The sequence below is a fragment of the Mesorhizobium sp. M0778 genome (genome assembly GCF_040320105.1).
Classification (GTDB): domain Bacteria; phylum Pseudomonadota; class Alphaproteobacteria; order Rhizobiales; family Rhizobiaceae; genus Mesorhizobium.
Genome location: NZ_JAMYPA010000001.1, coordinates 111606 through 222394 on the forward strand (window position 1 = coordinate 111606; position 110789 = coordinate 222394).

A 110789-nucleotide genomic window follows, 5' to 3' on the forward strand; every position below is an offset into this window, starting at 1 on the left:
CGGACGGGGCCGGAATTCTGGGCTGAACCGCTCAATGCGCTGAGCAATCTGGCTTTTTTTGCCGCCGGGCTATGGGGTGTCTGGCAGGTGCGCAAGCGCGGCACCGGCGCCTTCGCCGAAGTGCTGGCCTGGTGGGTGGTGGCGATCGGCGTCGGCTCGTCGCTGTTCCACACCTTTGCCACAAGGGGAATGATCCTGGCCGACGTGCTGCCGATTGCAGGGTTCACGCTGGCCTACACGCTGTTCAACCTGCGACGTTTTCTCGGCATGAAATGGGGCAAGGCGATCGTCATCTTCGTCGCCTTTTACGCCGTTGCCGGGCTGGTGACCTTTGCCGTGCCGGACTGGCTGCGCCAAGCGTCGAACGGCACGACCGGCTATCTGCCGCCCTTCCTGGCGCTTGCCTTCTTCGGCGCCTGGGTGGCGGCCAGCGGCAATCGTGCCGGCTGGTACAATCTGGCGGGTTCGGCGATCTTCGTCGTGTCGGTCGTCTGCCGGATGATCGATCCGCTGGTCTGCGGCGGCTTTCCGCTCGGCACGCATTTCCTGTGGCACATCCTCAACGGGCTGATGCTCGGCGTGCTGCTGGCGGCGACAGCGCGGTTTGGAAAGCCAAAGTAGGGCAGTTGGGCAGTAGGTGCTTGTCCTTGCTTCCCCTACTGCCCTACTCCCTTATTGCCCTACTCCCTTAAGCCGCAAGGTCGCGCAGCACGTATTGCAGGATGCCGCCATTCTTGAAGTAGTCGAGCTCGTCCAGCGTATCGATGCGGCAGATGATCGGAACCTCTTTGACGCTGTCGTCGCCATAGGTGATCCTGGCGATCATCTTCTGCCGCGGCTTGATGTTGCTCAGTCCGTCGATCTCGACCAGTTCGTCGCCCTTGAGGTTGAGCGAGGCCCACGAGGTGCCTTCCTCGAAGACGAAGGGGATTACGCCCATGCCGACCAGGTTGGAGCGGTGGATGCGCTCGAAGGACTGAGCGATGACCGCGCGGACACCGAGCAGATTCGTACCCTTGGCCGCCCAGTCGCGCGACGAGCCGTTGCCATATTCGACGCCGGCGAAGATGACCAGCGGCACGCCCTCCTTCTTGTAGTGCATGGCGGCGTCGTAGATCGATTCCTCTTCCTTCGACGGGTAATGGATGGTGTAGCCGCCCTCGCGGCCGTTCTCGCCCAGCATGTGGTTGCGGATGCGGATGTTGGCGAAGGTGCCGCGCATCATCACCTCGTGGTTGCCGCGGCGCGTGCCATACTGGTTGAAATCGGCGACGCCGACGCCGTGGTCGGTGAGGTACTTGCCGGCCGGGGAGGCCGCCTTGATCGAACCGGCCGGCGAAATGTGGTCGGTGGTGATCTTATCGCCGAACAGACCGAGCACACGCGCGCCCTTGATATCGCCGATCTTGCCGAAGCCTGATGTCATGCCGGCGAAATAGGGTGGGTTCTGCACATAGGTCGAATTGTCGTCCCAGGCATAGGTCTGGCCTTCCGGCGCCTTGACGTTCTGCCAGTACTCGTCGCCCTTGAAGACGTCGGCATATTTGCGGGCGAACAATTCGCGCGTGACATTCTTCTCGATGAATTCCTGGATCTCGACTGAACTCGGCCAGATGTCCTTGAGATAGACCGGATTGCCGTTGCGATCCTCGCCGAGCGGCTCGGTGGTCAGAACCTTGGTCACGGTCCCGGCCAGCGCGTGGGCGACGACCAGCGGCGGCGAGGCGAGATAGTTCGCCTGCACGTCGGGCGAGACGCGGCCTTCGAAATTGCGGTTGCCGGACAAGACTGCCGCAGCAATCAAGCCCTTATCGTTGATGGTCTTGGAGATCGGCGCCGGCAGCGGGCCGGAATTGCCGATACAGGTGGTGCAGCCGAAGCCGACCAGGTTGAAGCCGATCTGGTCGAGCTCCTTCTGCAGACCGGATTTCTCCAGATATTCGGCGACGACCTGGCTGCCCGGCGCCAGTGAGGTCTTGACCCACGGCTTCTGCTTGAGGCCGAGCCGGTTGGCGTTGCGCGCCAACAGCCCGGCGCCGATCAGCACGCTCGGGTTCGAGGTGTTGGTGCAGGAGGTAATGGCGGCGATGACGACATCGCCATGGCCAAGATCGTAGTCCGTGCCCTCGACGGCATAGCGCTTGTCGATTTCGGCGGCCTTCTTGTATTCGGTCTCCATGGCCTTGTCGAAGCCGGCCGGAATGTCTTCAAGTGCCACGCGGCCTTCCGGCCGCTTCGGGCCGGCCATCGACGGGACGACACTGCCGAGATCGAGCTCGAGCAGATCGGTGAAGACCGGATCGGCCGAGCCGACGTCGCGCCATAGGCCTTGCGCCTTCGAATAAGCCTCGACCAGGGCGATGCGGCTTTCGTCACGGCCGGACATGGTGAGGTAGCGGATGGTTTCGCTGTCGACCGGGAAGAAGCCGCAGGTGGCGCCATATTCCGGCGCCATGTTGCCGATGGTGGCACGATCGGCCAGCGTCATGTTGGACAGGCCCGGACCGAAGAATTCGACGAACTTGCCGACGACGCCCTTCTTGCGCAGCATCTGCGTGACGGTGAGCACCAGGTCGGTGGCGGTGACGCCCTCCCTCAGCCTGCCGGTGAGGCGAAAGCCGATCACTTCGGGCAACAGCATGGAGACGGGCTGGCCGAGCATCGCGGCCTCGGCCTCGATGCCACCGACGCCCCAGCCGAGAACACCAAGGCCGTTGATCATGGTGGTGTGCGAATCGGTGCCGACGCAGGTGTCGGGATAGGCGGTGGTCTCGCCATCTTCGCTGTTGGTCCACACGACCTGGCCGAGGTACTCAAGGTTGACCTGATGGCAGATGCCAGTGCCGGGCGGCACGACGCGGAAATTGCGGAACGCCTGCTGGCCCCATTTCAGGAATTTGTAGCGTTCCTCATTGCGCTCATACTCAAGCTCGACATTGCGGGCGAAAGCCAGCGGCGTGCCGAATTCGTCGACGATGACCGAATGGTCGATGACCAGATCGACCGGCACCAGCGGGTTGATCTTTTGCGGGTCGCCGCCGAGCGAGGCCATGGCGTCGCGCATGGCGGCAAGGTCGACCACAGCCGGAACGCCGGTGAAATCCTGCATCAGCACGCGGGCCGGGCGATAGGCGATCTCGACGCCGGCAGTGCCCCGGTCGGTCAGCCAGCCGGCGACCGCCTGGATGCTCTCCTTGGTGACGGAACGGCCGTCCTCGTTGCGCAGCAGGTTCTCCAGCAGCACCTTCATCGAATAGGGCAATTGAGCGATGCCGGTGAGGCCGTTCTTTTCGGCCTCGACAAGGTCATAGTAGATGTACTCGGTGCCGCCGGCGGTCAGCGTGCGGCGGCAATTGAAGCTGTCGAGTGATTTGGACACGTGCGATCCCTAACTGTCGGTTGCCGGGGAGGGAACGGACGCCAGTGGGCATGCAAATCACGCGCAAAGGTGCGGGTACGGCCATTTCCGCTATCCGTTCCCAAGCGTCCGGGCCGTTCAAGGCGGCACGCGCGCTGGTTCGGCGCAAATTCGGTTCCCGTGCCGACCGCTGGCACGGATGATGCGGATATAGAGAATTTTCTGGAATAGTTCTAGACACGGAATTGCCATTTTTGCTGCGGCGCACCGAAGCCGCGCTTGAACTTTCGGCGAAGGGGAACGGATGCGGCTGATCGCCGAAAATCTGGGCGGCGAACGCGGCGGCGAGACGGTATTTTCCGGCATCGAATTCGCGCTGGGGGATGGCCAGGCGCTGGTCGTCACCGGGGCGAACGGCGCCGGCAAATCGACGCTGCTCAGGATCATCGCCGGACTGTTGCCGGTGGCGGCAGGCCGTGTGCGGTTCGAAGGTGGTGGCGAAGACTTTCCGTCGGCCGCCTCGGCCTGTCACTATCTCGGCCACCTCGACGCAATGAAGAGCGCACTCACCGTTAAGGAGAATCTGTGCTTCTGGCGCGATTTTTCGGGCGCCGGTTCCAGGGGTGTTGAAGAGGCGCTGGAGACCGTCGGGTTGGGCGGCATCGGCCATCTGCCGTTCGGCTATCTCTCGACCGGCCAGCGCCGCCGCGCCGCGATCGCAAAACTGCTGGTCAGTCATCGGCCATTGTGGCTGCTCGATGAGCCGACGGCGGGACTGGACAAGGCTTCGGAGGAGAGATTCGGCGGGCTAATGCGGAAGCATCTCGATGGTGGGGGGATCGTGGTTGCGGCCACGCATTTGCCGCTGGGGCTGGAGGGGGCGAGGGAGCTTGTGATGGGGATGGTTGGGTGATGCCGGCGCTCTGTCGCACCCCCCTCTGTCCTGCCGGACATCTCCCCCGCAAGGGGGGAGATTGGCGGTTTCAACGACTCGCCCTCTCTTTCACGTTGAAGACTGACGAAAGCCGAGGCGACATCCAATCTCCCCCCTTGCGGGGGAGATGTCCGGCAGGACAGAGGGGGGTGCCTGGGCGAAAGCATCTCACATCATGCTAGCCCTCTTCCTGCGCGACATCCGCTTAAGTATCCGCGCCGGCGGCGGGGCGCTTACCGGCGTGATTTTCTTTCTCGCCGTTATCGCGACCATCCCTTTCGGCGTCGGTCCCGACCTGAAGCTGCTGGCCCGCATCGGCCCGGCGATCCTGTGGATCGCCGCCTTGCTGGCCTGCCTGCTCGGCCTCGACCGGCTGTTCCAGGCTGACCGCGAGGACGGCTCGCTCGATCTTCTGGTGCTTGGCAACGACCGGCACATGCTGGCCCTGACCGTGCTGACGAAATGCCTGGCGCATTGGGCGGGAAGCGTGCTGCCGCTGGTCGTCGCGGCTCCCCTGCTCGGCCTGTTCATGAACATGGAGCCGGCCGGCATCGGCGCCACGGCGCTGACGCTTCTGGTCGGCACGCCGGCGATCACCTTCATCGGTGCTGCCGGTGCCGCGGTGGCGGTAGCGTTGCCGCGCGGCGGACTGCTGATCTCGGTGCTGGTGCTGCCGCTGACCATTCCCGTACTGATCTTCGGCGTATCGGCAAGCTATGGCGCGGTGGCGGACCCCGATCCCTTCCTGCATCCCTTCCTCATTCTTACCGCGCTGACCCTGTTTCTTGCCGTGCTCGGGCCGGTGGCAGCGGCGCTGGCGCTGCGGCACGGAACGGATTGATGTGGCCGCTGCGCATAGAGAACCCGATCTTTCTCCAGACCATCTACGGCAACTACCCCGATCTGTCCTCCGTCGAGGTTACCGGGGCCAAGATGGACCGCAACGGGCCTAGCATGCACCTTTCCTTCATCTCGACCGTCCTTCCCTACCGGCCCCCCGCCAAATGGGCGGCGTTCAATGCCGTGTCTTTCGGGGCTTGAGTTCATCGCGGTCGAATCCATTAGCCTTCGCAAGTTCCAGAGCCATGGCTCCAGTGCAATCAGGATGTGGGATGACGCCGGTAGAATCCTGCTTACCTGCGAAGGGGCTGTCAGGCTGTCCCTGACGTGCCAATACATGCGTATCAAAAACATATCAGGTGTTTTGCTTTCGCAGTGACCTTCGGCTTGCGATAACCGCAAATCTGCCGCAGACCCGTTCATTGCGACAAACAGCCGGTGAGGCTATGAATTTCGCCGTGAGAAGCCTTGGATCGGGAAAATGAGCATGCATGCCCTTTATGTCACCACCGCCTATGCCATTACGGCCGTGGTGCTGGCCGGGCTGGTTGGCTGGATCCTGCTCGACCAGCGCGGCCGCAAGCGAGAGCTCGCCGAGCTGGAGGCGTCCGGCGTGCGCCGGCGCTCCGACAAGGCAGCAAAATCATGAGCACGGAAACGGAAACACCGGCGCGTCGCCGCCTGATCGTGCTGGTGCCGCTGCTGGTCTTTCTCGGGCTGGCGGGATTGTTCCTGGCGCAGCTGTTGTCCGGGCGCGACGTGTCGGAAGTGCCGTCGGCGCTGATCGGCTTGCCGGCGCCGCAGACCAACCTGCCGGCGCTCGAGGGCACCAATTTGCCGGGCCTCGATTCAAAACAGTTCGCCGGCAAAGTGACGCTGGTCAACGTCTTCGCGTCCTGGTGCGCGCCATGCCGCGACGAGCATCCGGTGCTGCTGGCGCTGTCGCAGGACAGACGCTTCGTCATGGCAGCGCTGAACTACAAGGACCAGCCGGAAAACGCCCGTCGGTTCCTTGGCGATCTCGGCAATCCGTTCCAGGCGATCGGCGTCGACCAGGCCGGGCGCACAGCGATCGACTGGGGTGTCTACGGCGTGCCGGAGACCTTCGTCATCGGAAAGGATGGCAAGATCGCCTACAAGCATGTCGGGCCGCTGACGCCGGACTCGGCGCAGACGCTGCTGCTGCCGGAGATCGAGAAGGCGCTGACGGCACCGGGCTGAGGACCGGAAAACGCGATGGACGAACGAGACATCCGCGATCATTTTCTGGCTCAGGCGAAAGCCTGTGACGGGCTTGGCTCGCTGTTCACCGCGAAATTATGCCGTGCGCTGGCCAAGGTTCTCGACGCAAACACCAGGACCGGGCAGGCGGTACGCGGTTGGCCGGGCGACGCGCGCGCGGACGGCCTCTCCTTGCGGCTCTGCGGCGCGCTGCATGCATTGGTCCTGACGGGTGCGGATGAGCGACTGACACAAGTTTATCCGCCTAACCAAACAAGCGAAGATGAGATCGCGGCGGTGCTGCCGGAAGCAATTGCGCGATCCGACGAGCGGATCGTCGCTGGCCTCGCCGGCGCCCCGCAGACGAATGAGATCGCCCGGTCGGCGATGCTGCTGCCAGGATTTCTGACGGTCGCGCGCGAAACCGGCTTGCCGCTGGATCTGTGTGAGATCGGCGCCAGCGCTGGGCTCAATCTCCTGTTCGACAGCTTTCACTATCGCTATGGCGATGCCGAGTGGGGCGACCAGGCCTCCCCCGTCCGGCTGGCGCCAGAGGTGCGTGGCCGTGCTGTTCCGCTGAATGGAGAGATCAACGTTCGCCATCGCTCCGGCTGCGACATCGCGCCGGTCGACTTCGCCGACGCGGCCGCGCGGCTACGGCTTCGGTCCTTCATCTGGGCCGATCAGGCGGCGCGGCTGGCCCGGCTCGACGCCGCGCTGTCACTTGCCGAAAAGTTCCCGCCGCTGCTTGTCAGGGCGGATGGAGCGGAGTTTGTCGAGAAGGCACTGGCCGCACGGCAGCAGGACGGCGCCTTCGTCCTCTATCATTCGATCATGTGGCAATATTTGCCGCGGGCGACCAAGGATGCCATCACCGCCACCCTGGAGCAGGCGGGCAGACAGGCCACGGCCGCTGCACCTATCGCAAGGCTGAGGATGGAGCCGCGCGATCCCACAAACAATTGGGCGGTACTCAGCCTGACCCTATGGCCGGGCGGCGAGACACGCCGCTTGGCCCATTGCGATTATCACGGCCGCTGGATCGAATGGATGGGTTAAACCGATCGAACAATTCTAATTACGCATGCTCTCGTCCGAAAAGTCTGCAACTTTTTGCTGCGCCGACCTTCGGTTCGGGATCATGTGTTCGCCTCAGCCGTAGATCTGCTTGTGGACCTGGTAGAGCATTTCTGAGCGGTCGGCGCGCATGTCGGCGAGGTCGCGGCTGCTGAAGCTGTCGATTTCGGCGACGAGGCGGTTGTAATGCCGGCGCTTGGCGATGCTGGCGCGAGCGCGGCTCATGAGGCTGTCGATGATCATAGCGAGTTTCCTTTTACGCCGCATTTCGCGGCCAGTTGTTCCTCCCTTGATCGATACGGAGCATGACATAGTTATGGTGCGTTGCAAAAATAAGATGTTGCAATGCACCATTGCGCTGGGCGCATAGCCGGTTAGCGGGATGTGACCTGCCGCCTGGGCCAGCATTCGTTTCCATAATGCTTCTGACGCATCATCGATCTTGCCATATCGATCGCAGGCTGGCTTGATCGCGGCTCGCCAAGCGATTGATACCGGGAGGAACCATGGCCAGCGAATTCTACGAAGTCCTCGATCCGCGCTTTTCGCGGCTGTTCAACGGCAATGCACAGGTCGACAGGTTGTTTACCGGCTGCCGATGGGCGGAAGGACCGGCCTGGTTTGCGGCCGGGCGCTATGTGGTCTGGTCCGACATCCCGAACAATCGCATGCTGCGTTACGACGAGACCGACGGCAGCGTCAGCGTGTTCCGTCAGCCGTCCGGCAATTCCAACGGCAACACCGTCGACCGGCAAGGCCGGCTGGTCACTTGCGAGCATTCCGGCCGCCGCGTCAGCCGCACCGAGCATGACGGGTCGGTCATCACCATCGCCGACAAATGGCGCAGCAAGCGGCTGAACTCGCCCAATGACGCGGTGGTCAAGTCCGACGGCTCGATCTGGTTCACCGACCCGAGCTACGGCATCGATACCGATTACGAGGGCGACAAGGCCGAAAGCGAGATCGGGGCCTGCCATGTCTACCGGGTCGATCCCGGCACCGGCGAGACCGAGGCGGTGATCACCGACATGGTCAGGCCCAACGGGCTCGCCTTCTCGGTTGATGAGAGCAAGCTCTATGTCGCCGACACCGGCCGCACGCATGGCGCCCAAAACCCGGCGCACATCCGGGTTTTCACTGTTGGCCAGGGCGGCAAGACGGTCTCCGGCGAAAAGGTCTTTGCCGACTGCACCGCCGGCCTGTTCGACGGTTTCAGGCTGGATGCGGACGGCCGCATCTGGACCAGTGCCGCCGACGGCATCCATTGCTACGATCCAGACGGGACGCTGATCGGCAAGGTCAAGGTACCGGAAGTCGTCGCCAATTGCGTGTTCGGCGGCAACAAGCTGAACTGCCTCTACATCGCCGGCACGACCTCGCTCTACATGGTCCGGCTCATGGTCAACGGCGCCAAAACCTATTGAACGGCCGCCAAGCATATCCAAGGGAGGGCACCATGCCATTCGTGAATATCCGCCTGGTCAAGGAGGTGATTGCCGATGACCCGGCCGGCAAAAAGGCCGCGATCGCCGCCCAGGTGACGGCGGCCATCACCGGCGCCACCGGCCTGACCAGCAACGATGTCTGGGTGGTGTTCGAGGAAGTCGCTGCACGCGACTGGTTCGTCGGCGAGACCGACGTCGAGACGCGGAGACGGAAGGGCTAGTTCCCGGCTCAGATTGGCCGCAGCCCCTAGCGTCGTCATCCCAGGGCGGAGCAGGAGCGAAGCTCCGTCGCGGAGACCCTGGGATCCATGCCGTGACCTACCAGTAGAACAGCGGTGCGGTTCTGTTGTGCAGCGCGCCGGTGTAATGTCCAACGTCAGGCCTCCGGCGGCCTTCCCGAACCGCTGCATCTCCGACGAATGTCACGGCATGGATCCTAGGGTCTGCGCCGCGTCGCTTCGCTCCTTGCTCCGCCCTAGGATGACGAAAGCACGGCCCGACGTTCACCGCGAGCGGATGAACTCCGCGAAGGCGGATAGGGCATCGCGCATTGTCTGCCTACTTGCCGGCTGCGCCAGGATTTTCTCCACCTCCGGCGGCTTCTTGCCGAGCAACGCGATTTCGAGCGCTGCTTCCTCATAGAGCGCGAAAGACATTGTCCGCATGATCTCGGCAAGTGCGGCGCGGGCAAACAGCGAGCGCGGCGAGGCATGTACCAGCATGGCCGGTTTGCCGACGGCTGCATCGCGCGACACCAGCCAGTCGAGCGCGTTCTTCAGGCCGCCTGGCACACCATGGGCGTATTCCGGGCAGGAGACGATGACGCCGTCAGCGGCGGTGACCGCGTCGATCAGCGCCGCTGCTTGCGGTGGCGTTCGCTCGCCTTCGTCGTCGGGGTTGAAGATCGGCAGCCGCCCAAGCCCATCGTAGACGGCGACGTGACAGTCCGGCAGCGCGTTTTGCGCGAGTGCCGCGACCAGGGCCGAATTGGTCGAGGCGGCGCGCAGGCTGCCAGAGATGGCGAGGATGTTGAGCAAGGAAATGGAGACCGGCTCGAGCGATTCGTCGCCGGGCACACTACCACATGGTCTCTCTGTATTCCTCGTCCAGCCAGCGGTCGGTCGCCTCGGCCGAATCGGCGAGCGCCAACTGGTCGCGCAGGATCTGGCCGAGCGTCGGCAGCGTCGCGCGGTCGTACCAGCTCTCCGGCTTCCACAATTCGGAGCGCATGAAGGCCTTGGCGCAATGCATGTAGGCGGCCTTGACCGTCACCACGACGACGCTTTGCGGTGCCTTGCCGTCGACCGCCAGCCGCTCACGCAATGACGCATCGACGGTGATGCGGGCATCGCCATTGACACGCAGCGTTTCGTTCATGCCGGGAATGAGGAAGAGCAGCCCGATCGAGGGATTGAGAAGGATGTTCTCCAGCGTGTCGAGCCGGTTGTTGCCGGGCCGGTCGGGGATGGCGATGGTCTTCTCGTCAAGCACTGTTACGAAGCCCGGCCTGTCGCCCTTCGGCGTCACATCGGCATTGCCGGCGCCGTCGGACGAGCCGATCAGCACGAAGGGGCTCTTGCCGATGAAGGAACGGCAGTGGCCGTCCAATGCCTTCAGTTCCTTGCGGATCGAACCGTCGGTCGGCCGAGGCGTCTTGTAGATCGTCCTCAACTCGTCGCGCGTGGTGATGAATTCCATGCCCCTCTCCTCCTATTCTGACGCAATTCCCTAGGGAAAGCGCTACGCGCTTTTCCCCGGAAAACCGCTACACACTTTTCTTGGAATTGCTCTATTTGCCGGCTTTCTCTTCCTTGGCGGCCTTGTCCTCGAGCGAGTGGCGCAGGATCAACGGCATTTGGCTTAACGTGAAGACAAGGGTAATGGGAATCGTGCCCCAGACCTTGAAATAAAGCCAGGTTTCCTCAGAAAAATTGCGCCACACGACCTCGTTCAGCACAGCCAGAAAAAGGAAGAAAAGCCCCCATCGGAAAGTGAGCTTGCGCCAGCCTTCGGCGTCGAGATTGAAGGCGGAATCAAAGACATAGCCCAACAGCGATCTGCCAAACGCCAACCCGCCAAGCAGCGTGATGCCGAACAGGCTGTTGATGATTGTCGGCTTCATGAAAGCGAAGGTCTTGTCCTGCAGCCACAGCGCCAGCGCACCAAACACAAACACGACGATGGCCGAGACCAGCGGCATGATCGGCCAGCTGCGCGTCAAAATCCACGAAACGCTGAGCGACAGCGCCGTCGCCACCATAAAGAACGCTGTGGCAATCAGGATAGGCTCGCCGATATGGCTGAGGATCGGGAATTTCCCGACAAGCCACGCGCCGCGGATGGTGGTGAAAAAGAACACCAGACCAGGCCCGAGTTCGAGCAGGAATTTCAGGCCGGGGTTCAACGCCTTGCGTCGCGGATCGGACAGGTCGCGTTCGAGGATGGGTGGGTTCATGGGATCCTTCTTACGCACGATCCAATCCAAAAAGTCTGCAACTTTTCGGGATCATGCTCGTCAAGCCACGCCAGCGATCGCCTTGGCGAACTCGCTTGCGGAAAAGGGTTCGAGGTCGTCGACCTGTTCGCCGACGCCGATGAAGTAGACCGGCAATTTGTGCTTTGCCGCGATCGCCACCAGAATACCGCCGCGCGCCGTGCCGTCCAGCTTGGTCATCACCAGGCCGTTGACGCCGGCGACATTGCGGAAGATCTCGACCTGGTTGAGCGCATTCTGGCCGGTGGTGGCATCGACCGTCTGCAGCACGGTGTGCGGCGCTTCCGGATCGAGCTTGCCCAGCACGCGGACGATCTTTTCCAGTTCCGCCATCAGTTCGGTCTTGTTCTGCAGCCGCCCGGCGGTGTCGATGATCAGCACGTCGGAGCCGGCCTCCTTCGCCCGCTCGAAGGCGTCGTAAGCGAGGCCGGCGGCGTCGGCGCCGAGCTTCGAGGCAATGACCGGCGAGTTGGTGCGCTCGCCCCAGATCTTCAACTGCTCGATCGCGGCGGCGCGGAAAGTGTCGCCGGCGGCGAGCATCACCGAGAGGCCGCCATCGGTCAGCTTTGCGGCGAGCTTGCCGATGGTCGTGGTTTTCCCCGTGCCGTTGACGCCGACGACCAGGATGACATGCGGCTTGTGGCTGAGGTCGAGTTCCAGCGGCATGGCGACATGGGTCAGCACCTTCTCCACCTCCGCCGCCATGATGGCGCGGACTTCCGTCTCGGAGACATCTTTGCCGTAGCGGCTGGCGGAGAGCGCGTCGGTAACGCGCAAAGCCGTCTCCATGCCGAGATCGGCGCGGATCAGCACATCCTCCAGGTCCTGCAGCGTGTCCTCGTCGAGCTTGCGCTTGGTGAAGACGCCGGCGATGTTGCCGGACAACTCCCTGGAAGAGCGGGCAAGCCCGTCTCGCATGCGCTGGAACCAGGAGCGCCTCGGCGCCGGCTCGGGCGCTCTTTGCGGCTCGGCCTTCTGCTCGACCTTCTTGGTTACGGTCACCTTGCCGGGGGCAGGTTTTGGCTCCGGCGATGGTTGCGGAATGGCCTCTGGTTCGGGCGCAATCTCGGTCAAGACCGGTTTCGTTTCGACCGGGGCGGGCTGGCGGAGCGGAGGCGGGATTTCGGCCGGCGGCGCTTCGGGCGCTGCGGAGGGGCTCTCGGCGGGCGGTGCGGTATCTTGCAGAGGTTCGCGCTGCCCCTCACCCTTTCCCGTTCCGGGGCGAGCCGCTTGTCTCGCCGGTCCTTCGGACCCCCGTGAAGGACGGAGAGAGGGGGACGTCAGCGTTGCAGCTTCTTCTTCACCGCTTTCAAAAGGAGGCTCGGCCTGCCGATCAGCCCCCTTCTCCCCGTCACCATACGGGGAGAAGGTGCCGGCAGGCGGATGAGGGGCAGCGCCAGCTTCCGATGACCGAGGCTCAGTCTGGACAATCTCCGGCTGCTCCGGCTCGGGAATAACAAGCTCGGCCGGGATTTCTTCCGGCTCCTCAGCAGGCGTTTCCGACTCCGGCTGGATCTCTGGCTCGGGCGGAATGGTTGGTGCGGGTTCGAGCGGTGGCTGCGGCGCGGGCGGCGCTTCCGTCTCGACAGACGGCGGAGGCGCAGTGTCTGCCTCGGGCCGCGACTCTTCGCGTTTCAAAAACTCCGGGACGGCCTGCTCGGCCGCCGGCTTCAGCGCCTCCAGTTCGTCCCATTTGATCGGCGGCAGCGGTGCGGTCTCGTCGGGCCGCTCCTCGACAACTTCCTTCTTGCCGAACGAAAATATCTTCTTGAAAAACCCGGCCACGTCTTGCGCTCTCAGGCGGCGCGGGCGGCAAGCGGCGCGGCGATCAGTCTGATACCGTCATTGCCGGCGATATCAGCCTCGACGATGTCGCCCGGCGCCCCGGCTGACAACACGGCCAGCGTAAACCCTTCGGTGCGGCCGAGCCCATCGCGCTCGACCAGGATCGACTGGCGTGTGCCAGCGAGCGAGGAAAGGTGACGGCGGTAGGCGGCCTCGCCGGCGGCGCGCAACCGTGCGGCGCGCTGCTTGACCATTTCGCGGCGAAGCTGCGGCATGCGCGCGGCGGGCGTGCCCTGGCGCGGCGAAAACGGGAAGACATGGAGATGCGTCAGGCCGCATTCCTCGACGATCTCCAGCGAGTTTTCGAACATGGCATCCGTCTCCGTCGGGAAGCCGGCGATGATGTCGGCGCCGAAAACGATGCCGGGGCGCAGTTTGCGCACATCCTCGCAAAAGCGGATCGACTGGTCGCGGCTGTGCCGGCGCTTCATCCGCTTCAGGATCATGTCGTCACCCGATTGCAGCGACAGGTGCAGATGCGGCATCAGCCTCGGCTCGGTGGCGATGGCGTCCAGCAGATCGTCGTCGGCCTCGATCGAATCGATGGAAGAAAGCCGCAGGCGTTTCACGTCTGGCACCTGCTTCAGGATGGTCTTGACCAATTTGCCGAGCTTCGGTGCGCCCGGCAGATCGGCGCCAAAACTGGTCATGTCGACGCCCGTCAGCACGATCTCGGCATAACCATTGCCGGCGAGTCGCTTGACCTGCTCAACCACGGCGCCCATCGGGACCGAGCGCGAATTTCCGCGACCGTAGGGAATGATGCAGAAGGTGCAGCGGTGGTCGCAGCCGTTCTGCACCTGGACAAAAGCGCGCGCCCGGCCCTCGATGGCGTCGACCATGTGGGTGGCCGTTTCGCGCACCGAAAAGATATCGTTGACGCGCGCCTTTTCGGTGTCGTTGACGCCGAAATCCGGCAGCGCGCGATATGAATGCGCCTTCAGCTTCTCCTCATTGCCGAGGACGAGATCGACCTCGTCCATGGCGACGAAATCCTGCGGGCCGGTCTGCGCGGCGCACCCGGTGACGATGATGCGGGCGGCCGGGTTCTCACGGCGGGCTTTTCTGATCGACTGCTTGGCCTGGCGCACCGCCTCGCCGGTGACGGCGCAGGTGTTGAAGATGATAGCGCCGCCTTCGAGCCCGCCGAGGCCCGCACTTTCGGCTTCACGCCGCATCACCTCGGATTCATAGGTGTTCAGCCTGCAGCCGAAGGTGACGACGTCGATACCCCTGTTGCCACGAGGAGCCATCAGGCGGCGCTTTCGGTGTCGCGCGCCCACGCCCCGGTCGACGGATCGAAGCTGCCGGAAAATTCCCATTCGGCGGCACCGGTCAGGATGACGTGGTCGTCGTCGCGCCACAGGACGTGCAGCGAGCCGCCGCCGGGCGTCATCAGCGTGACGCTGCGGCCGATGCGCCGGGTGCGGGCCGCGGCGACCACGGCGGCGCAAGCAGCCGAGCCGCAGGCCTTGGTCAGGCCGGCGCCGCGCTCCCAGGTGCGGATGGCCATGGTCTCCGGCGAAGTCACTTGCGCGATGGTGATGTTGGCGCGCTCAGGGAAGATCGGGTGGTTTTCGAGCAGCGGGCCGAAGCGCTCGAGTTCATAGGACCAGACGTCGCGGTCGACCCAGAAGATGGCGTGCGGATTGCCCATCGAGACGACCGACGGCGAATGCAGTACCGGCGCATCGATCGGGCCGATCTGCAGTTCGATCATGCGGGTGTCGCGAAACTCCTCGGCCAGCGGGATGTCCCGCCAGCCAAAGCGCGGCTTGCCCATGTCGACCGAGATCATTCCGTCGGGATGTTCCTCGGCATTGAGGATGCCGGCGACTGTTTCAAAGGCAAATGTCTTCTGGCCGGTCTCGGCGGCGAGCGCCTGGACGACACAGCGCATGCCGTTGCCGCAGGCTTGCGCACTGGTTCCGTCGGAATTCAAGATGTCGATGAAAAAGGCGGTGCCCGGCGTCCTGGGATCGTGGATCGCCATGATCTGGTCGAACCTGGTCGCGGCGTCGGCATTAAGCGCGACGGCTGCCGCAGGCGTTACGCGATCGGCACGGCCACGCATATCGGCAACGATGATTTCGTTGCCGATACCGTTCATCTTGGCGAAAGGGGCCGCGCTTGCCATGGATCGAAAGGTCTCTTGCCGATTTGGCGCCTATATGGCGGATACCGGCCGAAATTACCAGTGCGGCATGCTTTTCAGGTCACCGCGAATACGCCAAGCACGATCAGCAGGAAGATGATCAGCACGATGCCGATGAGGATGCGGGCGCCGGTTGCGGCGGCTCCAGCCAGTGCCGGCATGCCGAGCAGGCTTGCCGCGGCCGCGATAATCAAAAGAATGATGATCCACCTGATCATGAGAGACACCTCGCAGCCGGCAGGTTTGAACACCTACAAACGCTTCTGCGAGGGCTTGGGTTCCCTGCGGTGGCTGGGCGGGTCGAGGACCCGGCTGTGATATGCAGCTACGGATGCAATGTTGTCATAGTGTTGAATGAACGCTACCGTTGTGTCGATTTGACGTCCGGGAATGGATATTTCGCTGCTAAGCAATCTTGGATCCCTTTTTTCGTCTTACCCAAGATCTTCACCGCACCGAGACCGTAAGCTGACGACGTGTTTGGCGGGCCGGCGATAGAGTTTTCCAATGACTGAGCGTTGGGACACGATCATTATTGGTGGCGGCCAGGCGGGGCTCGCCATGAGTTACTATCTTCACCAACATGAACGTGAGCATGTCGTGTTGGAACGCGCGCGTATTGCCGGACGCTGGCGGACTGAGCGTTGGGATTCGCTTCGGTTTCAATTCATCAACCAGGCAATAGAGCTTCCTGGGGTTTCTTATCAGGACCCTGAACCGGAAGGATTCGCCCACCACACCGCCATCACGCGGTTCATCGAGCATTATGCGGCAAAAATTGCAGCTCCGGTTCGCGAGGGTGTGGAGGTCACGAAGCTCCGACACAGGGATACCGGCGATTATGCGTTGGAGACAAACGCCGGCAGCATGACGGCCCGCAATGTCGTTGTGGCGACGGGCCCGTTCCAGCGTTCGATGGTACCGGCGGCGGCCAAGGATTTGCCTCGATCCGTTTACCAGGTTCACGCTTCGAGGTACCGCAACCCCGACGAGCTTCCCCCCGGAGTGGTGCTGGTGGTGGGCAGTGGTGCATCCGGCAGCCAGATTGCGGATGAACTCCAGCAATCCGGGCGCGATGTCTATCTTTCGGTCAGTCCGCATCGTCGGGTGCCGCGGCGCTATCGCGGCCAGGATGTTTTGTGGTGGTTCGACAAAATGGGACGTTTCGAGATCACTATCGATAGTTTCCCGGAGCGGCGGTATCCCCCCTCGACCGTCGTAACCGGTGTCAACGGCGGTTACGATATGAACGTCCGCCGTTTTGCACACGATGGTGGAGTGGTGCTGGGACGTGTACTCGGATGCGCCGATGGAAAACTGTTGGTGGCCGGGGATGCCTCGCAGATATTGGCTGAAGCCGATAGGTCCTATGACGATTTTGTCTCCGCGGCAGAGGCGTTGGCAGAGAAACCTGAAGTCTCGGACCACATCAGCGATGGCAATGAACGCTCAGCAACGCCAATCCTGGCGGAAGTCGGCGGCGCCCGGTCAGTGGATATCTCCGGCGAGAACGTCGGCTCGGTCATCTGGGGAACGGGATATCGCTTCGACTATAACTGGATCGATTTACCAATTTTCGATTCGCGCAACGCACCTATTCAACAGCGTGGCGTGACAGCCTTTGGCCTTCATTGGATGCATACCTTCGGCTCCGGCCTTCTTTCATATGTGGGCCGCGACGCCGCCCATATAGCCAGGCATATGGAAGCTTTGCAGCCGCCTTCGCCGTCAGGCCAGCCGCCGCGCTAAACCTCTGGCACGTCCCAGACTTCGCCCGGCTGCAAGGCACGGAAACGATCCCGCGGCAGACCGGCGGCTCCAAGTGCTTCGCCGAGCTTTCTGGCCGGCTCGTCGATCGGCTCGTTGGTGAGCCGGAATGTGCCCCAGTGGCAGCCGGCGGCATAGCCAGCGTTGCACAAAAGCATGCCTTGCACCGCCTCCTCCGGATCCTGGTGATGCGGCGCCATGAACCAGCGCGGCTCGTAGGCGCCGATCGGCAGGATGGCGAGGCGGAAGCCGCCATGCTTTTCAGCCATCAGCCGGTAGTTGATACCGCCGTGGAAGCCGGTATCGCCGGCAAAATAGATCTTTGCACTTGGCGTTTCGACGACGAAACCCGCCCACAGCGCCATGCGCCGGTCGCGAGTACCGCGGGCCGACCAGTGGTGCACCGGCTCGACATGCACGGCGACGTCATCGCCGATATCGACCCGATCGCCCCAGTCATGCGCGGAAAGCCGCATACCGGGAACGGCAGCGCCGATGATGGCGTCGTTGCCGAGCGGCGTCAGCAGTAGCGGGTCGTGCCTTGCCTTCAGGCGCTTCAGCGTGGCGAGGTCGAGATGGTCGTAATGGTTGTGGCTGACCAGCACGAGGTCGATCGGCGGCAGATGGGAAAAGGCGATGCCCGGCGGATTGACGCGTTTCGGCCCGGCGAACGAGATTGGCGAGACACGCCGCGACCAGACCGGATCGGTAAGGATGTTCAGGCCGGCTGTCTGGACGAGCAGCGAGGAATGGCCGACCATGGTGAGGCGGAGCGCTGCACCATCGATCCGCTCGACCGGTCTTGCCGGTGGAAACGGACTCGGATTCGCCGCCGGCCATTTCGAGCGCTCGCCGCTCAATTGCCATTTCAACAGATCGGCAAAGCGACCCGGCGGCCGGCCGTCGGGATTGAAGAACAAGGTGCCGTCGAAATGATCGCTGGGCGGGCCGCTGTAATAGCGGTTGGCGGCTCTCTTTCTCGCGGCCAAGAAATCGGCTCCCTGCAGTTTGCTGATCGCCAAGAGATAATGCCGGAGCCAGCTGGCGCAAGCATTTGAGGTGAACGTCAAGGATTTGGAGCCGGCGCGCCGTATCGCACCGACCCGGAGGTATCAGCCAGGCAATGTGCATTTTGCGATAAATTTGCAACATTAGCGGCGCAAACCGTATTTTAACCATATCGGGTTGAAATTTCGCCACCTTCTCCATCTTGGTGAGAGGGACATTGCGCGGACGGCACCCCCCAGCCGGATCCGACGGAGGTTGAAGAATGAGATTTTCGAAAACCGGCCTGCTGGCCGTATCGCTGGCCGCGCTCGTTGCGAGCGGCTGTTCAACCTCGCGGTTCTCATCAATGGACGAGCAGCAGCCGGCGCCGCTGGAAGCTGCGCCCGCCGGCAAGGTGACTGCAAACCAGCTGCCGCCCCCGGCGACACCCGGCCCGGCCGATCCGTCGAAATTTCCAACCGCGCCGCAGAACACCCAGGTCGCCTCGTTGCCGCCCGACGGGACGGCGCCGGCCGGCGCGGCCGACCTGACCGCCTCCAGCGTCGCCGGCGTGTGGAAGGCAAGCGTGTCCGGCCAGAGCTGTCAGGTGGCGACGCCGCAGACCAAATTCGGCTCGGGCTATCGCGCCGGACCGCTGCATTGCCCGGCGCCGCTCGACGGCATCAAATCCTGGAACGTCGCCGGCAAACAGCTGACGCTCTTTGACGAGAACGGCGGCACGCTGGCACGGCTGTATTCCTCGGGCGGCGAGAAATTCGACGGCCAGACTTCCAACGGCCTGCCGATCTCGCTAACAAGGTAATCGAACCGCCCCTATTGTTACGCAATTCCGGACGGAAAACCGTTATACACTTTCCTGGAATTGCTGCAGAACGACGTGACCGATGCATCTGCGTGACGGCCTCCAGACCCATGCGACCGTCAAGCAGCGCTACGACCATCTGGTCGAGACGGGCGCCATCGGGCGCGACCCGGCGCAGGAGCGGATCGCCGCTGCGCTCGACCGGCTGATCGACGAAATATCGGCAAAGCGGCTGGCGCATAAATCAAGCGCACTTGGGTGGCTGTTCGCCCGCAAGCGCGAAGTGCACGAGGCAGTCAAGGGCCTCTACATCCATGGCGGCGTCGGCCGCGGCAAAACCATGCTGATGGATATGTTCTTCGAGCTGCTGCCGGTGCGGCGCAAGCGCCGCGTGCATTTCAACGATTTCATGGCCGACGTGCAGGATCGCATCCAGAAGCACCGGCAGGCTCGCAAGAACGGCACGGCCAAGGAGGACGATCCGATCCCACCGGTGGCGCGCGCGCTGGCCGAGGAAGCCTGGGTGCTGTGCTTCGACGAGTTTTCGGTCACCGACATCGCCGATGCGATGATCCTGTCCAGGTTGTTTTCGGCGTTGTTTGCCAATGGCGTGGTGCTGGTCGCCACTTCCAATGTCGCGCCGCAGGAGCTCTACCGTGACGGCCTGAACCGTCAGTTGTTCTTGCCGTTTGTTGCTATCTTGGAGCGCCACGCGCAGGTGCTGGCGCTGGACGCCGACAAGGATTACCGCCTCGACAAGCTCAGCCGCATGCCGGTCTACGTCACCCCGGCCGATGCCGCCGCCGACCATGCGCTCGACGACGCCTGGGCGGTGATGACGCATGGCAGGCCGACGGCCGAGACGATGCTGATGGTGAAGGGCCGGCATGTCGTAGTGCCGCGTGCTGCCGGCGAGGCGGCGCGGTTTTCCTTCGCTGATCTCTGCGAGAGGCCGCTCGGCGCCCGTGACTATCTTGCCATCGCCGGCCGTTTCTCGACCATCTTCATCGACCATGTGCCGGTGCTCGGCGAAGGCAAGCGCAACGAAGCCAAGCGCTTCATCCTGCTGGTCGATACGCTCTACGATCATCATGTGCGGCTGGTGATGAGCGCCGCAGCACCGCCGCCGCAGCTCTATACGGCCAAGCGCGGCAACGAGGTCTTCGAGTTCGAGCGCACCGCATCGCGGCTGATCGAGATGCAGAGCCACGACTGGCTGGAGGATTGGGTGGAAAGGCAGAAGGCGCGGGGATCATCGACAGAGGCGCGGCAGGCTTAGGGCTAGGAGCCCGATGCCCAGCAGGCTGATCTGCAGCGCTCCTTCACACCTGTCCAGCCATCGTTAAAAGGGTCCGTCCCGCCGCGTCTATAATCGATAAACATACATCACAAAATCCTCCGCCGGCCCATGCGGCACCTTTCGCGACTCGTAAAGTGCGCGAGCAGCAACATTGTCCGGCTCGGTGCCGACCCAGGCCTCCTCACAACCATGCTCGCGACCGAGTGCGAACATGGCGTCGAGCATCCTCGTCGCAATGCCCTGGCGTTGAAAGGCCGGCGCCACGCCGACCTCGTCTATGTAGAGTTCGCTCACCTTGTCCGGGTGCCGGTGGACGATCGCGGCGCATTGGCCGATAACGACGCCGTCGGCGAGGGCCACGATCATGAAATGGCCGGGCGCCGCGAGATAGGCAGAGAGTCGATCCGGCCTGACCGGCTCATCGAAAACCTCGTCGGCAACCCGCATCACAAGGGCGTCATCGCCCGGAAATAGCCTTCTGATTTCAAATGCCATTGTGTAGAATTCCTCTAGCCGGCTTCAGAACTTTTACGTTTACGTAAGTCCCATTGTTTCTAACCGATTGAAATTACTCACTCCAAAATAATCGTTTGAATTTTTGCACGGCCGGGGCTATTGCGTGCGGCGAATTTCGCGGTTCCGCAGCATTCCGGCCTCTTCCTCCGACGCCGTCATCAAATCGTCAAGGATTTGGGCGCCGTCATAGTCAAAGGGAAAACATCCTGACATGGCACGCAACAAGATAGCGCTCATCGGCTCGGGCATGATCGGCGGCACCCTCGCCCACATGGTCGGCCTCAAGGATCTCGGCGACGTCGTGCTGTTCGATATCGCCGAAGGCATCCCGCAAGGCAAGGGGCTGGACATCGCGCAGTCGTCGCCGGTCGATGGGTTCGACTCCAGGCTGACCGGCGTCAACGACTATGCCGGCATCGAGGGCGCCGACGTCTGCATCGTCACCGCCGGCGTGCCGCGCAAGCCCGGCATGAGCCGCGACGATCTTCTGGGCATCAATCTGAAGGTGATGGAGCAGGTCGGCGCCGGCCTCAAGAAATACGCGCCGAAGGCCTTCGTCATCTGCATCACCAATCCGCTCGACGCCATGGTCTGGGCGCTGCAGAAGTTTTCCGGCCTGCCGAAGAGCCATGTCGTCGGCATGGCCGGCGTGCTCGACAGTTCGCGCTTCCGTTATTTCCTGGCCGAGGAATTCAAGGTCTCGGTCGAGGATGTCACCGCCTTCGTGCTCGGTGGCCACGGCGATTCCATGGTGCCGATGATCCGCTATTCCACCGTTGCCGGCATCCCGCTGCCCGACCTCATCAAGATGGGCTGGACCTCGAAGGAGCGGCTCGACCAGATCGTGCAGCGCACCCGCGACGGCGGCGCCGAGATCGTCGGCCTGCTCAAGACCGGTTCGGCCTTCTACGCGCCCGCCGCCTCGGCCATCGCCATGGCCGAAGCCTATCTCAAGGACAAGAAGCGGGTGCTGCCCTGTGCTGCCTTTCTTTCCGGCCAATATGGCGTCAAGAACACCTATGTCGGCGTTCCCGTGGTGATCGGCGCCGGCGGCGTCGAGCGTATCATCGAGATCGAACTGGCGAAAAGCGAACAGAAGATGTTCGACAGTTCGGTCGCCGCGGTGCAGGGTCTGTGCGACGCCTGCGTCAAGATCGCTCCGCATCTCGCGGCCAAATAAGCCGGCAACCAAGCCCGCCAAACAAGCTGGAGATATAGCGCATGAACATCCATGAGTATCAGGGCAAGGCGCTGCTGAAAGGTTTTGGCGCACCGGTGGCCGAGGGCGTGCCGGTGTTCAAGGCGAGCGAGGCGGAAGCCGCCGCCAAGGCGCTGCCCGGCCCGCTCTATGTGGTCAAGAGCCAGATCCATGCCGGCGGCCGCGGCAAGGGCAAGTTCACGGAGCTCGGCGCCGATGCGAAGGGCGGCGTCAGGCTGGCGAAGTCGGTGGCCGAGGTCGTCGCCAACGCCAAGGAGATGCTCGGCCATACGCTGGTCACCAAGCAGACCGGCCCGGCCGGCAAGCAGGTCAACCGGCTCTACATCGAGGACGGCGCTGACATCGAGCGCGAGCTCTATCTGTCGATCCTGGTCGACCGCTCGGTCGGGCGCGTCGCCTTCGTCGTCTCGACCGAGGGCGGCATGGACATCGAGGCGGTCGCCCACGACACGCCGGAAAAGATCATCACCGTCGCCATCGACCCGGAAAAGGGCGTGACGGCCGACGATGTGAACACGCTCAACGCCGCACTGAGGCTCGACGGCGACGCCGCCAAAGATGGTGGCACGCTGTTTCCGATCCTCTACAAGGCATTTGTCGAGAAGGACATGAGCCTGCTCGAGATCAACCCGCTGATCGTCATGAAGAGCGGCCGGCTGCGCGTGCTCGACGCAAAAGTGTCGTTCGACAACAATGCGCTGTTCCGCCACCCGGACGTGCTCGAATTGCGCGACACCACCGAAGAGGACGAGAAGGAGATCGAGGCGTCGAAATACGACCTCGCCTATGTCGCGCTCGACGGCAATATCGGCTGCATGGTCAACGGCGCCGGCCTTGCCATGGCGACGATGGACATCATCAAGCTCTACGGCGCCGAGCCGGCCAACTTCCTCGATGTCGGCGGCGGCGCGTCTAAGGAAAAAGTGACGGCGGCGTTCAAGATCATCACCAAGGATCCAGCGGTCAAAGGCATTCTTATCAATATCTTCGGCGGCATCATGAAGTGCGACATCATCGCTGAGGGCGTCATCGCCGCGGTCAAGGAGGTCGGCCTGCAAGTGCCGCTGGTTGTGCGGCTGGAAGGAACCAATGCCGAGCTCGGCAAGAAGATCATCAACGACAGCGGGCTGAACGTAGTGTCGGCCGATGATCTCGACGATGCGGCCAAGAAGATCGTGGCGGCGGTGAAGGGCTGAGTCTGTGCCTCCGCACAAGATAAACCTCGTCGAGGCGGCGGATACGAAGATCAAGAAGGTCTTCGATCCGCATATTGCCGGCGACGTCAACGATTCCCAGGTCAAGATCACCAAGTTCGGCGACGTCTTCGACTGGCACGCGCACGACAATGAAGACGAGGCCTTCCTGGTGCTGCGCGGCCGCATCGCCATCGATTTCCGCGACGGCACGGTGGAGCTTTCCAGCGGCGAGTTCATCGTCGTGCCGCGCGCCGTCGAGCACCGGCCGCGCTCGCTGAGCGAAGAACCTGTGGTGCTGATGTTCGAGCCGGCGACGACGCTCAACACCGGCAACGCCAAGAGCGACCTGACCGTCGCCGAGCTGAAGCGGTTGTGACGATGAGCGCGCGGCCTTCCCCGATCAACGGTTTTTGAAAAGGACCACCATGTCCATTCTCGTCGACAAGAACACCAAGGTGCTGGTGCAGGGCCTGACCGGCAAGACCGGCACGTTCCACACCGAACAGGCGCTGGCCTATCACGGCACGAAAATGGTCGGCGGCATCCATCCCAAGAAGGGCGGCGAGATCTGGACCGGCGCCAAGGGCGAGGCACTGCCGATCTTCGCCACCGTAGCCGAAGGCAAGGCGAAGACCGGCGCCAACGCTTCGGTCGTCTACGTGCCGCCGGCGGGTGCCGCCGAAGCGATCCTGGAAGCGATCGAGGCCGAGATCCCGCTGATCGTCTGCATCACCGAGGGCATACCGGTGATGGACATGATCAAGGTCAAGGCGAGGCTCGACCGCTCGAAATCGCGGCTGATCGGGCCGAACTGCCCCGGCGTGCTGACCCCCGACCAATGCAAGATCGGTATCATGCCCGGCAACATCTTCCGCAAGGGCTCGGTCGGCGTTGTTTCGCGCTCGGGAACGCTTACCTATGAGGCGGTGTTCCAGACCACCAATGTCGGTCTCGGCCAGACCACCGCCGTCGGCATTGGCGGCGATCCGGTCAAAGGCACGGAGTTCATCGACGTGCTGGAGATGTTCCTCGCCGACGACGAGACCAAGTCGATCATCATGATCGGTGAGATCGGCGGCTCGGCCGAGGAAGACGCCGCGCAGTTCCTCAAGGATGAGGCAAAGCGTGGCCGCAGCAAGCCGATGGCGGGCTTCATCGCCGGGCGCACGGCGCCGGCGGGCCGCACCATGGGCCATGCGGGCGCGGTCATCTCGGGCGGCAAGGGCGGCGCGGAAGACAAGATCGCGGCGATGGAATCGGCCGGCATCAAGGTATCGCCGTCGCCAGCACGGCTCGGTACGACGCTGGTCGAGGCGATCAAAGGATAAGTGAGTAGCGAGTAGTGAATAGCGAATAGGAAAAACAGAGTAACGGCGCGAACCAGGGAAATCCTTACTCACTACTCTCTATTCGCTCTGAAAAGGAGACGGAGCAGGCGCTCCGCGGAAAAAAAATGGCAAGACAAGATCAGGCCAACGACCAGTTTTCGCTTACCTCGTTTCTCTATGGCGGCAATGCCGACTATATCGACGCGCTCTATGCCGCTTATGAGGACGATCCCGCGTCGGTCGATCCCGAATGGCAGGACTTTTTCGCGGCGCTGAAGGACGACGCCGGCGACGTGCGCAAGAATGCCAAGGGCGCCTCATGGGCCAAGCCCTCCTGGCCGATGCAGGCCAATGGCGAGCTTGTCTCGGCGCTGGACGGCAATTGGGGCCTGGTCGAAAAGCACATCGAAAAGAAGGTCAAGGACAGAGCGGCCGGCAACGGCGCAGCCCTTTCCGACGCCGACGTGCATCAGGCGACGCGCGATTCCGTCCGCGCCATCATGATGATCCGCGCCTTTCGCATGCGCGGCCATCTGCATGCCAATCTCGATCCGCTCGGCATTGCCAAGCCGCTCGAGGATTATAACGAGCTGTCGCCGGAGAATTACGGCTTCACCGAAGCCGATTACGACCGGCCGATCTTCCTCGACAATGTGCTCGGGCTGGAATTCGGCACCATCCGGCAGATGCTCGACATCCTGACCCGGACCTATTGCTCGACGCTCGGCGTCGAATTCATGCATATTTCCGATCCCGAGGAGAAGGCCTGGATCCAGGCGCGCATCGAGGGCGCCGACAAGGAGATCTCCTTCACCGCCACCGGCAAGAAGGCGATCCTGCAAAAGCTGGTCGAGGCCGAAGGCTTCGAGCAGTTCATCGACGTCAAGTACAAGGGAACCAAGCGCTTCGGCCTCGATGGCGGCGAGTCGCTGATCCCGGCGCTGGAGCAGATCGTCAAGCGCGGCGGCCAGCTCGGCATGAAGGAGATCGTGCTCGGCATGGCGCATCGCGGCCGGCTGAACGTGTTGTCGCAGGTGATGGCCAAGCCGCACCGCGCCATTTTCCACGAGTTCAAGGGCGGCTCGGCCGCGCCCGACGAGGTCGAAGGCTCGGGCGACGTGAAGTACCATCTCGGTGCCTCATCCGACCGCGAGTTCGACGGCAACAAGGTGCATCTGTCGCTGACCGCCAACCCATCGCATCTGGAAATCGTCGATCCGGTGGTGATGGGCAAGGCGCGCGCCAAGCAGGATTATCTGTTTGGCCGCAGCCGCGAGGAGATCGTGCCGCTGGAAGAGCGCGCCAAGGTGCTGCCGCTGCTGCTGCATGGCGATGCCGCTTTTGCCGGCCAGGGCGTGATTGCCGAAATCCTTGGCTTGTCCGGCCTGCGCGGCCACCGCGTCGCCGGCACGCTGCATTTCATCATCAACAACCAGATCGGCTTCACCACCAACCCGCGCTTTTCGCGTTCGTCGCCCTATCCGTCCGACGTGGCCAAGATGATCGAGGCGCCGATCTTCCACGTCAATGGCGACGATCCGGAAGCCGTGGTCCATGCCACCAAGGTGGCGATCGAATTCCGCATGAAGTTCCACAAGCCTGTCGTGGTGGACATGTTCTGCTACCGCCGCTTCGGCCACAATGAGGGCGATGAGCCGGCCTTCACCCAGCCGATCATGTATCGCAAGATCCGCAACCAGAAGACGACCATGCAGATCTATGCCGACCGGCTGATCGCCGAAGGCCATATCAGCCAGGCCGAGCTCGAAAAGATGAAGGCCGACTGGCGGGCGCATCTCGAGCAGGAATTCGAGGTCGGCCAGCACTATAAGCCGAACAAGGCGGACTGGCTGGACGGCGCCTGGTCCGGCCTGCGCTCGGCCGACAACCAGGACGAACAGCGGCGCGGCAAGACCGCGGTACCGGTCAAGACGCTGAAGGAGATCGGCAAGAAGCTGACCGAGGTGCCGAAGGATTTCGAGGCACACAAGACGATCATCCGCTTCCTCGACAACCGCCGCCAGGCGATCGAATCGGGCGAAGGCATCGACTGGTCGACGGCCGAGGCGCTGGCCTTCGGCGCCATCCTGCTCGACGGCAATCCGATCCGGCTGTCCGGACAGGATTCGGAGCGCGGCACCTTCTCGCAGCGCCATTCCGTGCTCTACGACCAGCGCGACGAGACCCGCTACATCCCACTCAACAATCTGTCGGCGGCGCAGGCCGGGTTCGAGGTCATCAACTCGATGCTGTCGGAAGAGGCCGTGCTCGGCTTCGAATATGGCTACTCGCTGGCTGAGCCGAAGGCGCTGACGCTGTGGGAAGCGCAGTTCGGCGACTTCGCCAATGGCGCCCAAGTGGTGTTCGACCAGTTCATCTCGTCGGGCGAGCGCAAGTGGCTCAGAATGTCGGGCCTCGTCTGCCTGCTGCCGCACGGCTATGAAGGCCAGGGGCCGGAGCATTCGTCGGCCCGGCTCGAGCGCTTCCTGCAGCTTTGCGCGGAAGACAACATGCAGGTCGCCAACGTCACGACGCCGGCCAACTACTTCCACATCTTGCGCCGGCAATTGAAGCGGGACTTCCGCAAGCCGCTGATCCTGATGACGCCGAAGTCGCTGCTGCGCCACAAGCGGGCGGTGTCGACGCTGCCGGAAATGTCGGGCGAAAGCGCCTTTCACCGGCTGTTGTGGGACGACGCCCAGCTGCTGTCGGGCCAGGCCATCAAGCTCACCAAGGATTCGAAGATCCGCCGTGTCGTGCTCTGTTCGGGCAAGGTCTACTACGACCTCTACGAAGAGCGCGAGAAGCGCGGCATCAACGACATCTACCTGCTGCGCGTCGAGCAGCTCTATCCGTTCCCGGCCAAGGCGCTGATCACCGAACTGTCGCGCTTCCGCAATGCCGAGATGGTGTGGTGCCAGGAGGAGCCCAAGAACATGGGCGCCTGGTCGTTCATCGATCCGTATCTCGAATGGGTGCTGGCGCATATCGACGCCAAGCACCAGCGGGTGCGCTATACCGGCCGGCCGGCCGCCGCCTCGCCGGCGACCGGATTGATGTCGAAGCATCTCGCCCAGCTTGCCGCCTTGCTCGACGACGCGCTTGGTGAATAGAACAGAACTGGGCGGATAAAATAGAACCGAAAGAAACGGACAGGCACAATGGCAACCGAAATCCGCGTCCCGACACTTGGTGAATCCGTCACCGAGGCGACCATCGGCAAATGGTTCAAGAAGGTCGGCGACGCGATCGCCGCCGATGAGCCGCTGGTCGAACTCGAAACCGACAAGGTGACGGTGGAAGTGCCGGCCGCCGCCGCGGGCACGCTCAGCGAGATCGCCGTCAAGGAAGGCGAGACGGTTGGCGTCGGGGCGCTGCTCGGCACGATTTCGGCAGGCGCCGGCGCAGCAGCCAATGCTGCCGCCGCTCCGGCAGCGAAGCCGGACGCGGTGTCGCAGGCCTCGGCTCCGACCGCGGCCTCGAGCGTCCAGCAGGCCGCGGCCGAGACGGCCAAGATCGCCGGCGACGCCGGCGCGATTGAGACACGCACAATGCCGCCGGCGCCGTCGGCGGCAAAGCTGCTGGCCGAACACAATCTTGCGGTCGACCAGGTCTCGGGCTCGGGCAAGCGCGGCCAGGTGCTGAAAGGCGACGTGCTCGACCTGATCGCCAGGGGCGCGCCGTCGCAGCCGGCCGAAATGCCAAAGGCAGCACCTGTGCCGGCACCTGTCGCCGCGCGCGCGCCGTCCTCGGCCGACGATGCGTCGCGCGAGGAGCGCGTGCGCATGACCAAGCTGCGCCAGACCATCGCGCGCCGCCTCAAGGAAGCGCAATCGACCGCCGCGATGCTGACCACCTTCAACGAGGTCGACATGAGCGCGGTGATGGCGCTGAGGAGCAAATACAAGGACGTGTTCGAGAAGAAGCACGGCGTGAAGCTCGGCTTCATGGGTTTCTTCACCAAGGCCGTCACCCATGCGCTGAAGGAGATCCCGTCCGTCAACGCCGAGATCGACGGCACCGACATCATCTTCAAGAACTACGCCCATATCGGCGTCGCCGTTGGTACCGAAAAAGGCCTTGTCGTGCCGGTCGTGCGCAATGCCGACCAGATGTCCATCGCCGAAATCGAGAAGGACATCGGCAGGCTCGGGCTTGCGGCGCGCGACGGCAAGCTATCGGTTGCGGATATGCAAGGCGGCACGTTTACGATTTCCAACGGTGGCGTTTACGGGTCGCTGATGTCGACGCCGATCCTCAATGCGCCGCAGTCGGGCATTTTGGGCATGCACAAGATCCAGGAGCGGCCGGTGGTGGTCGGCGGCCAGATCGTCATCCGGCCGATGATGTATCTGGCGCTGTCCTACGATCACCGCATCGTCGACGGCAAGGAAGCGGTGACGTTCCTGGTGCGGGTCAAGGAAAGCCTGGAGGATCCCGAGCGGCTGGTGCTCGACCTCTAGGGGCGGCCCGAGTGAGCCGGAGAATGGATCTGCGCCACCGGATTGGTTCCTCTCGTTTCCGGTCCGGTTTGTTTGTCACGATCTCCGCACTCGGCGTGCAGACGGTCTCCGCTGCGCTTGCCGCCTGCCCGCTCGAACTGGCCGTCTACGGCGACACTGAAAACGCAGCCGAGATCGATTTCAGGCCAACCGGCGAATCGGCCGCCGTCACCAACAGTTTCAAGATGGTGCTCGACAAGGACGTCGTTCTCGACGGAATCGTCATGTGGACGGAGGGCGTGGCGCGGCCGCATGGCTCACTGATGTACAAATGCCCGGCCGGCGACGTCACCGGCGACGAGCTCGCCGCCTGCACTGTGTGGGAGGGGGTCATCTATACGGCCGACGACCAGGGCAATATCGCGTTGCTGCCGGGCGAAGGAAAGGATGCGCCGAAGAAGCTGATCCTGCCCGATCTGGGGGCGTCGTTGCAGATGTCGGCGGCCTATGGCGCCAACGGCTTTTCCAAGGTGCCCTGGGACGTCTTTGCCCTGAAAGGATGTCAGGAATGAGCGGAAAAATCCTGCTGGTGACCGGCGGCAGCCGCGGCATTGGCGCCGCTACATGCAGGCTTGCCGCCGAGGCCGGCTACCGCGTTGCGGTCAATTACGCGTCGAATGCAAAAGCGGCCGAAACGGTGGTCGCCGACATCGAGGCCGGCGGCGGAGAAGCCTTTGCCCTCAAGGCCGATGTCGGCAGCGAGACGGATGTGCTGGCCATGTTCGAGGCGGTCGAAGACCGCTTCGGCGGGCTTGATGCGCTGGTCAACAATGCCGGTGTCGTCGACAGCCTGTCACGGGTCGACGAGATGTCGTTCGCGCGGCTCGAGCGCATGATGCGGATCAATGTGATTGGGCCGATGCTTTGCGCACGCGAAGCGGTGAAGCGCATGTCGACCAGAAATGGCGGCAAGGGCGGCGCCATCGTCAATTTGTCTTCGATCGCGGCAAGGCTTGGCGGGGCAGGTCAATATATCGACTACGCAGCCTCCAAGAACGCGATCAACGCCTTCACTGTCGGCCTGGCGCGGGAAGTGGCCGAGGAAGGCGTCCGTGTCAACGCGGTCAGCCCGGGCATCATCGACACGGAAATTCATGCCTCCGGCGGGCAGCCGGATCGCGCCGAGAAAATGGGCCGGGTGGTGCCGATGCAGCGCGCAGGCACTGCCGAGGAAGTCGCGGCCGCAATTCTCTGGCTGCTGTCGGACGAGGCCTCCTATACGACAGGCGCCAATCTGGAAGTCGGCGGCGGCCGCTAAAGCAAAGGGACAGTATCATGGCCTATGACGTCGTTATCATCGGATCGGGACCGGGCGGCTATGTCTGCGCCATCAAGGCGGCACAGCTCGGCCTGAAGACGGCGGTGGTCGAAAAGAACCCGACCTTCGGCGGTACCTGCCTCAACATCGGCTGCATCCCGTCAAAGGCGCTGCTGCATGCGTCCGAGCTGTTTGCCGAGGCCGGCCATTCCTTCGACGCGCTCGGCGTCGAGATCGGCGCGCCCAAGCTCAATCTCGGCAAGATGATGGCACACAAGGATGCGACGGTGACGGCCAACGTCAATGGCGTCGCCTTCCTGTTCAAGAAGAACAAGATCGACAGTTTTCGCGGCACCGGCAAAGTAGTTGCGGCTGGCAAGGTGTCGGTGACCTCCGATGACGGCAAGGTCGAGGAGATTGAGACCAAGAACATCGTCATCGCCACCGGCTCCGACGTCGCCGGCATTCCCGGTGTCAAGGTCGATTTCGACGAGAAGGTGATCGTGTCGTCGACCGGCGCGCTGTCGCTGGACAAGGTGCCAGGCCATCTGGTGGTGGTCGGCGGCGGCGTCATCGGGCTGGAACTCGGCTCGGTATGGGCGCGGCTCGGCGCCAAGGTCACCGTGGTCGAGTTCCTCGACACCATCCTGGGCGGCATGGATGGCGAGGTCTCCAAGCAGTTCCAGCGCCTGCTGTCGAAGCAGGGCTTTGAGTTCAGGCTGGGCGCCAAGGTGACCGGCGTCGCCAAGGCCAAGAAGGGAGCGACGGTCACCTTCGAGCCAGTCAAAGGCGGGGCGGCCGAGACGATCGAGGCCGACGCCGTGCTGATCGCGACGGGACGACGGGCCTATTCGGACGCTCTCGGGCTTAAGGAGGCAGGCGTCGACGTCGACGAGCGCGGCTGGGTCAAGACCGACGGCCATCTCAGGACCAAAGTCCCCGGTATCTACGCCATCGGCGATGTCATCGCCGGCCCGATGCTCGCCCACAAGGCCGAGGACGAGGGCGTGGCGGTGGCCGAAACCATTGCCGGCCAGGCCGGGCATGTGAACTATGACGTGATTCCGAGCGTCGTCTACACCACGCCGGAAATCGCTTCGGTCGGCAAGACCGAAGAAGAATTGAAGAAGGCCGGCGTCGACTACAAGGCGGGAAAATTCCCGTTCAGCGCCAATGGCCGGGCGCGCGCCATGCTGCACACCGACGGCTTTGTGAAAATCCTGGCCGACAAGGCCAGCGACCGCGTGCTCGGCGTCCACATCGTCGGCTTCGGCGCCGGCGAGATGATCCACGAGGCGGCGGTGCTGATGGAATTTGGCGGCTCGTCGGAAGACCTAGCCCGCACCTGTCACGCCCATCCGACAATGTCGGAGGCGGTCAAGGAGGCGGCACTGGCGACGTTCTTCAAGCCCATCCATATCTGAGCAAACGCGGTGAATCGCAAAGCTTAGAGATTGGCTGAAACAGCCGCGATTCGTCATCCCAGGGCGGAGCAGGAGCGGAGCGATGTCGCGGAGACCCTGGGATCCATGCCGTTACCTAAGCGGCAGTGTTCCGGCGAACCAGAATCGAGTGCCTCTTCCATCGGCTGGTAACCGGTGATTCTGCACCACTGCATTCTTCGGCGGATGTCACGGCATGGATCCCAGGGTCTGCGCTCCGCTTTGCGTTCGCTCCGCCCTGGGATGACGAAGCCATCGACGGCTGTTCCCAAAAACAAAACGGCCCGCCTTTCAGCGGGCCGTTCATATATTAAGTCGGCAGTCTGATTACTGAGGGGCCGGTGCTGGTGCCGGGGCCGGGGCCGGGGCTGGCGCGGGTGCAGGTTCTGCCGGAGCGGGAGCCGGAGCGGGTGTTGCCGGAGCTGGCGCAGGAGCCGGTTCGGCTGGCTTCATCGGCTCGGCAGGTGCTGGAGCCGGAGCCGGTGTGCTGGCTGCGGGCGGTTCGGCAGGCGCAGGTGCCTCGCTACGTCTTCCAAAAACATAATAGGCGACAATTGCCAGGATAACGACGACCAGGGCAATCAGCCAGCCGCTGCCGCCGCCGCGTGGCCGTGCGGTACCCGGTGAGGTGAATGGGTCGTTCGGATTGGGTGTGTTCGCCATAAAAGTGTCCTCCGTGGATGAAAAACATCAAGTAATAGCCATCAACGTACAATCGTTGAATCGGTTTCACATTAGGCGTTGAAAACGCCGAAAACAGGGCAATTCTGATCCGGAATCGCTTGCAGGCATGCATTTCCACCGCAAAATGGGTTCGATCGAGCCAAACCGAACCTTTTTCAGTTTCTTGGCACGAAGCGCGGGTGGTCCGCCGTCGCGCCACGGCAATGATTCGGTGTGCAACTCCGCCGTGTTGTTCAGTTGACGGCGGTCACCGTATAGCCAGTCTTGCGGAAACCCTCGACCAAGCCTTGCTCGCCGGGAAGGTGCATGGCGCCGACCGCCATGAAGACATTGCCGTGGGCGAGGATCGGCGCTGCCCGATCGACCATCACCTTGTTGCGGCTGGTGATCATGGTCTGCTCGAATTCGGCGTAACCCGATTGGTCGTCGACCTGTTCGGGGATGACGGCCCGAAACAGCGGTACGTACATGCCAGTGTCGCCACGCCGGTAAAGCACGATCATGGTTTCGTTGACGTCGTTCACCTTGTCGCCAAGCTTCAGCGTATCGACCAGCCCCTTCAGGTGAAAGGCGATCGGCAGCGAAGCCATGGCGCGCAACTGGTCGGCGATTGTCTCCAGCCCCTCGACTGATTTGCCCGAAGCCTCGGCGTCCTTGGCAAGCTTGACGTCGAGCACCGGTGCGCCGCCAGCTTGGCGGGCGACTTCGCATGCAGGCAGCGCCACCATCGCCGACAGCAACCAGGGCTTCATCTTGGCGACGGTCGCTGGCGGGATGCCACGCGCATCGAGCGCCTTGTTGACCACCGCCGCATCCTGCGGCGACAGCAGCGACGAAAGCGTCGTCTTGTCGGTGAACATCATCAGATCCGGCTCTTTCAGCAGTGCGGCCATCATCTTCTGCTTGTCGAGCACTTCGGTGGTCTCGATGATGACGGTGCCAGCCGCATCGAATGCCTTCTGCGCGGCGGGCGGCAGCGTGGTGACGCGCGGGTCGGTAACGTGCATGGTGCCGAACAGGAAAGACGGTTTTTCGCCTGATTTTTCGAGCTTCCACAGCAGGCCCTTGCCGTTCGGCGTCACTGCCGCGTCCGCCTCGATCTTGCGGTAGGTGGCCGGGTCGTCCTTTTGCAGCGCGCCCAGCATATCGGTACCGGCGCAGACCGGGATCTCGGCGCGTGCCTTGCCTGCGGCGAGCAGCGCGATGATGAGGAAGGAGAGGAAAAACAGGGCGTTGAGCGCGACAAGCAGCTTCAGCGACACATGGGTCGCGCGGTCGGCGATGGCGATGAGGCGTTTCATGCTGCGGTTCTAGGCGCAAAAAGCGGCAAAACGGTTAATCGGCGCATCAAAATTGTTGCGAGATGGCCACCAATCAAGCATCCATCACGCACGCGGATGAGCTGCTTCGTAAATCTCGAGCAGCCTGGCGGTGTCGACACCGGTGTATATCTGGGTTGTCGACAGGCTGGCGTGGCCGAGCAACTCCTGGATGGTGCGCAGGTCGCCGCCGCGCCCAAGCAGATGCGTTGCAAAGGAATGGCGCAGCGCATGCGGCGTCGCCGTGTCGGGCAGGTTGAGCGCCGAGCGCAGCTTGGCCATGTCGCGCTGAACGATTGCCGGGTTCAGCGGGCCGCCGCGGGCACCGCGAAACAGCACGCCCTTGGGATCGAGATGATAGGGACACAAGCGGCGGTATTCGGCAATCGCCCGCAGCGCCACCGGCAGCACCGGCACCAACCGCGTCTTGCCGCCCTTGCCGGTGACGCGCAGCACGGTCTCACCAGGCGAGGACAGATCGGCGCCCGACAGGCCGAGCGCCTCGGAAATGCGCAAGCCGGACCCATAGAGCAGGGTCAGCACGGCGGCGTTGCGCGCGGCGATCCACGGCTCCTCCGCCAGTTGGCCTTCCACCGAGACGACGTGTTTTGCATCGCTTGCGGTCAGCGGCTTGGGCAGCGATTTCGGCTGCCGCGGCGCGCGCAAGGCTGCCGCACCTGCCGCATTGGCGAGGCCGCGCCGTTCCAGGAAACGCAGCAGCGAGCGGATGCCGGCTAGGCCGCGCCCGAGCGTGCGGGCGCCGGCGCCCTCGGTACGGCGGGCAGCGAGAAAGCCGCGCAGATCGGCGGGGCGCAGATCGGCGATGTCGGAAATGCCGGGCGAGCCGCCGCAATGGCCGGTCAGGAAATGCAGGAACTGGCGCGTGTCGCGCTCATAGGCCTCGACGGTTTCGGGCGACAGCCGTCGTTCGCGCGCCAGCATCTTCAGCCAGGCCTCGCGCGCCGCCTGTAGATCGGGTTTTGCCGGTATGAGGAATTCCTGCATTGCGCTCTTCCAGTTCTCCGCCATCTTCCGGCACGCGGGTTAGGAAGCGGTGAAGAGCGGCATCATTGAAATGACGACGGGCTGGGGTTAGAGCAAGGCAAAGGATTTTCCGCAGATGAGCAAGCCGCAAAACCCCGTCCAGATGGCCGTGATCGGTGCCGCGCATGGCATCAAGGGCGAATTGCGCGTCAAGAGCTTTACCGGCGACCCGCTGGCGCTGGCCGATTACGGTCCGCTCTACGCCAGGGATGGCCGCGCCTTCCAGATCGTCGATATCAGGCCTGCCAACACGGTGGTGGTGGTGCGTTTCAAAGGCGTCAGCGATCGCAATGCCGCGGAGGCGCTTGCCGGCACCGAATTGTTCGTCGACCGTTCGGTGTTGCCGGATGAGGGCGAAGAGGATGAATTCTACCATGCCGACCTCGTCGGGCTGGAGGTCAAGGATGACACTGGTGCGGTCATCGGAAAGGTCGTCGCCGTGCATAATTTCGGCGGCGGCGACATTCTCGACGTGACGCTGGCGGGGCGCAAAGGCGTGCTCATCCCGTTCACGCAGGCCGCCGTTCCGGAAGTGTCGATCGCCGGCGGCTTTGTCCGCATCGATCCGGCCGCCGCAGGGTTGGTCGAGGACGAGGACGGCGAGCCTGCCGGCCGCGACAGCTTCGACCCCAAAGGCAGGCCGCGCGGGCCGCGGGACGCCGGAGGCAACCGGTGAGTTTTTCCGCTTCGGTGCTGACGCTCTATCCCGAGATGTTTCCCGGCGCGCTCGGCCTGTCGCTGGCCGGACGCGCGCTGGAGACCGGCATTTGGTCGCTCAAGGCGATCCAGATCCGCGACTTTGCCAGCGATCGTCACCGTACTGTCGATGACACACCGGCCGGCGGTGGCGCCGGGATGGTGATGCGGGCGGACGTGCTGGCCAGCGCCATCGACCATGCCTCGCCGCCGGGCGATCTGCGTCCAAAACTGCTAATGAGCCCGCGCGGCAAGCCGCTGACGCAGCGCCGTGTGCGCGAGCTCGCCGGCGGGCCGGGTGCGGTGATTGTCTGCGGCCGCTTCGAAGGCGTCGACCAGCGGGTCATCGAATCGCGAGGCCTCGAGGAAGTCTCGATCGGCGACTTCATCCTGTCCGGCGGCGAGCCGGCGGCACTTGTGCTGTTAGACGCCGTGGTGCGGCTGCTGCCCGGTGTCATGGGCAATGCGGTGTCGGGCGACGAAGAGAGCTTTGAGAACGGCCTGCTCGAACATCCGCACTACACGCGGCCGCAGGAGTTCGAGGGCCGGCCGATCCCCGAAGTGCTGATTTCGGGCAATCACAAGAAGATCGCCGCCTGGCGGCGGGCCGAGGCGGAAAAGCTGACGAAAGAGCGAAGGCCTGATCTTTTGGCCGCTCAGCCCTTGTCGAAATAGTAAAACGCCAGGAACAGGCCGACCGCGATGACGAAGCCGCGCACCGCGTTCTGTGGCACGCGCCTGGCGATCCAGACGCCGGCATAGCCGCCCAGCGCGCCGCCTGGGATCATGATGATCGCCTGCAGCCAGGCGATGACGCCGCCGGAGACAAAGACCAGGATGGCGACCGCAGCTATGACAACGGCCAGCATGTTCTTCAGTGCGTTCAGCCGGTGATAGTCGCCGGACTGGGTGAGGCCGAGCGTCGCCAGCATCATGACGCCCATGCCCGCGCCGAAGAAGCCGCCATAGACGGCAGTGGCGAACTGCGCCAGCGATCCGACCAGCGAACCCACCGCGGCCTCATGCTCCGGCTTGGGCGCCGGCTTCAGCCATGGCCCGGCAGCGAACAACGCCGTCGCCGCCAGCAGCAGCCACGGCACCAAGGCGCGGAACGACGGGTTGTCGAGCCCTAGAAGGATGAGCGCGCCAGACAGCGCACCGAAAGCCGAAATGAGGCTGAGCAGCAGTGCGCCGCGCCAGAAATGCTTGATGTCGTGCCAATAGGCGAGCGTCGAGGTGATGTAGCCAGGAAATTGCGTCACCGACGATGTCGCATTGGCGACGATCGGCGGCAGGCCGGCCAGGGTCATGGCGCCAAAGGTTATGAACGTGCCGCCGCCGGCAACTGCGTTGACCGCGCCTGATAGAAAGCCGGCGAGAAAGAGCAGGACCGCGTCCAAGATTGGCATGAGGGGTGTCGTCGCTGGAGGAAAATGCTTATCTTCCGGCTTAGAAAGCTTGACGCGCGGGCGCAACCCCCTGGACCACAAGCGATCATGGGATTGCCACAGCGGGCGCCAGTCAAAAGAAGCAGCGCCAAAAAAGAAACAGCGAAGGCGTGACAAAGCGCCGAAATAGCTGTATGTGCGCGCCGAACCGGAAGAAAATCTGCCAAGAGCGATCTTCTGGCCCGTCAACAATGACGGTGTAGTCGCCCCTGCCCGATGTTCTCGAACAGACGTTCTCGAACGAAGGGCATAGCCGAGCGGTCGATGCGACTGCAAGGCGAGTGTCGGACGCTCTGACTGTCGGAAGAACAAGAAGTGGATTTATGAGATGGATATCCTCCGTCAGCTCGAGGCCGAGCAGGCCGCCAAGATCGAAGCCAAGCGCAAGCTTCCCGAATTCCAGCCCGGCGACACCGTGCGCGTCCAGGTCCGCGTGACCGAAGGCACCCGCACCCGTGTCCAGGCCTATGAGGGCGTCGTCATCGCCCGCGCCGGCGCCGGTTTCCAGGAGAGCTTCACCGTTCGCAAGATCTCCTACGGCGAAGGCGTGGAGCGTGTGTTCCCGGTCTATTCGCCGATGGTCGAGGGCGTCGAGATCGTGCGCCGCGGCAAGGTGCGTCGCGCCAAGCTGTATTACCTGCGCGATCGTCGCGGCAAATCGGCCCGTATTTCGGAAAACACCGGCGTGCGCGCCCGCAAGCTGAACGACGAAGAGCGCGATGCGCTGAACGCCGAGAAGGCGCGCATCGAGGCCGAGAAGGTGGCCGCCGCCCAGGCGCTGGCCGCCGAGAAGGCAGCGCAGGACGCCGCCGAGAAGAAGGCCGCCGACGAGGCAGCCAAGGCCGCGGAAACAGCTGCCGCCGAATAAGGCGTCTTCAAAACCCATGTTTTCGGAAAGGCGGCTTCGGCCGCCTTTTTGTTTCGCGAGGTGGATTCGATTTTGCCAGTCCCGCAATCGATACGGATCGTTCCGTAATGCCGTCGTTGAAAGCATCGGAAATCCATTTTCGTGCCGAGCGGCGCATCGGAGCGGCTTGCAAGGCGCCTGCGGAAAGCTAAAGTCGGCGCCGGATTTTCCTGCATGCCTCGGCCGATCGAGGCGGTTCAGTTCCTGGGGAGCATAGTCATGATCAATTCGAAACTGCTGCTGGCCGGCCTGCTGGCTTGCCTTCTTGTGCCTGTCGCGGCTATGGCGCAGGTGTTGCCCGACCTCGGCGGCAAGAAAGTGGTGGTGGTGACGGAAAACGCCTATCCGCCGCTGCAGTTCATCGATGCCAAGACCGGCAAGCAGATCGGCTGGGAATATGACGCGATGAACGAGATCGCCAAGCGGCTGAATTTCAAGGTCGAGTACCAGAATACTTCCTGGGACGCGATGATCCAGGCGGTTTCCGACAACCAGTACAACATTGGCATGACCGGCATCACCATCAAGGACGACCGCAAGCAGAAGGTCGATTTCTCCGACCCGTATATGCGCTCGGAACAGTTCATGCTGGTGCGCGGCGACGAGAAGCGCTTCAGCGATGCCAAGACGTTCGCTGCCTTCAAGGACGGGCTGATCGGCGCGCAGGCCGGTACCACGCCGTTCTACACCGCGGTCTACAGCGTCCTCGACGGCAATGAACAGAATCCGCGCATCAAGCTGTTCGAGACATTCGGCGCGACGGTGCAGGCGCTGAAGTCCGGCGACGTCGACGTCGTGCTCACCGACGGCACTGCCGGCAACGGCTATGTCGATGCGTCCAATGGCGGCCTTAAGCTGATCGGCGGCCCACTCGGCACCGAGGATTTCGGCTTCATTTTCCCCAAGGGCTCCGACCTGGTGAAGCCGGTCAACGCGGCAATCGCCGCGCTCAAGGCCGACGGCACGCTCGACGCGCTCAACAAGAAGTGGTTCCTCGACTACAAGATGGGGCAGTAGGACTTTTGTCGCGGGTGCCGGGTGATGCGCGGGAACTCGTGCTGACTCTGGGCGACTCTGTCACCGGTATTGCTTGATGCCGCCGGCGCCCCCAGCCTCCGCCAAATCCGACTTCCCGTGGTGGCTTGCCGTGGCCGTGACGATCGCCTTGGCCGCCGCCATCTTCATCGCCGCCAGCGACCTCTATGCCCAGGTGTTCGCGACCGTCGCCAAGGGCATCGGCGTCACCATCTTCGTCACCGTGGTCGCCTTCACGCTGGCTTGCGCCATCGGGCTTGGCGTGGCGCTGATGGGGCTGTCGGGCTCACGCTGGCTCAGCCAGATCGCCCGCTTCTACGTCGAGATCATCCGCGGCGTGCCGATCCTGGTGCTGTTGTTCTGGATCGCCTTTGCTGGCGCGCCGGCCTTCGTCGCGGCATGGAACGCGCTGACGGCGCCGCTGCAAAGCGCCGGCCTGTTCGGTGAGCTGCTGGTACGCGACGTGTCGCTGCTATGGCGCGCCATCATGGCGCTGACCATCGGCTATTCCGCTTTCATCTCGGAGGTCTTCCGCGCCGGCATCCAGGCGGTCGAGAAGGGTCAGATCGAGGCGGCGAAGGCGCTCGGGCTGACGCGCACGCAGCGCTTCCGGCTGATCGTCTTTCCGCAGGCGATCCGCACCATCCTGCCGCCGCTCGGCAATGATTTCGTCGCCATGGTCAAGGATTCCTCGCTGGTCTCGGTGCTCGGCGTCGCCGACATCACCCAGATGGGCAAGATCTACGCCGCCGGTTCGTTCCGCTTCTTCGAAACCTATTCGATCGTCGCCTATATCTATCTCATCCTGACCGTCGGTCTGTCGCTGGCGTTGCGGGCGCTGGAGAAGCGGCTGCGGCACCAGCATGGGGAATAGAAGGCAGGCGAAAACGGCGCTACCATCGAACGAATGCGACCGGGGAGAACCATGATCATCGACAAAGCCAATGCGGCGCTGGAAGCAGTCTACACGGCCGACACGCCTGAGGCGCTCGCCAAAGCCTATGCGCAATGGGCTGCGACCTATGACAGCGAAACCGCGGCGCTCGGCTATCTCCTGCCGTTCCTGATCGCCGCCTGGGTGGCGCGCCACGTGCCGTCAGGCGAAGGGCCGCTGCTGGACGCCGGCTGCGGCACCGGCCTGTCGGGGCCGTCCCTGAAGGCACTCGGCTACCACCATATTGCCGGGCTCGACCTGTCGCAGGACATGCTGAAAATCGCCGGCAGCCGGCAGGCCTACAGCGAGCTGAAACAGGCGATGCTCGGCGGGCCATTGCCCTGGGCGGACGGGTATTTTCGCGCCTTCTTCTCGACCGGCGTGTTCACCATCAGCCACGCGCCGGCGTCCGGCCTGCGTGAACTGGTACGCATCACCAGGAAGGGCGGCCACGCCATCTTCACCGTCCGTGACCAGGTATTTGAAAGCGGCGGGTTTCAAGCCGTGTTTGACGAACTGGAGCAGGCGAAAAAATGGCGGCCGGTCGAGGAGAGCCCATGGTTCCGCTGCTATGCGATCGCCGAGCCCGACGCGCTGGTGAAGACGTTTGTGTTCGAGGTGCTGTGAAGCGCCTGCGAAGGCCGCCACGATTGCTGAAAAGCCAAAACATTGATAAGAGCAGCGCCATGGAAGAGCTTTTTGGCGATCCGGCCTATAAGGGTTTCGTGCTGCAGGACAGAAAACGCCTGCCGTCGCGATTTTCGGCGCGCGTCTGCGGGGCGCTGACCAGCCGACTTAGCTAAGGCAGACTCGCCGGGCTGTTTCGCCGGGCCGACCGGCGTCCTTTTCCTTTTTTTAAATCGACGGATTTACGCAAATGAGCGCACCGCGCACCCTCTACGACAAGATTTTCGACGACCATGTGGTCGACCGCCAGGACGACGGCACCTGCCTGCTCTACATCGACCGCCACCTCGTCCACGAAGTCACCAGCCCGCAGGCTTTCGAAGGCCTGCGCATGACCGGCCGCAAGGTTCGGCATCCGGAAAAGACGCTGGCCGTGGTCGATCACAATGTGTCGACCTCGCCGGAACGCAAGTTTGGAATCAAGAACGAGGAAAGCCGCATCCAGGTCGAGGCGCTGGCCAAAAACGCCAAGGATTTCGGTATCGAATACTATTCCGAGAAGGACATCCGCCAGGGCATCGTCCACATCATCGGGCCGGAGCAAGGCTTTACGCTGCCCGGCATGACCATCGTCTGCGGCGACAGCCACACCTCGACGCATGGCGCGTTCGGCGCGCTGGCGCATGGCATCGGCACCTCGGAAGTCGAGCATGTGCTGGCGACGCAGACGCTGATCCAGCGCAAGGCCAAGAACATGCTGGTGCGTGTCGACGGCGCGCTGCCGGAAGGCGTCACCGCCAAGGACATCATCCTTGCCATCATCGGCGAAATCGGCACGGCCGGCGGCACCGGCTATGTCATCGAATATGCCGGCGAAGCGATCCGTGCGCTGTCGATGGAAGGCCGCATGACGATCTGCAACATGTCGATCGAAGCCGGCGCCCGCGCCGGCCTGATCGCGCCCGACGAGACCACCTTCGCCTATGTCAAGGACAAGCCGCGCGCCCCCAAGGGCGAAGCCTGGGATGCCGCGCTCGCCTATTGGAAGACGCTGCAGTCCGACGAAGGCGCGCATTTCGACAAGGTGGTCGTGCTCGACGCGGCAAAGCTGCCGCCGATCGTCTCCTGGGGCTCCTCGCCCGAGGACGTCGTTTCGGTCCAGGGCATCGTGCCGAACCCGGACGACATCACTGATGAGAACAAGCGCACCTCCAAGCAACGCGCGCTCGACTATATGGGCCTGACGCCGGGCACCAAGATCACCGATATCGAACTCGATCGCGTCTTCATCGGCTCCTGCACCAATGGCCGCATCGAGGATCTGCGCGCCGCCGCCAAGGTGATCGAGGGCAAAAAGGTCAATCCGCGGGTCAGTGCGATGATCGTGCCGGGCTCCGGCCTGGTCAAGGAACAGGCCGAGGCCGAAGGTCTCGACAAGATCTTTGTCGCCGCCGGTTTCGACTGGCGCGAGCCGGGCTGCTCGATGTGCCTTGCCATGAACGACGACCGGCTGAAGCCGCATGAGCGCTGCGCCTCGACCTCGAACCGCAATTTCGAGGGCCGCCAAGGCTTCAAGGGCCGCACCCATCTGGTGTCGCCGGCAATGGCGGCAGCAGCAGCGATCGCCGGCCATTTCGTCGATATCCGCGAGTGGAAATAGCGCAGGGCACGCGGTCGGATATGAGTTGCCCGAGCCCCAGTGCGGTTCGGGCATTTCTTCAGCTGGGGCGCCTGACGAATTCGTGGAATCCCTCACGGCGGCCGGGTTGGTCCTTTGCGACGACCAGCGCCAGTTGGCGCTCGTCGAAGAGCTTGAACCATTCGTCCCATTCGACCAGTTCATAGCCGCCGGCATTGATCGGGCGTTCGGCCTCGTCCTGATGCTGGTAGGCGTGCTGGCCGAAGACCAGCCTCAGCATGGCCTGGGTTCCGGCTTCAGGCGACACGTCGACGATCGCCGGAAAGCCGGCGCGCGCCGCGGCCCATGAGCGAATTGCATCGTGATCGGTCAGCATGATCGTGTCGGCCATCAGAGCGTCTCCTGGTTGCCGTCGTGAAACGCCGCCCGCCGTTCCCGGTTCCGTCCAGCAGCTTCACCGATGCATCCGTCGTATATTCGCCTTCGCTTAACCGCTTGTTTGGGCTTCCGCTCTAATGTCTCCTCAGGGGAAGCGAGGGGAACTTACAGCGCTTGGACACCGGCCTGCTCATAGCGCTGCTCAATCCAGGCATCGCCCTCACACTCGGCGCGGCATTTCTCGTGCTGTGGTTCTATCAGCGCCACCGTCCCTATCTGATCGTGCTGGCGGCGGGCTACTCGGCCTCGGCCGCAGGCTTCCTGCTCCAGTATTTCACGCTGCCGGTCGGTATGGCGCCGACCAAGCTCATGTCCATCCTATGCTTCACCTTCGCGACCTGCTGTCTCGCCGGCGCGGTCATCGCGCGCTACGGGCGGCGCGTGCCGTATCCAGCGATCGGCATTCTGGCGGGCGGCGGCCTGGCCGCGGTCTCATGGTTTCTCTTTGCCCGGCCGGATATCACGTGGCGGATCCTTGCCATCAATTTCAGCTTCGGCGGCATCAGCCTGGTTGTCGCCGCCGAGTTGCGCGTGGTGCGCAACAACGGCCCGACGGAGATGATCCTGTTCGTGCTGTCGCTGCTTTCCGGTCTGAACTTCCTGGTGCGGACCCTTGCCGTCGTCATCGCGCATGGTCCATTTACCAGCTATGAAGGGCTTTACTCGTCGTCCTATTGGACGACGGCACTGCTGTCGCATGCATTGCTGTCGCTGCTTATCGCGCTTTGCCTGTTCGGCGCCGCCGCGCTCGATGTGATGAAGGCCCTGAAGACCGAAACCCTGACGGACCCATTATCGGGCCTGCTCAACCGCCGCGGCTTCGAGGAGCGCGCCATGCTTGTCCTGCAGCACTGTGCCACGGCGCGATTGCCGGTTGCGCTGGTGTTGGCCGATCTCGATCATTTCAAGGCGCTCAATGATCAGCATGGCCACGCGGCCGGGGATCGCGTCATCGCCGACTTCGCCGCCAAGCTTCTATCGGCTGCAGGCACGCGCGGCGTTGCCGGCCGCATCGGCGGCGAGGAGTTCGCCGTGCTCTTGCCGCTCAGTGACCTTGGCGCGGCAAGACTGTTTGCCGAAGCCATTCGCACGCTCTATTCGGCGGGCAGAATCGACGGGCTTCCGCCCGACACAAGAGTGACCGCGAGCTTCGGCGTGGCCGCCCGTACGGGCGACGAAGGGCTGGACCCGCTGATGCGCCGTGCCGACGAAGGGCTGGACCCGCTGATGCGCCGTGCCGACGAAGCGCTCTACAAAGCCAAGAGGAATGGCCGCGACAGCGTGTGCCTGTCCTATCAGCGGCCTGAAACGGTCGTCCTTCCCAATCGGACCGGTGCCGGCGGAGCGTCAGCGGCGGCGTCGAATTAACGTCTTTTTCGCGCCTCGGTGATTTGCTGTTCGGCGGGGAGTGCCAAAACGCCATGGGCAGCGCTAATTTCATCCTGGTGATCAACCTGTTCGTTGCCGGGCTGCTGGCGGCGGCCTTCATGACGATCGCGGTCTATGACGCCGGACGGGTGTCGGCGCGCTGGCTGGCGTTCGGCTATGTGCTCGGCATGGCCTATTTCGCGATCGAGTTCAGCATTCCCGCCTTCGACAATGCGCGCCCCGTGGTTGTCGCCGCCTTTGCCGCTTTCCTTGGCGCAACCGTCGCCTTCAATGGCGGGCTTGCCCAGAAATACCGCGTTTCGCCGCCTTGGCCGCCGATGCTGTTCTTCCTGGTCTTCGCCACCCTCGCCGTCTATTTCGTACAGGACCTGCCACGCCAATCCTTTCTGCGAATGGCGGCCTACCAGCTTCCCTATGCGGCCATGCAGTTCACCGGGCTGGCGATCGTCTTGTCGTCCAGGCAAAGACGCGAGCGGCTCGACTATATGCTGATGGCTGTCCTGGCGGCCAGCACCTTGCAGTTCGCCAGCAAACCCTTCATCGCCCATGCGCTCGGCGGCTGGGGTGCCAACCCGCAATCTTATGCGCAGACCAGCTATGCGTTGGTGTCGCAGTCGATCGGCACCGTGTTCGGGCTGGCGCTTGCGCTGGTGACATTGGCTATCCTGGTCCGCGACGTGCTCGCCGAGGCGACGTCGAAATCGGAAACCGATACGCTTTCACGGCTGCTCAACCGTGGCGGCTTCGAGCGCCATGCCGAGATCGCACTGCGCGACGCCATGCGGCGGGCCGTTCCAGCGGCACTGGTCATTGCCGATCTCGACCATTTCAAGCGCATCAACGATACTTACGGCCACGCGTCCGGCGATCGGGTCATCGAGACCTTTGCCGGTTTTCTCCGCGATGCCGCGGCCGACCATCATGTCGCCGGCCGGATCGGCGGCGAGGAATTCGCTATTTTCCTGCCGGGGACCAACCTCGCCGCCGCCCGGCTCTTCGCCGAGGGCACGCGTACCGCCTTCGGTGCCACGCCCATCGACTGCCTGCCGGCGGATCATCGCTGCAGCGCCAGTTTCGGCGTTGCCGAGCTTGGTTCGGGCGAAAGCTTTTCCGACCTGCTGCGGCGCGCCGACAAAGCGCTCTATCAGGCGAAGGGCAGCGGCCGCGATTGCGTGCGTGTCTCGGCCGGGCCGGCTGCTGCCCAGCCGGCGCCGGCGACAAACGGCAGCGCGGCCGTCAGCGGCACGGGCTGAGCTCCGGCATCTCGCCGTCGGAGAGGCCGTACATATAGCTGCGGCCCTTCACGAAAACCGGCGGCCTGTAGCAGTCGCCGTTTCGGACCTCATCCGAGTCGTTTTCATAGATCACCTCGGGCTGGCCGGCGCTGGTGTAGTCGGACAATTCCTTGGCGAGCTTGCCCTCGCCGACGAGGATGCGCTTGTAGCCGGCGGCGCTTTCGATGACCAGGTTGCCGAAGGAATCGGCATAGACGCGGTCGTGGTGGCGCGTTCCGGCGAATGCCGGTGCGGCGATGCCGACGGCGAGCGCCGCCAATAGGAACCCGCGAAGGCAGGATCTTGCTGAATTCGAATGCATGGCGAGCTGCTCCATTGCTGAGAGGCAAGCCTCCTCGAATCAGAAATTAACCTTTTATTAACCTTTGTTAAGAGGGCAACCGCCGCCGCCGCGAGGTCTCGGAAAACATGGTTAATATTCGAGCGGCCACCGGCCATCATTCGGCCATGCTTGTTCCCACCATCGCCGGCATCGAGCACGACTCAAAAAGCATGAAATCCGGCGGCTTGCCGGGGCATCGCGGCCGGTTTCGAGGCGCGGGGAAGCAGCATATGAGATTACGCCGCACGTTTCGGATAGCGCTGGCCGTCTCCTCGCTGCTGGCTGCCGCCGCCTGCACGCCGCAGACCAGTGCGCCCAAGCTCGGGAATACAGTGGCCGCTTCTGTCGCGATCGCTCCAACCGAATCGACACCGCAGCCGCGCACGGCGACCTACAAATGCGCCGACGGGAGCATGATGACCATCGAGAATCTCGGCACGTCGGTGCGCGTGCTCGGCCCGGACGGCACCAGCTCCGAGCTGCCGGCCTCACCCGCCAATCAGACCAGCCGGTACGGCGAGGCGCATGACGCAATCGTGATCGACGGGCGCGACGCATTGGTGATGAAGGGCGGTGCCTCACCGGTGGCCTGTACACGCTGATCGACCCGGCGCGGCAGCCATATTTTGCAGTGCAGCGACATTGTGCCGGCTCAAGGCCACAGCCCTAATCGATTGAAGCTGAAACCTTCGCTTTCATCAGACTAAATTACGTTTTCAAAACGGTTTTCCGGCTTTGACGCGGTGCAAAAAGAGCATTAGAAACCGGCTGTCCGAAGTCGCAACCGGAAGCGGTAATGCCGCATTTCCACCTGAGGCTCCAGAGACGCCGAACTGGGGGAGCCATGAGCAAATCACCAGCCACCCGCGAATTTACCAGACGTGAACGGCCGCTTTCGCCGCATCTGACCGTCTATCGGCCGCCGATCACCATGACGATGTCGATCGTCCACCGCATCACCGGCGGGGCGCTCTATTTCGGCACGCTGCTGGTCGCGCTGTGGCTGATGGCGGCGGCGAGTTCGGAGGCGACCTTCAATGCCGTCAACTGGGCCTTCGGCTCGTGGCTCGGGCGGCTGGTGCTGTTCGGCTACAGCTGGGCGCTGATGCACCACATGCTGGGCGGCGTGCGCCATCTTATCTGGGACACTGGGGCCGGGCTGGAAAAGCATACGGCCTCGAGGATCGCCTGGGCGACGCTGGCCGGCTCGGTCACGCTGACGCTGCTGATCTGGATCGCCGGCTACATGGCGCGGGGGAGCCTGACATGACCGGCAAAAACACCGATATGCGCACGCCGCTGGCCAGGGTCCGCGGCCTCGGTTCGGCCCACGAGGGCACCGGCCATTTCTGGCGCCAGCGGCTGACGGCGATCTCCAACATCCCGCTGGTCCTGTTCTTCGTCGGCTTCCTGATCGCACTCAACGGCGCCAGCTATCTCGAGGTGCGCGCCGCACTTGCCAATCCGTTCGTGGCACTGGTGCTGGCGCTGGTGCTGCTGTCGGTGCTCTACCACATGCGGCTCGGCATGCAGGCGATCATCGAAGACTATGTGCATGGCGAGGGCACCAGGCTGGCGCTGCTCGCGCTCAACACATTCTTTCCCGTAGTCGTCGGCGTCGCTTCGGTCTTCGCCCTGCTTAAACTGGCATTTGGAGGCTGATTTTTGGCCAAGGACGCGAAGAACGCCAATACGGCTTCCGCCTATAGCTATGTCGACCACAAATTCGACGTCGTGGTCGTCGGCGCCGGCGGTGCTGGCCTGCGTGCCACGCTCGGCATGGCCGAGCAGGGCCTGCGCACCGCCTGCATCACCAAGGTTTTCCCGACGCGCTCGCACACGGTCGCCGCTCAGGGCGGCATCGCCGCCTCGCTCGCCAATATGGGGCCCGACAACTGGCAGTGGCATCTCTTCGACACGGTCAAGGGCTCGGATTGGCTGGGTGATACCGACGCGCAGGAATACATGGTGCGCGAGGCGCCGGCGGCGGTCTATGAACTCGAGCATTACGGCGTTCCCTTCAGCCGCACCGAGGACGGGAAAATCTACCAGCGGCCGTTCGGCGGCATGATGATGAATTTCGGCGAAGGGCCGCCGGTGCAGCGCACCTGCGCTGCCGCCGACCGCACCGGCCACGCCATGCTGCATACGCTGTACGGTCAGTCGCTGAAGCACAATGCGCAGTTCTTCATCGAGTATTTCGCGCTCGACCTGATCATGGAGCCGGACGGCACCTGCACCGGCGTCGTCGCCTGGAACCTCGACGACGGCACCATCCACCGTTTTTCGGCCAAGATGGTGGTGCTGGCGACCGGCGGCTATGGCCGCGCCTATTTCTCGGCCACCTCGGCGCATACCTGCACCGGCGATGGCGGCGGCATGGTCGCACGCGCCGGCCTGGCGCTGCAGGATATGGAGTTCGTGCAGTTCCACCCGACCGGCATCTACGGCGCCGGCTGCCTGATTACCGAGGGCGCGCGCGGCGAGGGCGGCTATCTCGTCAATTCCGAGGGCGAGCGCTTCATGGAACGCTACGCGCCGTCAGCCAAGGATCTGGCCTCGCGTGACGTGGTCTCGCGCTGCATGACGCTGGAGATCCGCGAAGGCCGTGGCGTCGGCCCGAAGAAGGACCATATTTTTCTCCACCTCGACCATCTCGATCCGGCCGTTTTGCACGAAAGGCTCCCGGGTATTTCAGAGTCGGCAAAGATTTTTGCCGGCGTCGACCTGACCAAGGAACCGATCCCGGTGCTGCCGACCGTCCATTACAATATGGGCGGCGTGCCGACCAATTACTGGGGCGAGGTGCTCAACCCGACCGCCCTGAACCCGGACCAGGTGTTGCCCGGGCTGATGGCCGTCGGCGAGGCCGGCTGCGCCTCGGTGCACGGCGCCAACCGGCTGGGTTCGAATTCGCTGATCGACCTGGTGGTGTTCGGCCGTGCGGCGGCGATCCGGGCCGGCCAGGTGATCGACCGCAACGTCGCGATCCCGTCGCCCAACGAAGCCTCGGTCGAAAAGATCATGGACCGCTTCGACCGGCTGCGCCACGCCAACGGTTCGACGCCGACAGCGGTTTTGCGCGAAAAGATGCAGAAGGCGATGCAGGAGGACGCGGCGGTGTTCCGCACCCAGGAATCGTTGGAAAGCGGCTGCAGGCGCATTTCGCAGATCTGGGGTGAACTCGGCGACGTCAAGGTGTTCGACCGCTCGATGATCTGGAACTCCGACCTGGTCGAGACGCTGGAGCTGGAAAACCTGATGGCCAACGCCATCACCACCGTCTACGGCGCCGAAGCGCGCAAGGAAAGCCGCGGGGCGCACGCGCGGGAGGACTTTTCGGCCCGCGACGACGCGAACTGGCGCAAGCATACGCTGGCCCGGCTCAACGAGGCCGGCGAGGTAGCGCTCAGCTACCGGCCGGTGCACGCCGAGACGCTGCTTAAGGAAGCAGACGGCGGCATCAACCCGGCCAAGATTGCGCCGAAGGCCAGGGTGTATTGATCATGGCGCTGGCGGCAGCTGGATATTCCGGCACACCCCTTCCGGCCAAGCTCGGCCTGAAGGACGGGATGATTGCCGCCTTCGTCGCCCTGCCGCCCGAACTCGACGATCTGACCGACGCCGTCGACTTTGCCCACGTCGACCGGGTGGCTGACTGGTCGGCGATCTATGGCGTTCATGAGAAATACGATGCCGTGCATGCTTTCGCCCGGCGGCGTGTCGAAATCGAGGACCGTCTTGGCGACGTAGAAGCGGCGATTAAGCGGCACGGCATGGTTTGGGTGTCGTGGCCAAAGAAGGCATCGAAAGTGCCGACCGACGTCACCGAGGACGTTATCCGCACCGAGGCGCTGAAGCTCGACCTCGTCGACGTCAAGGTCGCCGCCATAAACGGGATCTGGTCCGGGCTGAAGCTCGTCATCCGAAAGGACCTGAGATAATGGTCGAACTCACGCTTCCGAAAAACTCGAAGATCATGGCCGGAAAAACCTGGCCGAAGCCGGAGGGCGCGACCAATCTGCGCGAATACCGCATCTATCGCTGGTCGCCGGACGGTGACGAGAACCCGCGCATGGACACGTATTTCGTCGACATGGACGATTGCGGGCCGATGGTGCTCGACGCGCTGCTCTGGATCAAGAACAAGATCGACCCGACGCTGACGCTGCGCCGTTCCTGCCGCGAAGGCATTTGCGGCTCCTGCGCCATGAACATCGACGGGTCGAACACGCTGGCCTGCACCAAGGGCTGCGACGACATTTCCGGCGCGATCAAGGTCTACCCGCTGCCGCACATGCAAGTGGTCAAGGACCTTGTGCCCGACCTCACCAATTTCTACGCCCAGCACGCCTCGATCGAGCCGTGGTTGAAGACGGTGTCGCCCGAGCCGGCCAAGGAATGGCTGCAGAGCCATGAGGACCGCGAAAAGCTCGACGGGCTCTACGAGTGCATATTGTGCGCCTGCTGCTCGACCTCCTGCCCGAGCTACTGGTGGAACGGCGAGCGCTATCTCGGCCCGGCGACGCTGCTGCAGGCCTATCGCTGGCTGATCGATTCCAGGGACGAGGCAACGGGCGAGCGGCTCGACAATCTCGAAGACCCGTTCCGGCTCTATCGCTGTCACACGATCATGAACTGCGCCCAGACCTGCCCCAAAGGGCTCAACCCGGCCAAGGCGATCGCCGAGATCAAGAAGATGATGGTGGAGCGACGGGTTTAGCAGCAGATGAAGCAGCTACCTGCCGATTTTTCATCTGACGCCGTCGCGGCGATCCGGGCGCGACTCGATGTCGTGCGAACGCAAGGCGTGACGATCCTGTTCGCCATCGAAAGCGGAAGCCGCGCCTGGGGGTTCCCGTCTCCCGACAGCGACTATGACTGCCGTTTCGTCTATGTCAGGCCGGCATCGGATCACCTTGTGTTGGAACAGGCACGCGACGTGATCGAATTTCCCATCGAAGGCGAGATCGATGCCGGTGGCTGGGATCTGCGCAAGGCCTTGCTGCTCGGGCTCGGCGGCAATGCCGTCATCGTCGAATGGGCAAAATCATCAATCGTCTACGAAGAGGTCACGGGATTTCGGCGGCGCCTTCTCGACCTGCTTGCCGAGATCGTCGATCCGGCAAAAGTAGCGCGTCACTATCTCGGCCTGGCGCGTTCACATGTTGCCAAGATCGGCAGCTTTTCCGGCGAGGTGAAGCTGAAGAAGCTGTTCTATCTCATTCGACCACTGGTCGCGTTGGACTGGATGGAGCAGCGCGGCCTCGCCGGTCTACCGCCGATGAACCTTGGCGAGTGCATCGACCAGATCGAGATGCCAGCGCAGGCAAGCGATGAAATCCGCAGCCTGATCGACCGGAAAAGCCAGACGCGGGAAATGGGGACCGGTCTCATCCCGACGGCGATCGCGCGCTATCTTGAGGCGCGCTATGGTCACCACGAAATGAACCTTGCCGGCGTGATCCGGGATGAAGCCCGCCAGGCGCGAAACCGTGTCCTTGCAACCGACTTTTACCGCCGGGAGGCTGAACTTCAATGAGCGATGAGCTTCCCATCCTCTCCCCCATCGAGGCGCGTGTGCTCGGCTGCCTGATCGAGAAGAAGGAGCTGACGCCCGACGTCTATCCGCTGACGCTCAATGCGGCACTTGCCGCGGCCAACCAGAAGACGGCGCGCGAGCCGGTAATGTCGGTCGAGCTTGCCGGGGTTAGAAGGGCGCTTGGCCAGCTCGAGCAGAAGGGCCTGGTCAGGCAGGTGTTCGCGTCGCGCGTCGAGCGCTATGAGCATGTCGTGGCGCAGCGCTTTTCCCTGACCTCGGCGCAGATCGCGCTGCTCGGCCTGTTGCTGCTGCGCGGCCCGCAGACGGCCTATGAACTGCTGGCGCGAAGCGAGCGCATGGCACGGTTGCCGTCGATCGACGAGCTTCGCGGCAATCTCGATCTGCTGATCGGCCGCAGGCCGCCGCTGGTGCAGCAGATCGACCGCGGCCCGGGCCAGCGCGAGGACCGTTATGTCCAACTGCTCAGCGGGCCGGTGCAGCTGTCGGCTGCCGCGGCGCCCCAGCAATCGCCCTTGCCGGCCTCGGATCTGGAAATGCGCGTGCAGGCCCTCGAGCAGGAGGTCGCGGCATTGCGCGCCCGCCTCGACGCGCTGACCGGCGAGGGGCACTGAATCGCGACCTCATCTCCTGCTGTAGACGCCGTTCGCCTCGCCCCCAGGATCGACCAGCCGCAACTGCCGGCCATTCAGCTGCCAACTCAGCGAGACCGGCTTCAGGTCGCCGGCACCAAACTTCCAGGTGCCGGTCAGATCGGGCCGGCAGCCATTGACGGATTTGTAGGTGCCGGCCTTCGGCGTGAAGACCAGCGTCGAGCCTTGCACTCTTGTCGTGCCGGTCTTCAGCGTCAGTGACTGGATCTGGCCGCAGCCGTCGACCAGCGAGGATTCGAACAGCGCATATTGCGTGCGCCCGTTGGCGCCGAAGGTGAAGGAGATGCTGCCGCCGCTGCCCGGCGCACAGTGGCCGAGCGTCGTGCAATAATCGCCGCTGGCGACTGCAAAGCCCCATTTGCCGACAAGTGCTGGTGGTATCGAGCCCTGGCGCGAACGGGCTGTCTGCCCCTTGCCTTGGCCGGCGGCATCGGCCGCGCCGACGGCCAGTCAACCGGTCAGGCCCGCCAGTGTGACAAAAACCGCCAGGCGCGCGGGTAAGGAGCCGGTCAGCATCCCTTGCTCGCGATAAGCTTGTGCAGATGGGCAAGCCGCGTGGCTATGACATTGTTGACGATCGCCATTTTGCCGGGAGGTGCCATGCCGCCATATTTCTTCAGCGAAGGCCCATGGTTCTTGGCCTCCTCGTAGCCGGCGGCCTGTTGCCGCAACTCGGCACAGGACATGCCGGCATATTTCGCCTGCTCCTGCGGGCTGATGACACCCGATTGCGCCATGCCGATGGAGTTTGCCGCCGCCATGCCGCCGAGGCCGACAGCCGCGGAAATCGGATTGAGGCCGACGCAGCCGGAAAGGCCAAGGCACAGCATCGGCGCCGCCAAAAAGGCATGTCGCAGGCTCATGGCTGACGCTCCCCGATGCGCGGCGGCAGCTTCAGGTCGCGATGATCGGTGGCGGTTTTTCCGAGCCCAAGCGACAGGAGATAGACACGCGGATTGAAGCCCGCCGAGGCGAGCGCCGACAGCGTCCTGAACAGTTGCAGGTGATACATCGAACCCCCTGTGGTCATTGCCGATGGATTTCCGGTTTTGGAAACGGGCTGCAAACTACGTCCGATGAGACAAGCCGGCTTGGACGAGACGGCCCTAAAAACGGCCTAAACGGCCCTGTATTGACGTTTCAGGGGGCTCGGCGCATATCAGCGCGCTCTCGGGCTGGGGGATGCCGATGAATGCGACGACCTCGTTCAGGCTGATGACGGACGCGTTTCCGGAGCAAGATCGCGTCGAGGTGATGCGCGAGGTCTACGGCCGCACGGTCCTCAAGATCGAGCTCGATCCGCTCGCACCGACGCGTGTCGACATGAAAGTGCGTGCGCTGCCCGGCCTCGGCATTGCCACCGGCACTTCCTCGGAATTCCGGGCGCATCACTCGATGCCGCTGATCGACAGCGACGACCTCATCCTGTTGGCGGCGCTCGATGGCGCGAGCGTCATGAAGCATCGCGGCCGCGAGGAACCGATCGGCAACGGCCGGGCGCTGATGATGAGCGGCGAAGAGGTCGGCCTCAACCTCATCCAGCCGGGCGGCATGCGCTTCGTCAATATGAGCTTCTCGCTGAGGCAGCTTTCGCCGCTGATCGGCGATCCGGCTTCGGTGCTTATGCAGCCGTTGCCGACCACGAGCGGGGCGATGCGGCTGCTGCTCGACTATGTCCAGTCGATCCAGGATGCAGACGATGCGCTGACGCCGGAAACCTGGCAGCTGGCCGTGACTCACATTTTCGACCTTGCCGCGCTTGCCATGGGGGCGACCAGGGATGCGGCCGAAATCGCGCGTGGCCGCGGCGTGCGGGTGGCGCGATTGCGCGCCATCAAGGCCGATATCCTCGCCCATGGCGGGCACGGCGAGCTGTCGGCGGAAGACATCGCCGCCCGCCACCATCTCTGCGCCCGCTATGTGCGAAAGCTGTTCGAGAGCGAAGGCACGTCGCTGTCGGACTTCATGCTGCGCCAGCGGCTAGTGCGCGCGCATCGCATGCTGGGCGATCCTTCTCATGCCGACCGCAGCATCACGGCAATCGCCTTCGATGCCGGCTTCAACGACCTTTCCTATTTCAACCGGGCGTTCCGCCGGCGCTATGACGCGACGCCGTCGGACGTGCGCGCTGCGGCCTTAAAGAACTGACATTGGGTTACGCCCGGGCATGATGGGAGCCCGTGGGGCCCCCGACTCTCAAGACTGGGTTCCTCGCCCACCGCGAAGCGGGGGAGAGGTGGCCGCGAAGCGGCCGGAGAGGGGGCTTCATAGAGCGCGGTTCCCCTCTCCGTCTCGGCTTCGCCGAGACACCTCTCCCCACTGTCGTGGGGCGAGCAACCCAAGCTGGAATAAAGCCGCGATCTTCCCTCTATCCTGCCAGCCCCCCGCAAGGGAGATCGGATGGCCGCTATGCTGTCGCCAATCATCGACCGGCTGTTCGATGCAGGTTTGCTTACGGCTCACCCGAGCCTGGCGTCGAGCGATACTTTGATGGCGCCGAGCGCTTTCGAGACTGGGCATTCGGCCTTGGCCTTTTCGGCCAGTTCCTTGAACTTGGCGGCATCGATGCCCGGCACCTTGCCGACCAGCGTGATCGCGCTGCCGGTGATGCCGGTGCCGGGGACCAGCGTTACCACGGCCTTGGCGTCGAGCTCGGCAGCCGGAGTGCCGTTCTCGGCGAGGAAATGCGAAAGCTGCATGGCGTAGCAGCCGGCATGGGCGGCGGCGATCAGCTCTTCCGGGTTGGTGCCGGATTTGCCGCTCTCGTCCTCAAAACGCATCTTGGCAGAATAGGGCGTACCTTTCAGCGTCCCGCTCTGGGTTTCGAGCGTGCCTTTGCCTTCCTTGAAAGTGCCTTTCCAAACGGCGTTGGCGGTGCGGTCCATCAATTCCTCCTTGATTGTCGTGATTGAGCCCGTGATCGGCATCCAGTCGACTATAGCGCGCGCTGGAGCGAAGGCCACCCGCGCTTTCGTATCGGCGGCAGCGTGACACATCATGGTCAAGCAAAAAATCGCTCGGGAAAAAATCGCGAAAAAAATATGCGTGCAAAAATGTCGACTTCCATCTGCCCCGACCGTCCTGCGGGCGGCCATGGAATTGGTGGCCGGATGGAGGACCACATGAACAATCTGTTTTCTGCTCACTGGACAAACACCAGCCACAGGGCCGGTGAACAACAAGCCGACTGGTCGCGCGTGCCGCCTTCCGGCTTCGGCCGGCTGCTTGCGGCGATTGCCATTATCGGGATTGCGGTGTCCTTTCTGGATTATGCAGCGGGGCTCGATCATACAGCGGGCAAAGGCCCGGCCGAGATTTCCCTAGCCTCGGCTGCCGCTTCAACCCAGGAATGGAGGTAAAGATGAAATACGTTTGCCTGGTCTACGGCGAAGAAAAAGATCTCTACGCAATGACGCCTGCGAGGCTGGCCAAGCTCGACGCCGATTCGCTGGCCTATGACAGGTCGGTGGCACAAAGCGGCCGGCTGATCATCGCGCAGGCGCTGCAATCGGTGCAGACGTCGAAAACCGTGCGCCGGCGCAAAGGCAAGCGGCTGGTCACGGACGGCCCCTTCGCCGAGACCAAGGAGCAGTTGCTCGGTTTCGTCATGATCGAGGCCGGGGACGTCGACGAGGCGCTGGAGATCGCCGGCGGCATTCCGCTGGCAGAAATCGGCACGATCGAGGTGCGGGCGATCTACAATGTGCCGGGGTCGTAGAGATGTCGGCGGCCGGCGACTGGCGCAGGCTTTCGTTTTCTTCAATTGGCGCAACTTTTGCGTGTTGAAGCGAAACGACACTTCTCTTATCGTCGCCTGAGATTGGGGATCTTGGGCATGCATATATTGATTGCTGCAATCGGCCTGCTGGGGGCAGCGGCGTTCTGGTGGTACCGGCTGAAGACCATGAACGACGCGGCGCGTGAGGTTGCCGACGTCGTTGGCCGCGTCCAGGGCAATGTCCGCCGCAAGAAACTGCGCAAGCAGGCGGCGCTCTCGCCGTTGACGGCGATCGACGATCCGGTCGTGGCGGCGGCGACGCTGATCACCGCCATTGTTTCCGAGCATGGTCCGGTGCTGCCGCAACGCGAAGCTGCCATTCGATCGGTGATCTCGGAGATTGCCGACAAAAAGCAGACCGATGAAGCGGTGATCTACGCCAAATGGGCGGCCTCGCAAATCGACGATGCCACGGTCGACCATCGACAAGCTGGCACCGTTCCTGCGCGAACGCCTCGACGCGGCTGAAAGGAACGATCTGCTACAGATGGTCAGCCGTGTCACGGAAGTCGGCGGGCAAAGCCAGCAGATTTCCGACCAGCGCATGCTCCGGCTGCGCCAGAAGCTCGGTTTCGAGGTCAATTAGGGTGTGCTGATATTCAGGTGATGCCGGCCTGCAAAGGGTGGCTTCCTGCGCTTCCTATTCTCACGTACCCAAACGCACGCTCCGCTCCGGTTCTCGGAAGCCACTGTTGGTCGCTTCGCGCCCCGTCTTCGACTCCGGCTCGGCCTGACCTGAATCTCAACACATCCTGGCATGTCTGTGAGATGGATCAGATCGCCTCGCCCTTCAACAGCTTCGGCGTGTCGCCGGACAGACCTGACGCCTGGCGGATGAAGAACCCCTTCAGCCGCGGCATGCGTTCGACAAGGCCAAGACCGACGTCGCGCAACGTACGCAGCGGGCCGAAATCGTTGGAAAACAGCCGGTTCAGCACATCGGTGGTGATGCCCATCTGCACCGTGTCGAAGCGCCGCCATTGCTGGTAGCGCTCAAGCACGTCGAGCGCGCCGATGTCCTGGCCGAGCCGGTCGGCCTCGACCACCACCTCAGCAAGTGCCGCCACGTCCTTGAAGCCCAGATTGAGGCCCTGGCCGGCGATCGGGTGGATGCCGTGGGCGGCGTCGCCGGCCAAGGCGATGCGCGGCGCGACGAAGGCGCGCGCAATGGTCAGCCCGAGCGGCCAGGCGCGGGGCTTGTCGGCGATATGGATTTCGCCGAGCTTGAGGCCAAAGCGGTGCTCGAGCTCATACTCCAGGATCAGGGTGTCGCCTGCGACCAGCTTTTCGGCATCCTGCGACCGTTCGACCCAGACGATCGACGAACGGTTGGTGCCGTCCTTGCCCGGCTTGAGTGGCAGCGTGGCAAAGGGGCCGGCCGGAAGAAAATGCTCTTCGGCGCGGCCGTTGTGCGGCCGCTCATGCGCCACCGTGCAGACGATGCCGGACTGGCCATACTCCCATTTCACCGTTTTGATGCCGGCCATGTCGCGCAGCTTCGAGTTGACGCCGTCGGCGGCGACCAGCAGCCGCGCCTTAAGCGTCGCGCCATCGGCAAGATGCACGGTGATGCCGGCGCCGTTGGTATCGAAGGCGCGGACGGCGACGCCCTCGATGATGCCGATGCCGAGCTGTTCGGCGCGCCGGCGCAAGGCGCCGTTCAAATCCTTGTTGGCGACCATATGCGCAAAGGGTTCGCCGGGCGCGACCTCGCCGTCGAAGGTGAGGAACACCGGACGGACCGGATCCGTTGTGCGCGAATCGGTGACGGTCATTTCGGTGATCGCCTGCGCCTCCGGCGCTATCTCGTTCCAGACGCCGAGCTGGTCGAGCATGCGGCACGCGGCGGCTGCAATCGCCGAGGCGCGGCCGTCCTTCTGCCAGACGCCGGCGGGTGCTGCGTCGACGACGGCAACGGCGAGGCTCGGCCGCGCCTGCTTCAGCGACACGGCGGCGGCCAGGCCGATATAGCCGGCGCCGGCGACCAGAACGTCGAGCGAATTCTTGCTGTCGACCATGGCAATTCCTTTCGCAGCTGACTGTCGCCGGGCATTCCGCCCTTGACTGCCCGCTGTTCCTGTCGGAAACCGCCATGGTAATTTTGCGGCGAGGTCAAGATGACGGCAGCCATGGACGAGCTTCTCGGCATTCTCGACCTCGAGCAGCTGGAACACAACCTGTATCGCGGTCGCAGCCCCAAGCTCGACTGGCAGCGCATCTTCGGCGGCCAGACCATCGCCCAGGCGCTTGTCGCCGCGCAGCGAACGGTCGAGGCCGAGCGCCATGTGCACTCGCTGCATGGCTATTTCATGCGACCGGGCGACACCAAGGTGCCGATCATCTACGAGGTCGACCGCATCCGTGACGGCGGCTCCTTCACCACGCGCCGCGTCGTCGCGATCCAGCACGGCCAGGCGATCTTTTCGCTGGAAGCCTCATTCCAGCAGGATGAGGTCGGCCTGGAACATCAGGTGCCGATGCCGCAGGACGTGCCGGCGCCCGACACATTGCTGTCGCAGCGCGAATTGCTGGGCAAGTTCGGCGAAGCCGTGCCCGACGGCATCAAGCGCTATTGGGAGCGCGACCGGCCGATCGAGATGAAGCCGGTGATGCTGAAGCATTACACCAGCCGGGAAAAGCTCGAGCCGAAGCAGAACATCTGGATCCGCACCACCGGCCCGGTGCCGGCCGACCGCGCCACGCAGGCGGCCGTGCTCGCTTACCTCTCCGATATGACGTTGCTCGACACCTCGACTTTTGCCCACGGCCGCGCCATTTTCGATCGCGACATCCAGGCAGCGAGCCTCGACCACGCCATGTGGTTCCATCGCAGCCACCCGCTCGACGACTGGATGCTGTACACGCAGGACAGCCCGTCGACGCAAGGATCGCGTGGCTTTACCCGCGGCTCGCTGTTTGCCCGCGACGGCACGTTGATCGCCTCGGTTGCCCAAGAAGGACTCATCCGGCTGAAGCGGCCGCCTGCCGAGTAGGCATTTTTCGAATTTTGCCTATTTTTTAATCATTTGCATTGACGCGACTGTGAACAGGCAGCCGACAAACCTTCCCGATTTCGTTGTTTAACAACAACTTAACACCCTGCTTCTGCAATTGGCACGGAGCTTGAATCCTAGCGGGCACTCTCCGGCTCTCATGGGGATCGGCGAAGTCGTGCAAACGCGGGGACCCGCAACAGCAAAGGGTGAAACCTTATGAAGATCGTGATGGCAATCATAAAGCCGTTCAAGCTCGACGAGGTGCGCGAGGCGCTCACCGCAGTCGGCATCCAAGGCCTGACCGTCACCGAAGTAAAAGGCTACGGACGTCAGAAGGGGCACACGGAAATCTATCGCGGGGCGGAATACGCGGTCAGCTTCCTGCCGAAGATCAAGATCGAAGTCGCGGTCGCCGTCGACATGGTCGACAAGGCCGTCGAAGCCATCACCGCGGCGGCCAAGACCGGTCAGATCGGCGACGGCAAGATCTTCGTCTTCGGCATCGACCAGGCGGTGCGCATTCGCACCGGCGAAACAGACACCGACGCGCTTTGAGCCGCGGACACGTATTCCAATGGAGAGTTCAATGAATATTCCTTCCACCTTGAAGATAACGGGACGCGCGGCCGTTTTGGGTTCGCTCGCTCTCGCTGCACTGGGCACGGTTGCTGCGTTCGCTCAGGAAGCGGCTCCGGCAGCACCGGCAGCGGCGCCGGCATTCACCATCGACAAGGGCGACACGACGTGGATGATGATCTCCACTATTCTGGTGCTGCTGATGACCATTCCCGGCCTTGCCCTTTTCTACGGTGGCCTGGTTCGCGCCAAGAATATGCTGTCGGTGCTGATGCAGGTCTTCACCATCACCAGCGTGGTCATGATCGTCTGGGTTTTCTACGGCTACAGCCTGGCCTTCACCCCCGGCAACGCCTTCGTCGGTGGCCTTTCCAAGATGTTTCTGGCCGGCGTCGACGTGACGACGGTGTCCGAAACCTTCACCAAGGGCGTGGCCATTCCCGAACTGGTGTTCGTTCTCTTCCAGATGACCTTCGCCTGCATCACGCCTGCCCTGATCGTCGGCGCTTTCGCCGAACGCATCAAGTTCTCCGCCGTGATCCTTTTCACCATCCTCTGGGTCACCTTCGTATATTTCCCGATCGCGCACATGGTGTGGTTCTGGGGCGGCCCGAGCGCTTATAGCGATCCGTCGGGTCTCATCTTCGGCTTCGGCGCCATCGACTTCGCCGGCGGCACCGTCGTTCACATCAATGCAGGCATTGCCGGCCTTGTCGGCGCGCTGATGATCGGCAAGCGTATCGGCTACCAGAAGGACGTCATGGCGCCGCACTCGATGACGCTGACCATGGTCGGCGCCTCGCTGCTGTGGGTCGGCTGGTTCGGCTTCAATGCCGGTTCGAACCTGGAAGCGAACGCCTATGCCGTGCTGGCCATGGTCAATACGTTTGTCGCCACGGCGGCGGCGGCAGTGACCTGGATCGTGCTTGAAACGCTGCTGCGCGGCAAAGCATCCATGCTTGGCGCCGTTTCGGGTGCTGTCACCGGCCTCGTCGCCGTGACACCTGCCGCCGGCTTTGCCGGACCGATGGGCGCCATCGTGCTCGGTCTCGTCGCCACTTGCGTCTGCTACTTCTTCGTCTCGGTGGTGAAGAACAAGTTCGGCTACGACGACAGCCTCGATGTTTTCGGCATCCACTGCATCGGCGGCATCATCGGCGCGCTCGGCACCGGTATCCTGGTCAATCCCGCTCTCGGCGGCGCCGGCATCGTCGATTACTCGACAGCCGACTTCGCCGCCGGCTACGCCGGCACGGCCACCCAGCTGATGTCGCAGTTCAAGGGTGTGCTGGTGACAATCCTCTGGTCGGGTATCGGCAGCGCGATCCTCTACAAGATCGTCGACCTGATCGTCGGCCTGCGTCCGACAGCCGATGCAGAGCGCGAGGGGCTCGATCTCACCTCGCACGGCGAAGTGGCCTATCACCCGTAAGCTCGTCCGGGGCGGCCTCGGCCGCCTCGCGACGTCCCATCCCGTCGTGATGCTCCCGCAAGGGCTCACGCCTTGAGGCCCGGAAATCTTCCGGGCCTCTTTTTGTGCGCGGATGGCCGTGACGGCTCGATCACGATCGCTTGATCAAGGTGCTCGATCCGTCGGCGGCGTGAAACATCTGCCGCAGCGGCTCCAGCGTGCCCGCCATTTTCGCCGAGTCAGCGTGGTTGCCAATGCCTGTCGCAGGATCACCGCCGCGTTTGAACAGGAAGTCAGGCATGACATCCTGCGCCCGTTCCGCAGACGCAGGCTGCCCATGGTTAATGCGCCCTTAACCTTCCCGCCGCTAGTCTGACAGCCGAATCTGCCGTGTTGCGCGTCCGCGCCCGGCCGGGCAACGACAGACGAGGAAGAGCATGCGTTCAGGGGCTTCAGCACCGTTTGCGCTGGCCGATACGGGGCACGGCATCCGGGCGTTCGCGAGGCGCCAGGTCGGGCGGCTGGTCGGTGCCGGGCTGTTTGCTCTGGTTGGCTTCGGCGTCGCCGCCCTTGCCACCTGGAACGTCGCCGATCCGAGCTTCTCGCACGCCACCGATAATATCGTCACCAATGCAATGGGTTATGCCGGCGCCGTCTTTTCCGACATTGCCATGCAGTTCTTCGGACTCGCCGCCGTTGCGGCGCTGGTGCCGGCGGTGATCTGGGGATTTCTGCTGTTTACCGCGCGCGGCGTCGACCGGCTGCCGAAACGGGCGCTGGCTTGGTTCGGGTTTTCGCTGCTTGGCGCGGCAATTGCCGGCTGCGTGGTGCCGCCCAAGACCTGGCCGCTGCCGACCGGCCTCGGCGGCGTCTTTGGCGACATGGTGCTCAACATTCCCGGCCTGGTCATCGGCGGCTATCCGACCGGCCTCGTCGCCAGCGTGCTTGCCGTGCTCCTTGCAGCACCGGCGCTGGGGCTGTTTCTGTATGGTTCGGCGCTGATTTCACGCAAGAACGGCTTTGCCGTGCTTGATCAGCACACTGCTGCCGATCCGCAGGACGACCTGCTTTTCGACAATGAAGAGGACGAGGGCGACGAAGGCATATTGGCGCTTGGCGCCATCACCCATTGGTGGCTGTCGCTGCGGGCCTATCTGCGTCGCCGCGCCGCGCGCCGGCGCGAGCGCGACGATTTCGAGCCGGAGATGGAGCCGCGGGCCAGCGCCTGGCGGCGGGCGGCAGAACGGGTCGAATCGGCCGAGTTCGCCGAGGCGCGGATGAGCCCGGGCGGGCGCGCCCGCGTCGAGCCGGAATTCTTCGCCGCCATGGTCAACGACCGCAGTGCCTCGATCGACCCCGACGATGCCGATGTCTTCGATAACGACGACAATGACGACGACATGGATTTCGCGCCCGAGCCGGCCGGCCAACGCCGCGCCGCGCCGACGGCGAAGGTGCAGAACTTCCGTTCCGATGCGGCGACACGCGTCGAGGCGCCGGCGCCGCGGCCGGCACCCGGCGCCCGGGTCCAGCGCGAGGCGCAGACCTCGCTGATCGGCTCGGAAAAATTCGAGATGCCGTCACTGCATTTCCTGTCGGAACCGAAGAACGTGGTGCGCGACGCCAGCCTGTCGAAGGACGCGCTGGAGCAGAACGCCCGCCTGCTCGAGGGCGTGCTGGAGGATTTCGGCGTCAAGGGCGAAATCATCCATGTGCGCCCGGGTCCGGTCGTCACGCTTTACGAGCTGGAACCCGCGCCCGGCATCAAATCGTCGCGGGTGATCGGCCTGTCCGACGACATCGCCCGCTCGATGAGCGCCATCGCCTGCCGTGTCGCCGTGGTGCCTGGCCGCAACGCCATCGGCATCGAATTGCCGAACGCCAGGCGCGAGACCGTCTATTTGCGCGAGATCATGGCCAGCCGCGATTTCGAGACCACCAAGGCCAAGCTGGCGCTGGCGCTGGGCAAGACCATCAATGGCGAGGCGGTCATCGTCGACATCGCCAAGATGCCGCACGTGCTGGTCGCCGGCACCACCGGCTCGGGCAAGTCCGTCGCCATCAACACCATGATCCTGTCGCTGCTCTATCGGCTGACGCCGCAGGACTGCCGGCTGATCATGATCGATCCGAAAATGCTGGAACTCTCGGTCTATGACGGCATCCCGCATCTTCTGACGCCGGTGGTCACCGATCCGAAGAAGGCGGTGGTGGCGCTGAAATGGACCGTGCGAGAGATGGAGGACCGCTACCGCAAAATGTCGAAGGTCGGCGTCCGCAACATCGACGGTTTCAACGCGCGCGTGCAGCAGGCCGAGAAAAAAGGCGAAAGAATCTCGCGCACCGTGCAGACCGGCTTCGACCGCCAGACCGGTGAAGCGATCTACGAGACGGAGAACCTCGACCTCGAGCCGATGCCCTACATCGTCGTCATCATCGACGAGATGGCCGATCTGATGATGGTCGCCGGCAAGGACATCGAAGGCGCAGTGCAGCGCCTGGCGCAGATGGCGCGCGCCGCCGGCATCCATGTCATCATGGCAACGCAGCGGCCGTCGGTCGACGTCATCACCGGCACCATCAAGGCCAACTTCCCGACCCGCATCTCCTTCCAGGTGACATCGAAGATCGACAGCCGCACCATCCTGGGCGAGCAGGGCGCCGAACAGCTGCTCGGCATGGGCGATATGCTCTACATGGCCGGCGGCGGCCGCATCCAGCGCGTGCACGGTCCCTTCGTTTCCGACGACGAGGTGGAGAGGATCGTCGCGCATCTGAAATTGCAAGGCGTGCCGGAATATCTCGACGCCATCACCGAGGATGACGACAAGGATGATGATGAGCCGTCGGGCAAAGGCAGTGGCAGCAGCGGCGACGGCGGCAATTTCGAGGATTCCGACGATCCCTACGACCAGGCGGTCGCGGTGGTGCTGCGCGACGGCAAGGCCTCGACCAGCTACATCCAGCGCCGGCTCGGCATCGGCTACAACCGCGCCGCCTCGATCATCGAGAAGATGGAGAAGGAAGGCATTGTCGGCCCGGCCAACCATGCCGGAAAACGCGAAATCCTGGTGCCGACGGAGGACGACAAGTTCTAGAGCGCATCCGCGCCGGCAACTTTGAACCTCTCGGCGCGTTGCAACGGATGAGCGCTGCGCGCCCGCCAAACTTAAGCCCAACTGGGGGGCCAGACCAATATAACGAGCAAGCAATCAGATGATGGTGACCGGCATGAAAAACGCATCTTTCGCCCCGAGCAGGGATTTCGCCCCAACCCGCCGACAGGTGCTCGGTCTGGTCCTGGCCGGTGCCGCGGCCGTCAACGTCGTGCCCGGCTTCCAGCTGCTGGCGTCGGCGCAAGCAGCGGTTCCGGCGACGGCGCAGAAGATCGCCGATCATTTCTCCTCGGTCAAATCGATGAGCGGCGAGTTCGTGCAGTTCGGGCCAAAGGGCGAGCAGACCGGCGGCAAGTTCTTTCTGGAACGGCCGGGCAAGATCCGCTTCAACTATGACGGCGCCTCGAATTTCAGGGTGATTTCCGACGGCAAGTCGGTGGTCATCCTCAACAAGAAGCTGCGGACCTCCGACCTCTACCCGCTGTCGAAGACACCGCTGAAGCTGCTGCTCGACGACAAGATCGATCTGTCGGGCGGACGCGTCAGAAGCGTTAAGGAAGAAAACGATCTCACCACCATCCAGCTTGCCGACAAATCGGTGTTCGGCAATTCGAAGATCACCATGATGTTCGATCCGAAATCCTATGAATTGCGGCAGTGGACCATCACCGATGCGCAAGGCAAGGACACGACGGTGATGATCTTCAACACCAAGGAGGGCGTCAGTTTCGCGCCCGACACCTTTGCCATCGACTATACGGCCAACCGGGAACTGAACACCAAGTCGCGCTAAGGTGTGTCGATATTCAGGTGATGCCGGCCTGCAACGGCGGTTTCCTGCGCTTCCGGCCTTCGCCGGCCAAAGCACTCATGAGCGGTCGTGGCAGTTAAGGCTACGGCCGGCGTAGGCCGGTGCTCACGTACCCAAAAGTACGCTCCGCTCCGGTTCTCGGAATCCACCATTCTGGTCGCTTCGCGCCCGTCTTCGACTCCGACTCGGCCTGACCTGAATCTCAGCACACCTTGGGCTTGGTTCCTGTATTGATATTTCTGGAAAGTCATGGGCCGCGCCCCCAAGGCGCGGCCGGCTTGTTTTTGCGGTGCGCGGCTGGCAGTAGTTTCCGCGATTGACTTCCGTCGGGCCATCCGGCGGATCTTGCGTTGTCCGGAACCCCACATGCCGTTTTCCGTCGCTACCTGGAACATCAACTCCGTCCGGCTGCGCATGCCGATCGTCGAGCGTCTGCTGGTCGAGCAGGCGCCGGACGTGCTCTGCCTGCAGGAAACCAAGGTTCCTGACGAATTGTTTCCGGAGAAGGCGTTCCGCAAGCTTGGCTACGAGCACATCGCCTTCCATGGCCAGAAGGGCTACCACGGCGTTGCGACGGTGGCACGGCGGCCGATCGAGGTGGTCGAAAAGCGCCGCTTCTGCGAGATCGACGACAGCCGGCATCTGTCGGTCACCGTCAAGGCTGGCGGCAAGGCGATCCTGCTGCACAATTTCTACGTGCCGGCCGGCGGCGACGAGCCCGACCCGGCCGTCAACCGGAAGTTCAAGCACAAGCTCGATTTTGTTGCCGAGATGAACGCCGTCCGCGCCGAGCATGACGAGGTTTCCGGCTCGATCCTGGTCGGCGATCTTAACATCGCGCCGCTCGAGCACGATGTCTGGTCGCACAAGCAGCTGCTCAACGTCGTCAGCCATACGCCGGTCGAGACGGAAAATTTCGAAGCGATGCGGCTCGCCGGCGACTGGGTCGACCTGATGCGGCTCAATGTGCCCTACGAGGAGAAGCTCTACACCTGGTGGAGCTATCGTGCACAGGATTGGCAGGCGTCAAATCGCGGCCGCCGCCTCGACCATATCTGGTCGTCGCCAAACCTGGTGCCGCAGTTTGCCGGCTATGAAATCCTGCGGCCGGCGCGCGGCTGGGAGCGGCCCTCCGACCATGTGCCGGTGATCGGGCGTTTCAACCTCGATTAGCTTTGTCTCGCATTAACAATTCAGCGAAACCTGAAGCTATCCGCGATGTAGTCGGGGCGGGCGTTCAGCGTCGCGAAAACAGTCTCCAGATCAGGTGTCTCCGCCAATATGCCGGACAGGACCAGCGTCGTCGCGACGCCGACGCCGTTGCCGCCGGCGATGTCGTGCTCGACGCTGTCGCCGACGCAGACCGCGTTGCCGCGCTCCGGGTTGCCCGCCAGCGCCAGCGCTGCCTCGAATATCTGCGGATAGGGCTTGCCGATGCGGGTGACGCTGCCGCCGAGGTTCTCATAGAGATCGGCCAGCCGGCCAGCGCCGAAGCAAGGCCCGACGGCAGTCAGCATGATCTTGTCGGGGTTGGTGCAGAAGCACGGCACCTGGCGCTTCGCCGCCGGACCGAGAAGCCGGCGATAATGGTCGAGGTCGTAGCGATCGCCCTCGCTGGCGGAAATCAGTACCAGTTCTGCATCGTCGCCGTCCTTGGCCAGGACGAAGGGCAGGCCGTCGACAGCCGAACGGTCATTATCGCGGCTGATCAGCAGGCATTTTGTCTGCGGGCGCAGGGTCCCCGATGCCGCCATTTCGTGGAAGGAGCGCCACGCCACCTCGCCGGAGGAGACAAAATGGTCCCAGCTTCCCGGTGCGAAGCCGAGCTTCAGCAGGCGGCGCTCATTGGGTTGCGCCCGCTTGCCGGAATTCGAGATCAGCACGATGGTCTTGCCGGCGCGCTTGAGTGCCGACAAGGCTTCGATAGCGCCTGGATAGGCGCTGGTGCCGTCGTGCAGCACACCAAATTGGTCGAGCAGGAACACCTGATAGCGCTCGGCCAGCGCGGCGATGCCGTCGAGGTGCTGAATTATCTTGGCCGTCATAAAAGCCCCGCTGCGCCTGCGCCCATCAGCGCCAGCCGCGCCGTGCCGGCGGCGGCCTCCTCCGAAAGAGCCGGCACGAGAGCGACGCCAAGCTTGCGCTGCCGGATCGCCGTCCAGGCCGGATTGGCCGCACCGCCGCCGACGCTCCTGACCGATGTAAGCCGGGGTGCGCCGAGTTCGGCAAGCCGGCGATAGCCGAGCGCTTCGATCGCCGCAATACCCTCGAACATCGCTTTCAGATAATCGGCGTCGTCGGCGGGCCGCGGCTCGAGGCGGGGCGGCAGCGCCGGATCGGCTATGGGGAAGCGTTCGCCCGGCGCCGGCAGCGGGTAATAATCGAGGCCGGTCTCTGTCGCCGGGTCGATCTTTTTGCTGAGTTCGACAATGCGGGCGACGGGGAAATGCTGGGCCAGCACCTTGCCGCCGGAGTTCGAGGCACCGCCCGCCAGGTAGGTGTTTCCCAGCCTATGGCTGTAGATGCCGAATTGCGGCGCCGAGATCGGCCGGTCGGAGAGGATCTTGATGGTCAGCGATGAGCCGAGCGCGGTGACGCCGGCGCCCGCGGCAGTCGCACCGGTCGCCAGGAACGACGCGCATCCATCGGTGGTGCCGGCGACGACAACCACGTCGCGCGGCAGGCCGAACATTTTCGCAGCGCTGGCGGTGAGCGTGCCCGTGACATCGCCCGGCCGCACGATTCGGGGCAGGAATTCCATGCGCATGCCGGTCGCCGCGATCCAGTCCGGCCAGCGCCGGGCCTCGACGTCGTAGCCGGTTTTCAGCGCGTTGTTCTCGTCACTGACATCGAAGCGGCCGGAAAACTGTCCGGCGATCCAGTCGGCCTGGTGCAGCACAGTGGCGACGCCGGGCAGGTGCTGGAAAGACAGCGCCTTGGCGAGACCGGACGTCGCCCCAAGTGCAGCGCTCGTTGCCGGTGCCGCGCCGGCTATTGCAGTCAGAATAATGTCGTCGGCGACCTTGTCGTTGTACATCAGCGGTTCGGCCAGCGGCCGCCCGGAGCCGTCGACCGGCAGCAGCGTGCCCGACGTACCGTCGACGGCGATCGAGAGCACTGCCGCGCGATCGATACATTTGAGCACTTCCGCCAACGTCGCGCCGACCGCCTCCCACCATACGGCGGGGTCGCGGCCGTTCAGCCCAAATCGCTCAAGGGCAATTGCGGAATGCGCGGCGATGGAAAAGTCCGGGCGCATTGCGACGGCGCGCGCGCCGGATGTGCCGATGTCGATGCCGATGGCAAGCGGGCCAGTTGATAGCGGACTTGACGAACGCGGCATGTCAGCTGCCTCCGGCATTGAGTTTCTGGCGATATTTTTCGGCGTCCCAGTTGATCAGTTCGTCATTCTCCGCCGCTGTCAGATAATTCAGCTTCGCAGCGACATCGACCCGCGCCGTCACGTCGGCGAGGCAGCGCTGCATGGCGTCGGCGCCGGCGCCGGCGTCGCCGCGCATCAGCACGCCAAGGCCGGGAAACAGGATCGCCACGGGTGCGGCGCCGCAGCGCTCGATCACGCGCTTCACATCCTCGTCCGGTCTCGCCACGACCGAACCCTCGCCGAGAAAGATGACGTGGTCGGGGTAGAGGCTGCCCCCTGCCGCCATGCGGCAGCATTCGGGGTCGATCGCCACCGCATGCGCCTCGACGTCGGCCGGCAGTCTGTAGCCGCTGCCGCCGGCGAGCGCCGTCAGCGCCACGATGTCCGGTTCTGCCACCTGGCGCGGCGGCCGCGCCAAGAGCCGGGTTACGCGCCGTAGCAGCATGTCGGCCGCGGCGACGGTCTCGGCTGCAACGACCAGGCCGTGATTGCCGAGGATCAGGATGTCTACGCCTGGCCGCAGGCGCTCGGCGATGCCCTGGGCGAGCGGCAGCCCCGGCCGGCGATAAGGAACATACGCCCATTGGTGGCCATCGAGCCGCCTGGCGATCTCGGCCTCGCAATCGGCCTGCACTGCCAGCGAAATGGTCTCGACGCAGTGGACATGCAGAACGATGCGCTGCGGCATCAGCGCATGCACCGTGGTCTCGATCGACGGACGCAAGCCGCGTGGATTGAGGGCGCCGATGGCGAAGGCCTGCGGCTGTTCGGCGGCCGGGTCGCGCCGTTCGATGGCTTCAAGCAATGGCGGGATGCTGACCGGCACCATGATGTCTGCGGTAAGCGCGTCCTTCAGCCAGGTACCGGAGGCCTTGATCCAGAGCGTGTCGCCGGCTTTCAGCGAGGTATTGCCGCCGGCGGCCTGGGTCAGATGCGGGTCGCTGCCGATGACGGCCGAAAGCGACCGCAGCGCTGCCAATTCCTGCGCATCCGCACTGATCGTCATCGAAATTCCTCCACAAACCGGCCGCGTGGCCACGGCTTTGGACGGCCCGTTGCCGGGACTAAGACCGACGCTGGTATCGCAGATGCGAGTAAGTTACGTCAACAGTGATGTTATCGCGTCAAATCACGCTTGCAATCCGAGGCCCGTTGAGTAAGTTGCACCAATTGCCGTGCAAAATGGCAATGCCGTGCAAAATGGCTTGGGAGGCAAGCGCATTGGGAGGTAAGGGTTGAGCGACTCCGGCCGCCAGCGCCAGATTGTCGAGCTTTTGCGAGACCGGCCTTTCGCATCGGTGCGCGAGCTGCAGGAGCGGCTTGGCGTGTCGGCGGCGACGGTGCGGCGCGACATCGACAAGATCGACGAGGCCGGCGAAGCGCGCAAGGTCTATGGCGGCATCTCGGCGCTCGATGGCGCTTCGCAAGTCGGCGTCGCCTATGCCAGGCCCTATGACGAGAACCGCGACCTCGCCGTCGAGGCCAAGCGGCAGATCGCCGCTCTCGCCGCCACCATGGTGCGCGACGGCGACGCGGTCATCGTGCATGGCGGTTCGACCTGCTTCCATCTCGGCGTCAAGCTCGCCGACCGCAACATCCGGCTCTACACCAACTCGATGCCGCTCGCGGCCTATCTCAGCGATCACGGCCATTGCAGCCTGACCGTCGCCGGCGGCGAACTGCACCGCGAGCCGGGTATCATCCATTCGCTGACCCAGACGGTGCCGTTCTACGCCTCGAAGTTCTTTCTCGGCGCGCAAGGCATCGGCCAGGAAGGCCTTCTGGAATCGCACCCGCTGCTGGTTCGCTCGATCGTCGAGCTCAGCCTCTGCGCCGACCAGATCGTCGTGCTGGCCGACAGCCGCAAACTGTCGATCCACGCCCGCAACGTGGCGCTGCCGCTGTCGCGGATCGGTACGCTGGTCACCGATGAGGGCCTGTCCGACACCGACGCGCGCATGCTCGAAGATGCCGGCGTCATGGTGCGCATCGCCGCTTCCTCGGGAGGCGCCCAGTGAAAGTAGCCGTCCTCGATTTCGGCAAGACCAATTCGAAGCTGTTCGTCTTCGGCCAGGACGGACGCATCCTCGACGAGCGCCGCACCCAGCCGAGCTGGATCCGCAAAAACGGCTTCAGCGTGCTCGACGAGGCAACGCTGCACGACTGGGCGGCCCGCGCCATCGATGACGCCGTCGACACGCATGGCGTGGAAGGGCTGATGGTATCCGGCCATGGCTGCACCTTCGCGTTGGTCAACGACGCCGCGCTGACGCATCCGATCCTCGATTACGAGCAGGAACCGCCGGCCGAGATCGCCGCGCAAATCGATCGCCGCATTCCGGATTTTGCCGAGACCTTTTCGCCGCGCCTGCCGCTTGGCTTCAACTACGGCCGCCACATGTTGTGGCTGAAGGAGGTGGACCCCGGTGCCTTCGCCGCAGCGAAATCGATCCTCGGCTACCCCCAATACTGGAGCTGGCGCCTTGGTGGCCGGCCGGTATCGGAAGTGTCCTATCTCGGCTGCCACTCGCATTTATGGGCGCCGCGCAAACGCGATTTCAGCTCGCTGGTCGATGCCGAGGGCTGGCGCGGCCAGATGCCCGCCTTCGAGCGTGCCGGCGCGGTGATCGGCGAGCAGCGCTTCGGCCGAGCCGCGAAGCCTGTCGCCATCCATAATGGCGTCCACGACAGCAATGCCGCGCTCCATGCCTACCGCCGGCAGCAGCTCGGGCCGGTGACCGTGGTCTCGACCGGCACCTGGGTCGTCGTTCTCAACCCGGACTGTCCTCTCGACGCACTCGACGGCGAGCGCGACATGCTGGTCAACGTCGATGTCGATGGCGGCCCGGTGCCAACCATCCGCTTCATGGGCGGCCGCGAATTCGCGACGATCAGCGCCGGCTGGCAGGGCGCCATCGCGCCGTCATCGATACAGCGGGTGATCGACGCCGGCATCATGGCGCTGCCGAGCTTCGCGCCCGGCGGCCCGATGGCACACCGGCGCGGCGAACTGGTCGGGCGCACGCCCAATGCCGACGAACGCGCGGCCATGGCGCTGCTCTATGTCGCGCTGATGGTCGATTTGTGCCTCGAGCTGATCCATTCCGACAATACCGTCATCGTCGACGGCGGCCTGAACAATGGCGGGCTGCTTGCCGCGCTGCTGGCCCAATTGCGTCCCGGGCAGGCCTTCCTGCAGGGCGCAACGCTGGAGGGCAGCGCCACCGGTGCCGCCGCACTCGCCTTCGAAAGCGTCGGACGCGAGTTTGCCACCGAGGCGCCGGAGGCGGTGCATGCGGCAAGCTTCAGCGGCCTTGCCGGCTACCGCAACGACTGGCGCGGCCTTGCCGCCGATCGGGGTGCCCCCAGAGCAGCTGCGGGAGGTGCGCGATGAGCGCCATCGCCCGGATCGAGACGGTGCGCCAGCCGGTGCTGGAGATGCGCCACATCTCGAAGACATTCGGCCCGATCCGCGCCCTGCACGATGTGTCGCTGACCGTCCATGCCGGCGAGCTGCACGCGCTGATGGGCGAGAACGGTGCCGGCAAGTCGACGCTGATGAAAGTGCTGTCCGGCGCCTACCGGCCGGATCCCGGCGGCGAGATCCTGATCGACGGCATGCCGGCCGCCACCGGCGACCCGATCAAGGCACGCGCCGCCGGCATTGCGGTCATCTACCAGGAGCTGTCGCTGGCGCCCAATCTGTCGGTGGCGCAGAACATTTTCCTCGGCAACGAGCCGCGACGGTTCGGCATCGTCGATCGCGAGCAGTGTAACCGGCGCGCCAGCGACATCATCGCGCGGCTCGGCGTGACTTTTTCGGCGCGCACCCCGGTCACCAGCCTGTCGCTCGGCGAACGCCAGCTGGTTGAAATTGCCCGCGCGCTGTCGACCAATGCGCGCATCATCGTCATGGACGAGCCGACCACGTCGCTGACCTCGCGTGAGACCGACCGGCTGTTCGAGGTGATCGCGACGCTGAAGTCGCAAGGTATCGCCATCATCTACATCAGCCACCGCATGGAAGAGGTCTACCAGCTCGCCGACCGCGTCAGCGTGCTGCGCGACAGCGGCTATGTCGGCACGCTCGACCGCGCCGATCTGAACGCCTCGCGGCTGGTATCGATGATGGTCGGGCGCGATCTGTCGACGTTCTACAAGAAGGATCACCGCCCGCCGGACAGCAAGCGCGCCGTCGCGCTGTCGGTGCGCGGCATGTCGAACGGCAATCTCATAAAGAATTGCTCCTTCGACCTCCACAAAGGCGAGGTGCTGGCACTGGCCGGCCTGGTCGGCTCGGGCCGCACCGAGCTGGCACGGCTGATCTTCGGCGCCGACAGGCACATATCGGGCACGCTGGAGCTCGGCGGCAAACCGATATCCATCGGTTCGCCAAGCGAGGCGCTGGATGCCGGCATCGCCTACCTGACCGAGGACCGCAAGCAACTTGGCCTGTTCCTCGACATGTCGATCTCCGACAACATCAGCATGGGCGTGCTGGCAAGGGACGCGAAGGCCGGCGGTCTGCGCGACTTCGCGGCCGCCGAAAAGCGCGCCGCCAAAGCGATGTCAGACCTCTCCATCCGCACCAGCTCGGTGCAGGCCAATGCCGGCTCGCTGTCAGGCGGCAACCAGCAGAAGGTGCTGCTCGCCCGCCTGCTGGAAACAGAGCCGCAGGTCGTCATCCTCGACGAGCCGACCCGCGGCGTCGATGTCGGGGCCAAGTCGGAAATCTACCGGCTGATCGACAATCTGGCCAAGAAAGGCATCGCCATCCTGATGATCTCCAGCGAACTGCCGGAGGTGATCGGCATCGCCGACCGCGTGCTGGTGATGCGCGACGGCACAATTGCCGGCGAGGTGACGGCGTCGGAAGGCGAGCCACTGCGGCAGGAAGCGATCATGGAACTTGCAACGGGAGCGGCTCAGTGATGACCGACAAGGTGGCCGACACGATGAAAGCGGACGACCGGGCGCTCGGCAGGAGCACAAGGTGGCGCACCGCCATCGCTGCGCTCGGCATGCTGCCGATCCTGATTCTGCTGGCGGTCGGCTTCCAGTTCATCAACCCGCGCTTTTTCACCCAGACCAATCTGCTGATCGTCATGCAGCAATCGTCGATCAACATCGTGTTGGCGGCCGGCATGACCTTCGTCATCCTGACCGGCGGCATCGACCTGTCCGTCGGCTCGATCCTTGCCGCCTCGGCGATGGTGGCGGTGATGGTGTCGCTGGTGCCCGATTGGGGACTGCTGGGCGTGCCGGCGGCCATTCTCGTCGGGCTCGGCTTCGGCGTCATCAACGGCCTGCTGATCGCCTACATCAAGCTGCCGCCCTTCATCGTCACGCTGGGATCACTGACCGCCGTGCGCGGCGTCGCCCGGTTGCTTGGCCAGGACACGACGGTGTTCAACTCGGACCTGCCGTTCGACTTCATCGGCAACGGTTCGCTGTTCGGCGTTCCATGGCTGGTCATCATCGCGCTGGCGGTCGTGGTGCTGTCCTGGCTGGTGCTCAAGCGCACCGTGCTTGGCACCTGGATCTACGCCGTCGGCGGCAACGCCGAGGCCGCCAGACTGACCGGCATCAAGGTGCCGCTGGTGCTGCTCTTCGTCTACGGCGTTTCCGGCCTTCTGGCCGGCCTTGGCGGCGCCATGTCGGCGGCCCGGCTCTATGCCGCCAACGGGCTGCAGCTCGGCCAGTCCTACGAACTCGACGCCATTGCCGCGGTCATCCTCGGCGGCACCAGCTTCGTCGGCGGCGTCGGCTCGATCTGGGGCACGCTGATCGGCGGCCTGATCATCGCCGTGCTGTCAAATGGGCTCATCCTCGCCGGTGTTTCCGACATCTGGCAGTACATCATCAAGGGATTGGTCATCATCGTGGCGGTCGCCCTCGACCGTTACCGGCTCCAGGCAGGAGCAAGAACGTGATGGCCCTTAGTCGCCGGCGTCCATCGAGCCGGTTTCATGTGTAACGCACCGTGAGAGGCGCGGGCATCAGGAGGAAAATAAAACAATGAAGATCATCGCTAAACTGCTCTGCGGCGTCGCCCTTGCAGCCGCCGTCATCGCGCCGGCATCGGCCAAGGACCTGAACAAGGTCGGCATCTCGGTCGGCCTGCTCGGCAACCCGTTCTTCGTCGCCACCATCAAGGGCATCGAGGACGCGGCCAAGAAAATCAACCCGAATGTGCAGGTGACATCGGTATCGGCCGACTACGATCTCAACAAGCAGGTCTCGCAGGTCGATTCCTTCATCGCCGCCGGCGTCGACGTCATCATGCTCAATGCCGTCGATGCCAAGGCGATCGCACCGGCGGTGAAGAAGGCACAGGCGGCCGGCATCGTCGTTGCCGCTTTTGACGTTTCGGCGCCGGGCGCCGACGTCACCGTGATGACCAACAATGTCAAGGCCGGCGAAGAGGCGTGCCAGTATCTGGTCGACCATACCGGCGGCAAGGGCGACTACGTCATCCTCAACGGCCCGGCCTCGTCGTCGATCCTGGAGAGGGTCAAGGGCTGCAAGGACGTGCTGGCAAAACACCCCGACATCAAGGTCCTTTCAGACGACCAGAACGCCGAAGGCTCACGTGACGGCGGCTTGAAAGTGTTCCAGTCGCTGCTGACCCGTTTCGACAAGATCGACGCGGTGTTCGCCATCAACGATCCGACGGCGATCGGCGCCCAGCTTGCGGCCAAGCAGCTCAACCGCTCGGAGTTCATCTTCACGGCGGTCGACGGCGCGCCCGATATCGAGAAGGAACTCGCTTCCGGCACGTCGATGATCAAGGCCTCGGCCTCGCAGGATCCCTATGTGATGGCCGGCCAGTCGCTGACGATGGCGGCTGACCTGCTTGCCGGCAAGAAGCCGGCCGAGCCGACGGTGCTGCTCGACCCGAAGCTGATCACGGCCGACAATTTGAAGGATTACAAGGGCTGGACCGCAGCTCGCTAAACCTCCCAAGCCTGGTGCGGCCGGTATGACCGGCCGCACCTTTTTTGTCTGAGCAACGGATTGCCAAACACCGATTTGGACTTGGGTCCGCTACTGCTGGAATAACCGGAGACAATCATGTCGCGCATCGGAATCCACTCATTCGTCTGGTCGGCGAGCTCGACGCAGAGCGATCTCGAGCGGACGCTGGCCAACACCAGCGAAGCCGGCTTCGACCTGATCGAATTCTCCTATCTCGACCCCGCCAATGTCGACATTGACGGCTTGGCCAAGCGGATAGCCGATCTCGGCCTCGGCGTCGCGATCAGCATCGGACTGCCGGCCGACGGCGATATTTCGAGCGCCGACAAAACGATTGCGGCGCACGGCGTCGAAATCCTGAAACGTACGATCGCGCTGACTCGCGATCTCGGCGGCCAGAAGGTTGCCGGCATCCTCAGCACCAGCCACGGCTTGCAGAGCGAGGCGCCGACGCGCGACCAGTGGAACCGCAGCGCCGGCACGCTTGCCGAGGTGGCGGAGACGGCAAAGTCAGCCGGCGTCACCCTCAACCTCGAGATCGTCAACCGCTTCGAAAGCAACCTGCTCAACACCGCCGCGCAAGGCATGGCCTTTATCGAGGACAGCGGCTCCGACAACATCTTCCTGCATCTCGACACGTTCCACATGAACATCGAGGAGGCCGATGTCGGATTGGCCATCCGCAACGCCGCAAAGAAAATCGGCTATGTCCATATCGGCGAGAGTCATCGCGGCTTCCTCGGCACCGGCAATATCGATTTCGCCGGGATATTCGATGCGCTGACCGCTATCGGCTACAGCGACGACCTCAGCTTCGAATCCTTCTCGTCGGAAATCGTCGACGAGAACCTGTCGCGGAAAACCGCGATCTGGCGCAATCTGTGGACCGACAATATGGAGCTGGCCAAACATGCGCGCCGCTTCATTGCGCTCGGACTGGAGACGGCGCGGCGCAAGGCGGAGCTTGTTTCCGCAACGCACCGGCCTTGAGAACTCGCAAATTCCGAAATCTGGTTAAACCAGAGGCGCTACATTAGCCGGCAAAACGCGGCCCAAGTTCCTCGATCCGGCGGATCATCGCCTGGAAATCCTCCAATATGCGCTGGTGCAAGTGAACCGCCAGCTCCGGGTATTCCTCGAGGATGCGGCGGAACATCTTGCGGCTGAGCCGCAGCACTTCCGAATCGATTTCGGCGGAGGCGCTGGTCAGCCGGTTGGTGTCGGCGATCAGCGCCAGTTCGCTGAGTATGGTGCCGGGACCGGCGGTGCCGATCGGGATGCGCTCCCCGTCGTGCTCGCGATAGAGCACGATGCGGCCGCTGACCACGATGTAGGCCGAATCAGCTTCGTCGTCCTCGCGATAAAGCTTGTGGTCGGCTTTCAGCATGGTGGTTTCGGCGCCGAAGGCGAGCAGACGCAGCTGTTCCTGCGTAAAGCCCTCGAAGAGCCTCACGGTGGACAGGATGCGGATGTCGTCATCCAGCGCCATCTAGCTATGTCCCCGAACCGTCAGTCCCACTCCTCCCTAGAGCGCCGCGCGTCCCCCGGACGCGCAAGGCGTTTCAAAAATCGGTTCCGCTCCTTGGACCCGATGCCTCCGCGAGTTCGATCCAGACCCACCTCCAGCTCAGGACCGTACCCGAAAAGCGCCCCGCCCGGATCGCTTATTTGAATAATGAAATGTTTAAGGAACCAGCTTGTAGCCGCCGCTTTCTGTCACGAGAATTTCCGCGTTGGAAGGATCGCGCTCGATCTTCTGGCGCAGCCGGTAGACGTGGGTTTCGAGCGTATGCGTGGTGACGCCGGAATTGTAGCCCCATACTTCCTCCAGCAGCACGTCGCGGGTCACCACCTTCTGTTCGGCGCGGTAGAGATATTTGATGATCGAGGCTTCCTTTTCGGTCAGCCGCACCTTGGCGCCGCGCGGGTCGATCAGAAGCTTCTGGCTGGGCTTGAACGTGTAGGGGCCGACCGAGAAAGTGGCGTCCTCGCTCTGCTCGTGCTGGCGCAGCTGGGCGCGAATGCGGGCCAGCAGCACGGCAAAGCGGAACGGCTTGGTCACATAGTCGTTGGCGCCGGCCTCGAGACCAAGGATCGTGTCGGAATCGGTGTCGTGGCCGGTCAGCATGATGATCGGCGCCTTGTAGCCGCCCTTGCGCAATATCTTCACCGCCTCGCGGCCATCCATGTCGGGCAGGCCGACATCCATGATGAGCAGGTCGATAAGCCCGCCGCGCGCCGCGGCGACGCCTTTGGCGGCGGTCGCTTCCTGCAGGACATCGAATTCCTCATAAAGCGACAATTGCTCGACAAGGGTGCCGCGCAGGTCGTCATCGTCGTCGACGATCAGAATGGTGCGTGAAGTCATGGATCAATCCGTTGTTTTGAAAAGAGATTTCAGTTGACCGCTGCCTGTTTATGCGGAAGCTGACCGGCACAACAGCCGTTCACAGTGATTTGTTCCGTGGCACGATCATACAAGAAAAAACACGATCGCAATGCAGTCGGCGCAATTTTGCCGAAAGGGCTTACCGTGCTCACCGTGCGCGCGCGGCCCGGCCATGCCAGCCAGGGCTTTCTACAGGCCGGCAAACTCGTGTTTCCATGTGCGCTGGGGCATGGCGGCATCTCGGCCGGCAAGCGCGAGGGCGATGGCGCCACGCCGCTCGCCTCGATGCGGATATTGTCGGGATATTTTCGCGGCGACCGTTTTTCCAGCGGCCGCCGGACGCGGCTGGCGATGACGCCGATCGGCCGCGACCTCGGCTGGTGCGAAGTGCCTGGGGACCGCAACTACAACCGCCCGGTCAAAATCCCCTATGGCGCCAGCCATGAGCGGATGCAGCGGGCCGACGATCTCTACGATGCCTGCCTGGTGCTGGACTGGAACATTGTGCCGCGCCGGCGCGGGCGCGGCAGCGCCATCTTCTTCCACCTGGCGCGCCCCGGCTTCACGCCGACGCAAGGCTGCGTCGCGGTAACAGCCCGCACCATGGCACGGCTGCTGCCGCTGCTGTCGGAGCGGACGGTGGTGAGGGTGGTAAGGTAAGGGAATAGGGGAATAAGGGAGTAGGGGAATAGGCAGTAAAAGTAGAGACAGGGGCGGGCGCGCCGCTTAGCTCCCCTACTCCCCTACTCCCCTACTCCTTTGCCACCCTATGTCGAGAAGGCCGAGCCGGCCGAGTTCGCGGTCCATGGCGCGTGCGATGTCCTTGCGTTCGCTACCGATGTCGCGCAGCTGGCGATCGGAGAGATCCTCGACATTCTCGTAGGGAAGATTGGCCGCGATTCTCGCGTGCCGAAGCCAGTCGAGCACGGCGCGCAGCCAGGCCGGGCGGAGGGTTACAGAGCGCAGGGCGATGTCAGACATGGTGCAATCCGCTTCTCCGGACATCAAATCCGGTTTGATGTTTCTTCGATGCTCAGATCATGGCGGATTGAAATTCAAACGGGAAACGAGTAGTTTTTTCTGCATCTTCAAGTTTTGTTTGAGGATTGGAATGCTCGACCGAACCCTCCTCGTCTGGCCCTGATGGCGCGCCTGCTGCCTGGAACCCGTGCGCTGCGGACGCTGGAGGCGGCGGCCCGGCACCTCAATTTCACCCGCGCCGCCGACGAGCTCGGCCTGACGCCGGCAGCGGTCAGCCACCAGATCAAGGAAATCGAGGATCAGCTCGGCATCATGCTGTTCACACGCACCAGCCGCACAATCCGGCTCACCGAGGCGGGTGCGGTGCTGTTCGAGGCCTCGACCGACGCGCTCGACCTGCTTGGCCGCGCGGTCTCACGGGCGCAGAAGACGGCGCGCGGATCGGCGCTGCTGAAGGTCACCCTCGATGCGCAATTCGCGACGAAGTGGCTGATGCGGCGCGTCGACGATTTTCGCAAACAGCATCCGGCAATCGAGCTGCGCTTCGATATCAGCTATGAGGTGCGCGATTTCGACCGCGACGATGTCGATGTCGGCATCCGTTTCGGCGCCGGCAAATATCCGGGGCTTCGCTCGCACCGGCTGTTCGAAAACGTCATCATTCCCGTCTGCAGTCCGGCCTTGCTGCGGTCAGGGCCGCCGCTCAAGGAGCCACGCGACCTGTTCCATCATACGCTGGCGCATATCGAGTGGTCGCGCCAGGGCGTCACCTGGCCGAACTGGAGCATGTGGATGGCGGCGGCGGGCGTCGACGATTTCGACGACAGCCGGACCATCGTGTTCGGCAATTCGACGGATGCCGTGCAGGCCGCGCTCGACGGCAACGCGGTTGCGCTCGCCGATTTCGCCATGGTGGCAAACGACCTTTCGGAAGGCCGGCTGATCCGGCCCTTTGAACTCGGCATCAAGGTCGCGCCCGAATTCGCCTATTTCCTGGTCTATCCCGAAAGTGCGGCGAACGATCCGCGCATCGTCGCCTTTCGCGATTGGCTTCTCGAGGAAGTCGCCAAGACCCCAACCTAAAGGTCAGCCTGTCGCCGCCTAAAGGTCAGCCTGTCGCCGCCGCGCCGAACCAGCCGATCACCGCGCCGATGAGAAGCATCACGCCGAGCCAATGGCCGACATCGATGAGCGTCAGATCCCAGCCGAAACCTTCGTAGCGATGGTTGACCGAAAGCGTCGTGGCGACGAACCCCAGCCAGAGAACGAAGCCGAAGATCACCCCGGCAAGCAGGCTCGGTTCGCCGCCGGTCACTGCGCCGATGATCAGCGACATGACCAGCGCCATGACAAGCTCCGCGACGAAGGAGACGACGAAGGGCAGCATCGACTTGCTCATCGTCGCCGGATCAAGCTTGGCGGCCTTCAGCCACGGCTTGCTCAGGCCCATATACCAGGCCGCGCCGAACAGCCACGCCACCACGGCGGCGACGATTACCGCCAGCCAATTGATTGCTGAAAAATCCATGATTCCCTCCGGTCGATTGCGCGATGGAACGCCTGTTCGGCGATGCCGTCAAGCAAGGCACCAGACGGTGGTGCGCTTGACCTCGGCGTCCTCCAGCGCGCGGGTCACCGCCACTTCGTAGACGGCAAGCGGTTCCAGCCCGGTCTTCGGCAAATAGGAGCGGCCGGGATCGCCGACGAGGATGTCGGCGCCGCGCGCCTTCAACGCTGCGAACCACGGCATCAGCCTGTCGGCGAAAGCTTTGTCGTAGAAGACGTCGCCGGCCAGCACCAGATCCCAGCCCGCATCGGTGCCGATGCAGTCGCCGGCGAGGAATTCTATCTCGACGCCATTGGCCTCGGCATTGAGGCGGACCGCGGTCGCGCAGAACGGGTCGATGTCGGCGGCGATCACCTCGGCAGATCCGGCCTTCACTGCTGCAATGGCGACGAGGCCGGAGCCGGAGGCGAAGTCGAGCACGCGCCTGCCGCGCACCGCCGCCGGATTGTCGAGGATGTAGCGGGCAAGGCCTTGGCCGCCGGCCCAGGCGAAGGCCCAGAAGGGCGGCGGCAGGCCGATTTCGGTCAGCTCATCCTCGGTCCGCTGCCACAATTCATGCGCCTCGTCGGCCAGCTGCAGGCGTATCTCCGGCACATGCGGCGGCGCCATCAGCGCCGTGTTGTCGAGGATGAATTTCTTGGCGCTGTCCGGCGTCAGCGCCGTCATGGCGCCGGCGTCAGTCCGCTCATGCGGCAGACCTCCTGCCATTCGGCAGGCGTCACCGGCTGCACGGACAGCCGCCCGAGCCGCACCAGCGCCATGTCGGCCAGCTTTGGATTGGCCTTGGCCTGTTCCAGCGTCACCGGCTTCGGCATGTCCTTGAAGGCGCGGATATCGACGCACTCCCAGCGGGGATCGTCGGTCGTGCTGTCCTGATGGGCCAGAGCGCAGATTTCGGCGATGCCGACTATGTCGAGCCCATCATTGGAATGGTAGAAAAAGCCGAGATCGCCGATCTGCATCGCCTTCATGTTGTTGCGCGCCGCATAATTGCGCACGCCGTCCCATTGCGTGCCGGCCTTGCCCTTGGCCTTGAGGTCCTCGAAGGAGAAGACCGAGGGTTCGGATTTGAACAGCCAGTAGTTCATTGTCTTGCTCCTCCTCAGGTGCCGTCGCGACTAAAAGCGCGTCGCGTTCGACCGGCGTCATGCGACGCGCTTCAGGTTCTTGTTTTATGCATGTCGTTATCACAAAACCGCTGCACACTTTTGCGCGACATGCATTTAGATACCCGCCGGTTTGTTGAAGCTCCAGTTCCACTGCCGGATTTCGACGCTTTCGAACAGCCCTGCCTTGGTATAGGGATCGGCCGCCGACAGGGCTTTTGCCGCAGCCAGATCGGGCGCCTCGACAACGGCGAGAGTGCCGTTCGGCTTGCCGTCTGCGTCGAGGAACGGGCCGGCGAAGGCCAATTTCTTGTCACCGTTCAGCCCTTCCAGGAAGGCAAGGTGCTTAGGCCGCGTATCGAGCCGCACCTGCAGGCTTCCTGGCTTGTCCTTGCAAATCAACGCAAACAGCATCTTTCCATCTCCGCAATCGTTCGGGATTACATGTCGGTTTCGGTTTTGAGCGGCCTGGTCATCAACGCCGACACAGCCTGGTCTATGGTGACGGTGCCGTCCAGTATGGCGGCGACGGCGGCGATGATCGGCGCGTCGATCCGGCGCTCGCCGGCGATGCGGGCGGCGATCGCCGCCGTCGGCACGCCTTCAGCCAGAGGCAGGCCGGCAAGCGGCTTGCCTTGCCCGAGCGCCAGCCCATAGGCGAAATTGCGCGACTGGGCGGACGAGCAGGTGAGCAGCAGGTCGCCGAGGCCGGAAAGCCCCATCAGCGTCTCCGGCTTTGCGCCGAAGGCGGCACCGATGCGGCGCAATTCGACGAAGCCGCGCGTCACCATTGCGGCCTGGGCGCTGGCGCCGAGCCCGGCGCCGGTAACGGCACCCGCGGCGATGGCAAAGACGTTCTTCAGCGCGCCGCCGATCTCGACGCCGATCAGGTCGTCGCTCCAATAACAACGCAGGTTTTCAGCCGAGAAACGGGCGGCAAGGTCGGTGGCCAGAGCCTCGTCGCGGGCGGCGACCACCACGGCCGTGGGCAGGCCCCTGGCGACGTCGGTGGCAAAGCTTGGGCCGGACAAAGCGGCGACCGGATTTGCCGGCAGGATTTCCTCGGCAATGGACGACAGCAGCGCGCCGGTGTCGCGCTCGATGCCCTTGGCGCAGAGCACCAGCGGGACGCCTTTCGGCACATGGCTGGACGCGGCCGTCAGCATGGCGCGCAACGATTGCGCCGGCGCCACCGCCAGCACGCAGTCGGCGTCGGCGAGAGCCAGTTTGATGTCACTTGTCGCCGCGATGCCGGGATCGAGCGCGATGCCGGGCAGATAGCGCGGATTTTCGCCACGGTCGATCGCCGCGACGGTCTCCGGGTCGCGCGCGAACAGCCGGACCGAATGGCCGGCGCGCAGCATGGCCAGCGCCAGCGCCGTGCCCCAGGCACCGCCGCCAAGCACGGCGACACGCCAGCCGGCGCTGGCTTTGCGCGTCATGGCTTTGCTCGTCACGCCTTGGCCCCGCGCCGGCCAGAGCCGACCATCGGGGCCGAGACGCTGTCCAGCGGCCAGCGCGAGCGCGGCACGAAATCGGCGGCGTTTTCGCCTGATATGCCGGCGCGCAGCCGCTCGATGCCGGCCCAGGCGATCATCGCCGCATTGTCGGTGCAGAGATTAAGCGGCGGGGCGACGAAGCTGAACCCGGCCTGTTCGCACAGCGCTTGCAATGTCGCCTTGATCGTCCGGTTGGCGGCGACGCCGCCGGCGACAACCAGCGCAGGCTCGGCCTTGTCCGGGAATTGCTGACGGAATCTGGTCAGCGCCCGCGAAACACGGTCGCCGAGCGCATCCGCCACCGCCGCCTGGAACGAGGCGCAGATATCGGCGACGTCCTGGTCGCTCAGCGGGGCGATCGCGGATGCCGCCTGGCGCACTGCGGTCTTGAGGCCGGAAAAGGAAAAATCGGGCTGCGCCGAGCCCTTCATCGGGCGCGGAAACGCAAAACGGGCCGCATCGCCATTTGCCGCCGCCTTCTCGACATTCGGTCCGCCCGGATAGGGCAGGCCGAGCATCTTGGCCGTCTTGTCGAAGGCTTCGCCAAGCGCGTCGTCGATGGTCGTCGCCCAGCGCTGGTAGTCGCCGACGCCGCGCACGGCGACGATCTGGGTATGGCCGCCGGAAACCAGCAGCAAGAGGTAGGGAAAGTCGAGCCCGTCGGTTAATCTGGCCGTCAGCGCGTGGCCTTCGAGATGGTTGACGGCGATCAGCGGTTTTTTAGCTGCCGCGGCGATTGCTTTTGCCGTCATCAGGCCGACGATCAGCCCGCCGACAAGACCGGGACCGGCGGTGGCGGCAATCGCATCGATGTCGGCGAGGTCGACGCCGGAATCGGCCAGCGCTGCCTCGATGATGCCGTCGAGCGCCTCGACATGGGCGCGCGCGGCAATCTCCGGCACGACGCCGCCGAAAGCGGCATGCTCCTCGATCTGGCTGAGCACGATGTTCGACAGGATTTGCGGCGTGCTGCGACCGTCCAGCGCCACCACGCTGGCGGCGGTCTCGTCGCAACTCGTCTCGATGCCCAGAACGCGGATCAATTCGTCGCTGTCTCCAAGGATTGTACGGCCTGCCTTTCCCCGATAGGAGGAAGCCGGAAAGACGGACCTCGATCCTGCCGGGGGTTATCACGGACGGCGCGCCATGCAAACAACCTTGAAAATCGGAACACGCGGCAGCCCGCTGGCATTGGCGCAGGCGCATGAAACGCAGGCGCGGCTGATGACGGCGCATGGCATGCCGGCCGAGGCGTTCGAGGTGGTCGTCATCTCGACCAGCGGCGATCGCATCCAGGACCGGCCGCTGTCGGAAGCTGGCGGCAAGGGCCTGTTCACCAAGGAGATCGAGGAGGCGTTGCTGGCGCGGCGCATCGACATCGCCGTGCATTCGTCGAAGGACATGCCTACGCTGTTGCCCGAGGGGCTGGAACTGGCCGCCTTCCTGCCGCGCGAGGACGCACGCGATGCCTTCATCGGCAAGGCGGCGCGAACGATTGCCGGCCTGCCGCAAGGCGCCAGGGTCGGCTCGTCGTCGCTCAGGCGCCAGGCACTGATCCGGCGGATGCGGCCGGAGATCGACGTGGTGATGTTTCGCGGCAATGTGCAGACGCGGCTGCGCAAGCTCGACGAAGGCATCGCCGACGGCACCATCCTCGCCTATGCCGGGCTGAAGCGGCTCGGGCTCGAAAATGTCGTCACCGACCTGATGCCGCTCGACGTCTTTCCGCCGGCGCCGGGGCAAGGCGCGATCTGTATCGAGAGCCGCATCGGCGACCGCGACGTGGAAGCGATGCTGGCGGCAATCCACGACGTGCCGACCGGCCAGGCGCTGGCCTGCGAGCGCGCCTTCCTGGCGGCGCTCGACGGCTCCTGCCGCACCCCGATCGCCGGCCATGCGACGATATCCGGCGCAACGGTTTCCTTTGCCGGGCTGATCATCTCGCCCGATGGCACGCAGTCGCATGAAGTCAGGCTGGAAGGGCCAGCGCAGGAGGCGGCGCGCATTGGCGCGGAAGCCGCCGCGACCGTTCGGGCCAAAGCCGGCGAAACATTCTTCGACGGCTGGACCTGACATGCTCCGCGTCCTGGTGACGAGACCCGAACCGGGCGCCTTGCGCACGGCGCGCCGGCTTGCGGATGCCGGCTTTCAGCCGATCCTGCTGCCGCTGACCGAAACGGTGGCGCTGCCCGTCGACGTCGGCGCGGTCGCCGATGCGGCTGCGGCGGTCGCGGCCACCAGTGCCAACGGCGTTCGCCATGCGCCGAAAGAGGTCATCGCGGCGCTCGCCGGCTTGCCGTGCCACACCGTCGGCAGGAAGACGGCGGAAGCCGCCCGCGCGGCCGGGTTTCTGTCGGTCAGCGAAGGCCCAGGGAATGCCGAGGCGCTGGCCGATGCGCTTGCTGGTGGTTACGCGGGGCAGACCATCGTCTATCTCTGCGGGCGGGTGCGCTTTCCGGGCTTCGAGGAGCGGCTGCAGGCGGCGGGCGCTCAGGTCCGCGCCGTCGAGACCTACGACACCGTTGTGCTGGATTACTCCGACGAGGCCGTGCTTGCGCGCCTGTCCGCCCGGCCGGTCGAGGCGGTGCTGCTCTATTCGGCCAAGGCGGCCATGGCGATGCAGGCCCTGGCTAGCCGGCCGGCGGTGCGCGGTTTTTTTGAAGAGACGCGCTTTTTCGCATTGTCGGGACGTATTGCCGCGGCCTTGGATGATGCCGCTGGCGAAAGGATCCGGATTGCGCCTGAGCCCAGCGAAGATGCCTTGCTGGGGCTTTTGCAGGCGCGGCGCTGACCGGCATCCGCCTGTTCCGGACGTTGGCATACCTCCTGCGGGCTCCTGAAACATTCCGCAGCTAAGCTGGGGCGATTGTCCGCGACACAGCTATTTTGTTCTTGCTTTGTGCCGGCAGCTATGCTAGAAAATCACTTATGGTGCTGATTCGCCCCAACGACCCGCCGCCGAGGCGGGTTTTTCATTTCTGGTTCCGCATGCCGTGTCCCAAAACCGCTGCGGCGTTTTGCCAAAACTGAACTCCAAGCCGTGGCGTCATCACGCCGCCCCTTTTCACCGCTTGGTGATGTGCTAGACCCTTCAAACCATCCCGAAGCGAATTTTGCGGAGCCCGAGCATGGTCAAGACGCCGAAGATGCGGCATTCCAAGAGCCGCCGTGAGCCGGTGACCATCGATCTCGAGCCCGGCGCCGTCTCGCGAGTCGCCGACGAACAGGATGCCAGCTCGCAGCAGCCGGCCGCGGCGCAGACCTACGAGGCGCGGGCCGAGGAAGCGGCGAACGCATCGCAGCCGGAGCCGCCTGAGGAGCCGGTGCATGCCGACCAGACCGATCTCGAACCATGGGAACATGCCGACGCAGCCGCGCGGGCCGGCACGCAAGAGCCGACGGACGCAGGCGCCGATTCTGCCAGGGAAGCGGAAATCCCTTATCCGGCCGGTTCGGATGCGCCGGTCGGTCGCTTCACGGCTTCCGACTACAGTTTCGAAGATGCACCCAGCGGAACCGGGGCCAACGAACCGAGGATACCAGGTTCCGGCGAGAAGACAGCTGAGACGAGGGACGACCATATGGCAGCGCAGCCGAAGCGGAGCGGCATCAACGGCATCGCCGCCGGTATTGTCGGCGGCGTCATCGCGCTGGCCGCCGCCGGCGGGCTGCAATTTGCCGGCCTGCTCGGGGCGCCGGGGTCGGGCGGCGTGTCGCTCGACCCCGTCAATAGTGAGATCGCTTCGCTGAAACGCGAGGTCGCGGACCTCAGACAGGCCGACGCCAACAATGACGCATCAGCCAAGGTGGACGGGCTGTCGTCGGCGCTGGATCAGGTCAGGGCGGACGTCACGGCGCTCAAATCGGCGGTCGAGCAAGGCGGCGCCGGCGACAATGCCGGGCTGGCCGCACTTGGCGACAAGGTCCGGCAGATCGAGACGGCGGTCGCGGGCCTCGGCAAGGCCGGCGGCACGGCGCCGGTCGATCTCGAGCCGCTCAACGAAAGGCTGGCCGCGCTCGACGCGCTGGTGAAATCGGCCGGCGAGACGGCAAAGGCGCAGGAAGGCCGGCTTGCGGCGCTGGAACAGTCGGTTTCACAGCTCTCGGGCAAGGTCGATGCACAGGCTTCGCAGCCGAAGATCGCGCTGGCCATTGCCGCCTCGGCGCTCAAGGCAGCGCTCGACCGCGGTGCGCCGTTCGCGACCGAACTCGAAACCTTTGCCGCGATCTCACCCGATGCACCCGAGATCGCGACGCTGCGCGCCTATGCCGAAAAGGGCGTCCCAACGCGCGCCGAGATCGCCGCCGAAGCGGACGCCACCGCCAACGCCATGGTCGCTGCCGCGACGCCTGTCGACCAGAATGCCGGCATCCTGCAAAAGCTGCTGTCGAGCGCCGAATCGCTGGTCAAGGTCAGGCCGATCGGTGCGGTCGAGGGCGCCGGCGCCCCGGAAACCGTCGCCCGCATGGAGGTCGCCGTCAATCAGGGCGACTACGCCAAGGCGCTCAGCGAATACGAAACGCTGCCTGAAGCGGCCAAGGCCGCCGGCGCCGACTTTGCCGGCAAACTGAAAGCGCGGATGGAGGTCGAGACGCAGATCGATTCGCTCATCGCTGGCGCGATGAAGGCGTGAGGAACCCGATGATCCGCATCCTCGCCTTCCTTGCCGTCGTCTTTGCGCTCGGGCTCGGGTTCGCCTGGCTGGCCGACCGGCCGGGTGAAATGCTCGTCACCTTCAACGGCTATCAATACCAGGTCAGCCTGATGGTCGCGGCGGTGGCGATCGTTGCCGTGGTTGCCGCGGTGATGATCGTCTGGTGGCTGGTCAAGGCGCTGTGGACCAGCCCCTATACGATCTCGCGCTATTTCCGCGTGCGGCGCCGCGACCGCGGCTATCAGGCGCTGTCGACCGGCATGATCGCCGCCGGCGCCGGTGACGGCGCGCTCGCCCGCAAGAAGACCAAGGAAGCGGCAAAGCTGATCCGCTCCGACCAGGAGCCGCTGATCCAGCTGCTCGACGCGCAGGCCTCGCTGCTCGAAGGCGACCATGAGGGCGCCCGCGAAAAGTTCGAGACCATGCTCGACGATCCCGAAATGCGGCTGCTCGGCCTGCGCGGACTGTATCTCGAAGCCGAGCGGCTCGGCGACCGCAACGCAGCCCGCCACTATGCCGGCCGTGCGGCGGCGGTGGCGCCGCAGCTGGCCTGGGCGGCCGAATCGACGCTGGAAGATCTGACCGGGCGTGGCGACTGGGATGGTGCGCTGAAACTTGTCGACGCCCAGAAGTCAACGCGGCAGATCGAGCGCGACGCCGCTAACCGGCGCCGCGCTGTGCTGCTGACCGCCAAGGCGCAGGCGCTGATCGACAGCGATGCCAATGCCGCCCGGACGGCGGCTCTCGAAGCCAACCGGCTGCGGCCGGATTTCGCGCCGGCGGCGGTCGCCGCGGCGAAATTGCTGTTTCGGCTGAACGACGTACGCAAGGGCTCGAAAATCCTCGAGGCGGCGTGGAAGGCCGAGCCGCACCCGGAGATCGCCGAGCTCTACACCCATGCCAGGCCCGGCGATGCCGTGCTCGACCGGCTGAACCGGGCAAAGAAGCTGCAGGACCTGAAGAAGAACCATGCCGAGGCCTCGCTTGCCGTGGCGCGCGCCGCGCTCGATGCGCAGGACTTTTCAACCGCCCGCCGCGAGGCCGAAGCCGCCATCCGCATCGATCGCCGCGAAGGCGCCTATCTGCTGCTGGCCGATATCGAGGAGGCCGAGACCGGCGACCAGGGCAAGGTGCGGCAGTTGCTGTCGAAGGCGGTGAGAGCGCCGCGCGACCCGGCCTGGGTCGCCGACGGCGTCGTCTCCGACCGCTGGGCTCCGGTATCGCCGATCACCGGCAGGCTCGATGCATTCGAATGGCGAGCGCCGATGGAGCGGCTCGGCCAGTTGATCGACAGCGATGAGGATACGCAGGAGGCATCGGTGCCGGCAATTGCGGCTTCAGCCAAGCCGGTACAGGAAACAGCCGAGGCGATCGAGCACACAGCGGTTGCTGCCGAGACACCGGGCACCGCGACCGAAGCAGAGACCGAAAACCGTGCCGGCGAGGATCATGTGACACCGGTCGCCGCGGCGGCGTTTGCCGCGGTGCCGGACGATGCCGAAGCCGTCGAGCCGGCGCAGGAGTTGACGCGGCTGCCCGACGACCCCGGCGTCGACCCCGACGACGAGGCGGGTAAATCGACGCGCCGGTTTCGTTTGTTCTGATCCGGGTCGAGTGGACCCGGTCTTATTGGGAATGATTTGATGTTCGAACGCGTTCTGTCGTTTCTAAGGGACCTGCCGTCCGGTAGTGGCGCCAGCGCCAGTGCCGACGATCCGCGCGTTGCCGCATCCGCCCTCCTTTTCCACGTGATGAACGCCGACGGCGTGCGCCAGGATACCGAATGGGAACGGTTCAAGAAGGTGCTGGCGGAAAGCTATTCTATCAGCGGCGACGAACTCGATGCGTTGGCGGCTGCCGGCGAGCGGGCCGACAATGAGGCGATCGACCTTTACGCCTTTACCAGCGTGCTCAAGCGCCATCTCGACGCCGAGGCGCGAAAGGCCTTTATCGGCCTGATGTGGGAGATCGTCTATGCCGATGGCGAGCTGCACGAACTCGAGGACAATACCGTCTGGCGGGTCGCCGAGCTGATCGGCGTCGAACGCCGCGACCGCGTCGAGGCGCGCCTCAAGGCGGCGGCCGCGGCTCCTGGTGCTGCCGGAACGTCAAGCGACGAATAGAACAGGATCCCGCCTTCCAATGCCGCCCAAGCCAAGCCCGAGACCAAAGATCCTGATCGTGCTGCATCAGGAGGATTCGATCTCGGGACGGGTCGGACATATGCTTATCGAGGAAGGCTTCGATCTCGACATCCGCCGCCCGCCGCTCGGCGAGGCCTTGCCGCAGACGCTGGATGGCCATGCCGGCGCCGTGGTGTTCGGCGGGCCGATGAGCGCCAATGACGGCGACGAGTTCGTCCGCCGCGAGACCGACTGGCTCAAAATTCCACTCAACGAGAACCGGCCGCTGCTTGGCATCTGCCTCGGCGCGCAAATGCTGGTCAAGCATCTCGGCGGCAGGGTCGAGGGCCATGGCGAGGGCCTCGTCGAAATCGGCTGGTATCCGCTAAAGGCGACTGAAGCAGGCAGCAGGCTGATGCATTGGCCGGAGATGGTCTATCAGTTCCATCGTGAGGGCTTTTCGCTGCCGAAGGACGCAACACTTTTGGCGACGGCCGAAACCTATCCCAACCAGGCCTTCCGCTATGGCGACAATGCCTGGGGCATCCAGTTCCATGGCGAATTGACCCGGGCGATGATGCAGCGCTGGGTGGTGCGCGGCGCCCATCGCTTCGAATTGCCCGGCGCGCAGCCCGGCCGCGACCATCTCGGTGGCCGGCTGATCTGGGACATGCACCTCAAGCGCTGGCTCGGCGAGTTCCTGCCCATGATTTTTGGCAAGCCGGCGCTGCGGTGAAGTCGGTGCATGTCGCCCAAAAGTGTGCAGCGGTTTTGGGAAAACGACATGCACAAACAAACGAACTAAAGCGCGTCGCGCTTTAGTTTCGCCCCCTGAGATGACGCACCTTGCGCAGCTGTGGGAACAGCACCGCCCATAGACCGGCGACAGCGATCGCGCCGACGCCGCCGACCACCACGGCCGGAACCGTGCCGATCAGCGCGGCCATGGTGCCGGCGCGGAATTCGCCGAGCTCATTGGAGGCGCCGACAAACACCTGGTTGACGGCGTTGACGCGGCCGCGAACGTCGTCCGGCGTCCACAGCTGGATCAGCGTCTCGCGGATATAGACGCTGAACATGTCGGTGGCGCCGAGCAGGGCAAGGGCTGCGATCGACACCCAGGTGATGGTCGAGAGGCCGAACAAGACGGTGAACGCGCCGAACAGCGCAACGAAGCCGAGCATGACAAGGCCGGCATGGTTGCGGATCGGGTGTCCGGCCAGCCAGATGGCGACGCAGATGGCGCCGACGCCGGGCGCCGAGCGCAACAGGCCGAGCCCCCATGGGCCGAGTTCGAGGATATCGCGCGCATAGACCGGCAGCAGCGCCGAGGCGCCGGACAGGAGCACCGCGAACAGATCGAGCGAAATCGCGCCTAGCACGATCTTTTCGCTCCAGATATAGCCGAAGCCGGCGAACAGGGTCCGTACCGTCGGTCTGTCGGTCCGGCTGCGCTGGGCGGGCTTCGGGATGGTGAAGATCAGCACGGCGGCGATGAGCATCAGCGCGGCCGCGGTGGTGTAGGCGGCTTCGGCCGAAAGCCCGTAGAGCAGACCGCCGGCGACCGGCCCGACGATGGTTGCCGTCTGCCAGGCGGACGAGTTCCAGGCGATGGCGTTGGCGAAATCCTCGGGCGGCACCAGATTGGCGAACAATGATGACGAGGCCGGCCCGAAGAAGGCGCGCGCGATGCCGAACATGGCGAGCACGATGAAGACCGGCATCGGCCCGGAGAGGCCGCGCAGCGTCAGCAACAGAAGCGCCAAAGCGCAGCCCGCCTCGACCAGCACCGCCAGCGCCATGATCAGGCGGCGTCCAAAACGGTCGGCAACGTCGCCAGTGACCAGCACCAGCAGCAGCGAAGGCAGGAACTGGACGATGCCGACAAGCCCAAGGTCGAACGGGTCGCGGGTCAGATCGTAGATCTGCCAGCCGACGGCGACCGACACGATCTGGGTGGAGAATGTCGAGAGGAAGCGCGCCGCCCAGTAGCTCAGGAACGGCCGATGGCGAAAGGCGGCATAACGCTGGTCAGGCGGTACTTGGGATTCTGTGGTCATGGATCAGGCCCCGTGGCGGCGATGTCGGCCGGCGGGGCACTTCCACGATGGGCGCTGGTCCGGCCAAGAGAGCCTTTAGCGCAGTTCAGCGCAGGGCGCGCGCAAAAATCCGGCCTGGATCAACAATTTCCGCTCCGCCGGGCGTTGCCGCTGGCGGAGCGACCGGACCTGCTCCGAACGCTTTAGGCCGTCGCCTTGGCCTTCCTGCCCCTGCCCTTGACGGGCGCGGGCGGGGCGGCCTTGCGGCCGAGACCGATTGCCTTGGCCAGCTGCGAACGCGAGGCCGCGTAGTTGGGGGCGACCATCGGGTAGTCGGACGGCAGGCCCCATTTGGCGCGATAGGCGTCGGGCGTCAGCCCGAAATGGACGCCGATATGGCGCTTCAAGGATTTGAACTTCTTGCCGTCCTCGAGACAGATGATGTAGTCCGGCGTCACCGATTTCTTGGGATTGACGGCAGGCGTCAGCGGCGCGGCGACCGGCACTGCCGGTTGCCCGAGCCCGCCTATGGAAGCGCTGACGCTGGCGATGAGATCGCCGAGGCCGGAAGCCGGCAAGCGGTTCTTCTCGACATATGCGGACACGATATGGGCGGTCAGCTCAAGCAGGTCGATGTCTTTGCGAGCGTTGTTGTTGTCGTCGGTCAATCTATTTCTCCGTCCGTGGGGGTCGCAGAAATTCCTAGTCGGCAAATCTGCGCAATGCAATGACGCCGCACCACGTCACACATTATTTTGAATAATAATACTAACGGCAGCGCGGGATTAACAACCCTGAGCCGGTGCTCGATAATATCAGACAATCAGCAATATCAGATAATCAGGGATTTGTCGCGCCACAGTCGAAATCCGCCCTCGAAGGCGCGTGTATTGTCGCCGCGTCTGCAATCGGCGGGCAAGTCGGCGAGTTCCTCGACATTGCCGCCGCCGATGACCACGTAATCCGGCTGCATGGCGGCGCGAAGCCGGTCGACCACGTCAAAGACGTGTTTGCGCCATTTCTTCTTGCCGCGCTTTTGCAGGCCGCGTTCGCCGACATAGTCTTCGAAACTGCCGCGCTTCTTGTAGGGAAGATGGGCAAGCTCCATCGGTTGGGCGACGTTGTCGACGATCATCGCGGCCCCGAGGCCGGTTCCGAGGCCGAGGAACAGCATGCGGCCGCCTTCATAGCTGCCGACGGCCTGCATCAGCGCATCGTTGACGACCTTCACCGGTTTGCCGAACTCAGCGGCGAAATCGCAGCCGACCCAGCCCTTGCCGAGATTGGCGGGTTCGGTGAGCGGCCGGTTGTGGTGCACCGGACCCGGATAGCCCATCGAGACGACATCGTATTGCAGCCCTTCGGCCAGCGTCTTCACCGCCGCGACCATCTGCTGCGGCGTCAGCTCCGGTCCGGAAGCGGTCTTGCGCTCGTCGCCGCCGGCGCTGGTGCGGATCTTGACGTGCGAGCCGCCGATATCGATCGCAAGCACGATCTTTTCGGCGTCGGGTGCCGGTCGCTTCACCGCTTTGGCCATCGCTTTCGCCTCCCAGAAATCATTTCGATGGATTGATCCAGCCGTTCGGCGGGCCGAATCCAGTCATCGCTTCGGTCGGCCCCCAGGTCTTTGGCGCGTAGATCGCGGGCGCCGTGGTGTCGCCGAGCACCGGGCCGACGATGCGCCAGGCGAGCTCGCTGGCGTCCTGGCGGGTGAACAGCTGGCCGTTGCCGTTCATAGCGTCGCCGATCAACCGCTCGTAAGGCGGCATGTCGCCCTTCGAATCGTCGAGCGCGGTGAGCTCGACCTGCTCGCCGACCATGTCGTCGCCGGGCGCCTTGCGCCGGGCTCCGATCGAGATCGCCACCTGCGGATCGATGCGGAAGCGCACGTGATTGCAGTCGCCGGGCTTGATTGGATCGAAGACGTCGAGCGGCGGCCGTTTCAGCCGCACGATGACCTCGGTGGCGTGCACCGGCAGGGATTTGCCGGCGCGGATGAAGAACGGCACATCTTGCCAGCGCCAGGTATCGACGAAAAAGCGCACCGCCGCGAAGGTCTCGACCGGCGAGTTCGGCGCCACGCCCGGCTCGTTGAGATAGCCGTCGAACTGGCCGCGCACGACATCGTCCCTGGTCAGCGTCCGGATCGCCCGCAGCACCTGCACCTTCTCGTCGATCAGATCGTCGGCCGAGCGGCCGACCGGCGGCTCCATGGCGAGCAGCAAGAGGATGTTGAGCAGATGGTTTTCGATGACGTCGCGGATGCAGCCGACCTCGTCATAGAAGCGGCCGCGGCCCTCGACACCGAAATCCTCGGCCATGGTGATCTGCACGCTCTCGACGAAGTTGCGGTTCCAGATCGGCTCGAGGAAGGAATTGGCGAAGCGGAAATAGAGCAAGTTCTGGATCGCCTCCTTGCCGAGATAATGGTCGATGCGGAAGATCGACTTTTCGTCGAAGACCAGATGCAGTACCCGGTTCAGCCAGCGCGCCGATTGCAGATCATGGCCGAACGGCTTTTCCACCATCAGGCGTGCGCCCTGGGCGGCGCCCGACTGCTCCAGTCCCTGGACGACGACCTCGAACATGGCGGGCGGCACCGCCAGATAGTGCAGCGGCCGCTGTGCGCTGCCGAGCGCGGTCTTCAGTTTATCGAAGGTCGCAGGCGCCCGGTAGTCGCCGCTGACATAGCGCAGCAGCGACGCGAGCCTTGCGAAGATCTTCTCGTCGATGCTGCCGATGGCGTTGACGATGCCGTCGCGGGCGCGTGCCTGCAGCTTGGCGATATCCCAAGGATCGAAGGCGACGCCGATCACCGGCTCGTTCAGCGTTCCCTTGGCCACCATGGCGTAGAGGGCGGGGAAGATCTTCTTGTGGGCGAGATCGCCGGTGGCGCCGAAAAGCACCAGCGTGTCCGATCGTTCCTGGCTCATGGGCGTGCCTCCCTGTCGCCCGTCACGAGCCGGCCTTGGGTTTTTCGACATGGCCGCCAAAGGCATAGCGCATGGCGGACAGAAGCTTGTCGGCGAATTCGGACTCGCCTTGCGAGGAGAACCTGTCGAACAGCGCCGACGACAGCACCGGCGCCGGCACGCCGGTGTCGATCGCCGCCTTCAGCGTCCAGCGGCCTTCGCCGGAATCCGAGACCCGCCCGCCGAACTGTGTCAGCGACGAATCGGCCTTCAGCACGCCGGCCGTCAGGTCGAGCAGCCACGAGCCGATGACGCTGCCGTGCCGCCAGACCTCTGCCACCTCAGCGATGTCGATGTCGAACTGGTAATATTGCGGGTTCTCGAGTGGACTGGTTTCGGCGTCGGCGGTGCGCTGCCGCTTGCCGGCGTTCGCCGACTTCAGGATGTTCATGCCCTCGGCATAGGCGGCCATGACGCCGTATTCGATGCCGTTATGGACCATCTTGACGAAATGGCCGGCGCCGCTCGGTCCGCAGTGGAGATAGCCGAAGGGAGCGGTTCCGGCGTCCTTGGCAGGGGCGGGCGAAGCGGCGTCGGCGCCCGGCGCCAGCGTTGCGAAAATCGGATCGAGATGCTGCACCGCGCTGTCGGGGCCGCCGATCATCAGGCAGTAGCCGCGCTCGAGGCCCCAGACGCCGCCGCTGGTGCCGACATCGACATAGCTCAAGCCTTTCAAGGCCAGGCGCGCGGCGTGGTCGACGGCCTCATGATAATAGGAATTGCCGCCGTCGATGATGATGTCGCCCGGCTCCATCAGGGCGGCCACCTGGTCGACGATCCGGCCGGTGATCGCCGCCGGCAGCATCAGCCAGGCGCTGCGCGGCTTGGTCAGCTTGCCGACGAACTCCTCCATCGAGGCGGCTCCGACCGCGCCGGCGGTCACAAGCGCCGCGACGCTCGCCGGGTTAATGTCGTAGACGACGCATTCGTGGCCATCGCGCAACAGGCGCCGAACCATGTTGGCGCCCATCCGGCCCAGTCCCATCATTCCTATCTGCATGGTCTCGTCCTGCCTTACTTGAGGGATCGATGATCTAGTGGCTGTGCGGTATCGCCGATGCCGACAGAAAAGTCAGCATTCTCCCAACGGCCGGCATCGGACCAGAAGAATGTGAAGACAATGCTATTGCCCGGAGCGGCGTCGGCAACCGGCAACTCTGCGAGATGGATACCGAAAAGGTTCGCGGCGGTCTCGGTGTCATGGACGGTTGCCCAATTGTCGCTGCTCCAATGAACCACCGCCCGGGCCAGAAGTTCGATGCGCAGCGCCTTGCCTGCCGGGACGGTACGGATCATGTGGTTGAAGCGCCATGCCCTGAGGCACGACACCGTCCTGCCCTCGATATAGCGCTTGACGCCTTGCGGCGGCATGTCGAACACGGCGCCGTCGCGCAGCGAACGCAGCAGCTTGATGTGCTCGGAATGCGCCCAGACCAGCGGCTTGGCGCTGCCGGAGGGGCCGCCATGCCGCAATTCGCGCTCCGGCATGTCGGGACCGTCCCAGACCTGCTCCGGCAGCAGGCCGCCCGGCCCGGCGGAGCCCTCAAACGTGGCGAGCAGGCGTGCCGCACTGTCCCTGCGCCCTGCCGCCAGCTCGTAATGGGCGCGCTCGCCGACCAGCAGCGGCCAGGGCCGGCCCTGGCCGGTTCCATCGAAGGGTGCGCCGTCGGCATGCTCGCCATAGCCGTCGCCATTGTAGCGGTACCAGAGCGGCCCCTGCGGCAGTTCGCAGCGTAATTGCGCGTCGATGACCTTGACCGTGTCGAGGATGCGCGGATCGTCGGCTGCCCTCAGGCCGAAGCGGACCAGCGCCAGCGCATCCGGGCTGACGATCGCTTCGGCTGGGCGGTCCGCATCACCGGGCGGGCGGTTCTTGATCGGCACAAAGCCGTCCTTCGGCGATGCGGCGCCGGCGGTGTCGGGCGGGGCGATGCGGACATAGTAGCCTTCGACGCCGGCTTCGTCGCATGCGGCGGTGCCGGCGACGTAGGTCCAGCGCTCGATCTGATCGTTCCAGATATCGGCGGTTTCGCGCAGATAGTTTGCCGGCTCTGTTTTGCCGGCGGCATCGAACATGTCCGCAGCCCCAAGCAGCGCGGCGATCTCGACGGCAAGCGTGAACGGGCTGTAGCCGGCGTCTTCCTCCCAGCGGTCCTCGCCGGTGACGGGGCCGTTGCGTACGACATAGGCGGCAGCGCGCTCGATCATCGGCATGAAGGAGGAGAGTACCGCAGGCGGCAAATGCCCGGCGCGGCGCAGCGCGTCGGCGAGCAGCAGCGGAAAGGCGCACTCGTCCATCTGGATGCCCGGCCAATAGACCGACCCGTCGAGCCAGGCGTTCTGCGGCCAATGGCCGTCCGGCTGCTGGATCGAGCGCAGATAGCCAAGGATGCGCAAGGCTTCCGCCGGGTCGCCGGCGGCGAGGAATCCGCCGGCGGTTTCGACCAGATCGCGCGGCCAGACCAGGTGATAGCCGCCGAGATCGTCGTCGCCCTTGTTGAAGCCCCACGGGATCGACAGGCTGGCCACGGCTGCTCCGGTCGACGAGCGGTGTGTCGCCAGCACCGCCGTGCTGAGGCGGTAGGGATTGAGGGCGGACACCGCATGCCGGTCCAGCGGCAGCAATCCGGCCTGCCATTGGCGCCATTTGTCGACGTAGGATCCGGCTGCGGGCCCAAAACCTTGGTTCAGGCTGGCGAAAGCAGTTTCCGCCGCCTGTTGCGGCGTCGTGCCGAAGCCCAGCGCCAGCAACATTTTTGGGTTCGCAGCCGAAAAGGCGATCTCACCGGTCAGCGCGACATTGCCGTCCTCGGCCCTGCGGCAGGCCGGATCGAGCCGGCCGCTTTGACGAAGCTGCTGCCAGCCGTCGGAGACGCCGACATAGCCGGCCGCGCACGCCTTCCACGGCCGCGACGAGGCGAGCGCCAGGCAGACGCCGCGTCCCGATGCAAACAGAACAGGCTGTCCTTCATGGTCGTCGATCCAGGCAGTGTTGCCCATGCCGGCATTGACGAGGTGCGGCGCCAGCAGCGCGTAGACGCGGTAGTCGCTGGCGGCACCCTTGAGCGACGTGAACATGATCTCCTGCAGCAAGACGGGACGTTCCGGATCGGTGAGGACGCGCTTCTCGATCCGGTAGCTTCCATCGGCTGCGGTGTTGACCAGCCGATAGGCAGGCACCCCGTCCTCGAGGGGTTCGATGCGATGTTCGGCGTCGCGCTTCTCTTCGGAGAAATAGCCGTCGGGTCCGGTGACGATCAGCCCCAGATCGCGGGTGCATGCGCTGTCGAGGCGGGAATAGTAGATCTCGTTGAGGATACCGTGGCTGATGGTGAACCAGATCGGGCAGGCCGGCGACAGCGCGGTGCCGACGCCGCTCTTGGCGCTCGACGTCCAGCGCGCCGGAATGCCGGGTGCACCCGGGGCAAGGTTCACTGCCATTTAATCGGTCTCCATCGCCATCCCTAGACCAGGAGTCGAACCGGTTTCAATGATTGCACCGCAAGTTGATCGTCGGCCATGGATTGATGTTGACAGCTTGCTGGCTATCTGCATTTGTCTGATAATAGATAAAAAACAGCATTGTGAGCGTATCAGCCATTAGCCACCAGCCAGCCATTAGCCACCAGTAAGACAGCAACTCACGGGAGGAGTATGACATGAAGAAAATATTCGTTTTGGGCGCCCTTGCAGCGATGCTTGCCGCAGGCACCGCGCTTGCCGATACCAGCGGCAAAAAGATCGCTTTCTCCAACAATTACGCCGGCAATTCGTGGCGGCAGGCGATGCTGGACAGCTACGGCATCGTCACCAAGAAGGCAGTCGCCGACAAGGTGGTCGGCGCCGCCGACGTCTTCACGACGGCCGACAAGGAAGTGCCGACGCAGGCAGCCCAGGTGCAGAACCTGATCCTGCAGGGCTATGACGCGATCGTCATCAACGCGGCATCTCCGGATGCCCTCAACGGCGCCATCAAGCAGGCCTGCGACGCCGGCATTGTCGTCGTCTCCTTCGATGGCATCGTCACCGAACCCTGCGCCTACCGCGTCGTCGTCGACTTCAAGGACATGGGCAAGCAGGAAGTCGAGCAGATGGCCAAGTTCCAGCCCAAGGGTGGCAATCTGCTGGAAATCCGTGGCCTTGCCGGCACTTCGATCGACGATGCCATCCATGCCGGCATCCTCGAAGGTGTCGCCGCCCATCCCGAGTTCAAGATCGTCGGCTCGGTGACCGGCGACTGGGACCAGACCACGGCACAGAAGGCCGTAGCGACGATCCTGCCGTCGCTGCCGGATGTGGTCGGTGTCGTCGACCAGGGCGGTGACGGCTACGGCGCGGCGCAGGCCTTTGCCGCCGCCGGCAAGCCGCGCCCGACCATCATCATGGGCAATCGCCAGGACGAGTTGCAATGGTGGAAAGAGCAGAAGGAAAAGGACGGTTACCAGACCTGGTCGGCTTCGATCGCGCCAGGCGTATCGACGCTTGCCTTCTGGGTGGCGCAGCAAGTGCTCGACGGCCGCACCGACGTGCCGCACGACCTGCTGGTTCCTTATCTCGCCTTCACACAGGACGATTTCGAGGCAGCGTTGCCGAAGATTCCGAAGGGCGGCGTCGCCAGCCACGAATACACGCAGGAAGACGCCGTCGCGGCGATCAAGGCCAACATCAAGTGAGCATGGCACTATTGTTGCCGCCACAGATAACCGGGTATCGTTGAGGCATGCCCGAGGCCAGTGCAGACATCATCAGGCCTGACGGCGCCGAAAAACATTTCGGCGCCGTCAGTATGGACATCATAAGACTGGACGGAGCCGAAAAACATTTCGGCGCCGTCAGGGCGCTCGACGGTGTCGATTTCAGCGTTCGTGCCGGAGAATGCGTCGGTCTCGTCGGCCATAACGGCGCCGGAAAGTCGACGCTCATGCATATGGTGGCCGGCACGCTTACCCCCGACAGCGGGCAGATCGCGGTCCGTGGCGGCGTCGAGGCAAGTTATTCGGTGCCGCGCGCACAGCAGCTCGGCATACGTTGCGTTTTCCAGGAACTGTCGCTCTGCCCGAACCTCAGCGTCGCCGAGAATACGCGGATCAACCACGCCTCGCTTAATGGCTTCGGCTGGCGGCGCAAGGCCGCCCATCTGATTGCCGCCAAGCTCGACGAGATATTCCCCGGCCACAGCATCTCGGCATCCGACATCGTCGGCGATCTTTCCATCACCAGCCGGCAGATGGTGGAGGTGGCGCGCGCCTTCACGGTCACGCAGGAGCCGCTCGAACTGGTCATCCTCGACGAGCCGACATCCTCGCTCGATGCGCATACCGCCGGCCAGCTGCTGGCGTTCGTGCGCCGCTTCATCGCCGCCGGCAAGAGCTGCATCCTGATCTCGCATGTGCTGGGCGAAGTGCTCGGAAATGCCGATCGCATCGTGGTGATGCGCGACGGCAAGGTGGTCGCCGCCGGGCAGGCCGACGCCTTCGACCGCGACAGGCTGGTGACGGCGATGGGCGGAGCGGAGGCGCGCGAGAAGGCCGCCGCAGAGATTGCGAGCGGCAAGCCGGAGCCCGGTCCGCTGCGGGTCCGGGCGCGGCCGGCGCGACAGCAGGACGGCAATGAGCTCATCGCCCGTGCCGGTGAGATCATCGGCCTTGCCGGACTTGCCGGGCATGGCCAGACCGACCTGTTGCTGGCGATCTTTGCCGCGGCTTCCCGCGCCAAGACCGGCATCGAGGTCACCGCGCCGGTGGCGCTGGTTGCCGGCGACCGCCAGTCGGACGGGATTTTTCCGCAATGGTCGATCGCCGAGAACATCGGCATCCGTTCGCTGGCGCGATTGCGCAACGGCCTCTTGATCTCGCCGCAGCGCGAAGCCGAGCTCGCCCAGCTGTGGCAGCGGAAAATCGGCATCCGCACGCCCGACATGAACAACAACATCTTCTCGCTGTCCGGCGGCAACCAGCAGAAGGCCTTGTTCGCGCGGGCGCTCGGCTCCGACGCCAAGATCGTGCTGATGGACGATCCGATGCGCGGCGTCGATATCGGAACCAAGCTCGAAGTCTACGATCTCGTGCGCGAAGAAGCTCGCCATGGCCGCACATTCCTCTGGTACACCACCGAAACCGAAGAGCTCGACAATTGCGACCACATCTATGTGTTCAAGAACGGCCGGATCGTCGCCAACCTTCGTCGCGACGAACTGACGGAGGAAAAGATCATCCAGTCCTCGTTTGGCGACGCGGCCTGAGATGACGGCGGCATCCATCGAGAATGGGCTAAAATCGTCGGCTCGCGCCACGAGGCGGGCGCGCATGCTGCGCAGCCTGCTGCCGGCACTGTCGTTGGCGCTGGTGCTCATCGCTATCGCCTGGCTCAACCCGCGCGCCATCAGCTATTTCGGCTTCAGCCTGATGCTCAATCTGGCGATCCCGATCGCGCTGGCGACGATCGCGCAGATGTTCGTCATCGCCGGCAACGAGCTCGATTTGTCAATCGGCACCTTTGTCGGCTTCGTCGGCTGCGTCACGGCGACATGGCTGAAGGACGCGCCGTTGCTCGGCGTCGTCATCCTGCTCGGGTCGATCGGTGTCTACGCGCTGCTCGGCGCGCTGATCCATCTGCGCAACCTGCCCTCGATCGTGGTGACGCTCGGCATGAGTTTCGTCTGGCAGGGCCTGGCCATCCTGATCCTGCCAAAGCCCGGCGGCAAGGCGCCGGACTGGCTGCTGGCGCTGATGGCCTTCAAGCCACCCTTCATTCCGTTCCCGATCATCGCGGCATTGCTGATCGCGGCGGTCGTCCACTTTGGCCTGATGCGCACCTCCTATGGTGTCATCCTGCGTGGATCGGGCGGCAATTCAGCCGCACTCAAGCGCGCCGGCTGGTCGCTGCTCCGTACCAAAATCGCGCTGTTTGCGCTGACCGGCCTGTTCGGCGTTTTGTCCGGCATGGCGCTGATCGGCATCACCACCTCGGCCGACGCCAATATCGGCAATGGCTACACGTTGCTTTCGATCGCCGGCGTCATCCTCGGCGGCGGTGAGTTCGTCGGCGGCCGGGTGTCGCCGATCGGCGCCGTCATCGGCGCGTTGACGCTGGCGCTGGCCGCATCGCCACTGCTGACGTTCATGCACATTCCGCCCGACTGGCAGGTTGCCGCCAATGGCGCCATCCTGATCATCGTGCTGGCGGCCCGGGTGCTGATCAGCCGCAGGGAGAGGTGAGCATGGTCTCGCTGCGGACACTGCTCGCCAGACCCTGGATCTGGTCGTTCTTCGGGGCGCTGCTGGTGTGGCTGGCGACGATCGCCTTCACCGGCGGCTATGGCGGAGGCGGGATGATCACGGCGGCGCTGTCGCTTGCCGTCTTCACCGTCATCGTCGGCGTCGGCCAGATGTTCGTCATCACGCTCGGGCCGGGCAATGTCGACCTGTCGCTGCCGGCCAATATCGGCCTTGCCAGTGCTGTCGCCATGAAGGTCATGGACGGCAATGATGCGATGATCGCGGTCGGGCTGCTGGCCGCGCTTGCCTGCGGCATGGCGATCGGTGCCGTCAACTACCTTCTGATATGGGCGCTGCGCATTCCGCCGATCATCGCGACGCTGTCGGCCAGCTTCGTCATCCAGTCGGTCGACATCAGCTATGGGCGCGGCTTGCAGATCAAGCCGCCGCCGGGCTTTGCCGATTTCACCAACTGGCAGGTGTTCGGCATCCCGGTGCTGGCGATCCTGACCGTGCTGTTCACCATCGGCGCCGGCATCGTTTTGCAGCGCATGATCTACGGACGCTCGGTGCTGGCGATCGGCCAGAACATCCGCGCCGCCTGGCTGGCAGGCGTCAATGTCGGCCGCACCCGCTTCCTCACCTACACGCTGTCGGGCGCGCTCGGCGGCCTCGACGGTGCACTGCTCGCCGGTTATTTCCGCGGCGCCAATGTCGATATCGGCAATGAGTATCTGCTGGCGTCGATCGCGGTCGTCGTCATCGGTGGCACGTCGGTAGCCGGCGGCAAGGCCAATGTGCCGGGGGTCTGGGGCGCGGCGCTGTTCCTCGTGCTGCTGTTGACCATGCTCAACACGTTCGGCGTAAGCGTCGGCGTGCGCCTGGTGCTGACCGGGCTGATCATCGTCGGCGTCATCACCGCGGCCGGCGGGCAGAAGGCGCTGCGCTAAGGCAAGGCCACCCGGCGGCGAGAGGATATCGATCCGGCCCGCAAACATGTGGTTCCCATCCGCATGCCAGCGCTGTAAATCCCGTCGGGCTCCTGGCCAACATCATTGTATGAGGTTTGCGTGCCCGATTTCGTCAGCACTACAAGGCACGGCAACGTCGCGCTGGTGACCATCGACAATCCGCCGGTCAACGCGCTGAGCTTCCATGTGCGCGAGCCGTTGATGCGGGCGCTCGTTTCCCTGCGGGACGAGCCGTCGGTGGGAGCAATCGTGATAGCCTGCGCCGGGCGGACCTTCGTCGCCGGCGCCGACATCACCGAATTCGGCAGACCGGCGCAGCAGCCGGAATTGCGCGCCATTGTCGCCGTGCTGGAAACCATCGCCAAGCCGACGGTCGCCGCCATTCACGGCACTGCGCTCGGCGGCGGCCTGGAACTGGCGCTCGGCTGCCATTTCCGTGTTGCCGACCGAGCGGCAAGGCTCGGCCTGCCGGAAGTCAAGCTCGGCCTGCTGCCGGGCGGCGGCGGCACGGTTCGCCTGCCGCGCTTGGTTGGTCCGCTGAAGGCACTCAGCATGATCGTTTCGGGAACGCCGATCAATGCGGCCGAGGCGCGCGCCGCCGGTCTGGTGGATGCCGTCTTCGATGGCGACCTGACCGCGCAAGCGGTGAGTTTCGCCAGCGAAACGGCCGCGAAAGGCGGTCCGTTCACGCCGGTGCGCGACCGCAACGATCGCCTCGACCAGGCCGACTTGCCGGCCTTCGACAAGGAGGCGGCAACGCTTGCGGGCAAAGCGCGCGGTCTCGAGGCGCCGATAGCCTGTGCGCAGTCGGTCCGCAACGCCCTCACGCTGCCCTTCGACGAAGCGCTGGCGGCCGAACGCGACCTGTTCGTCAAGCTTGTCGCCGGCGACCAATCACGCGCGCAGCGGCATTTGTTCTTCGCTGAACGTGAGGCGGCAAAGCTTGCCGGCAAGGATGTCGTCAGGCGCAAGATCGCCCGGGTCGGCGTCATCGGCGCCGGCACGATGGGCGGCGGCATCGCCATGGCGTTCGCCAATGGCGGTCTTCCCGTGACCTTGCTGGAAACAACGCAGGAAGCATTGCAACGCGGGCTGGCGACGATCGACAAGAACTATGCCGTTTCCGTCACCCGCGGGTCGCTGAGCGAAGACGCCAAGCGCCAGCGGCTGGCTTTGTTCAGGGGCAGCACCGACTATGCAGACCTCGCCGATTGCGACCTGATCGTCGAGGCTGTGTTCGAGGAAATGGCGGTCAAGAAGGAGGTATTCGGCAGGCTCGATGCGGTGGCCAAACCGGGCGCGATCCTTGCCACCAACACCTCTTATCTCGACGTCAACGAGATCGCCGCTTCGACGTCGCGGCCGCAAGATCTCCTTGGCATGCATTTCTTTTCGCCGGCTAACGTCATGAAGCTTCTGGAAATCGTCCGCGCCGACAAGACCTCGCCGGACGTGCTGACGACCATCGTCGATCTGGCGCGGCGGATCGGCAAGGTGCCGGTCGTCGTCGGCGTCTGCCACGGCTTCGTCGGCAACCGCATGCTGGCGGCGCGGGGTGCGGAACTGGAGGCGCTTCTGCTCGAGGGTGCAATGCCGCGCCAGGTCGACCAGGTGTTCACCGATTTCGGCTGGCCGATGGGGCCGTTCCAGATGAGCGATCTCGCCGGCCTCGACATAGGCTGGCGCAACCGCAAGGCGCGTGGCCAGACGGCTGACATCGCCGACACGTTGTGCGAACAGGGCCATTTCGGCCAGAAGACCGGCAGCGGCTTCTATCGCTATGAGAACGGTTCGCGCACGCCGCTGCCCGATCCGGAGGTCGAAGCGCTCATCCACAACAAGGCTGCTGAACGCGGCATTGCACCGCGGGCAATCGGCGCCGAGGAGATCATCGAGCGCACGCTCTATCCGATGATCAACGAGGGCGCCAAAATCCTCGAGGAACAGATTGCCGCCCGCGCGTCCGATATCGACGTCGTCTGGGTCAACGGCTATGGCTTCCCGGTCGGCAAGGGCGGGCCGATGTTCTGGGCAAGCCGCGAAGGCGTGGACAAGATCATCCGGCGGTTGGATCACTGGCACCAGCAGACCGGCGAGGACGTCTTCCGGGCCGCACCTCTGCTCAGGCAAATGGCCGAAACCGGTTCCTGGGACGGCGCTGCCGGCTGAACTTGGGACTACCGAATCCGTGCATCCATGATCTCGACAAAACGCGCGAATAGGCCCGCCTGCGATTTGATCTTGAGCTTGCGGTAGATGTTACGGCGATGGACTTTTACGGTTCCCGGCACGATGCGCATCGCCCTGGCGATTGATTCCGTGGAATGGCCCTGAAGCACCAGGTCGACGACATGCTGTTCGCGCGGCGTGAGCGAAAGGCTCTTCCAGATGTGAGCACGTTCGAACTCGCTGACTGGAGCAATCGTTTCGTCCTGCTTCGTCTCTGCCGGTTTGTCGGCCGGAAGATCATGCCAGCGCAGCCTGATGAGATTGATCACCGCAGGCGCCATGTCGCGCAGCAACCTCGCATCGGCGGTTCCGAAAGGTCCCGAAGCGCGCAATCGCATCAGCGAGAGCACCAGTGCGTCCTTTCCCGGCAGCGGCACAAAAAAGCCGACCTCCTCCGCAAGTCTGGTCTGGCTGTAATAGGAGCGGTAATATTCGCTGGCATAGAAGCGATCCGGCGCCAATTCGCGCATGCGCCAAAAGCCTTCCTTGCGCTCGACCGCAGCATGGTGGAACGGATCGAGCAGATAAGGCCCTTCCTGATAGAGCGCGACGAAGACGTGGCTGTCGGCCGGCGAGAATGTCTCGAACAGCAGCGGCGGGCGTAAGGCGCCGCGATAGCCGAAGATCACGCAATGATCGAAGCTGACATGCTGCCGGAGCCAGGCCACCATTGCCTTGCCGAAAAGCTCGCCGCTGGTCTCCCGCGTCGCTGCGATGAGCGCAGCGAGCCGGCTGTATTCATCGCTGCGCGAAACGCCCAATTCATACCCCTCCAGACGAGAAAATAGACAAAATATACCACCTGGGAGGTATATACTAGCCGCCATTGGCTCTGATAGCGTTTCGAGATCAACTAGCCGCTGGAGCCCGCAGCTTTGACCGCAGTGCCCGACATCGAGTTTCGCGGGGTCACCAAACGCTACGGCAGCGTGATCGCGGTCAGCGGCATCGATCTTGCCATCCCGCCGTCTGCCTTTGTCGCCTTGCTCGGGCCGTCCGGCTGCGGCAAGACAACCTGTTTGCGCATGATCGGCGGCTTCGAACAGCCAAGCGAAGGCGCGGTATTCATCCGTGGCCACGACATGGCCGGCACGCCGCCCTATCGGCGGCCGGTCAACATGGTGTTCCAGCAATATGCGTTGTTTCCGCATCTGGATGTCGAGGACAACATCGCCTATGGCCTGCGCCAGGCGCGGCCGCGCCTGTCGTCGCGCGAGATCAGCCTGAAAGCAGGCGAGGCGCTCGCCATGGTGCGGCTTGCCGGCTATGGACGCCGCAAGATCCATGAGCTTTCCGGCGGCCAGCAGCAGCGTGTCGCCCTGGCGCGGGCGCTGGTCAACAAACCGGCGGTGCTGCTGCTCGACGAGCCCCTGGCGGCGCTCGACAAGAAGCTGCGCACCGACATGCAGATAGAGCTGCAGAACCTGCAGCGCGAGATCGGCATCACCTTCGTCCTGGTCACCCACGATCAGGAAGAAGCACTGTCGATGAGCGATTTCGTCTGCGTCATGAATGGCGGGCGTATCGTCCAGCTTGGGCAGCCGAGCGAAATCTACGACGAACCCGCCGACCTCTTTGTCGCCGATTTCGTCGGCAAGACCAATCTGTTGAGCGGCAAGGTCGTCGGGCTCTCGGGCAAGCTCGTCGAGGTGGCGCTTGCCGATGGCACTGTCATTGCCGCGCGCAAGCGGACTTCGATGGCTCAGGGTGAAGCCGTTTCGGTCAGCCTGCGCCCTGAATCGCTAAGCCTCGGCGCGCCCGGAAGCGGCCGGCTGAACGGGCTTGTCCGCAACCGGATCTTTCTCGGTTCGACCGCGGAATATGCAATCGAGGTCCAGGGCATCGGGACGCTGCTCGCAAAGGCCGATCATCTGATTGGCGGTGGAAATCTCTTCAAGCCGGGTGAACCCGTTGCCATCGGCTTTGCAGCCGGAACGCCGCTGGCGTTTCCGGAGAATAACGGAACCAACCAGAGGGAAAACAAAAATGTCGAAATCATATCGTGACGGACTGCCGATAAGCCCTGAAAAGTTCGTCGATCAATTGATGCGCCTCAAGCGGGGTTCCATCGGCCGCCGCGAGTTCCTTGGCCTTACCGGCCTGGGCATCGCAACGGCGGTGATGGCCCGCGAGCTCGGCATCATGCCGACGCCGGCTTTCGCCCAGGAAGGTCTTGGCGACCGCATGTCGATTGCCACCTGGCCCAATTATCACGACCCGGCGACGTTCGAGAATTTCCAGGCCGAGACCGGCGTTGCCGTCGAGGTCAATGTGTTCGGCTCAAACGAGGAGATGCTGGCCAAGCTGCAGGCCGGCGCCTCGGGCTGGAGCCTTTTCGTTCCAACCAACTACACGATCTCGACTTACAAGAAGCTCGGCATCATCGAAGCGCTCGATATGGCCAAGCTTGCCAATTATGACGGCTCGCAAGAAGACCCGCGCTTCACTGGGGAAGGCACCATCGACGGCGTGACCTACGCTGTGCCGAAGAATTGGGGCACCACCGGCTTTGCCGTCAACACCAAGAAACTGGCCAAGCCGATGACGAGCTGGAAGGAATTCTGGGACACGGCGATGGCGGAGGGCGACGGCCGGACCATGGTTCATGATTACCAGCTGACCACGATCGGCAACGCGCTGAAATATTTCGGCTTCTCGTTCAACTCGCTGAAGCCGGACGAACTCGCCAAGGCGGAGGAATTGCTGCTGAAGGTCAAGCCGCATCTGTTCGCGGTCTCCAGCGACTACCAGCCGTCGATGCGTGCCGGCGACGCCTGGATGACGATGTGCTGGACCAATGACGGGGCGCAGCTCCACCGCGACATCCCCGAAATCGCCTACGTGCTTGGCAAGGAAGGCGGCGAGATCTGGACCGACTTCTACGCAATCCCCAAGGATGCGCCCAACAAGCCTGCGGGTTATGCCTTGCTCAACTATTTGATGAACCCGAAAGTCGCGGTCAGGGAGCACCTGGCCAACGGTGCGCCTTCCACCGATGCGCGGGTCAATGCGCTGCTGCCCAAGGAGGTGCTGGAAAATCCGATCCTCTATCCGGCGGCGGATCTGCTCAAGCCACTCGAATTCGGTGCAGCCGCGACCTTGACCGACCCGGGCCGGGCCGAATTGATGGCACGCTTCAAGTCGGCTTGAACCGGGCGGACCAAAGGTCCGATGCAGGCAACTCCCCCGGCGGACAGATGTCCGCCGGCGTCGGGGCGATTTTTCAATGCGCAGCAATGTTCTTCGTCACAATCTCCTGACCGCCCTGCTGCTCGGTCCGGCGACCGCATGGCTGTTGGTGTTTTTAGTTTTGCCGTTCGTGGCGATCGCCGTTTTCAGCGTCGGCGAGCGGGCGCCGGAAGGCGGCTATCAGGCCGCTTTCACCTTGGCGCAGTATGCCAATCTTCCGGCGCGGGCGACCGCCTTCTGGAACACCATGGTGCTGGCGCCGGCCGGTGCACTGGCCTGTCTTCTCGTTGCCTATCCGGTCGCCTATTACCTCGCCTTGCGCGCGCCGGAGCGGTGGCGGCTGATCCTGCTTGCGCTTGTCGTCATCCCGTTCTGGACCAGCCTGCTGATGCGGACTTATGCCTGGATGTATGTGCTTGGCGGGCGCGGCGTCCCAGCTCTGCTGGCCTATGTCGGGATGGAGGATGTGCGGCTGATCAATACGCCGGGAGCGGTTCTGCTCGGCATCGTCTATGGTTATCTGCCGCTGATGATCCTGCCGATCTATGTCAGCCTCGAGCGGCTCGATCGCCGGCTGCTGGAGGCCTCCGCCGATCTCGGCGCGACGCCGATCTCGACATTCCTCGGCGTGACGCTGCGGCTGTCGCTGCCAGGTGTGATGACCGGCTTCTCGCTGGTCATGATCCTGTTGCTCGGCGAATATCTGATCCCAACGCTACTCGGCGGCGGCAAGGTCTTCTTCATCGGCAACGCGCTGGTCGATCTGTTCCTGCAATCGCGCAACTGGCCGTTCGGATCGGCAATCGCCATAACCCTTGTAGCGGTTTCCGTGGTCGTGCTGCTTGCCGCGAACCGCATTTCGACACGGCTTTCGGGTGCCCGCCGGGTGGACCTGATCTGATGCGTGCCTTCGTCGTTGCGGTCTTTGCCTTTCTCTACCTGCCGATCGCGCTGGTGGTGCTGTTCTCGTTCAACGCCGGCCACCACGCCAGCGAGTTCACTGGCTTCTCGGTGCAATGGTACGGCAAGGCACTGGCGAACCCGTTCCTGGTCGAAGCGCTGAAGAACAGCCTGTTAATCGCCACGACCAGCGCCTTGCTCGCGGCACTCTGCGGCACCGCGGCGGCGCTTGGCCTGGCGCGTGTCGGCGCGCGGACGCGAGCCGTCTTCGATGCGCTTTTGGGTGCTGCGATCGTCGTTCCTGGCGTCGTCATCGGCATCTCGACGCTGGTCGCGCTGGTCCAGCTATTCGGGGTGGTCAACCCGTTTGTCGCTTCGCTGTGGCCGAACGATCAGCCACCGCGCCTGGCGCTCGGCTATGGCTCGATCATCGCCGCGCACGGGCTGTTTTCGATGGCGCTGGTGGCGATGATCGTCGGCACGCGCCTCGGCAGCCTCGACCGCAATCTGGTCGAGGCTTCGAGCGATCTTTACGCCACCCCGCTGACGACGTTCCGCAGCATCGTGTTGCCGCAGATCATGCCGGCGGTGGTCGCCGGCTTCCTGCTCGCCTTCACATTCTCCTTCGACGATTTCATCGTCGCTTTTTTCGTCGCCGGCGCGCAGACGACATTGCCGATCTATGTCTTTGCCTCGATCCGGCGCGGGGTCACGCCGGAGATCAATGCCATCGCGACGATCGTGCTCGTCGCCTCCGTTCTGCTCGTGGTGCTCGCCCAATGGCAATTGCGCCAGCGAAAACCATCCCACTGAAAGACAAAAACATGATTCTGAAAGATCGCATCGCCGTGGTGACGGGCGCCGGGTCGGGGATCGGGCGTGCCGGCGCCATGATAATGGCCAGGGAAGGCGCGCTCGTGGTGATCGCCGACAGGGACCAGGCGGCGGGGGAAGCAACCGCTTCCGACATTCGTGCGTCCGGCGGTCGGGCCGAAGCCGTCGCCACCGATGTCGGCGACGATGCGGCGGTCGAGCAGCTCGTCGCAGGAACGCTGGGCCGGCATCGGCGGATCGACATCCTGCACAATCATGCCGGGATCCAGGTCGGCGGCACGCTGACCGAAGTCGGCGCCGACGGCATGGATGCCTCCTGGCGGATCAATGTGCGGGCGCAGTTCCTCGCGGCCAGGCTGGTCATGCCGTCGATGATCGCGCAAGGCGGCGGGGTGATCCTGAATACCGCCTCGAATTCGGGTGTGTTCTACGACCGCGAAATGATCGCCTACGCGACCTCAAAACATGCCGTGGTGGCGATGACCCGGCAGATGTCGCTCGACTATGCCCGGCACAATGTCCGCGTCAACGCGTTGTGCCCCGGCTGGGTCGACACGCCCTTCAACGAACCGTTTATCGCGCAGATGGGCGGGCGGGCGGCGATCGAAAACTATGTCCGCACCAAGATCCCCATGCAGCGCTGGGCCAGCGCCCAGGAAATCGCCGAAGCGATCCTGTTTCTCGTTTCCGACCGCTCGTCCTTCATGACCGGGCAGGCGTTGGTGATCGACGGCGGTGAAAGCATCGGCTGATCCGCAGCTCCCGGCGGGCGGGAGCTGAAATTCCCTTTGGCCTAACGGCCGGCGGCAAGATGTGCTTTCGTCTCAAGGAGAATGCGGCCAACATGGCTGGGCCGGGAGCAGAAATCGTCAGCGCAAAGGGAAGCTGCATAATGGCCGAGGCCTATATCTGCGACTATATCCGCACGCCGATCGGCCGCTTCGGCGGTTCGTTGTCGGCGGTGCGTGCCGACGATCTCGGCGCAATCCCGCTGAGGGCGCTGGTCGAGCGCAATCCCGGCATCGACTGGGCTGCCATCGACGACGTCGTCTATGGCTGCGCCAATCAGGCCGGTGAGGACAATCGCAATGTGGCGCGCATGGTACTGCTGCTGGCCGGCCTGCCGAAGGAGATTTCCGGCTCGACCGTCAATCGCCTCTGCGGTTCGGGCATGGATGCCGTCATCATCGCAGCGCGCGCGATCAAGGCCGGCGAGGCGGAGCTGATGATATCCGGCGGCGTCGAATCGATGTCGCGCGCACCGTTCGTGCTGCCGAAGGCCGAGACCGCGTTTTCGCGCAATGCCGAAGTTCACGATACCACGATCGGCTGGCGCTTCGTCAATCCACTGATGAAGAAGCAATACGGCGTCG

114 protein-coding genes (2 of these 114 cut by a window edge) are annotated in these 110789 nt (G+C 64.0%); 73 read left to right on the plus strand and 41 right to left on the minus strand.

The annotated features are described in order from the left end of the window. Positions 1-621, plus strand: partial view of a ceramidase domain-containing protein gene (locus tag NKI22_RS00575; protein WP_023721887.1) — the 3' portion only. The gene continues 42 nt to the left of window position 1, outside the view; only the last 621 of its 663 coding nucleotides appear in the window; its start codon lies beyond the left edge, outside the window; the stop codon is at positions 619-621. Between the two features lie 67 nt (positions 622-688). Here NKI22_RS00575 and acnA read toward each other — a convergent pair whose 3' ends face one another. After that, positions 689-3379: an aconitate hydratase AcnA gene (gene acnA, locus NKI22_RS00580; RefSeq protein WP_352817251.1), complete on the minus strand. Its 2691-nt coding sequence runs from the start codon at positions 3377-3379 to the stop codon at positions 689-691. A 283-nt stretch (positions 3380-3662) separates the two neighbouring features. On the opposite strand from acnA, the gene ccmA reads away from it, so the two are divergent. The 6 genes from ccmA (at position 3663) to NKI22_RS00610 (ending at position 7412) form a co-directional block, all read left to right on the plus strand. Next, positions 3663-4271: a heme ABC exporter ATP-binding protein CcmA gene (ccmA, locus tag NKI22_RS00585; protein WP_023721885.1), complete on the plus strand. Its 609-nt coding sequence runs from the start codon at positions 3663-3665 to the stop codon at positions 4269-4271. A gap of 196 nt (positions 4272-4467) precedes the next feature. Next, positions 4468-5133: a heme exporter protein CcmB gene (gene ccmB, locus NKI22_RS00590; protein ID WP_023721884.1), complete on the plus strand. Its 666-nt coding sequence runs from the start codon at positions 4468-4470 to the stop codon at positions 5131-5133. Next, positions 5133-5333: an Imm50 family immunity protein gene (locus NKI22_RS00595; protein WP_023721883.1), complete on the plus strand. Its 201-nt coding sequence runs from the start codon at positions 5133-5135 to the stop codon at positions 5331-5333. The genes ccmB and NKI22_RS00595 overlap by 1 nt, the downstream gene beginning before the upstream one ends. Positions 5334-5613: 280 nt before the next feature. Beyond that, entirely contained in the window at positions 5614-5781 is a 168-nt protein-coding gene (gene ccmD / locus NKI22_RS00600; RefSeq protein ID WP_352958141.1) for a heme exporter protein CcmD, read from the plus strand. Continuing rightward, entirely contained in the window at positions 5778-6353 is a 576-nt protein-coding gene (locus tag NKI22_RS00605) for a DsbE family thiol:disulfide interchange protein (RefSeq protein WP_023721881.1), read from the plus strand. The genes ccmD and NKI22_RS00605 overlap by 4 nt, the downstream gene beginning before the upstream one ends. A gap of 15 nt (positions 6354-6368) precedes the next feature. Beyond that, positions 6369-7412, plus strand: coding sequence for a DUF2332 domain-containing protein (locus tag NKI22_RS00610; protein ID WP_352817255.1), 1044 nt, complete (start codon positions 6369-6371; stop codon positions 7410-7412). A gap of 93 nt (positions 7413-7505) precedes the next feature. Here the strand turns inward: NKI22_RS00610 and NKI22_RS00615 are convergent, their stop codons facing one another. Beyond that, positions 7506-7673, minus strand: a complete 168-nt coding sequence (locus NKI22_RS00615) for a hypothetical protein (protein ID WP_023721879.1) — start codon at positions 7671-7673, stop codon at positions 7506-7508. 263 nt (positions 7674-7936) lie between these two features. On the opposite strand from NKI22_RS00615, the gene NKI22_RS00620 reads away from it, so the two are divergent. Further along, complete coding sequence (locus tag NKI22_RS00620; protein WP_031194900.1) at positions 7937-8854, plus strand: SMP-30/gluconolactonase/LRE family protein; 918 nt, start codon at positions 7937-7939, stop codon at positions 8852-8854. A gap of 32 nt (positions 8855-8886) precedes the next feature. Next, on the plus strand, positions 8887-9096 hold the full coding sequence (locus tag NKI22_RS00625; RefSeq protein ID WP_023721877.1) for a tautomerase family protein: 210 nt from the start codon (positions 8887-8889) through the stop codon (positions 9094-9096). A 282-nt stretch (positions 9097-9378) separates the two neighbouring features. Here NKI22_RS00625 and NKI22_RS00630 read toward each other — a convergent pair whose 3' ends face one another. The 7 genes from NKI22_RS00630 to NKI22_RS00660 all read right to left on the minus strand — a co-directional run bounded on the left by NKI22_RS00630 (position 9379) and on the right by NKI22_RS00660 (position 15587). Next, the gene (locus tag NKI22_RS00630) at positions 9379-9912 is read right to left on the minus strand and encodes an NADPH-dependent FMN reductase (protein WP_023721876.1); all 534 of its coding nucleotides are present in this window, start codon (positions 9910-9912) and stop codon (positions 9379-9381) included. Between the two features lie 40 nt (positions 9913-9952). Then, positions 9953-10573 (minus strand): pyridoxamine 5'-phosphate oxidase family protein, encoded by a 621-nt coding sequence (locus tag NKI22_RS00635; RefSeq protein ID WP_352481060.1) that lies wholly within the window; start codon positions 10571-10573, stop codon positions 9953-9955. A gap of 91 nt (positions 10574-10664) precedes the next feature. After that, on the minus strand, positions 10665-11330 hold the full coding sequence (locus NKI22_RS00640) for a septation protein A (RefSeq protein WP_352817258.1): 666 nt from the start codon (positions 11328-11330) through the stop codon (positions 10665-10667). 60 nt (positions 11331-11390) lie between these two features. After that, positions 11391-13154, minus strand: a complete 1764-nt coding sequence (gene ftsY, locus NKI22_RS00645; protein WP_352958143.1) for a signal recognition particle-docking protein FtsY — start codon at positions 13152-13154, stop codon at positions 11391-11393. A gap of 11 nt (positions 13155-13165) precedes the next feature. Next, a complete protein-coding gene (mtaB, locus tag NKI22_RS00650; RefSeq protein WP_352817264.1) occupies positions 13166-14467 on the minus strand; it encodes a tRNA (N(6)-L-threonylcarbamoyladenosine(37)-C(2))-methylthiotransferase MtaB in 1302 nt (433 codons plus the stop codon). Then, on the minus strand, positions 14467-15351 hold the full coding sequence (gene dapF / locus NKI22_RS00655) for a diaminopimelate epimerase (protein ID WP_352817266.1): 885 nt from the start codon (positions 15349-15351) through the stop codon (positions 14467-14469). Before dapF ends, mtaB begins: the two co-directional genes overlap by 1 nt. Positions 15352-15425: 74 nt before the next feature. Beyond that, on the minus strand, positions 15426-15587 hold the full coding sequence (locus NKI22_RS00660; protein ID WP_031195454.1) for a DUF1328 family protein: 162 nt from the start codon (positions 15585-15587) through the stop codon (positions 15426-15428). Positions 15588-15876: 289 nt separating this feature from the next. Here NKI22_RS00660 and NKI22_RS00665 point away from each other — a divergent pair, with 289 nt between their 5' ends. Then, complete coding sequence (locus tag NKI22_RS00665; RefSeq protein ID WP_352852436.1) at positions 15877-17118, plus strand: flavin-containing monooxygenase; 1242 nt, start codon at positions 15877-15879, stop codon at positions 17116-17118. On the opposite strand, the gene NKI22_RS00670 is transcribed toward NKI22_RS00665, so the two are convergent. Next, positions 17115-18125 carry an MBL fold metallo-hydrolase gene (locus NKI22_RS00670; RefSeq protein ID WP_352494047.1) on the minus strand — a complete coding sequence of 337 codons (1011 nt, stop codon included), beginning with the start codon at positions 18123-18125 and terminating at the stop codon, positions 17115-17117. The two genes, NKI22_RS00665 and NKI22_RS00670, sit on opposite strands and share 4 nt — an antisense overlap. A gap of 281 nt (positions 18126-18406) precedes the next feature. On the opposite strand from NKI22_RS00670, the gene NKI22_RS00675 reads away from it, so the two are divergent. Together NKI22_RS00675 and zapE are read left to right on the plus strand one after the other, a co-directional pair. Further along, on the plus strand, positions 18407-18946 hold the full coding sequence (locus tag NKI22_RS00675) for a protease inhibitor Inh/omp19 family protein (RefSeq protein ID WP_023723103.1): 540 nt from the start codon (positions 18407-18409) through the stop codon (positions 18944-18946). 82 nt (positions 18947-19028) lie between these two features. Then, entirely contained in the window at positions 19029-20225 is a 1197-nt protein-coding gene (gene zapE / locus NKI22_RS00680; protein WP_352494048.1) for a cell division protein ZapE, read from the plus strand. A gap of 87 nt (positions 20226-20312) precedes the next feature. Here zapE and NKI22_RS00685 read toward each other — a convergent pair whose 3' ends face one another. Continuing rightward, positions 20313-20741, minus strand: coding sequence for a GNAT family N-acetyltransferase (locus NKI22_RS00685; protein ID WP_352817272.1), 429 nt, complete (start codon positions 20739-20741; stop codon positions 20313-20315). 232 nt (positions 20742-20973) lie between these two features. Between NKI22_RS00685 and mdh the strand changes: the two genes are divergently transcribed. From mdh to lpdA, 9 genes are all read left to right on the plus strand, one after another. After that, a complete protein-coding gene (mdh, locus tag NKI22_RS00690) occupies positions 20974-21942 on the plus strand; it encodes a malate dehydrogenase (RefSeq protein ID WP_023723107.1) in 969 nt (322 codons plus the stop codon). Positions 21943-21983: 41 nt separating this feature from the next. Continuing rightward, the gene (gene sucC / locus NKI22_RS00695; RefSeq protein ID WP_352481052.1) at positions 21984-23177 is read left to right on the plus strand and encodes an ADP-forming succinate--CoA ligase subunit beta; all 1194 of its coding nucleotides are present in this window, start codon (positions 21984-21986) and stop codon (positions 23175-23177) included. Positions 23178-23181: 4 nt separating this feature from the next. Next, entirely contained in the window at positions 23182-23553 is a 372-nt protein-coding gene (locus NKI22_RS00700) for a cupin domain-containing protein (RefSeq protein ID WP_352817275.1), read from the plus strand. 49 nt (positions 23554-23602) lie between these two features. Further along, positions 23603-24505 (plus strand): succinate--CoA ligase subunit alpha, encoded by a 903-nt coding sequence (gene sucD / locus NKI22_RS00705; RefSeq protein WP_352481051.1) that lies wholly within the window; start codon positions 23603-23605, stop codon positions 24503-24505. Between the two features lie 125 nt (positions 24506-24630). Then, positions 24631-27618, plus strand: a complete 2988-nt coding sequence (locus tag NKI22_RS00710) for a 2-oxoglutarate dehydrogenase E1 component (protein ID WP_352717863.1) — start codon at positions 24631-24633, stop codon at positions 27616-27618. A 48-nt stretch (positions 27619-27666) separates the two neighbouring features. Further along, positions 27667-28968 carry a 2-oxoglutarate dehydrogenase complex dihydrolipoyllysine-residue succinyltransferase gene (odhB, locus tag NKI22_RS00715; protein WP_352548534.1) on the plus strand — a complete coding sequence of 434 codons (1302 nt, stop codon included), beginning with the start codon at positions 27667-27669 and terminating at the stop codon, positions 28966-28968. A gap of 23 nt (positions 28969-28991) precedes the next feature. Further along, positions 28992-29519 (plus strand): hypothetical protein, encoded by a 528-nt coding sequence (locus NKI22_RS00720; RefSeq protein WP_352588024.1) that lies wholly within the window; start codon positions 28992-28994, stop codon positions 29517-29519. Next, on the plus strand, positions 29516-30265 hold the full coding sequence (locus tag NKI22_RS00725; RefSeq protein WP_023722722.1) for an SDR family oxidoreductase: 750 nt from the start codon (positions 29516-29518) through the stop codon (positions 30263-30265). Before NKI22_RS00720 ends, NKI22_RS00725 begins: the two co-directional genes overlap by 4 nt. Before the next feature lie 17 nt (positions 30266-30282). Further along, a complete protein-coding gene (gene lpdA / locus NKI22_RS00730; protein ID WP_352641035.1) occupies positions 30283-31689 on the plus strand; it encodes a dihydrolipoyl dehydrogenase in 1407 nt (468 codons plus the stop codon). A 935-nt stretch (positions 31690-32624) separates the two neighbouring features. On the opposite strand, the gene NKI22_RS00735 is transcribed toward lpdA, so the two are convergent. Both NKI22_RS00735 and NKI22_RS00740 read right to left on the minus strand, forming a co-directional pair. Next, positions 32625-33692, minus strand: a complete 1068-nt coding sequence (locus tag NKI22_RS00735; RefSeq protein ID WP_352588030.1) for a TraB/GumN family protein — start codon at positions 33690-33692, stop codon at positions 32625-32627. 84 nt (positions 33693-33776) lie between these two features. After that, positions 33777-34715, minus strand: coding sequence for a tyrosine recombinase XerC (locus tag NKI22_RS00740; RefSeq protein WP_036245843.1), 939 nt, complete (start codon positions 34713-34715; stop codon positions 33777-33779). A 115-nt stretch (positions 34716-34830) separates the two neighbouring features. On the opposite strand from NKI22_RS00740, the gene rimM reads away from it, so the two are divergent. Continuing rightward, complete coding sequence (rimM, locus tag NKI22_RS00745; RefSeq protein WP_023722717.1) at positions 34831-35430, plus strand: ribosome maturation factor RimM; 600 nt, start codon at positions 34831-34833, stop codon at positions 35428-35430. Next, the gene (gene trmD / locus NKI22_RS00750) at positions 35427-36125 is read left to right on the plus strand and encodes a tRNA (guanosine(37)-N1)-methyltransferase TrmD (protein ID WP_031195242.1); all 699 of its coding nucleotides are present in this window, start codon (positions 35427-35429) and stop codon (positions 36123-36125) included. Before rimM ends, trmD begins: the two co-directional genes overlap by 4 nt. Here trmD and NKI22_RS00755 read toward each other — a convergent pair. After that, positions 36107-36859: a sulfite exporter TauE/SafE family protein gene (locus tag NKI22_RS00755; protein ID WP_023722715.1), complete on the minus strand. Its 753-nt coding sequence runs from the start codon at positions 36857-36859 to the stop codon at positions 36107-36109. The two genes, trmD and NKI22_RS00755, sit on opposite strands and share 19 nt — an antisense overlap. Before the next feature lie 367 nt (positions 36860-37226). Here NKI22_RS00755 and rplS point away from each other — a divergent pair, with 367 nt between their 5' ends. The 5 genes from rplS to leuC all read left to right on the plus strand — a co-directional run bounded on the left by rplS (position 37227) and on the right by leuC (position 42061). Further along, on the plus strand, positions 37227-37766 hold the full coding sequence (gene rplS / locus NKI22_RS00760) for a 50S ribosomal protein L19 (protein WP_023722714.1): 540 nt from the start codon (positions 37227-37229) through the stop codon (positions 37764-37766). Positions 37767-38024: 258 nt separating this feature from the next. Continuing rightward, positions 38025-38822, plus strand: a complete 798-nt coding sequence (locus tag NKI22_RS00765) for a transporter substrate-binding domain-containing protein (protein ID WP_352958146.1) — start codon at positions 38025-38027, stop codon at positions 38820-38822. A 76-nt stretch (positions 38823-38898) separates the two neighbouring features. Further along, positions 38899-39714, plus strand: coding sequence for an amino acid ABC transporter permease (locus tag NKI22_RS00770; RefSeq protein ID WP_023722712.1), 816 nt, complete (start codon positions 38899-38901; stop codon positions 39712-39714). 51 nt (positions 39715-39765) lie between these two features. Continuing rightward, positions 39766-40401 carry a class I SAM-dependent DNA methyltransferase gene (locus NKI22_RS00775; protein ID WP_023722711.1) on the plus strand — a complete coding sequence of 212 codons (636 nt, stop codon included), beginning with the start codon at positions 39766-39768 and terminating at the stop codon, positions 40399-40401. A 250-nt stretch (positions 40402-40651) separates the two neighbouring features. Further along, positions 40652-42061, plus strand: a complete 1410-nt coding sequence (gene leuC / locus NKI22_RS00780) for a 3-isopropylmalate dehydratase large subunit (RefSeq protein ID WP_023722709.1) — start codon at positions 40652-40654, stop codon at positions 42059-42061. Between the two features lie 58 nt (positions 42062-42119). Here leuC and NKI22_RS00785 read toward each other — a convergent pair whose 3' ends face one another. Further along, positions 42120-42431, minus strand: a complete 312-nt coding sequence (locus tag NKI22_RS00785; RefSeq protein ID WP_352817290.1) for a hypothetical protein — start codon at positions 42429-42431, stop codon at positions 42120-42122. A gap of 161 nt (positions 42432-42592) precedes the next feature. On the opposite strand from NKI22_RS00785, the gene NKI22_RS00790 reads away from it, so the two are divergent. Next, complete coding sequence (locus NKI22_RS00790; protein WP_352817293.1) at positions 42593-43846, plus strand: GGDEF domain-containing protein; 1254 nt, start codon at positions 42593-42595, stop codon at positions 43844-43846. Between the two features lie 53 nt (positions 43847-43899). Next, a complete protein-coding gene (locus tag NKI22_RS00795) occupies positions 43900-45120 on the plus strand; it encodes a GGDEF domain-containing protein (RefSeq protein WP_023722706.1) in 1221 nt (406 codons plus the stop codon). Here the strand turns inward: NKI22_RS00795 and NKI22_RS00800 are convergent. Beyond that, entirely contained in the window at positions 45104-45463 is a 360-nt protein-coding gene (locus NKI22_RS00800; protein ID WP_031195239.1) for a hypothetical protein, read from the minus strand. The two genes, NKI22_RS00795 and NKI22_RS00800, sit on opposite strands and share 17 nt — an antisense overlap. 251 nt (positions 45464-45714) lie before the next feature. Here NKI22_RS00800 and NKI22_RS00805 point away from each other — a divergent pair, with 251 nt between their 5' ends. The 8 genes from NKI22_RS00805 to NKI22_RS00840 all read left to right on the plus strand — a co-directional run bounded on the left by NKI22_RS00805 (position 45715) and on the right by NKI22_RS00840 (position 51658). After that, complete coding sequence (locus NKI22_RS00805) at positions 45715-46086, plus strand: hypothetical protein (RefSeq protein WP_031195237.1); 372 nt, start codon at positions 45715-45717, stop codon at positions 46084-46086. Between the two features lie 242 nt (positions 46087-46328). Continuing rightward, positions 46329-46754 (plus strand): succinate dehydrogenase, cytochrome b556 subunit, encoded by a 426-nt coding sequence (gene sdhC, locus NKI22_RS00810; protein WP_023722703.1) that lies wholly within the window; start codon positions 46329-46331, stop codon positions 46752-46754. Next, on the plus strand, positions 46751-47146 hold the full coding sequence (gene sdhD / locus NKI22_RS00815) for a succinate dehydrogenase, hydrophobic membrane anchor protein (protein WP_023722702.1): 396 nt from the start codon (positions 46751-46753) through the stop codon (positions 47144-47146). The genes sdhC and sdhD overlap by 4 nt, the downstream gene beginning before the upstream one ends. Positions 47147-47149: 3 nt before the next feature. Next, the gene (gene sdhA, locus NKI22_RS00820; protein WP_023722701.1) at positions 47150-48988 is read left to right on the plus strand and encodes a succinate dehydrogenase flavoprotein subunit; all 1839 of its coding nucleotides are present in this window, start codon (positions 47150-47152) and stop codon (positions 48986-48988) included. Positions 48989-48990: 2 nt separating this feature from the next. Beyond that, on the plus strand, positions 48991-49428 hold the full coding sequence (locus NKI22_RS00825; RefSeq protein WP_031195236.1) for a DUF3052 family protein: 438 nt from the start codon (positions 48991-48993) through the stop codon (positions 49426-49428). Continuing rightward, entirely contained in the window at positions 49428-50207 is a 780-nt protein-coding gene (locus NKI22_RS00830) for a succinate dehydrogenase iron-sulfur subunit (protein ID WP_352958148.1), read from the plus strand. Before NKI22_RS00825 ends, NKI22_RS00830 begins: the two co-directional genes overlap by 1 nt. A 6-nt stretch (positions 50208-50213) precedes the next feature. Then, positions 50214-51026 carry a nucleotidyltransferase domain-containing protein gene (locus NKI22_RS00835; RefSeq protein WP_023722698.1) on the plus strand — a complete coding sequence of 271 codons (813 nt, stop codon included), beginning with the start codon at positions 50214-50216 and terminating at the stop codon, positions 51024-51026. Continuing rightward, entirely contained in the window at positions 51023-51658 is a 636-nt protein-coding gene (locus NKI22_RS00840; protein WP_352817301.1) for a YceH family protein, read from the plus strand. The genes NKI22_RS00835 and NKI22_RS00840 overlap by 4 nt, the downstream gene beginning before the upstream one ends. A gap of 9 nt (positions 51659-51667) precedes the next feature. Here the strand turns inward: NKI22_RS00840 and NKI22_RS00845 are convergent, their stop codons facing one another. The 3 genes from NKI22_RS00845 to NKI22_RS00855 all read right to left on the minus strand — a co-directional run bounded on the left by NKI22_RS00845 (position 51668) and on the right by NKI22_RS00855 (position 52727). After that, a complete protein-coding gene (locus NKI22_RS00845; protein ID WP_023722696.1) occupies positions 51668-51868 on the minus strand; it encodes a hypothetical protein in 201 nt (66 codons plus the stop codon). Positions 51869-52206: 338 nt separating this feature from the next. Next, positions 52207-52560 (minus strand): hypothetical protein, encoded by a 354-nt coding sequence (locus tag NKI22_RS00850; protein ID WP_023722694.1) that lies wholly within the window; start codon positions 52558-52560, stop codon positions 52207-52209. Further along, positions 52557-52727 carry a hypothetical protein gene (locus NKI22_RS00855; RefSeq protein WP_198030578.1) on the minus strand — a complete coding sequence of 57 codons (171 nt, stop codon included), beginning with the start codon at positions 52725-52727 and terminating at the stop codon, positions 52557-52559. Before NKI22_RS00855 ends, NKI22_RS00850 begins: the two co-directional genes overlap by 4 nt. A gap of 158 nt (positions 52728-52885) precedes the next feature. Here NKI22_RS00855 and NKI22_RS00860 point away from each other — a divergent pair, with 158 nt between their 5' ends. Further along, positions 52886-53845 (plus strand): helix-turn-helix transcriptional regulator, encoded by a 960-nt coding sequence (locus NKI22_RS00860; protein ID WP_352548540.1) that lies wholly within the window; start codon positions 52886-52888, stop codon positions 53843-53845. 311 nt (positions 53846-54156) lie between these two features. Here the strand turns inward: NKI22_RS00860 and NKI22_RS00865 are convergent, their stop codons facing one another. After that, positions 54157-54582 (minus strand): OsmC family protein, encoded by a 426-nt coding sequence (locus NKI22_RS00865; RefSeq protein ID WP_031195232.1) that lies wholly within the window; start codon positions 54580-54582, stop codon positions 54157-54159. Positions 54583-54819: 237 nt separating this feature from the next. Here NKI22_RS00865 and NKI22_RS00870 point away from each other — a divergent pair, with 237 nt between their 5' ends. The 3 genes from NKI22_RS00870 to NKI22_RS00880 all read left to right on the plus strand — a co-directional run bounded on the left by NKI22_RS00870 (position 54820) and on the right by NKI22_RS00880 (position 55943). After that, the gene (locus NKI22_RS00870) at positions 54820-55056 is read left to right on the plus strand and encodes a hypothetical protein (RefSeq protein ID WP_031195231.1); all 237 of its coding nucleotides are present in this window, start codon (positions 54820-54822) and stop codon (positions 55054-55056) included. Positions 55057-55058: 2 nt separating this feature from the next. After that, entirely contained in the window at positions 55059-55415 is a 357-nt protein-coding gene (locus tag NKI22_RS00875; RefSeq protein WP_031195230.1) for a YciI family protein, read from the plus strand. A gap of 117 nt (positions 55416-55532) precedes the next feature. Next, on the plus strand, positions 55533-55943 hold the full coding sequence (locus tag NKI22_RS00880) for a hypothetical protein (RefSeq protein ID WP_352814945.1): 411 nt from the start codon (positions 55533-55535) through the stop codon (positions 55941-55943). Positions 55944-56248: 305 nt separating this feature from the next. On the opposite strand, the gene NKI22_RS00885 is transcribed toward NKI22_RS00880, so the two are convergent. Then, a complete protein-coding gene (locus NKI22_RS00885; RefSeq protein ID WP_023722687.1) occupies positions 56249-57493 on the minus strand; it encodes a ubiquinone biosynthesis hydroxylase in 1245 nt (414 codons plus the stop codon). A 99-nt stretch (positions 57494-57592) separates the two neighbouring features. Here NKI22_RS00885 and tesB point away from each other — a divergent pair, with 99 nt between their 5' ends. The 3 genes from tesB to NKI22_RS00900 all read left to right on the plus strand — a co-directional run bounded on the left by tesB (position 57593) and on the right by NKI22_RS00900 (position 60479). Further along, on the plus strand, positions 57593-58468 hold the full coding sequence (gene tesB, locus NKI22_RS00890) for an acyl-CoA thioesterase II (protein WP_023722686.1): 876 nt from the start codon (positions 57593-57595) through the stop codon (positions 58466-58468). Between the two features lie 219 nt (positions 58469-58687). Further along, a complete protein-coding gene (locus NKI22_RS00895; protein WP_023679755.1) occupies positions 58688-59026 on the plus strand; it encodes a P-II family nitrogen regulator in 339 nt (112 codons plus the stop codon). Positions 59027-59057: 31 nt separating this feature from the next. Beyond that, a complete protein-coding gene (locus NKI22_RS00900; RefSeq protein WP_023722685.1) occupies positions 59058-60479 on the plus strand; it encodes an ammonium transporter in 1422 nt (473 codons plus the stop codon). Positions 60480-60609: 130 nt separating this feature from the next. Here NKI22_RS00900 and NKI22_RS00905 read toward each other — a convergent pair whose 3' ends face one another. Next, complete coding sequence (locus tag NKI22_RS00905) at positions 60610-60759, minus strand: hypothetical protein (RefSeq protein ID WP_023722684.1); 150 nt, start codon at positions 60757-60759, stop codon at positions 60610-60612. 136 nt (positions 60760-60895) lie between these two features. Between NKI22_RS00905 and NKI22_RS00910 the strand changes: the two genes are divergently transcribed. The 3 genes from NKI22_RS00910 (at position 60896) to NKI22_RS00920 (ending at position 65558) form a co-directional block, all read left to right on the plus strand. Next, positions 60896-63556 (plus strand): FtsK/SpoIIIE family DNA translocase, encoded by a 2661-nt coding sequence (locus tag NKI22_RS00910; RefSeq protein ID WP_352548542.1) that lies wholly within the window; start codon positions 60896-60898, stop codon positions 63554-63556. Between the two features lie 133 nt (positions 63557-63689). Next, entirely contained in the window at positions 63690-64367 is a 678-nt protein-coding gene (locus NKI22_RS00915; RefSeq protein WP_023721397.1) for an outer membrane lipoprotein carrier protein LolA, read from the plus strand. A 384-nt stretch (positions 64368-64751) separates the two neighbouring features. Then, on the plus strand, positions 64752-65558 hold the full coding sequence (locus NKI22_RS00920; RefSeq protein ID WP_023721396.1) for an exodeoxyribonuclease III: 807 nt from the start codon (positions 64752-64754) through the stop codon (positions 65556-65558). Positions 65559-65578: 20 nt separating this feature from the next. On the opposite strand, the gene NKI22_RS00925 is transcribed toward NKI22_RS00920, so the two are convergent. Genes NKI22_RS00925 through NKI22_RS00935 form a run of 3 tightly spaced genes read right to left on the minus strand, consistent with a single transcriptional unit; the run spans position 65579 to position 68773 of the window. Then, on the minus strand, positions 65579-66430 hold the full coding sequence (locus tag NKI22_RS00925) for a TIGR01459 family HAD-type hydrolase (protein ID WP_023721395.1): 852 nt from the start codon (positions 66428-66430) through the stop codon (positions 65579-65581). Further along, on the minus strand, positions 66427-67728 hold the full coding sequence (locus tag NKI22_RS00930; RefSeq protein ID WP_031194647.1) for an FGGY-family carbohydrate kinase: 1302 nt from the start codon (positions 67726-67728) through the stop codon (positions 66427-66429). Before NKI22_RS00930 ends, NKI22_RS00925 begins: the two co-directional genes overlap by 4 nt. A 1-nt stretch (position 67729) precedes the next feature. Beyond that, complete coding sequence (locus NKI22_RS00935) at positions 67730-68773, minus strand: class II aldolase/adducin family protein (RefSeq protein WP_023721393.1); 1044 nt, start codon at positions 68771-68773, stop codon at positions 67730-67732. Between the two features lie 229 nt (positions 68774-69002). Here NKI22_RS00935 and NKI22_RS00940 point away from each other — a divergent pair, with 229 nt between their 5' ends. The 6 genes from NKI22_RS00940 to NKI22_RS00965 all read left to right on the plus strand — a co-directional run bounded on the left by NKI22_RS00940 (position 69003) and on the right by NKI22_RS00965 (position 75735). Beyond that, on the plus strand, positions 69003-69785 hold the full coding sequence (locus tag NKI22_RS00940; protein WP_023721392.1) for a DeoR/GlpR family DNA-binding transcription regulator: 783 nt from the start codon (positions 69003-69005) through the stop codon (positions 69783-69785). Further along, entirely contained in the window at positions 69782-71161 is a 1380-nt protein-coding gene (locus NKI22_RS00945; RefSeq protein WP_023721391.1) for an FGGY-family carbohydrate kinase, read from the plus strand. Before NKI22_RS00940 ends, NKI22_RS00945 begins: the two co-directional genes overlap by 4 nt. After that, positions 71158-72699, plus strand: coding sequence for a sugar ABC transporter ATP-binding protein (locus tag NKI22_RS00950; protein WP_352814948.1), 1542 nt, complete (start codon positions 71158-71160; stop codon positions 72697-72699). Before NKI22_RS00945 ends, NKI22_RS00950 begins: the two co-directional genes overlap by 4 nt. A 23-nt stretch (positions 72700-72722) precedes the next feature. After that, a complete protein-coding gene (locus NKI22_RS00955; RefSeq protein WP_502897241.1) occupies positions 72723-73700 on the plus strand; it encodes an ABC transporter permease subunit in 978 nt (325 codons plus the stop codon). Between the two features lie 85 nt (positions 73701-73785). Continuing rightward, a complete protein-coding gene (locus tag NKI22_RS00960; RefSeq protein ID WP_023721388.1) occupies positions 73786-74724 on the plus strand; it encodes an ABC transporter substrate-binding protein in 939 nt (312 codons plus the stop codon). A 117-nt stretch (positions 74725-74841) separates the two neighbouring features. Then, entirely contained in the window at positions 74842-75735 is an 894-nt protein-coding gene (locus NKI22_RS00965; RefSeq protein ID WP_352494078.1) for a sugar phosphate isomerase/epimerase family protein, read from the plus strand. A 43-nt stretch (positions 75736-75778) separates the two neighbouring features. Here NKI22_RS00965 and NKI22_RS00970 read toward each other — a convergent pair whose 3' ends face one another. Beyond that, entirely contained in the window at positions 75779-76234 is a 456-nt protein-coding gene (locus tag NKI22_RS00970) for a Crp/Fnr family transcriptional regulator (protein WP_023680480.1), read from the minus strand. 195 nt (positions 76235-76429) lie between these two features. After that, positions 76430-77113 carry a response regulator transcription factor gene (locus NKI22_RS00975; RefSeq protein WP_352814950.1) on the minus strand — a complete coding sequence of 228 codons (684 nt, stop codon included), beginning with the start codon at positions 77111-77113 and terminating at the stop codon, positions 76430-76432. Positions 77114-77257: 144 nt separating this feature from the next. Between NKI22_RS00975 and NKI22_RS00980 the strand changes: the two genes are divergently transcribed. Continuing rightward, positions 77258-77794, plus strand: a complete 537-nt coding sequence (locus NKI22_RS00980; protein WP_245278686.1) for a L,D-transpeptidase family protein — start codon at positions 77258-77260, stop codon at positions 77792-77794. Positions 77795-77869: 75 nt separating this feature from the next. On the opposite strand, the gene NKI22_RS00985 is transcribed toward NKI22_RS00980, so the two are convergent. Continuing rightward, positions 77870-78115, minus strand: a complete 246-nt coding sequence (locus tag NKI22_RS00985; RefSeq protein ID WP_023721384.1) for a hypothetical protein — start codon at positions 78113-78115, stop codon at positions 77870-77872. A gap of 162 nt (positions 78116-78277) precedes the next feature. Between NKI22_RS00985 and gcvA the strand changes: the two genes are divergently transcribed. Next, positions 78278-79198: a transcriptional regulator GcvA gene (gcvA, locus tag NKI22_RS00990; RefSeq protein WP_023721383.1), complete on the plus strand. Its 921-nt coding sequence runs from the start codon at positions 78278-78280 to the stop codon at positions 79196-79198. Positions 79199-79223: 25 nt separating this feature from the next. Here gcvA and NKI22_RS00995 read toward each other — a convergent pair whose 3' ends face one another. The 6 genes from NKI22_RS00995 to tsaD form a co-directional block, all read right to left on the minus strand. Next, a complete protein-coding gene (locus NKI22_RS00995; protein WP_023721382.1) occupies positions 79224-79643 on the minus strand; it encodes a DUF1761 domain-containing protein in 420 nt (139 codons plus the stop codon). 48 nt (positions 79644-79691) lie between these two features. After that, positions 79692-80348: a class I SAM-dependent methyltransferase gene (locus NKI22_RS01000; protein WP_023721381.1), complete on the minus strand. Its 657-nt coding sequence runs from the start codon at positions 80346-80348 to the stop codon at positions 79692-79694. Further along, the gene (locus NKI22_RS01005; RefSeq protein WP_352494080.1) at positions 80345-80770 is read right to left on the minus strand and encodes an EVE domain-containing protein; all 426 of its coding nucleotides are present in this window, start codon (positions 80768-80770) and stop codon (positions 80345-80347) included. The genes NKI22_RS01000 and NKI22_RS01005 overlap by 4 nt, the downstream gene beginning before the upstream one ends. A gap of 135 nt (positions 80771-80905) precedes the next feature. After that, positions 80906-81202 carry a YciI-like protein gene (locus tag NKI22_RS01010; protein ID WP_023721379.1) on the minus strand — a complete coding sequence of 99 codons (297 nt, stop codon included), beginning with the start codon at positions 81200-81202 and terminating at the stop codon, positions 80906-80908. Positions 81203-81228: 26 nt separating this feature from the next. Beyond that, positions 81229-82230, minus strand: a complete 1002-nt coding sequence (locus NKI22_RS01015) for an NAD(P)H-dependent glycerol-3-phosphate dehydrogenase (RefSeq protein ID WP_352494081.1) — start codon at positions 82228-82230, stop codon at positions 81229-81231. Positions 82231-82241: 11 nt separating this feature from the next. Continuing rightward, on the minus strand, positions 82242-83327 hold the full coding sequence (gene tsaD, locus NKI22_RS01020) for a tRNA (adenosine(37)-N6)-threonylcarbamoyltransferase complex transferase subunit TsaD (RefSeq protein WP_031194644.1): 1086 nt from the start codon (positions 83325-83327) through the stop codon (positions 82242-82244). A 106-nt stretch (positions 83328-83433) separates the two neighbouring features. Between tsaD and hemC the strand changes: the two genes are divergently transcribed. The 6 genes from hemC to NKI22_RS01050 all read left to right on the plus strand — a co-directional run bounded on the left by hemC (position 83434) and on the right by NKI22_RS01050 (position 89801). Then, a complete protein-coding gene (hemC, locus tag NKI22_RS01025; protein WP_352814954.1) occupies positions 83434-84360 on the plus strand; it encodes a hydroxymethylbilane synthase in 927 nt (308 codons plus the stop codon). Position 84361: 1 nt separating this feature from the next. Further along, positions 84362-85078: a uroporphyrinogen-III synthase gene (locus NKI22_RS01030; protein ID WP_023721375.1), complete on the plus strand. Its 717-nt coding sequence runs from the start codon at positions 84362-84364 to the stop codon at positions 85076-85078. Positions 85079-85415: 337 nt separating this feature from the next. Next, positions 85416-86921, plus strand: coding sequence for a COG4223 family protein (locus tag NKI22_RS01035; protein ID WP_023721374.1), 1506 nt, complete (start codon positions 85416-85418; stop codon positions 86919-86921). A gap of 8 nt (positions 86922-86929) precedes the next feature. Further along, the gene (locus NKI22_RS01040) at positions 86930-88546 is read left to right on the plus strand and encodes a heme biosynthesis protein HemY (RefSeq protein ID WP_352481013.1); all 1617 of its coding nucleotides are present in this window, start codon (positions 86930-86932) and stop codon (positions 88544-88546) included. A 39-nt stretch (positions 88547-88585) separates the two neighbouring features. After that, positions 88586-89065 carry a tellurite resistance TerB family protein gene (locus tag NKI22_RS01045; protein ID WP_352481012.1) on the plus strand — a complete coding sequence of 160 codons (480 nt, stop codon included), beginning with the start codon at positions 88586-88588 and terminating at the stop codon, positions 89063-89065. A gap of 19 nt (positions 89066-89084) precedes the next feature. After that, a complete protein-coding gene (locus tag NKI22_RS01050) occupies positions 89085-89801 on the plus strand; it encodes a glutamine amidotransferase (protein WP_352958151.1) in 717 nt (238 codons plus the stop codon). Between the two features lie 82 nt (positions 89802-89883). Here NKI22_RS01050 and NKI22_RS01055 read toward each other — a convergent pair whose 3' ends face one another. From NKI22_RS01055 to NKI22_RS01080, 6 genes are all read right to left on the minus strand, one after another. Next, positions 89884-91125: an MFS transporter gene (locus NKI22_RS01055; RefSeq protein ID WP_023721370.1), complete on the minus strand. Its 1242-nt coding sequence runs from the start codon at positions 91123-91125 to the stop codon at positions 89884-89886. A gap of 182 nt (positions 91126-91307) precedes the next feature. Next, positions 91308-91772 carry a Ros/MucR family transcriptional regulator gene (locus NKI22_RS01060; RefSeq protein ID WP_023721369.1) on the minus strand — a complete coding sequence of 155 codons (465 nt, stop codon included), beginning with the start codon at positions 91770-91772 and terminating at the stop codon, positions 91308-91310. Between the two features lie 164 nt (positions 91773-91936). Next, entirely contained in the window at positions 91937-92641 is a 705-nt protein-coding gene (locus tag NKI22_RS01065; RefSeq protein ID WP_023721368.1) for an ROK family protein, read from the minus strand. A gap of 19 nt (positions 92642-92660) precedes the next feature. Further along, positions 92661-94037, minus strand: coding sequence for a glucose-6-phosphate dehydrogenase (gene zwf / locus NKI22_RS01070; protein ID WP_352494084.1), 1377 nt, complete (start codon positions 94035-94037; stop codon positions 92661-92663). Positions 94038-94059: 22 nt separating this feature from the next. After that, the gene (gene gnd, locus NKI22_RS01075) at positions 94060-95076 is read right to left on the minus strand and encodes a phosphogluconate dehydrogenase (NAD(+)-dependent, decarboxylating) (protein WP_023721366.1); all 1017 of its coding nucleotides are present in this window, start codon (positions 95074-95076) and stop codon (positions 94060-94062) included. Between the two features lie 14 nt (positions 95077-95090). Next, positions 95091-97517 carry a glucan 1,4-alpha-glucosidase gene (locus NKI22_RS01080; RefSeq protein WP_023721365.1) on the minus strand — a complete coding sequence of 809 codons (2427 nt, stop codon included), beginning with the start codon at positions 97515-97517 and terminating at the stop codon, positions 95091-95093. A 218-nt stretch (positions 97518-97735) separates the two neighbouring features. Between NKI22_RS01080 and NKI22_RS01085 the strand changes: the two genes are divergently transcribed. The 5 genes from NKI22_RS01085 (at position 97736) to NKI22_RS01105 (ending at position 104433) form a co-directional block, all read left to right on the plus strand. Continuing rightward, positions 97736-98749: an ABC transporter substrate-binding protein gene (locus NKI22_RS01085; protein ID WP_023721363.1), complete on the plus strand. Its 1014-nt coding sequence runs from the start codon at positions 97736-97738 to the stop codon at positions 98747-98749. A gap of 47 nt (positions 98750-98796) precedes the next feature. Further along, on the plus strand, positions 98797-100317 hold the full coding sequence (locus tag NKI22_RS01090) for a sugar ABC transporter ATP-binding protein (RefSeq protein WP_023721362.1): 1521 nt from the start codon (positions 98797-98799) through the stop codon (positions 100315-100317). Position 100318: 1 nt separating this feature from the next. Further along, positions 100319-101293, plus strand: coding sequence for an ABC transporter permease (locus NKI22_RS01095; protein ID WP_023721361.1), 975 nt, complete (start codon positions 100319-100321; stop codon positions 101291-101293). Positions 101294-101295: 2 nt separating this feature from the next. Beyond that, positions 101296-102243: an ABC transporter permease gene (locus tag NKI22_RS01100; RefSeq protein ID WP_023721360.1), complete on the plus strand. Its 948-nt coding sequence runs from the start codon at positions 101296-101298 to the stop codon at positions 102241-102243. Between the two features lie 120 nt (positions 102244-102363). Next, on the plus strand, positions 102364-104433 hold the full coding sequence (locus tag NKI22_RS01105; RefSeq protein WP_023721359.1) for a 3-hydroxyacyl-CoA dehydrogenase NAD-binding domain-containing protein: 2070 nt from the start codon (positions 102364-102366) through the stop codon (positions 104431-104433). Positions 104434-104441: 8 nt separating this feature from the next. Here NKI22_RS01105 and NKI22_RS01110 read toward each other — a convergent pair whose 3' ends face one another. Further along, entirely contained in the window at positions 104442-105254 is an 813-nt protein-coding gene (locus tag NKI22_RS01110; RefSeq protein ID WP_352481005.1) for a response regulator transcription factor, read from the minus strand. A gap of 114 nt (positions 105255-105368) precedes the next feature. Here NKI22_RS01110 and NKI22_RS01115 point away from each other — a divergent pair, with 114 nt between their 5' ends. From NKI22_RS01115 to pcaF, 6 genes are all read left to right on the plus strand, one after another. Further along, positions 105369-106499, plus strand: coding sequence for an ABC transporter ATP-binding protein (locus NKI22_RS01115; protein WP_023721357.1), 1131 nt, complete (start codon positions 105369-105371; stop codon positions 106497-106499). Then, positions 106480-107643 carry an ABC transporter substrate-binding protein gene (locus NKI22_RS01120; protein WP_023721356.1) on the plus strand — a complete coding sequence of 388 codons (1164 nt, stop codon included), beginning with the start codon at positions 106480-106482 and terminating at the stop codon, positions 107641-107643. The genes NKI22_RS01115 and NKI22_RS01120 overlap by 20 nt, the downstream gene beginning before the upstream one ends. Positions 107644-107719: 76 nt before the next feature. Next, on the plus strand, positions 107720-108583 hold the full coding sequence (locus tag NKI22_RS01125; protein WP_352481004.1) for an ABC transporter permease: 864 nt from the start codon (positions 107720-107722) through the stop codon (positions 108581-108583). Next, on the plus strand, positions 108583-109395 hold the full coding sequence (locus NKI22_RS01130) for an ABC transporter permease (protein WP_023721354.1): 813 nt from the start codon (positions 108583-108585) through the stop codon (positions 109393-109395). Before NKI22_RS01125 ends, NKI22_RS01130 begins: the two co-directional genes overlap by 1 nt. Before the next feature lie 11 nt (positions 109396-109406). Continuing rightward, complete coding sequence (locus tag NKI22_RS01135; protein WP_023721353.1) at positions 109407-110168, plus strand: SDR family NAD(P)-dependent oxidoreductase; 762 nt, start codon at positions 109407-109409, stop codon at positions 110166-110168. Positions 110169-110308: 140 nt separating this feature from the next. After that, positions 110309-110789, plus strand: partial view of a 3-oxoadipyl-CoA thiolase gene (pcaF, locus tag NKI22_RS01140; RefSeq protein ID WP_352814956.1) — the 5' portion only. Its footprint extends 725 nt past the window's final position; the window shows 481 of its 1206 coding nt (coding positions 1-481); the start codon lies at positions 110309-110311; its stop codon lies beyond the right edge, outside the window.

Bases quoted from the DNA above. Each gene is read 5' to 3' on its own strand.
- NKI22_RS00870 (WP_031195231.1), top strand. From the start codon at position 54,820: ATGAACAATCTGTTTTCTGCTCACTGGACAAACACCAGCCACAGGGCC.
- hemC (WP_352814954.1), top strand. From the start codon at position 83,434: ATGCAAACAACCTTGAAAATCGGAACACGCGGCAGCCCGCTGGCATTG.
- rimM (WP_023722717.1), top strand. From the start codon at position 34,831: ATGAGCAAGCCGCAAAACCCCGTCCAGATGGCCGTGATCGGTGCCGCG.
- gnd (WP_023721366.1), bottom strand. From the start codon at position 95,076: ATGCAGATAGGAATGATGGGACTGGGCCGGATGGGCGCCAACATGGTT.
- NKI22_RS01050 (WP_352958151.1), top strand. From the start codon at position 89,085: ATGCCGCCCAAGCCAAGCCCGAGACCAAAGATCCTGATCGTGCTGCAT.
- NKI22_RS00895 (WP_023679755.1), top strand. From the start codon at position 58,688: ATGAAGATCGTGATGGCAATCATAAAGCCGTTCAAGCTCGACGAGGTG.
- NKI22_RS00970 (WP_023680480.1), bottom strand. From the start codon at position 76,234: ATGGCGCTGGATGACGACATCCGCATCCTGTCCACCGTGAGGCTCTTC.
- NKI22_RS01055 (WP_023721370.1), bottom strand. From the start codon at position 91,125: ATGACCACAGAATCCCAAGTACCGCCTGACCAGCGTTATGCCGCCTTT.
- NKI22_RS00950 (WP_352814948.1), top strand. From the start codon at position 71,158: ATGAGCGCCATCGCCCGGATCGAGACGGTGCGCCAGCCGGTGCTGGAG.
- NKI22_RS01045 (WP_352481012.1), top strand. From the start codon at position 88,586: ATGTTCGAACGCGTTCTGTCGTTTCTAAGGGACCTGCCGTCCGGTAGT.
- ccmD (WP_352958141.1), top strand. From the start codon at position 5,614: ATGAGCATGCATGCCCTTTATGTCACCACCGCCTATGCCATTACGGCC.
- NKI22_RS01065 (WP_023721368.1), bottom strand. From the start codon at position 92,641: ATGGCCAAAGCGGTGAAGCGACCGGCACCCGACGCCGAAAAGATCGTG.
- NKI22_RS00635 (WP_352481060.1), bottom strand. From the start codon at position 10,573: ATGGAATTCATCACCACGCGCGACGAGTTGAGGACGATCTACAAGACG.
- NKI22_RS00905 (WP_023722684.1), bottom strand. From the start codon at position 60,759: ATGCCTGACTTCCTGTTCAAACGCGGCGGTGATCCTGCGACAGGCATT.
- NKI22_RS01135 (WP_023721353.1), top strand. From the start codon at position 109,407: ATGATTCTGAAAGATCGCATCGCCGTGGTGACGGGCGCCGGGTCGGGG.
- NKI22_RS00855 (WP_198030578.1), bottom strand. From the start codon at position 52,727: ATGACCACAGGGGGTTCGATGTATCACCTGCAACTGTTCAGGACGCTG.
- NKI22_RS00925 (WP_023721395.1), bottom strand. From the start codon at position 66,430: ATGACGGCCAAGATAATTCAGCACCTCGACGGCATCGCCGCGCTGGCC.
- lpdA (WP_352641035.1), top strand. From the start codon at position 30,283: ATGGCCTATGACGTCGTTATCATCGGATCGGGACCGGGCGGCTATGTC.
- NKI22_RS00840 (WP_352817301.1), top strand. From the start codon at position 51,023: ATGAGCGATGAGCTTCCCATCCTCTCCCCCATCGAGGCGCGTGTGCTC.
- NKI22_RS01015 (WP_352494081.1), bottom strand. From the start codon at position 82,230: ATGACGCGCAAAGCCAGCGCCGGCTGGCGTGTCGCCGTGCTTGGCGGC.
- NKI22_RS00785 (WP_352817290.1), bottom strand. From the start codon at position 42,431: ATGGCCGACACGATCATGCTGACCGATCACGATGCAATTCGCTCATGG.
- NKI22_RS01120 (WP_023721356.1), top strand. From the start codon at position 106,480: ATGTCGAAATCATATCGTGACGGACTGCCGATAAGCCCTGAAAAGTTC.
- NKI22_RS00720 (WP_352588024.1), top strand. From the start codon at position 28,992: ATGGATCTGCGCCACCGGATTGGTTCCTCTCGTTTCCGGTCCGGTTTG.
- NKI22_RS00825 (WP_031195236.1), top strand. From the start codon at position 48,991: ATGGCGCTGGCGGCAGCTGGATATTCCGGCACACCCCTTCCGGCCAAG.
- NKI22_RS00765 (WP_352958146.1), top strand. From the start codon at position 38,025: ATGATCAATTCGAAACTGCTGCTGGCCGGCCTGCTGGCTTGCCTTCTT.
- NKI22_RS00900 (WP_023722685.1), top strand. From the start codon at position 59,058: ATGAATATTCCTTCCACCTTGAAGATAACGGGACGCGCGGCCGTTTTG.
- NKI22_RS01125 (WP_352481004.1), top strand. From the start codon at position 107,720: ATGCGCAGCAATGTTCTTCGTCACAATCTCCTGACCGCCCTGCTGCTC.
- NKI22_RS01095 (WP_023721361.1), top strand. From the start codon at position 100,319: ATGACGGCGGCATCCATCGAGAATGGGCTAAAATCGTCGGCTCGCGCC.
- NKI22_RS01100 (WP_023721360.1), top strand. From the start codon at position 101,296: ATGGTCTCGCTGCGGACACTGCTCGCCAGACCCTGGATCTGGTCGTTC.
- NKI22_RS00835 (WP_023722698.1), top strand. From the start codon at position 50,214: ATGAAGCAGCTACCTGCCGATTTTTCATCTGACGCCGTCGCGGCGATC.
- NKI22_RS01005 (WP_352494080.1), bottom strand. From the start codon at position 80,770: ATGAACTACTGGCTGTTCAAATCCGAACCCTCGGTCTTCTCCTTCGAG.
- gcvA (WP_023721383.1), top strand. From the start codon at position 78,278: ATGGCGCGCCTGCTGCCTGGAACCCGTGCGCTGCGGACGCTGGAGGCG.
- NKI22_RS00605 (WP_023721881.1), top strand. From the start codon at position 5,778: ATGAGCACGGAAACGGAAACACCGGCGCGTCGCCGCCTGATCGTGCTG.
- NKI22_RS00615 (WP_023721879.1), bottom strand. From the start codon at position 7,673: ATGATCATCGACAGCCTCATGAGCCGCGCTCGCGCCAGCATCGCCAAG.
- ccmB (WP_023721884.1), top strand. From the start codon at position 4,468: ATGCTAGCCCTCTTCCTGCGCGACATCCGCTTAAGTATCCGCGCCGGC.
- NKI22_RS01080 (WP_023721365.1), bottom strand. From the start codon at position 97,517: ATGGCAGTGAACCTTGCCCCGGGTGCACCCGGCATTCCGGCGCGCTGG.
- rplS (WP_023722714.1), top strand. From the start codon at position 37,227: ATGGATATCCTCCGTCAGCTCGAGGCCGAGCAGGCCGCCAAGATCGAA.
- NKI22_RS01090 (WP_023721362.1), top strand. From the start codon at position 98,797: ATGCCCGAGGCCAGTGCAGACATCATCAGGCCTGACGGCGCCGAAAAA.
- NKI22_RS00860 (WP_352548540.1), top strand. From the start codon at position 52,886: ATGAATGCGACGACCTCGTTCAGGCTGATGACGGACGCGTTTCCGGAG.
- NKI22_RS00725 (WP_023722722.1), top strand. From the start codon at position 29,516: ATGAGCGGAAAAATCCTGCTGGTGACCGGCGGCAGCCGCGGCATTGGC.
- NKI22_RS00915 (WP_023721397.1), top strand. From the start codon at position 63,690: ATGAAAAACGCATCTTTCGCCCCGAGCAGGGATTTCGCCCCAACCCGC.
- mtaB (WP_352817264.1), bottom strand. From the start codon at position 14,467: ATGGCTCCTCGTGGCAACAGGGGTATCGACGTCGTCACCTTCGGCTGC.
- NKI22_RS00850 (WP_023722694.1), bottom strand. From the start codon at position 52,560: ATGAGCCTGCGACATGCCTTTTTGGCGGCGCCGATGCTGTGCCTTGGC.
- NKI22_RS01030 (WP_023721375.1), top strand. From the start codon at position 84,362: ATGCTCCGCGTCCTGGTGACGAGACCCGAACCGGGCGCCTTGCGCACG.
- NKI22_RS00640 (WP_352817258.1), bottom strand. From the start codon at position 11,330: ATGAACCCACCCATCCTCGAACGCGACCTGTCCGATCCGCGACGCAAG.
- NKI22_RS00775 (WP_023722711.1), top strand. From the start codon at position 39,766: ATGATCATCGACAAAGCCAATGCGGCGCTGGAAGCAGTCTACACGGCC.
- NKI22_RS00660 (WP_031195454.1), bottom strand. From the start codon at position 15,587: ATGATCAGGTGGATCATCATTCTTTTGATTATCGCGGCCGCGGCAAGC.
- zapE (WP_352494048.1), top strand. From the start codon at position 19,029: ATGCATCTGCGTGACGGCCTCCAGACCCATGCGACCGTCAAGCAGCGC.
- NKI22_RS00740 (WP_036245843.1), bottom strand. From the start codon at position 34,715: ATGCAGGAATTCCTCATACCGGCAAAACCCGATCTACAGGCGGCGCGC.
- NKI22_RS01000 (WP_023721381.1), bottom strand. From the start codon at position 80,348: ATGACGGCGCTGACGCCGGACAGCGCCAAGAAATTCATCCTCGACAAC.
- NKI22_RS00610 (WP_352817255.1), top strand. From the start codon at position 6,369: ATGGACGAACGAGACATCCGCGATCATTTTCTGGCTCAGGCGAAAGCC.
- NKI22_RS00735 (WP_352588030.1), bottom strand. From the start codon at position 33,692: ATGAAACGCCTCATCGCCATCGCCGACCGCGCGACCCATGTGTCGCTG.
- NKI22_RS00875 (WP_031195230.1), top strand. From the start codon at position 55,059: ATGAAATACGTTTGCCTGGTCTACGGCGAAGAAAAAGATCTCTACGCA.
- NKI22_RS01085 (WP_023721363.1), top strand. From the start codon at position 97,736: ATGAAGAAAATATTCGTTTTGGGCGCCCTTGCAGCGATGCTTGCCGCA.
- NKI22_RS00910 (WP_352548542.1), top strand. From the start codon at position 60,896: ATGCGTTCAGGGGCTTCAGCACCGTTTGCGCTGGCCGATACGGGGCAC.
- NKI22_RS00665 (WP_352852436.1), top strand. From the start codon at position 15,877: ATGACTGAGCGTTGGGACACGATCATTATTGGTGGCGGCCAGGCGGGG.
- mdh (WP_023723107.1), top strand. From the start codon at position 20,974: ATGGCACGCAACAAGATAGCGCTCATCGGCTCGGGCATGATCGGCGGC.
- NKI22_RS01130 (WP_023721354.1), top strand. From the start codon at position 108,583: ATGCGTGCCTTCGTCGTTGCGGTCTTTGCCTTTCTCTACCTGCCGATC.
- NKI22_RS01010 (WP_023721379.1), bottom strand. From the start codon at position 81,202: ATGCTGTTTGCGTTGATTTGCAAGGACAAGCCAGGAAGCCTGCAGGTG.
- sdhC (WP_023722703.1), top strand. From the start codon at position 46,329: ATGAGCAAATCACCAGCCACCCGCGAATTTACCAGACGTGAACGGCCG.
- NKI22_RS00920 (WP_023721396.1), top strand. From the start codon at position 64,752: ATGCCGTTTTCCGTCGCTACCTGGAACATCAACTCCGTCCGGCTGCGC.
- NKI22_RS00935 (WP_023721393.1), bottom strand. From the start codon at position 68,773: ATGACGATCAGTGCGGATGCGCAGGAATTGGCAGCGCTGCGGTCGCTT.
- odhB (WP_352548534.1), top strand. From the start codon at position 27,667: ATGGCAACCGAAATCCGCGTCCCGACACTTGGTGAATCCGTCACCGAG.
- NKI22_RS00675 (WP_023723103.1), top strand. From the start codon at position 18,407: ATGAGATTTTCGAAAACCGGCCTGCTGGCCGTATCGCTGGCCGCGCTC.
- NKI22_RS00830 (WP_352958148.1), top strand. From the start codon at position 49,428: ATGGTCGAACTCACGCTTCCGAAAAACTCGAAGATCATGGCCGGAAAA.
- NKI22_RS00620 (WP_031194900.1), top strand. From the start codon at position 7,937: ATGGCCAGCGAATTCTACGAAGTCCTCGATCCGCGCTTTTCGCGGCTG.
- NKI22_RS00795 (WP_023722706.1), top strand. From the start codon at position 43,900: ATGGGCAGCGCTAATTTCATCCTGGTGATCAACCTGTTCGTTGCCGGG.
- NKI22_RS00800 (WP_031195239.1), bottom strand. From the start codon at position 45,463: ATGCATTCGAATTCAGCAAGATCCTGCCTTCGCGGGTTCCTATTGGCG.
- NKI22_RS00975 (WP_352814950.1), bottom strand. From the start codon at position 77,113: ATGACTTCACGCACCATTCTGATCGTCGACGACGATGACGACCTGCGC.
- NKI22_RS00955 (WP_502897241.1), top strand. From the start codon at position 72,723: ATGAAAGCGGACGACCGGGCGCTCGGCAGGAGCACAAGGTGGCGCACC.
- NKI22_RS00625 (WP_023721877.1), top strand. From the start codon at position 8,887: ATGCCATTCGTGAATATCCGCCTGGTCAAGGAGGTGATTGCCGATGAC.
- NKI22_RS00930 (WP_031194647.1), bottom strand. From the start codon at position 67,728: ATGCCGCGTTCGTCAAGTCCGCTATCAACTGGCCCGCTTGCCATCGGC.
- dapF (WP_352817266.1), bottom strand. From the start codon at position 15,351: ATGGCAAGCGCGGCCCCTTTCGCCAAGATGAACGGTATCGGCAACGAA.
- NKI22_RS00885 (WP_023722687.1), bottom strand. From the start codon at position 57,493: ATGGTCGACAGCAAGAATTCGCTCGACGTTCTGGTCGCCGGCGCCGGC.
- NKI22_RS00685 (WP_352817272.1), bottom strand. From the start codon at position 20,741: ATGGCATTTGAAATCAGAAGGCTATTTCCGGGCGATGACGCCCTTGTG.
- zwf (WP_352494084.1), bottom strand. From the start codon at position 94,037: ATGAGCCAGGAACGATCGGACACGCTGGTGCTTTTCGGCGCCACCGGC.
- NKI22_RS00985 (WP_023721384.1), bottom strand. From the start codon at position 78,115: ATGTCTGACATCGCCCTGCGCTCTGTAACCCTCCGCCCGGCCTGGCTG.
- NKI22_RS00595 (WP_023721883.1), top strand. From the start codon at position 5,133: ATGTGGCCGCTGCGCATAGAGAACCCGATCTTTCTCCAGACCATCTAC.
- sucC (WP_352481052.1), top strand. From the start codon at position 21,984: ATGAACATCCATGAGTATCAGGGCAAGGCGCTGCTGAAAGGTTTTGGC.
- sdhD (WP_023722702.1), top strand. From the start codon at position 46,751: ATGACCGGCAAAAACACCGATATGCGCACGCCGCTGGCCAGGGTCCGC.
- NKI22_RS01035 (WP_023721374.1), top strand. From the start codon at position 85,416: ATGGTCAAGACGCCGAAGATGCGGCATTCCAAGAGCCGCCGTGAGCCG.
- NKI22_RS00960 (WP_023721388.1), top strand. From the start codon at position 73,786: ATGAAGATCATCGCTAAACTGCTCTGCGGCGTCGCCCTTGCAGCCGCC.
- NKI22_RS00805 (WP_031195237.1), top strand. From the start codon at position 45,715: ATGAGATTACGCCGCACGTTTCGGATAGCGCTGGCCGTCTCCTCGCTG.
- leuC (WP_023722709.1), top strand. From the start codon at position 40,652: ATGAGCGCACCGCGCACCCTCTACGACAAGATTTTCGACGACCATGTG.
- tesB (WP_023722686.1), top strand. From the start codon at position 57,593: ATGACGGCAGCCATGGACGAGCTTCTCGGCATTCTCGACCTCGAGCAG.
- NKI22_RS01040 (WP_352481013.1), top strand. From the start codon at position 86,930: ATGATCCGCATCCTCGCCTTCCTTGCCGTCGTCTTTGCGCTCGGGCTC.
- NKI22_RS00755 (WP_023722715.1), bottom strand. From the start codon at position 36,859: ATGCCAATCTTGGACGCGGTCCTGCTCTTTCTCGCCGGCTTTCTATCA.
- sucD (WP_352481051.1), top strand. From the start codon at position 23,603: ATGTCCATTCTCGTCGACAAGAACACCAAGGTGCTGGTGCAGGGCCTG.
- ccmA (WP_023721885.1), top strand. From the start codon at position 3,663: ATGCGGCTGATCGCCGAAAATCTGGGCGGCGAACGCGGCGGCGAGACG.
- NKI22_RS00865 (WP_031195232.1), bottom strand. From the start codon at position 54,582: ATGGACCGCACCGCCAACGCCGTTTGGAAAGGCACTTTCAAGGAAGGC.
- NKI22_RS00880 (WP_352814945.1), top strand. From the start codon at position 55,533: ATGCATATATTGATTGCTGCAATCGGCCTGCTGGGGGCAGCGGCGTTC.
- NKI22_RS00965 (WP_352494078.1), top strand. From the start codon at position 74,842: ATGTCGCGCATCGGAATCCACTCATTCGTCTGGTCGGCGAGCTCGACG.
- NKI22_RS00995 (WP_023721382.1), bottom strand. From the start codon at position 79,643: ATGGATTTTTCAGCAATCAATTGGCTGGCGGTAATCGTCGCCGCCGTG.
- NKI22_RS00710 (WP_352717863.1), top strand. From the start codon at position 24,631: ATGGCAAGACAAGATCAGGCCAACGACCAGTTTTCGCTTACCTCGTTT.
- NKI22_RS00770 (WP_023722712.1), top strand. From the start codon at position 38,899: ATGCCGCCGGCGCCCCCAGCCTCCGCCAAATCCGACTTCCCGTGGTGG.